We start from the raw sequence: 115,343 nt of genomic DNA, 5'->3' as shown, positions 1-115,343 counted from the left end.
CTGGTGATCTCTTTGTTGATTGCACCGGACTGGCCAGTTTACTGTTAGGTAAAGCCTTGGGAGTTCCATTTAAACAATGCAACGATGTTTTGTTCAATGACACTGCCCTTGCTATGCAAGTACCTTATCCTGACCCAGCTTCACCTATCGCCAGTCATACTATTGCAACCGCTCAAAATGCAGGATGGATTTGGGATATTGGACTCACTCATAGACGAGGTGTTGGACATGTTTATTCTTCCGAATACCTCAGTGACGATGATGCGTTGGCTAACCTGCAGAATTATTTAGGTGAGCAAGCTAAAGGTCTTGAGCCACGAAAAATTACCTTTGACTCAGGTCATAGAGAACGTTTTTGGCATAAAAACTGTGTCGCAGTTGGCATGGCTGCAGGGTTTGTTGAGCCGCTGGAAGCGACAGCCATCATGTTGGTTGAGATTTCGGCGCGATATATCGCTGAAAATATGCCGGCTGATACGGATATCATGGCGATTACTGCCAAACGTTTTAACCAGCAGATGGATTATCGTTGGCAGAGGATCATCGACTTCTTGAAGTTGCACTACATGCTTACAAAGCGCTCAGAACCCTATTGGCAGGCTCATTGCAACCCGGACACGATCCCGGAATCACTGCAAGAGGATCTCGCAATATGGAAAACCCGTGGCCCTGTTAGCGGAGATTTTGACAGTGCTATTGAGCTGTTTCCAGCAGCGAGTTATCAGTATGTCCTTTACGGGATGGGCTTTAAACCTGATTTTGAAAAACGCCAATACCTGTACCAACAGAGCGAACAGGCGCAACAGATTATTCAGCGCAATGCCAAATTGACGCAACAAATGTTGCAAACCTTACCTCCACACAGAGAATACATAGAAACGTGGTTATCCACAGCAAGGTAGAGAAGTCCTATTAATGTTTGAATTAGTCGAATTGACAAGTAAAGCGCACAAAAATTTTAAAGTTGTACCGCAATCCAAGACTTTGTTTGCTCAAGGTCAGCAAATCATGAGCCTTAAAGTAAGTGAGGTTTCCCAAGCGGCCACCAATTTACCGGTCATTTATACTCGAAGCGGTCATGATGGAGGCTTTGTTTTATCTGCGCTTACTGGGCTTACCCCGGAACAAAATCTCTTTGTTCAAGATGATACCTGGACCGCAACTTTTACCCCTTCATCAATGCAGACTCATCCAATGTATCTGATGAAATCGCCGAAAGAGGAAAATGCCTACACTATTGGCATCGATGAAAATAGCACTGCTTTTTCAACCGAAAATGGCGAAGCCTTATTCGATGAGAAAGGGGCCGCAACCCTTTATCTAAGTAAAGTCAAAGCACTTTTAGAGGCAGACATTAAACACAGTATCGAAACCCACCAGTTTACCCAAAAGCTCGATACATTAGGACTCTTAAAAGCTATCGATTTGAATATTCAATTTGACAGTGGAATACAGCGTTTAAATGGTATTTACGTGATTGATGAAGCGAAGTTTCAGCAACTCGGCGGGGAAATTCTGGCTGAATTGAATCAGTTGGGATATCTGATCCCGATTAACGCTATGTTGATTTCTTTATATCAGTTGAACGCACTTATCCGGCGATATAACGCGATATCTCAAGGCAACCAGATCAAACAATTAAAAATGGAAGTCGCCAAAGATGCCAATGCATTTTAAAAATAATATTAGCCAGCTTTCAGTTGGCCTTACAGCACCGTTTAGGGTTAGGGGAATAATCTAATGACCGAAAATCTCATACAAATATTGGTCTTTGTCGGCGTGACAATTGCGATCGCATTTGCGACTTACCTGCATTGCAAGGGGAAAGGGCATCGGCAAGCCAATCAGAATAAAGAGTACTTTTTGGCTGGTGGCGGTTTGGCTTGGTATTTTGTGGCAGGCTCTATCACGCTAACTAATTTGAGTACCGATCAGCTGGTTGGCATGAACGGCAATCAGATGGCTCTTTTAGCTCTTTGGGAATTCTCCGCTGTGGTTGGTCTATTTATCTTGGCAAAAGTGTTTTTACCCGTTTATTACAAATATAATTGCACTACCACGACCGAATTATTGGAGCAAAGATATCAGAACAAGAACATTCGTGCAGTGATCAGTGTGATGTTTTTCTTAGGTAGTGCGTTAATTTTTTGCCCTGCGGTTATCTACTCTGGTTCACTTTTCATGCAAACGATGTTCAACGTCGATATCCCTCTGATGTACATTGCTATCACCTTTGCGGCAGTAGGTGCCATGTATGCAATATTTGGCGGATTAAGGGCTGTAGCCGTATCAGATACGTATTCTGGCGTCTTATTATTGGGCATGGCTATCGTGGTTGTACTGTTAGCACTTAATGCCATTGACTATGATTTTTCGGGCATTCCAGCAGAACGTTTGACCTTGATTGGCGATGATGATTCACCGATCCCATGGCACACGCTGTTAACAGGTATGATTTTCATCCAAATGTTTTATTGGGGAACAAATCAGGTTATCACTCAACGTGCAATGGCTGCACCTAGCCTCAAGGAAGCGCAAAAAGGCGTATTTGCTGCTGCAGGAATAAGATTTTTAATCGTCCCAGCTATCATTGTTGTGCCAGGGATAATTTCCTACAAACTTTACGGAGATATCGGAGATGCCGCCTATGGCCGCATAGTAGGAGACTTGTTACCCGCATGGTTATCAGGCATTTTCGCCGCGGCAATGGCTGCCGCAGTATTGACTACTTATAACAGTAACTTAAATTCCGCCACGGCACTTTATGTTTGTGATGTTCATGAAGCCTATATCAATGATAGCCCTAATGTACAAAGGCTGAGTGGTTGGGTAACAGCTGGGTTGACAATATTGTCTTTATTACTTGTACCTGTATACGCGCAAGCAGACAGTATCATAAACCTACTACAACAGCTTTACGGACTATTGAGCATGCCAATATTGTCTATTTTTGTTGTCGGATTATTGTTTAAAAATGTTCATGCCAATGCTGGAATTACGGCGGTGATATTCGGTGTATTGTTCTATGGTTTAGTTTCTTTTCCAATATCGCCCTTATTCGCCCCTTTTGGACTGCACTACATCCACCTAATGTTCATTACTTTGATTAGTTGTGTGTCTGTCGCGTTATTAGTCAATAAAGTGGTATTTAAACAATCCGCAAGCTTGTCATGGGCGAACAGTGAGGTTAAAGTAGCTTAAACGATTAAGTTTCCGAGTAAAGCTGAAACCGTGAAAGAGTCGAATGTATGATCAACCTTAGAAAAAGCAATATCGATAAGTTGCCCAAAGGCGTGTTTGATGTGCTGATAGTCGGAGGCGGCATCAATGGTGCTGTCTCTGCTGCGGCACTGGCTGCCAAGGGTGTTAAAGTGGCATTGATCGATAAAGGCGATTTTGCCGGGTTTACCAGTTCTAATTCATCCAATTTAGCCTGGGGCGGGATTAAGTACTTGGAAAGCCATGAATATGGTTTGGTCAATAAGTTGTGTAAAAGTCGTAACCACTTGATGCGCAGTTACCCGTCTACAGTGAAAGAAATTCGCTTTTTCACAAGCATTCAAAAGGGCTTCCGTTTTCCACCGTTTTTCGTATTTTTGGGAACGCTTCTATATTGGATTATGGGACGCTTTTTCACCAAGATGCCAACGTATCTTACGCCCAAAAACATCAAAACCCTTGAAGAAGTTGTTGATACCAAAAACGTAGCAGGCGGATTCGAGTATTCCGATAGTTATTTATATGATAACGATGCACGTTTTGTGTTTAACTTCATTCGTTCAAGTATCAGTTATGGGTGTATCGCTGCAAACTATGTTGGGTTGACCAAATCTAGTCGCGAGGGAGATGTTTGGGTAAGTCATGCAAAAGATGAAATTAGTGGTGAAGAAATTGTCATTCGTTCCAAAGCCTTTATAAATGCCGCAGGCCCCTTTGTTGACGAGATAAATGATGTCAACTTACAAAAAACTGACCATCACCATGTTTTCTCTAAAGGTATTCATTTAATCGTTGATCGACTTACGCAAAGCAATAAAGTGCTGACGTTTTTTGCCGACGATGGTCGCCTATTTTTTGTTATCCCAATGGGCCCTAAAACCTGTATTGGCACAACTGATACCCAAGTCGACAAACCCGTGTCTTACGTCACCGAAGACGACCGAGCTTTTGTCTTATCGAATGTAAACAAATTATTGTCCTTAGACAAACCCTTGACCAATGCCGACATTATTGCTGAGCGATGCGGTGTCAGACCATTAGCGATTGAAGGCAAAGGTGGCAAAGCTGACTGGGTTCAGTTGTCTCGTAAGCATGCAATAGACAAAGACGAAGACAAAAAATACATGTCAATCTTTGGTGGCAAACTGACCGACTGTATAAATGTCGGTGATGAAGTGGCCGATTTGATCAATGGCTTTGGTATTGAATTACCTTATCGAGATCAGAAATGGTATGGCGAGCCTGATGACTCGGTCAAAAAAGAGTTTTATCATCGTGCAAAGTTGATGGGCTTAGACGATCTTACTCCAACCAGCTCGTCTGAACCGCTGACTCAACGCTTTTGGCGACGATATGGACGCAATGCCATTAATATGATCGAAATGATCCGTGAAAACCCTAAGATGGGTGAACTGTTAATCGAAAATAGTGAGTATCTGCGTGTTGAGATTGAGCATGCAGCGGATCGAGAGATGATCACCAAATTGGAAGATTTCTTGCGCCGTCGCTCCAAAATATCACTAGTGGTGCGGCAAGAGGACATTCTTAGCGCGCCGGGCCTTAGAGAAGCTTGTGAGATCCTTTTCGGCGAGCAAGCCGAAGCAAAATTGCAAGAATACATTGCGTCACTGAATGGGTCGGGAATTGAACAAGATAACGTCAAATCGGCTTAATTCGTTCCTGAACCCCTGATACTGAAACAATTAAACGTCCAAGCGCATCATTTTTTAACAATCTATTTTCATAAATCGACGATTGGGTGGTGACTTCGGCGCGCAAATCTAACATACTTGCACACTTTCTCGCCCATGCTGGTATTTCTGTGTTTTAACCCATGATGAAATATACAAAGTTGTAAGGGAATAGAGAGTGATTCTAGCTCCGTTATTTTTGATTTTCGGGAGCAATTTTTTAAAAGAGACAAGATGTAATGAAAACGAACTATATTCCATTGGACAAAGCGCTCCATAGCAATCTGAAAGTTAAAACCTCACATAAATTTGAGTTTACTAAAGCTATCCATTTGGCATCCGCGACATTGCGCGACTTCGCTCAAATCGCAAGCTGTATGCCTATCGTATTTATTAAAGACCAGCCAAGCGGTTCTTTTCACTCAATCGCTATGCTAGGGCTTGAGCAAAACAGTAACCTGTATTACAGCGAAGACAAGTGGCTAGGGCACGTCATGCCTCTTAGCGTTCAGCGCTACCCATTCGATGTTCGTCCTGATGGTGACAAGTTAGGTGTTTTCATTGATGAAAATAGTGATTTGGTAGGTGATGAAGGTGAGAGTTTGTTTACCCCTGAGGGTGAAATGACCGATTATCTTAAGAACCGCAATGATTTGCTTGGTGAAATCGCCAACAGCGAAATGGCCACGCAACGTTTTGTTAAGCGCATTAACGAATTGGGCTTATTAGATACGGTTCAGCTAAATGTTCAGTATGTTAATGGCGAAACTCGTAACGTAACAGGCGTTTACAGCATCAACGAAAAACGTGTAAACGAATTGCCTGATGAAGTGACACTTGAATTTAAGAAAAACGGTTACTTAGGTGCAATTTATACGGTTATGTTGTCACTAGCACAACTTAATCGTTTGGTTCAATTATCGGCTAACACAGATAAGCCTATCCGTGGTATTCAATTAGCAATCGTTGACGAAAAAGCAGAAGCAGAAGCGAAAGAAGAAGCACCTGCTGCAAACTAGGCGATATCGCTAAAATATCGAATTAAAAACCGAGCAACTGCTCGGTTTTTTTGTTCTTTGACCTGCCTTTAAACTATCTTTCGAGATAAGGTTACCTACAATATTTGATATCGAGTTTTTGATATGAAGGTTTCTCCGGCCTTGAGTTCTGGGCTAGGAAATGCCGATTCATTTGGACTATTGGGGTAAAATTGCGATTCCACACAAAATGCATGGTAGGGACCATAAGTCACGTCGCCTTTCCCCTTGGGTTTGTCGCCAACAAAATTGCCAGTATAGACTTGAACGCCTGGCATCGTAGTATGAACTAAAAGCTTTCTTCCATGTTTTGCATCTGATGCAATAGCCGCAAGCTGTAAGGTTTGTTGCTTAGGATCAAAATTTTCAATACACCAATTATGATCCAGACCATTGGCGGCAGTGATTTGTGGGTCGGTATGATGAATAAGTTCCTCTAGTTTGCTAGCATCGTTAAGATCAAACGCAGTACCTTCGACCTCACGAATTTCACCTGTAGGGATCCCCTGAGAATTTGCAGGCGTATAATGACGCGAAACGACTTGTAGGCTCTGTTCAAAAACCTCTCCGCTATCGTGTCCAGCCAAATTAAAGTAGCTATGCTGAGTGGGATTGAACACAGTATCTGCATCAGATTCAGCTTCATAGGTTATGGTCAATCCGTTGTCCTGATCCAGTGCGAAGGTTACGTCTACCCGCAGTGTGCCAGGAAATCCTTGATCGCCATCTTGACTGATAATGCGCAGTCGCAAGGACATTTGCTGTTCATCATCGTCAATATGTGTAACGCGCCAAAGACGGTTGTGAAAGCCATCTTTGCCACCGTGCAAACAGTGGCCTTGCAAGTTGGTGTTCACCTGAAAGGGAACACCACCTAAACTAAATTGGCCTTTTTCGATTCTGTTAGCGTAACGACCAACGGTTCGGCCGATATAACCTTGATCAGCCAAGTAATCCTCGACAGTATCAAAACCCAGCACTATATCTGTCTGATTCTCATCATTGATTGTCCAACTACGAATAATGGCTCCGAGCGTCAAAATCTCTACCGAAATACCATTTTTGTTGGTCATGATGAAACTTTCGACTATTTGACCGTCTGGCATAGTGCCAAATTGTGTGCGCTCTATCATGGTGTTAATACACTCTTGTTTATCAACGAAAACTCAAGCTGTCTAACCTGAGGCGAAGCGATTCGAATTTTGGGTAGTTTAATGTCGTTTAAACCCCAAAGTACACTGCACGGCATTTTGCCAACCCGATAGCAATTTCTCGCGCCGCTGTTGAGACATATCGGCGTCAAATTCACTATCGATTAGGTTTTTATTGGCTAAAGCTTGGGTAGACTCATACAAACCTAACTGCAATCCAGCAAGGTAAGCGGCGCCTAACGCAGTGGTTTCCATTATCTTAGGGCGCTGCACTGTGATATTTAAAACGTCAGTCAAAAATTGGCAGACCCAATTGTTTGCTACCATTCCTCCGTCAACTTTCAACACCGTGGGCTTAACGCCATCTTCAGACATCGCTTTTAGTAGATCTGAGGTTTGAAATGCAACGGATTCCAGCGCCGCTCGGGAAAGGTGAGCATTAGTTGTGCCTCGAGTAAGTCCAAATATCGCTCCACGGGCTTCAGGATCCCAGTAAGGAGCCCCCATTCCTGCAAATGCAGGGACTAAATATACGCCGTGATCGTAATCTAAACTGGTTGCTAAGGGTTCGGTCTGCAACGCATTTTCAATGACTCTAATGCCATCTCTGAGCCATTGAACAGCAGCACCAGCGATGAAAATCGACCCTTCAAGCGCATAGTGAACTTGGCCATTTAGCTTATAGGCCACTGTCGTCAGTAATTGGTTTTTCGACTCAAATGCTTTGTCACCGGTGTTCAACAATACAAAACAGCCGGTGCCATAGGTACTTTTTATACTACCCGGCTCAAAACAGCATTGGCCAAAAGAAGCAGCCTGTTGATCACCGGCAACACCACAGATGGGCACAGATTTGCCTAATAATGATGGGAGTGCCACCCCAAAGTCATCAGCACATTCTTTGACTTCAGGTAGTACAGATGCTGGTACATTGAATAAATCCAACAGGTCTTCATCCCATTGCTGGGTGTGAATGTTAAATAAGCTAGTGCGACTGGCATTGGTGATGTCTGTTGCATGCACTTTACCGCCAGTCAGACGCCAAATTAAGAAGCTATCAACGGTGCCAAACGCCAGCTCTCCATTTTCAGCCTTTTCTCTGGCACCCATGACATTTTCCAATATCCATGCAACCTTTGATGCCGAAAAATAGGGATCCAATAACAATCCGGTTTTTTCTCTGACACTATCTAGATGCCCTTTTTCTTTCAATTCTCTGCACTTTGGCGCAGTACGGCGGTCTTGCCATACAATCGCGTTGTAGACAGGCTTGCCTGTCTTGCGATCCCAAACTAATGTCGTTTCACGCTGATTAGTGACACCGATGCCGACAACCGCTGCGCCTTTATCTGCGGCATCTTGCATTGCTTGTTGGCAGACACTCAAAGTGGATTGCCAGATGTCTTCGGGATCATGTTCGACCCAGCCGTCGTTCGGATAGTGCTGAGTAAACTCTTGCTGGGCCACAGCGATGATTTCTGATCCTGGTCCAAACACAATTGCACGACTAGACGTTGTGCCCTGATCAATTGCCAGAATGCAGTTATCCAAATTAGCCATACTTTCCTCTTAATTCGATGGATGATTGATTGGTTAATGTCTGTCCCGCGTTTAACGCTTAAAGTCCCAACATCTGACTATAGACGCTAGTAAGCAGCACATAGCCAGCGTAGAGGACCTACTTTTTACTCTCTTGTTCAATTTGTTGATTTAACAACATTTTTGCCTCACCAAGCAGGGTGCGCATTTCATTTTCTGCTCCTTCAGGATCCGCATTTAAGATAAAATCTAAAATACGTTGGTGATCGTCTACACTTGCTCGTTCAACACCTTTTCGCCGGTTGGTAATACGAATACTAAATCGCAGAGCGACTTCAATGGTATGGCGCATATTCCAGAAAAATCGATTGCCACTGGCTTCGAGAATGCCCACATGGAAGGCGATGTCTGAGTCTAAGTGGTCATCTTCTCCTTTCGCAGCGGCTTTCATTCGGTCTATCGCATGGATAAGAGTTTTTCTGTTTTCGGCTGTTAAATTCGACGCGGCCAAGCCAGCTGCAGCAGGTTCAATGGCCAGGCGCATATCGGCAAATTCAGAAATAATGGGTAAAGAGCCTTTACGGTCCAACAGCCAATTGAGAATTTCTGGATCGGATAAATTCCATTGGGATTCTGGTAAAACAATGGTTCCTCGGCGCGGTCTGGCGTCTAACATACCTTTGGCAGTCAACATCTTTACTGCTTCACGTAAAACCGTTCGACTGGCGTCAAACTCCTCACACAATTCAGCTTCAGCTTTTAGCGGCTGGCCTTGTGGGTACTCTCCCAAAGCAATAGATTTGCCAAGAGATTGCACTATGTGTCGTGTAAAATTTCCGCTGAACATTCTTCCAGCCATGTGATTTCCTACTTTAATTTAATTCGACAATATTACCTGTCGATACTTTTTTAATTTTGGGTACAAATCGATTCAACTATACCCTTAACATTGGTTTTCAGAACAAAAACACTGCCCTGATCAGAAGTGTTGCCCGGTTCGTTTTCTAATCCATCCCAAGCACTGGTAACAATAATGTGTTGCAGGTCAGGGCCACCAAAAGCAATGCATGTGGGTTGCTTACAAGGTAACTCAAACTCAAATACTTTTTCGCCAAGTGGGGTATAACGTTTGATCTTGTGTGAACCCCATTGAGCACTCCATAGATGATCTTCGTTATCTATACAGGCTCCGTCCGGATAAGCTCCCTTATCAGTCTTAACAAACTTTCGCCAATGGGATATCTGGCCATTTTCTGCATTGTAATCAGCCACTTTGATGGTACGCGTGGGTGAATCGGCGTGGTAAATTTGTCGACCATTTTGACTCCAGCACAAGCCATTACTGATCTCTATTCCATCCAAACGCTTAATCGCTTGACCATTCGCTAAACAATATAGAGATCCTAATTCCCCTGATTCGGATTGGCGCATTGACCCTGCCCAAAATCGTCCTTGTCTGTCTACTCGACCATCATTCAATCGATTGTTATGGAGAGACGATTCAACTTCGCAGACGTTCTCTATCTTGCCGGTCAAGGGCTCAAAAAAAGCAAAACCAAAGTCGAAAGCAGCAATGAATTTGTTTGCCACTGGCGTTAAGCCGAATGAGCACAACCTGTGGGGCGTGTCGAACACTTGAGGCTTGCCGTTGAATGCCCACCTAAACATTTTATTGGTGAGGATATCTGTCCACCAAAAACACTGTTGAGATGAATCCCAAATCACCCCTTCACCTAATCTGTTTTGCACATTTAAAACGGTTTCAAGACTACAATTTAGCATGTTGCCCAATCTTATTCGAGGTTAAAAATGTGCTTAACAAATGACACTTTTCCTGCCACTGATGTTGGCTATCCGTTGGATTAAAAAGTTGGCTACCTATTCCAACGCCAGTGCATCCTGCCGCCAACCATCCGTTTAAATTATTGAGGTCTACTTGACCTACTGCAAACAAATGTATGTCTGATGGAAGAACTGTCTTTATTGCTTTGACGAAATCTCGTCCTAATGTATTGGCTGGAAAAACTTTTAAAAGTTTGGCACCACTTTCAATCGCAATATACGCTTCACTCGGCGTTGCAATACCTGGAATAGGGACAAGGTGATTCTTATGTGCCTGAGATATAACGCGGCTGTCAGTATTGGGCGAAACAATGAACTGGCCGCCAGCTTGTCTTACGTTATCAACTTGCTCTGCGTTGACGACTGTCCCTGCCCCAAAAACCAGTTCGTTAGCAAAGTGCTCGGCAATGGTTTGAATACTTTGCAAGGCAAACGGAGAATTCAATGGCACTTCAACGGCTCTGACACCGGCAATAACTAACGACTCACACACTTGGTATATATTCTCAGGCGTTACACCGCGCAATATCGCGATGACTTTTTGATCACAAAGAATGTCAGCTACGTTCATCGAGTTGCTTCCAGCGTTCTGAGGTGAGTGCTTGAAGTCCACATGTTGTTGCCCATTCACTCGTGTAATGTTCGGTTCTGATGTTGAGTTTATTTAAGGCAACTTCGTAAAGAGAGTTAATTTTCGAAGAGCCAATAAGCACAACATTAGAAAACAAATGAAAATCTTGCATTGCGGCTTTTACATCTGCACCGATTAACAGCCCCGACAAAAAACAGGATGCCTGAGTATTGCTTTGATTATTCAAGACTTGCTTAGCGCGCGTAGCAAAAAGTGTATGAATGATATTACTGGTTTTGCTTAATCCGATATCAAGCCCTTCGGAAAAGCCTTTTTGATCCCAACTGTCGTCGTCAATTGGGTTGAGCAACACGGAATGGTTACTCAGCACCTCAAACAATTCTCCTACAGGACTAGTGATAAAAGAGCTGATACTGTCATGTTCAAGCAGGGCCCATTTGGTATGAGTGCCTGGCAAGCAAACAAGTTGTTCTGCTGGATGATTTGGCTGTTGAGACAAAAAGCCGAATATTTGTGTTTCTTCACCGCGCATAACATCGGGTAACTTGTGGCGGTTCTGACACGACAACCCGGGGAAGATTGTAAAAGGGACGCCTCTGGCGTCAAAACTCATGGCCGAGGCAAGGAGTTGATGCTGATCAGTAGGGCATGACACATAAGGCACCAACTTCCAACCAATATTTGAGCCAACAGTACCAATCAAAAACACCGGTACCCTGCCAAATTCCTCAAGCCAGTCACTGCATAAATTAAAAAAGCTTTGCTCTAAATCGAGATCTTTTTTACTTCCAGGCCCCGCTTTTCGGTCTACAACAGTTAACTGTTCATCAATGAATTGACACAGGTAAAGACGGCATACACTGGTACCCCAATCGCCTAAAATCATCATTTGAGGTGAGCTATTGTTCATGTGCGCCCCGCATCAATGATGAATTGTTGACCAGTGATCATTTCACTGTCATCGGCGGCTAAAAATAATGCCATATTGGCGACCTGAATGGGCTCCAAGCGTCCTCGTAACGCCACAGATTTTTGCCATTCTCTCTCGGCTTCAGGGGTTAGCCACAAGTCTTGTTGCTTTTCGGTTACTACCCATCCGGGAAGAATTGTATTGACGCGGATATTGTATTCACCATATTGATTCGCTAAAGATTTACTAAGGCCATTGAGTGCCGATTTTGCAGCCACATAACCTGGCATTTGCTTTGGGCCGATTAACACATTGATTGAACTAAGGTTTATAATGTTTCCTGCTCGTTGTTCACGCATGAACGGAATAGCCGCCTGACAAGCAAAAAAGGTTGCGTCCAGATTTACCGCAAGGCAATCACGCCAGCCTTGTACATCAATTTCAAGTGGAGAATGCCGGTGGTCATTTGCCACATTGTTAATCAGTACATCGAGGGCGCCGTGTTTTCTGGCACAGTTTTCAATACTCATCTTTAAAGATTCGATATCTGTCACATCAAGTGTTTCAAACGAGACTTCATATTGCGGATGAGCATTGAGCCTGTCAGCCAGGGCCTCACCACTTTTTTGGTTGGTATCCACAAAAGTGACTGTTGCACCCTGTTCTGCAAATTGCTCAACCATCACCGCACCAATGCCTGTAGCACCGCCTGTGATGTAAATTGATTTGCTTTTTAGGCTAGGGTAAGTTGCAAAATGATTCATATCTCTCAGTGTTCGATAAGCTGGTGTTGGTTGAAATGATCACTTAACCACTAACCACCCTGCTTCCCCATGCTAACGTTTGTAAAGGGATACAGTTCAATTTCTGGCGAACAATTACCAACATTAATATGTACTATCATATTATTAAAAAACATTATCTACCAAACACTTTTTAACATCATTTTTACTTTTTTTAGTTGCCTATTTTAACTGTATGTAAAACCAGTCTTTTTCTCTTTTTTCATAATAATCAGCCGTTTCGGTGCAGGCCTTAATTTTTCTAGCTTTGCTGGCATTCAAATAGAACGTTTTTATCCTTGACAATGGGACGACGGGAAACCTAAACTCTATTTTGTGGGTAATTGTGGCAGAAAGTGGATCAAAGTGATCTAAATGTGTCGCAAACTGGTGCTAAATCAGAAAATAACAAAAGCAAAACAATTAAAAAGGCTAGGGGATATGTTCCGCGGCGCTAACGCAATCAATCTAGATGTAAAAGGCAGGGTGGCGATACCAACACGGTACCGTCAGCTGTTGCTGGATGATTGTCAGGGACAACTAGTTTGCACAATCGATACACAGCAAAGCTGTCTGCTACTTTACCCACTTCCCGAATGGGAAGAAATCGAACTTAAACTCAGCAAGCTTTCCAGCATGATACCCCATGAGCGACGTCTACAAAGGCTTTTGCTCGGTTATGCAATGGAAGGCGACATGGACAAAAACGGTCGCTTTTTATTATCCGCTCCTTTGCGTCAACATGCCAATCTTGATAAAGAAATTATGTTAGTTGGTCAATTGAACAAATTTGAAATTTGGGATGCGAAAACCTGGCAAGAACAAGTTCATTTGGATATTGAGACCGAAAAATCAGGACAAATTGAACTTACTGAGCGCCTGCAGGATTTCTCTTTGTGATGAGCAATGCAGCACTGGAGCAGTCTCAAACTCTGCACAAATCAGTCTTGTTGGATGAATCCATCGACGCTTTGGCTATTCAACCTGATGGGATCTATATCGATGCGACTTTCGGTCGTGGCGGCCATTCTGCGCACATTCTTGATAAGTTAGGTCAAAACGGCAAGCTAATAGCGTTGGACAGAGATCCACAAGCCATTGAGGCAGCGCAACGCTTTTCCTCTGATCCACGTTTTCAAATCGAACACACCGCGTTTTCGCATATTGACGAAGTCGCACAGAAGTACGGTTTAGCTGGCAAAGTAAACGGTGTCCTTATGGATTTGGGAGTCTCATCTCCGCAGTTAGATGATGCCCAGCGGGGGTTTAGTTTCATGCGCGAAGGTCCATTGGATATGCGTATGGACACCACTAAAGGCATCAGTGCAGCACAATGGCTGCAAACCGCTGATCAAGACGACATCAGTCAGGTGATTAAAGAATATGGTGAAGAAAAATTTGGCAAACGCATTGCTCATGCCATTGTTACCACGCGCGAAGAAAGTCCACTAACGACGACCTTACAACTTGCCAAACTGATTGATGAGGCGGTGCCGGTCAAAGATAAATACAAACATCCAGCCACCCGCGCATTCCAAGGGATTCGTATTTACATTAATAGTGAGCTGGATGAAGTACGCACTGGGCTAAAAGGTGCGCTTTCATGTTTAGCTTCTGGAGGTCGTTTAGCGGTCATTAGTTTTCATTCATTGGAGGACAGATTAGTTAAGCGCTTTATGCGTGAGCAAAGCCGTGGCATGCAGGTTCCGGCGCGCATGGCTATCACTCAGGCTGAGATAGATGCGACGCGAGCGATGAAGTTAGTTGGTAAGGCGATTAAACCGAGTTCGTTGGAGACATCCGACAATCCGCGAGCCCGAAGTTCGGTGCTAAGGGTGGCGGAGAAATTATGACCCAGATAAAGACCAATTTTAATTTGGTCGCCATAATCCTCTCCGAACTAGCCCGTCATCCGATACGGGTTTTGTTGTTTTTAATGGTATTGATAAGTGCCTTTGCGGTGATCCTAAGTGCTCATCACAATAGGCAGATGTCAATCACCTTGGAAGCTCTGATGCAGGAGCAAGATCAGCTGGATATCGAATGGCGTCATCTGATCTTAGAACAGGGGGCACTGACAGATCACAACCGTATCGAAGTGGCTATGAAGAAGCAGCTTAATATGCATCGTCCGTCTCCGGAAGAAGAAGTGGTGGTGCGCTTAAAATGACGGCCAGGAATAAACAAGCGAAACAAAAAATTGCACCCAGCTTAATGCAATGGCGATTTGTTGTTGTCGTGGTGGCGATTCTTATGGTGTTTGGTGTTCTGACTGTCAGAGCTGCGTATATTCAAGTGATCAACCCTGATCAACTAATTGAAGAGGGTGACAATCGAACATTGCGAGTGCTCAATTCCGAAGTCTATCGCGGCCTAATAACCGATAGAAACGGAGAGCAACTAGCCGTTAGCGTGCCAGCCAAAGCGGTTTGGGCCCACCCTCCAACTATCAACAACCCTGACAAAAATGCGTTGCACGATGTTCGCCGATGGGAAGCTTTGGCGAAAGTGCTTGGCCGCGATGTCGATCAATTAATTAAAAAAGCTACAGACGAAAATAGAAAGTTTGTGTATTTGCAACGCCAGGTTTCACCGGCTATGGCCACTTTCGTTAAAAACTTGAAAATCCCTGGCGTTCACCTGGTAGATGAGTCCCGTCGCTTTTATCCTGCTGGTGAGGTCTCTGCTCACTTGATTGGATTTACCAATGTCGACGATGAAGGTATCGAGGGAATTGAAAAACTTTATGACAAGTGGCTTTCAGGTACGCCGGACTCTCGCACTATTCGCCGCGACGCCAAAGGACGTCAGGTTGAAGTTCTCGATGAAGCAAAAGGCAAAGAGCCACAAGACATCCAGTTGACAATCGATCAGCGGATTCAAGCATTGGCATTTCGTGAGCTAAAATCAGCCGTACACTATTATCGCGCGACATCGGGCTCGGCTGTTGTCGTTGATGTTAACACCGGAGAGGTGTTGGCAATGGTTAACAGTCCTTCGTTCAATCCCAATAATCGCAAAGGTGTATCAGCCAGGTTGATACGTAACCGTGCCATTACTGATACCTTTGAACCTGGCTCGTCGGTAAAACCTTTAGCAGTGCTCAGTGCCCTTGAATTCGGCTCAGCGAAAGCGGCGACGGTGTTGGACACTTCGCCTGGATGGAGACGACTGGGTGGCAGTATCGTTCGAGATTCAAAAAATTACGGCAAGTTGGATCTGACTGGCATTATTCAAAAATCGAGCAATGTTGGAACCTCCAAATTAGCCTTGTCTGTGCCAAAAGAGTTTTTCTTAGACATGTATTACAACATGGGGCTAATGAGCGATACCGGCACCAATCTTATTGGTGAAACTCAAGGGTTGTTTAATGAGCAGCGCCGTTGGTCAGACTTTGAATTGTCTACATTATCGTTTGGCTATGGCCTGACAGTGACGACGATGCAATTGGCCAGAATGTATGCCATTTTGGGTAACGGCGGTGTCAAACAGCCACTAAACATTATCATGTCAGATGAGCAAAAAGAGACGGAACGCGTGCTTAGCGAAGTACATGCTACGCAAGTACTAGAAATGATGGAAAGTGTTTTAGACGAAGGTGGGTCTGGCACAAAAGCACAGGTGCCTGGTTACCGAGTCGCCGGAAAAACCGGCACTTCGCGTAAAGCGGTAAAAGGTGGCTATGGAGAGCAGTATGTGAACATTTTTGCAGGTGTTGCACCGGTTTCAGATCCTCAGCTCGCTGTGGTTGTATTGATCAATGAACCTAAGGGCGACTTGTACTACGGCGGTGATACAGCAGCTCCGGTATTTGGGCAAATCATGTCAACTTCGTTGCAGTTGCTAAACGTTGCCCCTGACGCGCGGGATGTATCATCCATCGCTAAAAATGGGGGGCAATAAGATGTCTTCTTTGTTACCTCCAAGAAACATCAAAGCAACCTTGCAGCAGTTTGCTATCGAGGCACCAGACGTCGATGTCAATGAATTGGTCTTAGACAGCAGAGAAGTTGGCTTTCACAGCGTTTTTGTCGCAGTGAAAGGTCACAATCTCGACGGCAGAAACTTCATTCCCCAGGCCATCAGTCTTGGTGCTCGCATGGTCTTGCAGGAAGTAGATGGCGCCAAGGAACATGGCAACCTGCAAATGCGCGAACAAACCGTCATCATTAGTTTTTATCAATTGGCCGCTAAGCTCTCTCACGTGGCAGCAACCTTTTACGGCATGCCGGCAGAAAAACTCGATGTGATTGCGGTGACAGGCACCAATGGTAAGACTTCTACGGTACAACTCATCAGTCAGCTACGTTATCTGTTAGGTGACGCTGCCGCTTCGATTGGCACTTTGGGTGCAGGCATGTACACCAACCGGATTGAAGATTTAGAAAAGACCCTCAATACCACACCTGATGCTTGCCAAATGCAACGGTTGTTGGCTGAGTTTGTCGCCCAAGACGCTAAACAAGTTGCCCTTGAGGCCTCTTCTCACGCCTTAGTGCAAAGCAGAATAGAAGGGTTAAAAACCGATGTCGCTGTATTCACAAATCTTACGCGAGATCATCTAGATTATCATGGCACGATGGAAGAGTACGCCCGCGCTAAACGGCTATTGCTCACGCAACCTGGACTTAAGCAAGTCATTGTCAACCTGGATGATATCGAAGCAAAAAATTGGATTCAGGCCGCCTCAGATGCGCAAAACATCACCATATTGTCGACTCAACTTTCGTCTAAAGAATTAGACCCACAATGGCAATATTGCCTTGCTGAGAACGTCGCATTTCACGGCAATGGGCTGAGCTTTATGTTGCGGTCTAGTTGGGGAAATGCACAGATTGATTGTGCCTTGTTAGGTAACTTTAACGTGTCGAACCTGCTGGCCGCTCTGGCAAGCTTACTGGTATTAGGCCATCCGTTGGATGCCCTTGCCATTGCTTGTCACAACGTGAAGCCCGTTGCTGGACGCATGGAGCTTTTTGCCACATTAGACAGAGGCAACATCATTGTAGATTATGCCCATACTCCAGATGCTTTAGAGCAGGCGTTGGTGTCGGCGAGAATGCATTGCAGCGGCACGCTATACAGCGTATTTGGATGTGGTGGTGATCGAGATAAAGGTAAACGCCCAATGATGGGCAAAATTGCCCAGCAAAACAGCGATAAAGTCTTTGTGACAACCGATAACAGCCGTTCTGAAGCCCCTCGTTCTATTGTCGCGGACATTTTACAAGATATGCAAAACGCTGATGGCGTTGTTGTTGAATTGGATAGAAAAAACGCTATCAAACGGGCAATTGTTCAAAGCAGCCCTGGCGACCTGGTGTTGGTTGCGGGGAAAGGTCATGAAACTACACAAATCATCGGCGAACACAGTTTGCCATATGACGAGCGTGAGTACGTCAAAAAGCTAAGTTTGGAGAAATTATAATGATAACAGTGTCCCTTGATTGGATAGCACAACACGTCTCTGGAAATTTAGTCGGAAAAAATCAAGATATTACCGGCGTGAGCACTGACACCCGAACACTTGGCAAGGGTGATCTATTTATCGCCCTTGTTGGTCCCAACTTTGACGGTCACAAGTTCATTGATATCGCAACAAAATCTGGAGCTGCGGCGTTGATCGTTTCGCAACCCGTGGAAACTGAATTGCCTTATATTTTGGTCGAAGATACCAGAATGGCGTTAGGTGCTTTAGGTGCCGCTGTAAAATCAAAAGTTAATCCAAAAACAGTAGGTATTACCGGGAGTAGCGGAAAAACTACGGTGAAAGAAATGGTTGCCGCCATTTTGTCACGCATCGGCAATGTTTTGGCAACCAAAGGAAATTTCAATAATGATATTGGTGTACCCCTTACTCTGTTAAGGCTAGAAGAGAAGCATGATTTTGCGGTCATCGAAATGGGCGCTAATCACCTTGGTGAGATCGCTTATACAACAAGCTTAGTAAAGCCAGATGTGGCGACTATCGTCAATGCCGCCGCCGCGCACCTAGAAGGATTTGGCAGCCTGCTGGGTGTTGCCAGAGCAAAAAGCGAAATCTTTAAAGGCCTAAACGAAGAGGGCACAGCTGTTATCAATGCTGACAGTCAATTCTATCAGTTTTGGTCTGGCAAGCTGAAGTACTCCAAAACAGTTTGCTTTTCGACGGAATCCGAAACCGAATTTCATGCCAAAGATATCACCTTAGGTTTGGATGGTTGTGCGCAATTTTTACTGTGCACACCAAAAGGAAATGTGCATCTGACATTGGCGCTACCTGGCGAACATAACGTGAGTAATTCACTGGTGGCCGCCGCGTTAGCGATGAATGTTGGCGCTAGCCTTGAAGATATCAAATTCGGATTGCAAAACATGCAACAGGTCAGTGGTCGTTTGCAGGTTAAACAGTTAACCAATCAAGTGAAAATTCTAGATGATACTTACAACGCCAATGTAGCGTCGGTTAACGCTGCGGTTGATCTGCTGAGCAGTTTTAGTGGCTATCGTCTGTTAATACTGGGCGACATGGGAGAATTGGGTGAAAAGGCTCGCTACTACCATGAGCTAGTTGGCGAACACGCTAAATCGAAGGGAATTGATAATTTGTTAACGTTGGGCGTGCTGAGCCAGTCAGCAAGTGATGCTTTTGGTGGCAAACACTTCAGTGACATGAATAACTTAGTGGCATACGTGAATGATCGCCTGGCTCGTGAACAACGTGACATCACTATTCTTGTAAAAGGTTCTCGTAGCGCGCGAATGGAAAAAGTGGTGAAAGCCCTTGAGGAATCACCCGTGGGAAAGTTTGAACGCCACCGGGAGCGCATTGCATGTTAATTTGGCTGGCCGAGTGGCTGCAACAATTTGATGCAGGGTTTAATGTATTTTCGTACCTAACCCTGCGAGCGATCCTTAGCACGTTGACAGCCTTATTGATGGCGGTATTAATTGGACCGGCAATGATCCGCTGGTTGCAGCGCTTGCAGATTGGCCAAACCGTTAGAGATGACGGGCCGCAAAGTCACCTGTCCAAATCTGGAACGCCGACTATGGGTGGGTTGTTGATACTAGCGGCAATTTTGACCAGTGCTTTGCTGTGGGCAGACCTGAGTAATCGCTATGTTTGGGTGGTGTTGTCTGTCGTTGTAGGGTATGGCGCAATCGGTTTTATTGATGACTACCGTAAAGTGATTAGGAAGGATCCCAAAGGCTTAATCGCTAAATGGAAATATTTTTGGCAGTCGGTTATCGCTATTGGTGTTGCGGTATATCTTTATGCTTACCGTCAGGACCCCGCAGAAACCGCATTACTCGTGCCCTTTTTCAAAGAGGTCATGCCGCAACTCGGACTTTTCTTTATGGTTGTGGTCTATTTTACGGTAGTAGGCACCAGCAACGCGGTTAATCTTACAGATGGCTTAGATGGCCTGGCAATTGTACCCACTATTCTAGTTGCTGGTGCATTGGCGATTTTTGCCTATGCCACCGGTAACATTAACTTCTCAGCATACTTGAATATTCCTTACATTCCGCTAACCAGTGAACTTGTCATCGTGAGCACCGCCATCGTTGGTGCTGGGTTAGGATTTTTGTGGTTTAACACCTATCCGGCGCAAGTCTTTATGGGCGATGTAGGCTCATTGGCACTTGGCGGAACACTCGGCATTATGGCGGTTTTAGTGCGCCAGGAAATTGTATTGATCATTATGGGGGGAGTGTTCGTCATTGAAACTCTGTCTGTGATCCTGCAGGTTGGCTCATACAAACTGCGAGGCCAGCGAATTTTTAGAATGGCGCCTATTCATCATCATTATGAATTAAAAGGTTGGCCAGAGCCCCGTGTCATAGTGCGATTTTGGATCATTTCACTGATCCTGGTGCTGATTGGTCTTGCGACCCTGAAATTGAGGTAGACAAATTTATGCATTCGTTGGACGTTAAAAATCAACATGTGGTCGTCGTCGGTCTTGGACTGACCGGTCGCTCATGTGTGCGATTTTTACAACAACAGGGTGCAATTGTCTCCGTTATGGATAGCAACCCTAATGCCTCCATTCCCGCGAACACTCGAGGTATTGTTGGGAGATTGGACGCAGAGGTGCTAAGTCGGGCTAACATGATTGTTTTAAGCCCTGGAGTAAATCCAAACGTCAACGAGATTCAACAGGCTAAAAAGTGTGGTGTTGACGTGATAGGCGACGTTGAGCTATTTGCTCGGGTCAATACGATTCCTGTGATTGCAATTACTGGCTCAAACGGCAAGTCAACGGTCACCAGCTTAGTTACCGATATGCTTAACAGTGCCGGTAAAAACGCTGTGATGGGCGGTAATATCGGCACACCTGTATTGGATTTAGTGGATATAGAAGCGGATTTTCTGGTTTTAGAGCTATCCAGCTTTCAATTGGAAACGTTGTCGTCTCTCGCGCCAGTATGTGCGACGATTTTGAACATCAGTGAAGACCACTTGGACCGGCATCTTAAATTGGACGCCTATGTACAAGCAAAAAGCAGAATTTACTTAAATGCTAAACATAAAATTGCCAACAGAGATGACAAATTAACTTGGCCAGAAGTGTTTGATGAAGAACAAAGTTTTGGATTAAGTACAACGCAAAAAGGCTGGCAATATGACCTTAACATGGATGCAATATTGCACCGTGGAGAACGTTTTATCGAACAGCATGCGTGCGGTATTAAGGGTCTTCACAACATGCTTAATATTCAGGCTGCATTGGCGTGTGTTGAACATTTGCAACTCGATACCGCAGCTTTGCGAGACGCGATTCATGCCTTTAAAGGGTTAGCACATCGATTTGAATTCGTTGGTCAGCCAAAAAATGTGACTTGGATAAACGATTCTAAAGCTACAAATGTTGGCGCTACCATTGCGGCAATCGAAAGCCTGGTTGATAAAAAGTCGGGCAAATTAGTTTTAATCGCTGGCGGCGATGGAAAAAATGCAGATTTTTCCGAGTTGCAGCCCTTGTTGCTGTCGGCCGTCGACTTGCTGATTACTTTAGGCAAAGATGGAAGGCAAATTGCTGCGTTGAAACCTGGCAGCGTGGAAGTCAGTGATTTAAAAGAAGCGGTAAAGCTTGCTTATTCGCTGGCTCAATCTGGTGACACTGTGCTCTTGTCACCCGCTTGCGCAAGTATCGATATGTTTGACAACTATCAGCAACGTGGCGACACCTTCAAACAAGCTTTGTTGGAGATCGCATCATGAGTAACGTTGTGAAAACTGACAAGCAAAATAACCACAACAAAGATTCTACATTGCGAAGAATGTTCGCCCAGCGCTTTGACGGTGACAGCGCGGCCAATCTTCCTTTTGATGTGAATCTCATTTTGCTAAGTCTGGCGTTGATGGCTATCGGATTAGTAATAGTGACATCTGCATCAATGCCGGTTGCCGAGCAAATGAAAGGCGCACCTTTTTATTTCGCGATTCGCCACAGTATTTATTTATGCCTGGCTGTGGTAGCTGCGTTTATTGTCATGCAAATTCCGATGCAGTGGTGGCGAAAAAGCAATCCGTGGTTATTGCTCAGTGCAGTAGTTCTACTTATTTTGGTGTTGTTTATCGGTAAAACCGTAAATGGCAGCCGCCGTTGGTTGTCGCTGGGCCCCATCACCATTCAAGTTGCTGAAATCGCCAAACTGTTTTTCTTCTGCTACTTGGCTGGCTATTTAGTCCGTCGATACGAAGAAGTCACTGAAAACCTAAAAGGCTTTATTAAGCCCTTGATCGTGTTTTTTGTCTTGGCGCTGCTGCTCCTGATGCAACCAGATTTAGGTACTGTTGTCGTAATGTTTGCTACGACCATTGGTTTACTCTTTTTAGCCGGTGCAAAACTTTGGCAATTTTTTGGTTTGGTGATCACCGGATTGGCGGCTATTACAGCCTTGATTTTGTTAGAAGGTTATCGAATTGCGCGTATGACTTCATTTTGGGATCCCTGGGCCGACCCCTTCGGCAAAGGGTATCAATTAACCCAGTCATTGATGGCCTTTGGCCGCGGAGATTGGTTTGGTCAGGGGTTAGGCAATAGTTTGCAAAAACTAGAATATTTACCTGAAGCACATACCGACTTTATCGTGGCAATATTAGCGGAAGAATTTGGTTTTGTTGGTGTTGCAGTAGTCCTGGCAATTCTATTTTTCTTGGTTTTTAAAGCGCTTCAATTGGGTAATAAAGCCATTGCCAATGAACGTCCTTTTGATGCCTATCTCGCCTATGCAATTGGTATTTGGTTTAGCTTCCAAACCGCGGTTAATGTCGGTGCCAGTGCAGGAATTTTGCCAACTAAAGGACTGACACTGCCACTAGTGAGTTACGGTGGTTCGAGTTTGATTGTGATGTCCGTTGCGGTGGCCATCTTGTTGCGAATTGATTTTGAAATCCGTGTTGATGGTGTACAAGCCATGAGCAAAGGCTCGAAGAAAAAGCCAGCGAACAAAAAAGCTAAATCGAAAGTGAAAAAGCTGATTGACGATATACAAACCCAAAAAAGTAGAGACGAAAAGAGCAGCGACCCTCTTGGTCAAAGCGAGGTCAGCTATGGGTAAAACGATTTTGATTATGGCCGGTGGTACAGGCGGGCACGTTTTTCCAGGCATTGCCGTGGCGAATGAATTGAAACGTCGCAATTGGAATATCCATTGGTTAGGTACGTCAGCAAGAATGGAAGCTGAAATTGTGCCCAAAGCCGGGTTTGATATCAGCTTTGTAGATGTCGCAGGTGTGCGTGGAAATGGTTTGCTGCGCAAATTAAAAGCACCATTTCAATTGCTAAGAGCTGTTGCTCAAGCCAACGCAGTAATCAAAAAGATCCAACCTGATGTTGTGTTAGGAATGGGGGGATTTGCTAGTGGTCCTGGTGGCATCGCTGCGTGGTTACGAGGGATCCCATTGGCGGTCCATGAGCAAAACGCATTACCTGGAGTCACTAACAAAGTGCTGGCTAAAGTGGCGTCTAAAGTGCTTATGGGCTTTGATCACGCCTTTGGTAAAAATACCGATACGCATAAATATCTTTGGGTAGGTAATCCGGTAAGACCTGAATTTGCGGATCAGTCGGTATCTACTCTGCAAAGAAACACACGGCATATTTTAATTGTTGGTGGGTCATTAGGGGCAAAAGTGCTTAATGAATATGTGCCTTCTGCACTCGCTAAACTTGACGCGTTTTCTGTGTGGCATCAGACAGGTAAAGGTAATCAAGAAGAAGTTAAACAATCGTACCAACAGCAAATTGGTGAGCACGTTGATTGCAAAGTGACTGAGTTTATTGACGATATGGCCGCAGCGTATCGATGGGCAGATGTCATCATCTGTCGCGCAGGTGCGTTGACTGTTGCTGAAGTGGCGATGAGCGGTGTTGCTGCGATTTTTGTTCCATTACCTCATGCAGTTGACGACCACCAAACCGTTAACGCCCGAGCACTGTGTGATGAAGGTGCAGGGATTTTGATGCCACAGAATAAATTAGAACAAGGTGACTTATATCCGGTACTTAATGAATTGCTTGCTGAGCCTAAAAAAATTGGTGAAATCGGCGAGCGTGCGAAGAGTTTGGCTAAACCCGAAGCCACGCAAACCGTTGCCGATATCTGTGAAGACCTGGGAGGAATGGCTGCATGACACGTCCAGATAAAGTGAATTATCACATTCCTGAAATGCGCAGGATAAAGCAAATACATTTCATTGGTATAGGTGGCGCAGGTATGGGTGGGATCGCCGAAGTCTTACTTAATGAAGGCTACCAAATTTCCGGGTCCGACCAACAAAACAATGCCATGACGCAGCGTCTCGAAGCAAAGGGTGCGCTGATTTACATTGGTCATCAAGCCAGCAATATTGTTAATGCGAACGTCGTCGTGGTGTCGAGTGCTATCGATCACAGTAATCCTGAGATTATTGCCGCTAAAGAGGCCAGAATTCCGGTTATTCGTCGGGCCGAAATGCTAGCTGAGCTTATGCGCTTTAGGCATGGTATCGCGGTTGCTGGCACTCACGGTAAAACGACTACCACCAGTTTATTAGCGACTATTTTTGCGCAAGGTGAATTGGATCCCACCTTTGTTATTGGTGGATTGCTAAACAGTGCAGGGACTAACGCCAAATTGGGCAGTAGCAGATATTTAATTGCTGAAGCCGATGAAAGCGATGCATCTTTTGTGCACCTGCAGCCTATGGTCTCGATTGTCACCAACATTGAACCGGATCATATGGACACCTATGACGGTGATTTTGCACGCATGCAAGATACCTACTTAGATTTTTTACACAATCTTCCGTTCTATGGCTTAGCCGTGGTTTGTATTGACGATCCGGTGATCCAAGAACTTGTGCCGCGTATCGGCAGGAAGATTGTGACTTATGGTCTAAGTGAACAAGCGGATGTGCGAGCCATAGATATTGAATTTGGATTTAATCAAAGCCAGTTCACCGCTTTACGTGAAGGCAAACCTGAACTGCACATCAGCCTCAATATTGCCGGAAAACACAATGTACTTAACGCCCTTGCTGCTATTGCTGTTGCAACCGACGAGGGAGTAGAAGATCAGGCGATAGTTGACGCGTTAGCAGCCTTTGGTGGCATTGGCCGAAGGTTTGAGCAATTAGGTGAGTTCGACACCGGTGAAGGTGTCGTCACCTTAGTTGACGATTATGGTCATCATCCAACCGAAGTTGAAGCAACTATCGCGGTGGCTAGGAATAACTGGCCGGAAAATCGCATTGTGATGGCTTATCAACCTCACCGCTTTACCCGAACCCGTGATCTTTACGAGGATTTTGTCCGTGTATTATCGCAAGTCGACGTATTGCTATTACTAGAAGTCTACAGCGCTGGTGAAGCGCCTATCGAAGGCGCAGACAGCAAATCGTTGTGCCGCTCCATCAGACAACGTGGCCAACTTGAACCCATATATGTGGCAAGCAAAGAAGAATTGCCCAAACTCCTCGCGGAAACACTCAAAGATGACGACATTTTGATGACCCAAGGCGCGGGAAACATAGGCCAAATAGCCAAATATCTTCAGTCCATTGAATTAGAAAAAAGTAAACTGAGCGAGGGGATGCCTGCATGAATGTAGTTTTCCATGTGGATGTAAAACAATACGGTAAGGTCGCCGTACTTTTGGGCGGCATTTCCGCCGAACGAGAGGTTTCGCTTCGCTCCGGAAATGCAGTGTTGAATGCGTTACAAAACGCTGGTGTCGACGCCCATGGTTTTGATCCAGCAGAGCACCCCATTACAGATTTAATTAACCAAGACTTTGACCGTGCAGTCATCATGCTGCATGGGCGAGGTGGTGAAGACGGCAGCATGCAAGGGGCGTTGCAATTATTGAATTTACCTTTTACGGGTAGTGGTGTTTTAGGGTCTGCATTGGCAATGGATAAGGTCAGAACGAAGCAAATTTGGCAAACGCGAGGATTGCCCACTGCAAAATATCAAATTGCTGAGAAAAGAAGCTTTGATGCGGGATCATGCAAGGTTATAATGGCAACCTTGGGGGACATCGTCATGGTCAAACCGGCGCAGGAAGGTTCAAGCATCGGCATGGCGAAAGTGACAAGCGCTGCACAATTAGAAACGGCCATACAAGACGCCTTTAAATATGACAATACAGTCTTGTTAGAGCAGTTCATACAAGGTCCAGAATACACAGTGACGATTCTGAATGGCGAAGCTTTGCCATCTATTCGTATGTCAACTCCCCACAACTTTTATGATTATGATGCTAAATATCACTCAAATAGTACTGAGTACTTTTGCCCGAGTGGCCTAAATGCGCAAGATGAAGCACAGTTGGGGCGCCTCGCGATAGACGCGTTCGATGCCGTGGGCGCAACAGGTTGGGGGCGAGTGGACTTTATGCGAGACGAACAAGGACAGTTCTATTTACTCGAAGCCAATACGGTACCGGGTATGACGGAAAAAAGTTTGGTGCCAATGGCAGCCAAGCAAGCCGGAATGAGTTTTGAGCAACTGTCACTGGCCATTTTAGCGACGGCGGATGCGTAGCAATGGAACAGCAGGCGCCCAGCAAAAACATATTATCGACCTATCAAATGGGTGGGTTGGTGTTTTTGATATTGGTGATCCTGAGTTTGTTTTATGCAGGCTGGTGGTTAGATAACTGGTTAGAGGATGCGCAAAAAGCACCCGTTAAAAAGGTACTGGTAAGTGGCAACAAGGTGCATGTGTCACAAGAATCGATTGAACAATCGGTAAAAGCTCGTCACAAGGAGAGCTTTTTTAAGATTGATGTGGACAGCGTGCACCAACAAATTGAAGCCATGCCGTGGGTGTATCGTGCGTCGGTTAGAAAGCGTTGGCCGAATACCTTGAACATCCATGTGGTTGAAGAGATAGCCAGTGCCAGATGGAACAATGATTCGTTATTGAATCAATATGGCCAAGCATTTGATGCACGACTTGAAGATGCAGCCTTGCCCAGCTTATTCGGTCCGGGTGGCAGTGAAAAAACTGCATTGCAAGGCTATCGTGCGATGCAGACATTGCTAAATAGTGAAAATTTGACGATTGAAGAGCTGTATTTAAGTGAACGATTTGCCTGGAATATACGGCTTAAAAATGGCGTGAAGCTAAATCTGGGCCGCTCAGAGTTTGTCGATAGATTGCAACGATTTGTTGATGTCTATCCATTGTTGAAACAACAAGATAAACAAATTGAATATGTAGATTTACGCTATGACACCGGCTTAGCAGTAGGTTGGAAACAGTTAACTGAACAAGAGCAAGAGAGTTAATTAACGTGAGAAGAGAACTGAATGTCTAAGGTAGCAGAACGTAACCTGATTGTTGGCTTAGATCTAGGCACCAGCAAAGTAAAAGCTGTCGTAGCAGAAGTGCTAGACGATGGCGATATTAGTGTTGTTGGTGTTGGCACACACTCATCAAAGGGCATGGACAAAGGCGGAGTAAATGATCTCAACCTATTGGTTCAGTCAGTGCAACGTGCTGTAGGCGAAATGGAACTCATGGCTGATTGCCGAGTGTCGTCTGTCTTTATGTCGATTTCTGGTAGACATGTTAAATGCCAAAATGAGAGTGGCATGGTGCCGATCAATAACCAGGAAGTGACGGCAGACGATGTAGACAATGTGGTTCATGCAGCGCGTTCGGTTCCTATTGCGCTGGAACGTAGGCTCTTACATGTGCTGCCTCAGGAATACACCATTGATGTGCAAGAGGGGATCAAAAACCCTGTTGGTATGTCAGGCGTACGAATGGAAGCCAAGGCGCATATCATCACTTGTGCGGACGATATGGCCAAAAATTTGGTGAAATGTATTGAACGTTGTGAACTTAACGCCGATCAGATGATCTTTTCAGCATTGGCGTCAAGTTATGCTGTCTTAACCGAAGATGAAAAAGAACTCGGTGTATGTGTCGTCGACATCGGTGGTGGCACTATCGACATGGTGATTTATTCCGACGGAGCGATTCGCCATACGGCGGTAATTCCTGTTGCGGGAAATCAAATTACTAGCGACATAGCCAAAATATTTAGAACACCAATTAACCATGCTGAAGATATCAAGATCAACTATGCATGTGCATTACGCGACATGGTTAGCATGGAAGAACAAATACAAGTGCCAAGTGTGGGCGGTAGACCGGCTCGTGTCATGTCCAGACACACATTGGCTGAGGTAATAGAACCTCGTTATCAAGAATTGTTTGAATTGATCCTAGAAGAGATCAAAAGCAGCGGGCTCGAAGAGCAAATTGCTGCAGGAATCGTACTCACTGGCGGCTCTGCCAAAATGGAAGGTGCCGTGGAATTTGCTGAAGAGCTATTCCAAATGCCAGTGCGAGTCGGTGCTCCAATTGGAGTGAAAGGTTTATCTGAATACGTCGATGACGCTACGTTTGCAACCGTTGTGGGTTTATTGCAATACGGTAAAGAGTCATTGCAGTCCAAGTCCGCACAAAAAGCGAATAATGCAGAAGGACTTTGGCATCGTATTCAGAGTTGGTTTAAGGGGGAGTTCTGAGCATGGAGATGTCTCAGAACCTTAAAAAATTGAATGTGGAATCGCTAAATCCACATTTTATCGCGCAAAAATCGGAGAATAATAATGTTTGAATTAATGGATAGTCACAGCGAAGAAGCTGTCATCAAAGTTATTGGTGTTGGTGGCGGTGGTGGAAACGCCATCGAACACATGGTGTCGCAAAGTATCGAAGGTGTGGAGTTTATTGCTGTCAATACCGATGCTCAGGTACTACGTAGCTCATCAGCAAACCTGACATTACAAATTGGTTCAGGGGTAACCAAAGGTCTGGGTGCAGGTGCCAATCCTAATATTGGTCGTCAGGCTGCCGAAGAGGATCGAGAAACGATCAGACAAAGTCTGGAAGGCGCTGACATGGTATTTATTACCGCAGGAATGGGTGGTGGAACCGGTACAGGGGCCGCGCCAGAAGTGGCAAAAGTTGCCAAAGAGTTGGGTATCTTAACGGTTGCTGTTGTGACTAAACCTTTTCCTTTTGAAGGCAGAAAACGCACAGAATTTGCTGACCAAGGTATCGAAGAATTGTCAAAATACGTCGATTCACTGATCACCATACCGAACGAAAAGTTACTGAAAGTTATGGGACGTGGAACTCCATTACTGCAAGCGTTCAGCGCAGCGAACGATGTCCTTCGCGGTGCCGTTCAGGGAATTGCTGAATTGATCACTCGTCCAGGATTGATCAACGTTGACTTCGCCGACGTAAAAACGGTGATGTCTGAAATGGGCACAGCCATGATGGGAAGCGGTTCAGCGTCAGGTGAAGATCGTGCTGAAGAAGCCTCTGAAGCGGCGATCGCTTGTCCGTTACTCGAAGATATCGATTTATCTGGTGCGCGCGGTATTTTGGTCAATATTACTGCTGGACCAGATTTCGCTATCGACGAATTTGAAACTGTCGGTAACGCTGTTAAAGCCTTTGCGTCTGAAAACGCTACTGTGGTCGTGGGTACAGTTATTGATATGGAAATGACTGACGAATTGCGCGTGACCGTAGTTGCAACGGGAATTGGTGCAGAGCGCAAACCAGACATTTCATTGGTCAGCAGCCAAGGTTCTCGTGTTTCAGCTGAAGCCAAGAATTTCAAATTGCAACCAGAAGCCGGCGATCGAGTGGGTAATGCAGCGACTGATATGAACAAAGCGGTCGCAATGGAAGAAAAAGAAGAACTCAATTGTGAGTACTTGGATATTCCGGCGTTTTTGCGAAAGCAAGCTGACTAATTCGATATAGATTGAATTTCCAGGCTAAGCTGCTGTCTTAGGATGTTGAAGCCGGAAAATTTTGGGAGTGGAATAGCGGTTGTATCGCTGAATTGTTTGTAGGCACTAACTCGGTAGCGACGATGTTATTTGCCGGTTTGACGTAATCGTCAATTTTGCAAACATTGGGCCATGTTACAGTTTTTTGACATTGGACCAGTTAGTCAGTATACTATGCGCCGTTTTTTCGCTAGAGCGATTAGAATAGGCATACTGTTAAATGATTAAGCAACGCACAATAAAACATGCTGTGCAAGAAACAGGGATTGGTCTGCACAAAGGTGAAAAGGTCACCATGACTCTCCGGCCTGCGCCGGCGAATACAGGTATTGTATTTCGCCGCATAGACCTTGAGCCTCACGTGGATATCCCTGCTAAAGCAAATGCTGTTGGCGACACAGTGTTATGCACGTGCTTAAGTAATGAAGACGGCGTGTCTATTTTCACTGTTGAACATTTGGCCTCAGCGCTAGCGGGTCTGGGCATTGACAACATTATTGTTGAAGTAGACAGCAACGAACTACCAATTATGGATGGCAGCGCGAGTCCATTCATTTTCTTGTTGCAATCTGCCGGTATTGAAGAGCTGAATGCGGCCAAAAAATTTATTCGAATTACTAAACCCATCCGCGTTGAAGAAGGCGACAAATGGGCTGAGTTTCACCCGTACGATGGCTTTCGTGTTGACTTTAAAATTGATTTTGAACACCCGGTTATCAGTCAAACACGCCAACATGTTGTGATGGACTTTGACGCCACCTCTTATGTAGATAAGGTTAGTCGCGCAAGAACCTTTGGTTTCATGCGAGACCTTGAATACATGAATGCGAATAATCTGGCATTAGGTGGCAGCATGTCAAACGCCGTTGCACTTGATGAGTATCGTGTTTTGAACCCGGAAGGGCTTCGTTATGACGACGAATTCCTTAAGCATAAGATTTTGGATGCCGTGGGCGATTTGTATCTAGGCGGTCATAGTATCGTCGGCGAGTTGCGTGCCTACAAATCTGGTCACGGGCTGAATAACAAATTACTAAATGCTATGTTGCAAGACCAAAGCTGCTGGGAGTACGTAAGCTACGAATCTCAGGATGAAGTCCCAATTCATTTCGCTTCGCCGGTACTTGCTAACTAAATTATGATTTTCTAAATGCCGCTTTGTGCGGCATTTTTGTTTATCCATCAAATACCTTGATAACCTTATGTTTTACAAGGTATTGTTATACTGCTGATTTGAAGAACAAATTTGCATTAAGGATTTTCGGTTCCAAGGTCGATAGAATTGTATGAAAAACAATCAATCGGGTTGCAGCAGGATACCTAAATTTACTACCCAATTGACAGCAATCTGTTTAGAATGCTGGCCGGTTCGAGATTGAGAGAAAATGATTTAATGAGTTTAACACTGCATTACAAAGGCAAATCCACAGAATTCTCCTACAAGATAGGCAAGCGTCGCTTAGTTGTTGGGTGTGTATTTGTGTTTGGATTGTTATCCCTGTCCAGCCGCACAGCACATCAGGTTGATGAGACAAAAGCCAGAATTGAATTTGCTAAAAATGGTTTTGTTACGCAGCAAAAAGAAATCGACCAACTCAAATCTGCTACCCAGGAACAGCTATCTGGGATCATGTTGAAGTTGGCGGATGTTGAAGGCCAGATTCATCGTATCAATGCATTAGGCAGCAAACTTGTTGACCAAGCCGGCTTGAAGCAAGACGAATTTAGTTTTAATGATATCCCTGCCACTGGCGGCCCGCTGATGGACGCAGTGATAAAAATTGAAGGTGAGCACGAGATGCTTAACCGAATTGAATCATTGCAACATACACTGGCTTCAAAAACCCAAGAACTTTCAGCCCTTGAATCTATCATGCTCAATCACCATATCAACGATCAAGTGGAGTTAATTGGTCGTCCTATTAAGTCTGGTTGGTTGTCATCTTATTATGGCATGCGTAAGGACCCCTTTAGCGGAATGCCAGCGATGCACAAAGGTGTCGATTTTGCTGGTGATGAAGGTGAGCCTGTAGTAGCGACTGGCGCTGGATTGGTCACTTGGTCAGGTGAACGATATGGCTATGGAAATCTCGTCGAGATCGATCACGGTAACGGATTGATCACTCGCTATGGTCATAACAAAGCGCTAAGTGTTAAGATTGGGGATGTCGTTACCCGTGGTCAAGAAATTGCGTTGATGGGCAGTACTGGACGTTCAACTGGTGCACATGTGCATTACGAAGTATTGCGCAATGGCAAGCAACAAGACCCTCTACCGTTTGTTTACCGACGATAATCGTCGCGTGAATCAGTATTAGACAATCGGCTCCATTTGGAGCCGATTGTGTTATTTTCGCTACTTTGCAATGAAGCAAGTAGTTTTAATTTGATAGATTGGAAGCTGTAAATCCATGTTTGCGAGCATATTCACAAAAATATTTGGTAGTCGAAACGACCGCCTCCTAAAAAAACTCAATAAGAGTGTTGAACAAATCAATGCCCTTGAAGCTGAGTATGAAGCTTTAAGCGATGAGCAATTAAAAGGCAAAACCGCTGAATTTAAGCAGCGCTTGAACGATGGCGCTACGTTAGACGATTTGCTTATCGAAGCATTTGCTGTTGTTCGCGAAGCCAGCAAACGTGTCTTTGAAATGCGTCATTTTGATGTGCAGATGCTTGGTGGCCAAGTGCTTCATCAGGGTAAGATATCTGAAATGCGTACAGGTGAAGGTAAAACCCTTACCTCGACGTTACCCGCTTATCTAAACGGTTTATCTGGCAAGGGTGTACATGTCATTACCGTTAATGACTACCTTGCGAAACGTGATGCTGATTGGAGTAGACCTTTATTCGAATTTTTGGGGCTGACAGTCGGATGTAACGTACCGGGTATGGCTCACGCAGACAAAAAAGATGCCTACAACGCCGACATCACCTACGGGACAAACAATGAATTCGGCTTTGATTACCTCAGAGATAACATGGCATTTAGCCCTCAAGACCGCGTCCAGCGCGGTTTAAATTTTGCGGTTATCGATGAAGTCGATTCAATCTTGATTGATGAAGCTCGCACACCGTTGATTATTTCAGGTCAGGCAGAAGACAATGCTGAACTTTACCGAAAAATTAACGTGATTATCCCCGAACTTGTCGAGCAAGCTGAAGAAGATAAAGAAGGTGATGAGCAAGGCCGTGAAGGTGAAGGTGACTTTACCATCGATGAAAAAGGTAAACAGATCCATCTAACTGAACGTGGCCAGATCCACGTTGAAGAAATTTTGCAACGTCAGGGAATTCTGTCTGAAGAGGATTCTTTATTTGCCGCCGCAAATATCTCTCTTTTACATCATGTCAATGCGGCGCTGCGTGCTCATAAACTGTTTAGCAAAGACGTCGATTACATCGTTAAAGATGATGAGATTGTCATCGTCGATGAGCACACTGGGCGCACGATGGAAGGACGTCGCTGGTCTGAGGGTTTGCACCAGGCTGTAGAAGCAAAAGAAGGTGTGAAGATCCAAAACGAGAACCAGACGCTTGCTTCGATTACCTTCCAGAATTACTTCCGATTATACGAAAAACTATCTGGCATGACAGGTACGGCGGATACTGAAGCATTTGAATTTAATCATATATATGGATTAGAAACGGTAGTTATTCCAACCAATAAGCCGATGATCCGTGATGATAAAGCTGATCTGATATATCTCACCGCTGAGGAAAAATACGAAGCCATTGTTGAAGATATTTTAGATTGTGTTAAGCGTGGACAGCCTACTTTGGTGGGTACGGTTTCGATTGAAAATTCTGAATTATTGTCCGGTGTACTGCGTAAAGCTAAAATTAAACATGAAGTACTTAACGCCAAACAGCATTTACGTGAAGCTGATATCGTCGCTCAGGCTGGTCGTCCAGGTGCTGTGACAATTGCTACTAACATGGCTGGTCGAGGTACGGATATTGTATTGGGCGGTAATTGGCAGTCTGAGTTAGCCAAAATCAATGATCCCAAGCCAGAAAAAGTAGCAAAAATTAAGGCTCAGTGGGAAGAAGATCACCAAAAAGTACTTGATGCTGGTGGCTTGCATATTATTGGTACCGAGCGCCATGAATCTCGCCGAATCGACAATCAATTACGGGGTCGTTCTGGTCGTCAAGGTGACCCAGGTTCATCAAGATTCTATTTGTCTTTAGAAGACGGATTGATGCGTATTTTTGCCTCTGAAAAGATGGGCAACATGATGAAACGTCTAGGGATGGAAAGAGGCGAAGCCATTGAACATCCTTGGGTAACGCGAGCAATCGAGAATGCTCAGCGTAAAGTTGAAGGACGCAACTTCGATATTCGTAAACAGCTACTTGAATTCGATGATGTGGCCAATGATCAACGTAAAGTTATTTACGAACAACGAAACGAATTATTGGATGAAGGTGATATTAGCGATACCGTTGATGCGATTCGTGAAGATGTCGTCAGCAGTATGATTGACGAGTACATCCCGCCACAATCTCTAGAAGAAATGTGGGATGTTCCAGGATTGGAAGAGCGGATCAAAGGTGATTTCTTAATGGAAATGCCGATTCAACAGTGGCTTGACGAAGACGACAAACTCTTTGAAGAAAAACTACGTGAGCGCATTTTGGGTGAAGTGCAAACGGCCTACAAGCAAAAAGAAGAAACAGTCGGGCCGGATGTCATGCGCCAGTTCGAAAAAGCCGTGATGTTACAGAATCTCGACAGCTCTTGGAAAGAACACTTAGCGGCTATGGATCATTTACGCCAAGGTATTCATTTACGTGGCTACGCTCAAAAAAATCCGAAACAGGAATACAAACGTGAGTCATTCCAGCTGTTTTCCGAAATGTTGGAAAACCTAAAAGTTGAAGTGATCAACATCTTAAGTAAAGTTCGTGTTAAAGCGGAATCTGACGTCGATGCAGTTGAAGAACAACGCCGTCAAGCAGATGAAGTGCCCAAAAACTACGAACATGAATCACCTAATCAAGAATCTCAGGACCAAGCTGCAGGCCCGAAAACGGCAGTGCGCGAGGGACCTAAGGTTGGGCGAAACGATCCTTGCCCCTGTGGTTCAGGTAAAAAGTATAAACAGTGTCATGGCAAGTTAAGTTAGCCCGAACACGCTAAGAAACAGGGACAGCTTTTGCACTGTCCCTTTTTTATGTCACAAATTTGAAAGGAAATACAATGATGAAAATAGTGGATGTTGCCGTGGGAGTTATTCAGCGCAACGACCAAATTTTTGTTAGTAAACGGGCAGATGACTTACATCAAGGCGGTCTGTGGGAATTTCCAGGCGGAAAAGTCGAATCAGACGAAACGGTCGAACACGCCATGTGCCGTGAACTGAATGAAGAATTGGGTATTATAGTGCATTCGCAATCTGAGTTTATGTTGATTGAACATGACTATGGCGACAAACATGTCAGATTGCACATTCACATTATTGATGGATTTGAAGGGGAGCCAACAGGCATGGAAGGACAGCTTACTCAATGGGTCAGAATTGACGAGTTGCATAGGTTAAGTTTTCCAGAAGCTAACAAAGGGATAATTAAAAAGCTCCAGACCGAACAAGATTAGTGTTTAAATCCGGCATTAAGACTAATTTGCATAAATAATTGCTGTTGCTCCGATACCACAATAGTATGTACTCCTCTAAATAAATTCGATTGAACCACCTAACTAGTAGGCGATTTAGAAATTTCCAGTATAGAGCTTCGTCTCAGGAGATTAATTTTGTTTTTTATTCGAAAAGGCTTAGTTGTGTTGCTAGCCTTGATTGGTTTCGAAGTAAAAGCGACCGATGAGCCAAACATTCTTAGGTTTTATAGCGAAATAGCGGCTCCTTATTATTGGCTTGATGAAAATGGTGAGCCTCAAGGTGTTAATTTTGATTTAGCAAAATCGTTAATTGAACTCACACAAGTCAATGCCACTATTGAACATTTGCCGTGGGCCAGAGCTATTCATCAAGCCGCAAACGAACCAAATGTCATTCTCATTTCAGCACTTCGTACCAGTAGCAGAGAACCTCTTTTTCAATGGTTGGGCGAGGTACATTCGGTGCGTGCATCATTTATACGTCTGGCAAAAAACAAACACATTAGGCTAACAAGTATCGAACAAGCTAAACAGTTTTTAGTGGGGTCTGTGCGCGGCTACGGGGCCGCCAATTACCTTTTAAAGAGGGGGTTTATCGAAAACGATAACTTGGCGTTAGTATCGAGCACGGAACAGCTTTGGACCATGTTGTTTAAAGGTCGAATAGATATGGTCATTGCCAATGTACAAACAGGTAAATATGAAATACAGAGTGTTGGCCTCGATGCTTCAGAAATCGAACCCATTTACGATGTTGAGGAGCTTAATTTTCAGCTAGAAATGGCAACCGGTCTTAACACAAATGCCCAAGTGGTTGAGACACTTCAAACTGGCATAATTGCGCTTAAAGCAAACGGTGAATATCAGCGCATCATGCAAAAGTGGAAATTACAATAAGCCATCTAATAGACCTTCACGATTCGCTACGGCGGTAAAACCATACACTATATTCTGAATTCATTCAGTGCACTCATTGCCTGCTCTGACTTTTCACTCTGAACAAAGATGTGATCATGGTAGTAACCGGCAATGACGTTCGCACTGATGTCTTTTTCAGCTAGCTTACTGGCGAATGCCGCAGTTAAGCCCACAGCGTCTAAGCTAGAGTGAATCGTCAACGTAATGCAGCAAAAGGTTGAATTGTAGCTAAACCCACTGTCATCGGCAGTTGATTTTGGAACAACAAGGGTCATGCCTTCGGTTTCCATAAACATAGCGATAGGGGCAAGTTCACCTAACTGCCCATAACGGCCATTTTCAATGGATACAAAAACAAATTCGCCCTCATTCAATTGAGGGCTCATCGATTTCAACAAAATATCTAAATTAGTCTCACCCGACACGTCGATTTGCTCCTGACTAAAGACTGACTTTTATACCGACTATGCCAATTACTATCAGCGATATAAAGAACAATTGTTGAATTAAAATAGGTGTGCCATTGACAAAAACATCTTTTAACACCAATGACACCGCGCCAACGGCTAACCAAACTAAGTAGGCCACTGTAATTGGGATCTAATATAACGAGATTGAAAATAGCGTTAGACTCAGAGCCGTAGATAAAACGCCAATTACAATAAATTGAGGTTTGGAAAAGGATTCGGATTTGATAATTGAAATAAGCCAGCCAGCTTCGAAAATACCCGCAAGAACAAGATAAAACCAAGACATAACACAACTCCATCTTGGAGTCGTCCCCGAATGAGATAGAGCGGTGAGGTCGTCCTCACTTCAGCATTGAAACCCCATTATTTTTAATTATCCTAGCAGTGTCAATGCATTTACCTCTGTCTTTAAATCAAAATCCCCTAGCAAACGGTTATGTTATGGCTAAGATCCGCCTTTTTAGTTTATTTGCGTAGCCTTTTTCTTTAATGACGTTACCCAGTTCGGAATTTATCGAGCGGATCAGAATGAGTAACTCACGATACTGAGCTGCTTCTCGTTGCAGGAGCTGATCGATCTGCGACAACTTTTGCAAACAACAGCTTTTCACGTCTTCATTATATTTCTGACCTAAAAAATCGACGAGTTGTGAGGTGTCATTTCCTCTGGCACTGTAGGGCTGCGTCTTGGCTTCTTCTATTTGTGTGCGCAATAGCTCGGTTCGATTTACTACGTTTATAAGTAAGTCAGACGCGAATTCCACCAACTCTGGTTGCAGCGATTCGAAATAATTTTCTAACTCCGTGAGTTTGTCATCTTCAAAATTGACGATGTTATTCTTTTTGTATATTTGACGAGATTCGACCATCGCGTTTTGCGCGATAAGGAGAACATCTAAATTGTCTTTAGGATTACTTCTGATTTTTTGATCCAGTATCTTAAAGGCTTTTTTAAGCGGTTTTTGCGCGTCCCGGATCGCTGCTTCGCGATAAAGCATCGAATCCGTTTTTGTGGACTCAGTGTCGCACCCTGTAGTGACCAATACACAGGCTATCACCACAACAATTGCCCATCTTCTCATCGGTATGGAAGTCCTTTTTTCTATTTGATATTCACATTGGCACCAATTTGCCTGCGTAAATGTTATTATGCAAGTTGGTTTACAGATGAATTCTACTATGGCTAAGTCTCCGGTAAAGAAAATGTTGGAAAAGCACCAAAATTTGGTGCATTCAGAAGATATGAAAGTTGTTTCTCATGTCCAGCGCAAAGATGATGATTGGATCGTCAATACAATTATGATTGAAGGCTACGAAATACCCTTCAAATTTCGCCGTAAAAAGGCCTATAAGAATCTTAACGGAAGCTTGGTAAACCTGACCTATTATCCTATTACTGAAGAAATAGCGGGCCTAGAATTTGAGGTGATGAAAGTCGTTAGGATTAAGGTTGCCTGAATAGACTACCAGATAAGTTAACAGCTCTAGCAGCTCAATTGAAAGCCAACATGAAGTGTTTTTGAATAATGCCGAGTAATGCTTAACAGTATGCAAAATATCCTAACAGGTGTGGTCTTGCATCGTCGTCCCTATCGTGAAACAAGTTCTATTGTCGACTTTTTTACCCGAGAACATGGACGACTATCCGCGGTTTGTCGCGGTGTTCATGGCGGGAAAAGTGCAAAAAGCCAAGAAAAGAAAAGCTTGTTACAACCTTTTCAGGCATTGCAGCTTGTGTTTAGCGGAAAATCGGATTTAAAAACTTTGGTACAGGTAGAAAGCGATGGTCGTGGATTTACCTTGCAAGGCAATGCACTATTTTGCGCATTGTATTTAAACGAATTGCTAAATCGATTGTTACCTGCTGACATAGCGTTTCCTGTCACCTATGATCTGTATTTAGCCAGTGTGCTCAGATTGTCTGAAAACCAGTCGATGGAAGCGGTCCTGCGTGAATTTGAAATTCATTTATTGGCCGATTTAGGTTACGGTTTTTCTTGGCATGAAGACCTGCAATCAAACACTGAGATTGAACCAAATGGCGAGTATTATTTTACCTTGGAGCAGGGATTTCAATTGTTAGCAAATGCAGATAAATCCAAAAACCGTTTCAGTGGTGAGAGCGTACTAAAGGCTGCCAGATACGAATGGGACAAGGAAAGCCTGAGCACAGCCAAACGTGTGACACGGATGGCACTAAAACCCTTACTTGGCGACAAACCTCTAAAAAGCAGAGAATTATTCCAAAAAATGGAGCAAACAAAATGAAAGATATTTATCTGGGTGTGAACATTGATCATATTGCAACACTGCGCAATGCCAGAGGAACACATTACCCAGATCCTGTGCACGCTGCTGATATCGCTGAACGAGCTGGAGCGGACGGTATCACTGTGCATTTAAGAGAAGATCGCAGGCACATTAACGATCGAGATGTTCGCCTACTAAGAGACACCATCAATACTCGGTTGAACTTAGAAATGGCAGTGACCGAAGAAATGTTGGTTATTGCTTCACAAACAAAGCCGGAGTTTTGCTGCCTGGTGCCTGAAAAACGAGAAGAGTTGACCACCGAAGGTGGTTTGGATGTGTTAGGAAATCTCGACAAAATCCGTAGTGCCTGTGACAGCTTAGCTGCTGACGATATTCTTGTGTCGCTGTTTATTGATGCCGAACTGGCTCAAATAGATGCGGCCAAGGAGGCAGGTGCACCCTATATTGAAATTCATACAGGGCAATACGCTGAAGCAAAAAGCGAAGAACAGATGCAAGTCGAATTAGAGAAACTTAAAAAAGGTATTTCCTACGCAGACTCTATTGGTTTAAAGGTTAATGCAGGACACGGTTTGCACTATCATAATGTCAAACCTATTGCTGCTTTACCTGAGATCATAGAGTTGAACATTGGCCATGCAATTATCGCCCGTGCTGCCTTTGACGGTTTAGATAAAGCGGTGCGTGATATGAAACAATTAATGTTGGAAGCGAGAAACTAAATTGGCCGTTTTAGGATTAGGTACGGATATTGTTGAAATTGCCCGATTGCAACAACAAGTAATTAAATCCGAGCGCTTGCCCCGCCGTATTTTGACAGAGACAGAATTTTCCATCTATCAACAGCATAAGTTCCCTGAACGTTACTTGGCCAAAAGGTTTGCCGCCAAAGAAGCGGCGGTCAAAGCATTGGGAACTGGCATTGGTAACGGTATCGGTTGGCAACAGTTAGAGATTACCAATGGTGAGCTCGGAGAGCCCAAGTTGAATTACTCCGGGGCTTTCAAAAAAATGTGCGAGCAGCGCGGTATCACTCACGCTTTAGTGACCATTTCTGATGAGCAGCATTATGCTGTCGCCACAGTACTGTTAGAAGGTAATACGCTAGATGGCTAACCTTTTTAAGGTAAAACCCTCAACAACTAAATCCCACCAGGCTAATCAATTGGTGGGTAAAACAATGTGCGTAGAAATCAACTCTCTTGAGCACACCGGAATTGGTGTCGTTAGCGATCATCAACCGGTAATTTTTGTTGAAGGTGCTTTGCCAGGTGAAAAAGTAGAGATAGTGATCCGCGAGCAAAAAGCCCGCTTTTGTCGAGCAGAACTGAAAAAAGTTATACAAGCAAGCCCAGCTCGCACGACTCCTTTTTGTCAGCACTTTAATCAATGTGGCGGCTGCCAAACTCAGCACGTATCAGCCGATTCAGTGTGTTCGATGAAACAAACATCGATTGAGCAACTAATTTTGCACACTCCGTTGATCCACAGTATAGGTCAAACTGGGCAACGGAAAAAAGGATCATTGTCCACGCGGGGAATAAAGAAGTCGGTGCATCGGACCATTGGCGATCTCGTTGGCCAACTTCATTGGAGCCCAACTCTTTACGCTGAGCCGACAGGTTATCGGCGTAAAACCCGTTTGTCGGTGGATGCCAGAAATCGCCAAGATATAAAACTGGGCTTTCGACAATCTGGTAGTAAGCAAATATTTTCTATTCAGCAATGTCAGGTATTAACCCCCGCTTTACAGCACTTAATCGAGCCGCTACAGAATGTCATGGCGACCTTAGATAATCCGTCGGCAATTGGCCACGTTTCAATGTTTGAGGGAAGCAAGGGTATCCAAGTCTGCTTGCGAGTGACAAAATCACTCAATCAACAAGACAAAGACAAATGGGCTGAGTTTTCGCGGATGAATCAAATTCAATTAGCCTACGAAGATAACCATCATCAGATTACACTAGCAGACCTGACAGACCAGCCTTTGGTTTTTGATGTACCCAATGACATCGAACTGGCGGTAAACATTAACGATTTTGTGCAAGTCAACGACAGCGTTAATAGACAGATGATAGAGCAGGCATGCAACTGGCTGTCGTTGGATTCTGAAGATAACGTGCTTGACTTATTTTGTGGAATTGGCAATTTCAGTCTGCCAATGGCTAGCCAATGTAAAACTGTAGTGGGTGTCGAAGGTGTGGCTGAAATGGTGCAACGGGCCACACAAAACGCACTAAAAAATAACATTTCTAATTGTCAATTTTGGCAAGCTGATCTGAATAATGCAAAAGCAATAAGCAAAGACGAACTGTTAACCTTTAATAAAGTGTTACTTGATCCTGCACGCGATGGTGCGGGTGAAGCCGTCGATCTTATTGTGCAAGGAAAGCCTTCACACATTCTTTATGTATCCTGTAATCCTGCCACCTTTGCTAGAGACACGGCTAAATTACTCGCACACAAATATCAAATTAGTAAAATAGGTCTGATGGATATGTTTCCACAAACCGCGCATACTGAATTGATGGCACTGTTTGTGCCTAAACAATAAAACGTCAAGCGAACTAACCTTAACGGCATAAAATATGGTTTCCATTCGAAAAGTTCATCAGCCCGAACGTCCGCCATTTGAGCAATGGCTAGACAGCCTGAATTTGTCTGACGCGACCAAACAAAAGCTACGAGAAACCTCTGAGTCGCCAGAGATCCTTTTAGTAGGTCAAGAAATGGTAGAAATACTCCATGAATTGAATATGGATGATGAAACCCTGCAAGCCTCTTTAGTTTACCCCTATTGCGAATTGCACCAACTTGATGATGAACAAATAGAGGAAGAGTTTAGTCCGGGAATTCGGCATTTGATAAGCGGTGTTAGAAGAATGGATGCGATCAAATCGTTACATGCTACTTCTGGTGATAAAGCTGATGAAACCCAAATTGATAATATCAGGCGCATGCTACTGGCGATGGTTGAAGACGTCAGGACAGTATTAATTAAGTTGGCTGAACGCATTTGCACACTGCAGAAAATTAAACAAGAAAACGAAGAAATGCGCGTTCTGGTAGCGCGCGAATGTGCAACTATTTATGCACCTTTGGCAAATCGCCTGGGCATTGGTCAGCTCAAGTGGGAACTTGAGGATTTATCCTTTCGCTATTTACATCCAGAGACCTACAAACAAATCGCCCAGCTTCTTGATGAGCGTCGCGCCGACCGTGAACAATATATTGAAGACTTTGTATCGAGTTTGCAGCAAAAGCTTGATCAAAACGGTATTAAAGCTGAGGTGTATGGTCGTCCCAAGCATATCTATAGCATTTGGAAAAAAATGCAGAAAAAGCACCTTGATTTTGAACAGCTCTACGATATTCGGGCGGTGAGGATCATTGCTGAACGTTTGCAAGATTGTTATGGCGCCTTGGGGATCGTGCATTCCCAATACAAACACATCCCTAATGAATTTGACGACTATATTGCTACGCCCAAACCCAATGGTTATCAATCCATTCACTCGGTTATTGTTGGTCCGCAGGGGCGTCCCGTTGAGATCCAGATTCGCACCCAACAAATGCACCAGGACGCCGAATTAGGTGTTGCTGCGCATTGGAAATATAAAGAGGGTGTCAGTACTGAGCGGTCGGCCTATGAAGAGAAAATAAACTGGTTGCGTAAAATTCTGCTTTGGCAGGAAGAGGTTGCCGAGTCTGGTGATTTGGTTGAAGAATTGCGTAGTCAGGTATTTGATGATCGTGTTTACGTGTTCACACCCAAAGGGGATGTAATTGATTTACCTCTTGGCTCTACACCTTTAGATTTTGCTTATTATGTGCACAGTAATGTTGGGCACCGATGCATAGGCGCCAAAATTGATGGGCGAATTGTGCCTTTTACCTATCAGTTGCAAACCGGTGATCAGGTCGAAGTATTGACCGGAAAGAATCTAAATCCCAGTCGTGATTGGATGCACCCGGGTCTTGGCTATGTTTTCTCGTCTAGAGCAAGGGCAAAGATCCATACGTTTTTCAAAAAACAAGACAAAGACAAAAATCAGCAGGCCGGGAAGGAGTTGCTTGAGCGGGAGTTGAGTAAAGTCGGATTGGGATTAAAAGATCTGAAAAATGCTATTGAACGATTCAATATGCAGTCGGTGGATGATCTCCATGCAGCGGTCGGTGGTGGTGATATTCGGATCATGCAAGTTGTGCACTATCTTCAGCAATTAGAGGCCCCCGCACCAGAAATTGACCCAAGATTAAAAACCACGTCACGGCCCAGTAAACCAAGCAAAGACAGCGTTACAGTCGAAGGGATCGGAAATCTAATGAGTCAGATTGCCAAGTGCTGTCAACCTTTGCCAGGGGACCCAATCCATGGCTACATTACCCTTGGGCGAGGTGTGAGTGTGCATCGCCAAAACTGTGAGCAACTCGCCAGACTAATAGAGCAGCATCCAGAGCGGCAAATTGACGTTAACTGGTCAAATGATCTACTCAGTAGTTTTCTTACCGAACTCGATGTTTACACCGTAGACAGAGACGGCATTTTACGGGACATCACTACGATACTTGCCAACGACAAAGTGACTTTACTGGGCGTTAATAGCCTGAGCAATACCAAAGATCACACTGCTAAGATTAAGCTAACCCTTGAGGTGAAAGATCTCAATAGTTTGTCACGGGTCACTGCGAAACTGCGTCAAATAAAAGGGGTGTCGGATGTCAAACGACTCGACAAATAACTCGGATCGACCAAGAAGTTTTCCAAACGTCGACCGTCTGTTACGTGTAATGGAACAACTCCGTGATCCACAAAGCGGATGTCCCTGGGACAAACAGCAAACCTTTGAAAGTATCGTTCCTCATACGATAGAAGAAGCATATGAAGTCGCTGATGCTATCGAAAATGGTGATATGCAGGATGTTAAAGACGAATTGGGCGATTTGCTTTTTCAAATAGTGTTCTATGCGCAATTAGGTGTTGAGCAAAACCATTTCGATTTTGAAGCGATTGCTGGTGCAGTGGCTGATAAGCTCATCCGCCGTCACCCTCACGTTTTTGCAAACCAAGCAGTAGACGATTTAGAGCTTTCCTGGGAAGCGATTAAACGTCAAGAGCGAGAAGAGAAGGGAGGGCTTGTTGATGGCAGCATCTTAGCGAATGTCCCCAAAGGATTGCCTCCCATTACTCGTGCGCATAAATTACAAACAAAATGTGCCAAAGTGGGCTTTGATTGGCCAGACGTAGCACCTGTGCTGGCCAAAGTGGAAGAAGAGTTAGACGAAGTTAAGGCTGAACTGAAAACAAACCCGTTGGATCAGAACCGAATCGAAGAAGAAATCGGTGATTTACTTTTTGCCATCGTCAACCTGTCCCGACATGCCAAAGTCGACGCATACAGTGCTTTACGCAAAGCAAATGCTAAATTCGAAAAACGCTTCAGAGCAGTTGAAAACGATTTATCAGAAAAAAATGTAAGCTTGCAAGACGCTTCGTTAGAGGAAATGGAAGCCGTTTGGCAATCTATTAAACAAAGTTCTTAACCTTGTGCATTCTCTGATTGGCACCTGTAACGTTAATCTAAAGTCTAATTGTCATTATGTCGATTTCGTCCATAATCCGCGGCTCAATATAGTTAGCCATATTATTAACGCATAAGTACTTTTTCATTGAAGATTTCGCATAAACTGTTAATCATCGTCGTTTTGACTTTGTTAGAGGTTAGTATCACCCTTTGGGCTGTGTTCGAAGTCTCTAAAGGCGCAAAGTTTCATCAACTCAATTCTCTGCATTTAAAATACAGTATTGAATTCTCCGAGCACATCCATGCGTACGCAAATGGTCAAGACATTCCTATTCCTGTGATAGAAAACACTTTGAAAAATATTCGGGCGCAACCTGTTGAATGTTTAGAGCAGGTAAACCGTCTCAATCGCTTTATCATGTCAATGATAGGCACTTCTTATGCTCTGGAACTTTGCAAAAAAGATATTAAAGACGTTGAGGCCACTTTGCTGTTAATTCAGCAATACCGAAATCAACATATCGACAAAAAACTATTTGTAGAAGGACTCTTGGAGGGAGCGAGAGTTTTTGCGCAAAACTCCTACGAATTTGAAAAGCCAATTACCGAAACTGTAAAGTTTGTAATCGCCTCTATGATCCCTCTTGTAGTATTCATCTCTCTATTTAATGTTGCATTTATCACTTGGCTGTCAAGAAATATAACCGGGTCTATCAATTCGGCTATCGAACTTCTCAAAAAACAAGGTGATACAACAGATATTGAAGAATTGATCGGGTCCAAGGTATCGGGCGAGCTAAAAACGCTTCTCATTGAAGCAAAAAAGAGAATCGAATCGGAAATCGAGCAAAGGCACATTAATCAAGCCCTAAAAGAAAAGGTTATGCAGCGGAGCAAGTCACTCAAGCAAGCTAATGAGGATCTTGCTCAATTTGCATATCATTCATCTCACGATTTGAAAGGACCATTGGTGTCAACAAAAAACCTATCCAAATTGATCCTTGAGGATATTGAAGCGGGGTCATTAGAGGAAGCAAAACTCAATACCAAAAGAGTGACTCAACTGATGGAGAAAATGGAACTGCTGATTTCAGGGATAGCGTCGGTTACCGATTCTAAAGAGAAAACTATACACAAAAGTGAAGTTGAATTTAAAAAGGTATTTTTACATATAGAACGCCTGTTCAAAGGAAATATGCAGGAAAATAAATACGATTTCCATTCCGAGATAAATATCCAATCACCATTGATCTCCTCTGAGGCATGCATTCAAGACATATTAGAAAAGCTCGTTGACAATTCGATTCGATACCGAGATCCAAACAAAGACAAACGTTGGGTAAAGCTCAGCATTGTTGAAAATCAAGACACGTTTATTTTGAGTGTAATGGACAATGGCTGCGGGATCCCCACAGAAAAACAAGGTAATGTTTTCAAAATGTTCCAACGTTTTTCTCCCCAATCTGGCGATGGTTCTGGTATGGGTTTGGCAGCGGTTAATAAAACGGTAATAAGATTGAATGGCCGAATAGACTTTACCTCAAATGAATTTGGCACTACTTTTAGAATAATTTTTGACAAATAGTGAGCTGTCTAATGCCCTCATGCGTGTTGGTTGTCGACGATAGCGAAATTGATCGATACATATTATCTAGACAAATATCAGAAATAGAGAATGTACACATCGTTGAATGCACTGACGGAACAGAAGCGCTTTCGTATTTGGAAAAAGGGTTAAGCAATCAGGTCCAAATTCCCAAAGCCATAGTGCTAGACGTTAACATGCCAACTATGGGCGGTTTTGAGTTTTTGGAAACCTTGCAAAAGTTGGACAACCAATCCGCCCTCAACTTTGCCATTTTTATGTACTCTTCGTCCGACCGTCAAGAAGACATCGACAAAGCAATGTCTTTTGGCTTGGTTCAGGGCTATCTAGTTAAAGGAGAAACCACTCCTGAAGTACTAAGAAATAAAATGGGAAGTGTTTTGTGCAACTAAACAAAAGACGTTGTAAAGCATGCATATACTTTAGTCTAGATTTCTTATTTAGCTCTTGCTTGGCTTGACGGTCAGCGGCATGCTACTCCGCGCTTGTTTAACATTGTGAATGTGTAATGCCTAACTACAACGTCGTAATCATAGACGATGACCCCATCTCTCTTGAAATGCTATGTTACGCTGTCGATGAACTGCCACAGCTAGGATGCATTGCGTTTGATGATAGTTTTGATGCTTATCAATATTTCTGCGCTGCTGATTCAACTGACGTCGACCTGGTGATTAGCGATTGGAAGATGCCTATGTTAGACGGTTTAGAGTTATTTAACGTGTTCAAGAAGAAATTTCCTACTACTCCCTATTTATTAGTCACTGCTGCACTTACCACTGAAGCCGATAATACAATCAAAGGGTTAGGCATTGATGCGTTGATCAGCAAGCCCTTTAGCGCTTCAGCCGTTAAGAAAAAGATTCAGGAAGTCATCAACTGTTAGCAACTTATAGAAGCGCTCCTCACCTTCAATGATTTTCCAATAACTTTAGACCAAAGTTTAGTAACAATTGAGAAAAAAATGACTCATACTGAGCAGTCAAGGGATTAATATTGGTGGAAACGAGTAGATGTTAAAATCAAAAGTCTTGCTTGCGACGGATAGCTTCTCCAAAAAACAACAATATGGGTTAGATCTCAAAGAAACTAAAAGTCTACTTGATGATGCAGTGATGGTTGCGTCACAAGTGTTTGAATCGGCTGTTGTATTTGTTGTGATTAGTGAAGTCAATTACGCACTATGTAACAAAAAGAACTTTGATCTCTCACTAGAGCAGCTAGCCGCTTTATATGATTGGGTATCACAGGCTGATGGTACTAGCCAAATTGACGATTTCTCCAGCTTCAAAGGTTTGAATAAGGAAGTTGATAAACATCTCCCTGTTTCAACCAAACATCTAATCGGTACGTCCTTGACCGTAGATGACTCGGACCATCTGGGCGGATTGTTTGTTTGTGCTGCTCAGGAAGAGCCCTTTTCATCAGCTCAAGAAACTGTCTTGAGAATTTTAGCAAAAGATATCGTGACACAATTGAAGTTGCGCAAGCAAAACAATGATCTTGTTAATTTAGCGGAATTATATGAATTAATTACCGAAACCAATCAAGATCTCATCTTTGCTAAAGACAAAGACTTTAAATTAGTGCTGGCTAATCGAAACTTTATCAATTTATACCCGCCCGAAATGAGAGATAAAGTGATTGGCTATACAACGCTTGAATCCTACCCCGAAGAAGAAGCTAGGGACTTTTTGCAAAACGATGTGATTGCGTTTGAAACTGGACGCTCTGAGGTGATAGAAAAAATCACCTTTCCGTCGGGTAAAATAAGAACCATCAATACAGTAAAAACTCGCTTTGAACTTATGTCTGGCGAACCTTATATTTTGGGAGTCAGTCAGGATATTACTGAAAAAGAGCAATTGATTGCCCAACTGACTAAATCTAACAACGATTTAGATGAGTTTGCTTATGTGGCTTCACATGACTTGAAATCGCCATTAAATGCAATTAAACGATTAGTCTCCTTTATCGAAGAAGACGCGGCTGACCAATTTGATGCGCTCAGCCAAAAACATTTTGATTTGATAAAAAGCCGTGCAGATCGGATGTTAAGGCTGTTAAGCGATTTGTTGAGTTTTGCACGGATCGGTCGCGATGTTCAGGCGTTTCAAGATTTGGATCTGAAAGAAACGGTCGCAAGTTGCTGTGAATTGATAGATATTCCTGAAGCCTTTCAGATCCACGTAGATTCTCAACAGGTTGTCTTACCACGGATACCATTAGAATTAGTGCTCACTAATTTAATCTCGAATGCGATCAAACATCACCATAAACGGGATGGAAATATTTGGATTGCGTCTTGCACATTGCCTTCACATTACAAAATTACTGTCACAGATGATGGGCCAGGTATCGATGAGTCGATGTTTGAAAAAATATTCGAAAAATTTCAGACATTAAAACCTAGAGATCAGGTAGAGGGGAGTGGACTAGGGTTGTCCATGGTAGAAAAAACCTTGTCCTATTATCGTGGCAACGTCTCGGTTTGTTGTCCAAATGACGTTGGCACACAATTTACCTTAATGTGGCCAAGAGAAAGGAGCTGAAGTTATGGAGCAAACAAACTCTAGTGAAGTGACATTGTTTCTGATTGAAGATGATGACATAGATGCTCTAAGCATTGAACGAGGGTTCGCAAAGCAACGTATCGCCAATCCGATAATTCGAGCTCAAGATGGATTGGCAGCTCTAGAAATGCTCGATGTAAATCTCGTTACAAAACCCTTTGTAATATTGCTCGATCTACAAATGCCAAGAATCAACGGCATTGAGTTTCTTAAAAAAATTAGAGCGAAGCCAAACTATCAAGACAGTGTAGTGTTTGTTCTTACCACCTCAGATGATGAACAAGATATTGTTGAAAGCTATCGGCTCAACGTTGCAGGGTATTTTGTTAAAGACGAATCAGGTAAGGCGTTTCTTAACATTATCGATTTGCTCGATGGATATTGGAAAGTGGTTCATCTACCTAAGTAACTGCTGAAGGATAAGGAAGAGTAAGATGAATATTTTGTTAGTTGATGATGACTTAGTAGATCGCGAGATTGTTAAAAGGGCTATTAGTCGGCACATTAGTCCAGAAAAATTAATTGAGGTTAATACGGCACAAGAGGGTTTAGATGCGTTGGAACTCGATTCGTTTGACATCGTTCTGCTTGATTATATGATGCCAAATCTCAACGGTCTTGAAATGATGAAGGTGCTCCGATCCCGCCCCAAACTCGGCAACGCAGCCATCGTCATGATGAGCGCGTCCGGCGATGAAAAACTAGCCTTAAAATGTCTGCAAGCTGGTGCTCAGGATTTTCTTCCCAAAGATGAAATATCAGCTTCCAAACTCACGCGAGCCATTTTTCAAGCGCAAAAGCGATTCGAACTGGAAAGTAAGTTGTTTGAAAGTTACTGCCGGGTGCGCGAAATGGCAGAGACGGATTCATTAACTGGGTTGTCAAACCGCTACCATTTCGAGCGAAGCTTAAACACCGCGGTAAGACAAAATACCCGTGGGAAGTCTAGTCTTGCTCTATTGCTTCTCGATCTGGATCATTTCAAAAACATCAATGATACCTTTGGCCACGAACTTGGCGATGAATTACTCCAGGAGGTTGTGAAAAAAATAGCCGCTTGTTTACGAGGAGAAGAAGTATTTGCGCGGCTCGGAGGGGATGAATTTGCCATAGTTTTAAGCGACTTAGGGCATGCTCGGGACGCTGACTTGGTTGCTCGAAGAATTGTTAAAGCGCTCGAACAACCTGTTTCAGTTAGGGAATTCAAATTACAAACAGGGGTAAGTATAGGTATTGCCCTGCATCCAGATAACGCGGACAGCTCGAAAGAACTGGTACGTTTTGCTGATATTGCCATGTATCAGGCAAAACACCTTGGTCGCAACCAGTTTTGTTTTTTTCAAGATATCATGCAGCAGCAGTTTTCACGAACTTTTCAAATTGAACTGGAACTAAAAAAAGCGACCAAAGAAAAAGATTTTGAATTGCACTTTCAACCCGTGTTAGCGGGTAAAGATCAAGAGCTAACAGGGTTTGAAGCACTCATACGTTGGCCTAGCTGCACTCATAAATGCACACCAGATGAATTTATTCCAATGGCTGAACAATCGTTACTGATAAACGAAATAGGGAATTGGGTACTGGATACAGCGTTAGAAACACTCGCTCGGTGGCAGCAAAATTATCATCCTGAATTAACTATGGCGGTGAACTTATCGGCCAGACAATTGGAAGATGAGAATTTGCTTGATGTGATCAAAGGTACCCTTAAAAAACATCAAATTGAAGCGCGACACTTAACTTTGGAAATCACGGAAACCGCGTTGTTGGATGACAATTCGAACACCAAAAAAACTATTGACCAATTAGACGTGTTAGGGTGCAAACTAGCATTGGATGATTTTGGTACCGGCTATTCGTCGTTGTCGCACCTTGTGAATTATCCTATCGCTATTGTAAAACTGGACAAGTCAATGTTGCCAACTGATCCGAGCCATGCGCGTCACATGGCGATTGTTAGAGGGATGTCTGTAATGTCTCATATCGTTGGCTTAAAAGTCATTGCGGAAGGTGTGGAAAACGCCTTTCAATTTTCATTATGCAAAGACCTCAGTATTGCCGAATTCCAAGGATATTTCTTTGGTAAGCCACTTTCTGGTAAAGACATCGAAGCTGTTTGGTTTGGCTCCAAACAGGCTTCGGTAAAATTAAATCACTAAATTTACGATTTTAATCGACGCACAAAAACCATCATCAGACCAAATAACAGATACAATATCGCGCCACCACCTGAACTGCTGCTAGTGGGTGAGGGTGTTGGTGCAGGAGAGGGTGAAGGCGCCGGTGCTTGCGCAGCAGTGAACTGCACATTTCTTACTCGTCCTTGATCTTGTCCCTCAGAAACACCGGGATCTTTTCGATAAGCCCATTCAATTAAATTGATATCCTGGTCTAAGGCAACAGAAACGGTGGTAAACGGTATTTCACCAGAAATAAAATCTTGTTGTTCACCATTGACTAACAAATACAACGCATCGAAAGGTTCGCTTGGTTCATCAACATTCTCCTCTGATGACACCGACCAATCAAATTGGAGTGTGCCTTGGCCTTCCACTCTGGCGATTAAGATGCTGTCTTGTCTGTCTGCAATGCTTCCACTGACCACGCCCCCAGAATTATCTACTTGCCAGATGCGATCACCACCACTAAACAGGGAGATCTCGGATTCTGTGGCACCTGCTGCACTTTCTAAACCCGGCGCACTGGCTACCGCAAAACCGAGGATAGATATTCCACTTGTGGGGATTTCTGCTAAATCTGTCGACACAGCGATTTGAGCTTGTTTAAGCCCTGGACTTGACGCATTGATCGCTACATTTAGCTGGCAACTCTGTCCAGCAAGCAGAGTAGTACAACTTGTTGAGTCGACAGAAAAATCTGTTTGGTTTGATAGCGTAAAACCTAAACTAACTGAATTTTCTGAGTTATTAGTGACAGTATATTGTTGAGTAAACCCACTATTGACTGGGGAGTTAGTAAAATTGGCCACGCCAGTGAGACCGACACCAAAACGCGTAGCATCGATGAAATCCATTAGCTCTCCGACACGGGCGTATACGCCTGGGAAACCTTGTTCTGCACAGCCGATGCCCCAACTTGTGATCCCGACTTGTACTGGGCCGCTGTTGGTTTCAACAAACAAGGGGCCACCGCTGTCTCCTTGGCAGGCACTTCTGCCTCCGAAATCTACCGCTGCACATATCATGCGGTCAGTAACGCCTGTGGAAGTGGGCGAAATATTTTGTGAGTCAGCAAGGATATTACGACACTGGGTATTCGTCAGCAGAGGGAGTTCAACTTCTTGCAAGATATCCGGGAAGTTACCCGTCGGGCCGTCACCCGGTGCATAAGCAATTCTGCCTCCCCAGCCAATGGTTTTTGCTACGCGATTTTCGTTGGTAAATGCAAGTGTTGTCGCGGCATCAGCGAGATTTATAACCGGTGCTTCGACACTTCGTGTTAATTCCAGCAATGCAACGTCGTAATCAAATTCGTTAGCAATGTAGTTAGGGTGAATGTAAATTCGCGAAATAGTAATCGCTTCATTTGCCCCATCACGCAGATCGTATTCACCCACATTGACTCTTAGTTGATTAGAGAAAGGAGAATCGACACAGTGGGCTGCGGTGAGCACCCAACGATCGCCGAGAAACGTAGCACCACAACTTGAACTTTGTATAGCGCCACCAAGAGCACTGACACTTATCGAAGCAGAGGCATTTTGTAATTGCTCTAAGCTTTGACCATTCTCTTGGGAAATAGCCACAACAGGGATATTTCCACTAAAATCGTTACCCAATGTTCCACTCGAGAGCGGCCCAGGAATATTGTTGTATATGATGGCGCCAATTCCACCCCCAGCCTCGCAGTTGAGCGCCTTCACGGAAAAATTAAACTCGCCTCGTTCAATCAAACAGATACTGCCTTGCACTCCTGTGCATGTTTCACCTGCCAAGCCACAAGACACCAAACTACCTTGTGCACTCCCTTCCGGAGCAAAAGAGAAATCATCAGACGCATACGCAGTACCATCAACGTTTACCGATGTCGCAATTTGTTGGCTAACTGCTACCAATGCAGACATGAATGGGAAATCACCAAGATCTGTATTTGAACCTCCAACAATTCGAGCAGTGCCATCGGGATCATCTTTTACAGCAGCAACTGCGGCACGCTGGATTTGCTCGGAACGTAGGCTCGTTGCTTGAACCAGCCCTACATGGCCAATGGCTGTGACAACAATAGCGAAAGTTAAAAACTTCATACAACACCTCGATAAACGTTTGGTCCTTGGGACACGGCTAATGCACAACGGCATTATGATAAGTTATACACTAAACCTTTTGCCAAAATATAACGTGCGTCGCTTAGTATGACTAATCACATTTTTGTAACGATTCTACTGCAACATTTCATTGTTGCTTTGTAAACTCTGTCTTTACCATTTACGTTCACTTTGCACTTTTTGTTTCATTGAGGTGTGATTTTTTGTAAAAACTCGCGAATTAACCACAAAATGCACTCGCGTTTTACCCAAACTTCTGTATAATTCGCGCCCTGCCCAGTTACGCCCACTTTGGGAAAGTGGAAGAATCAAGCGGCTCGAAGGGGTCAAAGGTTTGATTTTAGAGGTTTTCTGGAGGTGATGGTTTGGAATACAGACTTGTCAGGTGCAGAAAACAAACAGGTAACAATTTCGAGAATTCGGGTAATTTATAATGAAAACTTTTGTTGCAAAGCCAGAGACGGTAAAACGCGACTGGTATGTGGTAGACGCCGCAGACAAAACATTGGGCCGTTTGGCCACAGAAATTGCGATTCGCTTGCGCGGAAAGCATAAAGCAGAATATACACCTCACGTTGACACGGGTGATTACATCATCGTTATCAACGCTGAGAAGGTTACTGTTACTGGCAACAAGGCTAAAGGTAAGAAGTATTACTCTTACACTGGTTATGTTGGCGGGTTGAAAGAAACGACTTTTGAAAAACTTCAAGCTCACAAGCCTGAAATGATCATTGAGAAAGCGGTTAAAGGTATGTTGCCTAAAGGTCCTCTTGGACGTGATATGTTCCGCAAAATGAAAGTGTACGCTGGTCCTGAGCATTCACATGCTGCTCAACAGCCTCAAGTTCTAGACATTTAAGGAGCGAGAAAAATGGCAGATACTCAATACTACGGCACAGGCCGTCGCAAAAGCTCTACCGCTCGCGTTTTCCTTCGCCCAGGTAGTGGTAATATTGTTGTTAATAAACGTCCTTTGGATGAGTTTTTTGGTCGCGAAACGGCACGTATGATCGTTCGTCAACCACTTGAGCTTGTTGAAATGACTGAAAAGTTTGACCTATACGTCACCGTTGCTGGTGGTGGTATCAGCGGTCAAGCTGGTGCAATCCGTCACGGCATTACTCGTGCATTGATGGAATTTGATGAAACACTTCGTCCTGCTCTACGTAAAGCTGGTTTTGTTACCCGTGATGCACGTAAAGTTGAGCGTAAGAAAGTGGGTCTTCATAAAGCACGTAAGCGTCCACAATTCTCAAAACGTTAATTTTACGTTTTCAGATTTTCAAAAACCCAGCCATCGGCTGGGTTTTTTTATTTGCAGAGCAATTTGACTAGAATTTCATCAAAAAATCGTTCTCTCAATGAGGCAATTATCGCCAGTCAAAAATAATCTTTCTAAAAATCTCCAATATTGATGTAATTCCTTGTCTTTATTAGGGGTTTTCTTTTATCATTTAACGTTAATACGAAACCGTCATTTCTTGTGCTAGTTAACTGGTGATAAAAAATCATCGGAACCAACTTATTTACGTTCAAGAAGTATCACTAAATCCGAAACTGGAGAAAAGTGGATGAGCAATGTGTCTGTTGATACGAATGATTCGTCTGTGAACGACAATCAACCCCAATATAACCCAAGGCGTCGATTCCTTACGGTCGCCACCTCGGTTGTTGGTGCGGTTGGTGTAGCAGGTGTTGCAGTGCCCTTTATAGGGTCATGGAGCCCAAGTGAAAAAGCCAAAGCCGCTGGCGCCGATGTTGAAATTGACATTAGCAAAGTAGAGCCTGGACAGCTTATTCGGGTCATTTGGCGCAGTAAGCCAGTTTGGGTAGTGAGGCGAACGCCAGAATTGCTAGCTTCCTTGAACGCACATGAAGATCAACTCAAAGATCCAAACTCTGAGGTAGAGCAGCAACCTGAGTTTGCGAAAAATGCATATCGTTCGTTGAAAGAAGAGTATCTCATCCTTGTTGGTATCTGCACTCACTTGGGCTGTTCACCACAGCACTTAACTGATGGTGCGTTTGCACAGTATGCAGAAGGTATTGCGGAAGGATTTTTCTGCCCTTGCCATGGCTCAAAATTTGATATGGCTGGTCGCGTATTTCAAAGCGTTCCTGCACCTTCTAACCTTCAAGTGCCACCTTATTTCTTTAAAGACGACAACACCGTAATCGTTGGGTCGTTAGGCGAAGGGGAGAATGCATAAGATGTTTAAAAGTCTATTAGATTGGATCGAATATCGAATCCCCATGATGCGCGTCGCGAACATGCACGCCATTCAATATCCAGCGCCAAAAAATATGAATTTTTGGTATATATTTGGATTCCTCGCCACTATCGTTTTAGTCAACCAGATCGTCACAGGCATCTGGTTAACCATGAATTATGTTCCTACGGCCGAACAAGCTTTTGCGTCAGTAGAGTACATTATGCGAGATGTGCCATACGGCGACATTCTGCGATATATGCATTCCACGGGTGCTTCAGCATTCTTTATTGTTGTGTATCTACACATGTTCCGCGGCATGATGTATGGCTCTTACCAGAAACCACGTGAATTGCTGTGGTTGTTTGGTATGTTCATTTACCTAGCATTGATGGCTGAAGCCTTCATGGGTTATGTATTGCCATGGGGACAAATGTCTTATTGGGGTGCGCAGGTTATTGTTTCTCTGTTTAGTGCCATTCCGGTTATTGGGCCAGATTTGGTTGAATGGATCCAAGGTGATTATGTTATCTCTGGTGCAACTCTAAACCGATTCTTCGCGTTGCACGTTATTGCATTGCCATTAGTAATCGTCATTCTAGTCTTTTTGCATATTGTTGCTCTTCATGAAGTGGGTTCAAATAATCCAGATGGTGTGGAAGTTAAGCGCCAAAAAGGTTCGTTAAGTGAAGATGAAAAAACTAACTATGAGATCCATGAATACTATACAAACAAGTACGATATCATCGATGACGTAGTACCGTTTTTCCCGCATATCGTATTAAAAGATTTGGTTGCCTTTGCAGTATTCTTAGGCCTGTTCTCCTATGTTATGTTCTTCATGCCTGAAATGGGTGGTTACTTCCTGGAGAAGCCTAATTTCGAGATCGCTAACCCGTTGAAAACGCCAGAGCATATTTTCCCTGTTTGGTATTTCACGCCTTTCTACGCGATATTGAAAGCGGTGCCTGACAAGTTAGGTGGTGTTATTGCCATGTTTGCGGCTATCGTCGCGTTATTCTTGCTGCCTTGGATTGACCGCGGAAAAGTGAAATCCTGGCGCTACCGTTGTGGCTTCCATAAGTGGAACCTACTGATTTTTGCTGCAGTATTTATTTTCCTAGGGTATTTGGGTGGAACTCCACAAGAAAACTGGAAAATTACCGCATCGCAAATTGCCACTATCATGTACTTTGGCTTTTTTGTGTTGTTATTTATCTACAGCAAAAACGAAAAAACTAAGCCGTTACCTGCAAGGATCACGAAATGAAAAAATTGACGTTTGTTTTATCTTTCCTGTTCTCAGGGATGGTTTTTGCAGCAGGCCCGTCTATTCCATTAGACAAAGCCGACATTGATTTAACCGATAAAGCGTCTCTGCAAAGTGGTGCAATGCTGTTTAACAATTACTGCCTTGGTTGCCACAACATGCAGTATCAACGTTATGAGCGCAGCTTTAAAGATCTTGGTATTCCAAACGAATTGGGCCAGGAATATTTGCAGTTTACCGGTGAAAAAGTCTCTGATCATATTAAAAGCGCCATTCCTGGTGATGATGCTGCGACTTGGTTTGGTGCGCCGCCTCCTGATTTAACGCTTGTGGGCAGAGTCCGCGGTGCAGATTGGTTGTACACATATTTGCGTACGTTTTATGTTGACGAAAGCAAAACGTTTGGTGTGAATAACGAAGTGTTCCCGAATGTAGGTATGCCTCATGTATTAGAAGAGCTGCAAGGCACACCACGCCAAACATATGAAGAACGTATGGTTGATGGTGAAATGAAGCAGGTTTATGTTGGCATCAAAACCGATGGCAATGGTGAACTTAGCCCAGAGGAATACGACAAGGCTGTTTTAGATTTAGTTAACTACCTTGTGTACGTCGGCGAACCTGGCCGCCTCAAGCTCGAATCGATTGGCCGATGGGTGATTGCCTTCATCGTCGTACTATTTTTCTTCGTTTATTTATTGAAGAAAGAATATTGGCGTGATGTGCACTAATTCGCCAAAAAATCAGGTATAATCCGAAAAGGGGCCAAAATGCCCCTTTTTTTAATGGGCTCGCCGAATTCGTCGCGAGCTAAAGTGAATTTGCGTTAATTCAATATACCGATATTCACTGATAATTTTGTTGATTCTGGAGGATAGTTAATGGCTGTAGCCGCGAATAAACGTTCTATCATGACGTTGTTCTCTGACACTAGTGATATTTACAGTCACCAAGTACGCATTGTACTTGCAGAAAAAGGGGTAGGTGTTGAGATTAGTTATACTGATCCAACGAATCTGCCAGAAGATTTGCTTGATTTAAATCCTTATGGAACTGTGCCAACACTGGTCGACCGTGAGCTAGTACTGTACAAGTCGCATATCATAATGGAATATCTGGATGAGCGTTTCCCACATCCACCGTTAATGCCCGTATATCCTGTTTCTCGCGGCCAAAGCCGTCTGATGATGCATCGCATCGAGCAAGACTGGTACTCGCTGGCTGAAAACGTTCTTGCTGGTAAGGGCGACGTTGACGCACAGCGCAATGAGCTGAGAGAAGCTTTGTTGAGCTTGGCACCTTTGTTTGCTGAAACGCCGTTCTTTATGAGTGAAGAATTCAGCTTGGTTGATTGCTACTTGGCACCATTGTTATGGAGGTTACCTTCTTTGGGTATTCAATTGACTGGCAATGGCAGCAAGGAAGTTATGGCGTACATGAATCGTATATTTGCGCGCAGTTCGTTCAAAGCCTCTTTGACTGATCAAGAGCGCGAAATCCACGATCCATTGTAAGCAAACATACAATCTATGATGATGACCTCAAATCAGCCATATTTGCTTCGTGCGTTCTACGAGTGGATAGTTGATAACGATCTGACGCCCTACTTAGTCGTCGATGCTACAATTCCGGGCACACAAGTGCCCCAGGAACATGTACGCGATGGACAAATAGTGTTGAATGTTTCACCCAGTGCTTGTGTAAAGATGAATATGGACAATGTCGATGTCTCTTTCGAAGCACGTTTTGGCGGTGTTCCACGACAGCTTATATTTCCTTGTCATGCCGTTTTAGCGATTTATGCCAAGGAAAATGGTGCCGGCACTGTGTTTACGCCCGAAGATGGATTAGACAGCGCACCATTAGATGAATCTGGTGCGGATGAAGGCATCGAGGTCACCTCTAAAGCGGCACCAAAACCTGCCAAAAAAGGTCCTCCGAATCTTAAAGTCATAAAATAGTTATGTAGGCGCTGCACAGCGCCTTTTTTATTTGCTAGATTATGTCATCCCGGTCAATAAAGAGATCATTTATGCGTTTTGTGTTGTTTATTGCAGTGTTAGTAGGACTGACAGGTTGTGACGACGGAAAAGTCGCTGACGCGTCCATGTGGCAAATCTGTGACACTTACGCTGACATATGTGAATCGACCCACTCAGGTGCGCTCTGTTCCATACCACGTAGTGATGTTATCCGGGACCTAGCAAGACAGAGAGAACAACTCTCATCAATACACACTTACAAGGCGCTTAAGTCTCTGGACAAATATAAGGGCTGCCTCGAAGATGCCCACATTTCAGAAGCCGTGAGAAACAAAGACGACAAGCAATCACAAATCACCACAATTCGTAAAATTCCAGAAATACAAAAAGCATTGATATCCAGCACGCAAAGAATGATCCGCCCGGAAGTTAACTTATGGTTATGGACCTATTCGCAAAATCAAGATTATTGGGAGTCAATGGTTAATGGATTTGAATCTGCGGATGAAGTACACGTTGATGTCTATGTCGCCCTTATGACCCAAACAGCCAAACGAGACATGCCAAAAGCCCTTGAGTACGCCAGATTGGCATTACAAAAGGCCAAGGTCATTGCAGACATTCAACCCACAGTCTATGAATTTTATGTGGGCTACTACTTAGACAAAAACGAATTGGAAAAAGCGGCAATATGGCAGGGGTTGTACAGTGCCTTAGACAGTGAAAAAGCAAAAGTAAACGAAGCCTATTTTAGGTTATTCGAAAAAATGAATTCGTCTCAGATACGTGCTGCACAAGAAAAAGTCGACGAATTACTGTTTGATGCAAAATGGCTTAACAAAGATATGGGGGCCTTCCCAAGACAGCTGATTTAGTGTGGCTGTTTTTCATGAGATCCCCGATAAGAGCATTCGGGGAAGACGCAATCTTGTTTTTCACAAGATCCCCGATAAGAGTATTCGGGGAAGACGCAATCTTGTTTTTCACGAGATCCCCGATAAGAGCACTCGGGGAAGATGCAATCTTGTTCATTCGGGGAAGACGCAATATTGTTCTTTTGGTGTGTACTCAGTGGCAGGATCTGCCAAGCCTAACGTTACATTGAAAAACTAAATCTCTTCAAACGCTTTGATCACCTTGGCGACACCATTGATATTTCTTGCCACATCAACAGCGATATCCGCTTCAGAGGCTTTAACTAAGCCGAGTAAGAAAACTTCAGAGTCTTCTACTTCTACTTCAATATGCAGACCATCAATTCTTTCATCGGTAAGTAGTGCGCCTTTGACTTTAGAGGCTAACCAAACGTCATTTGCTGAGACACTGGCAGGAATTGGTTTACCAATGCGAATTTGATTGTGGATTTTTCGTAGATTCTTAACACTTTGTGCAGTGCGACTAATTTCGTTTCTTAATTCTTCAGTCGGCGCTTGGCCTGCCAGCAAAACAATTCCGTTAAACACAGTAATATCAATATTTGCTGCGTCTAAGGCTTTGTTTTTAGAAAACGCAGAAGATAGTCTGGCCGTAGCCGTTTTATCGTCGATTTGACTACCAAGGGTTCTGCGGTCGTGGGCTGCTGAGGCAACCCCCGCCCCAGCGCCAACTACCACGGCAGCGCAACCCTGCAATACCGAAAGGATACAAGCGATAGTAATGAGGTTAATCAGTGCCTTAGTCATGGGTTACTCCGCACTTTGCTCTGGAAATAAACTGTCATCGATGCATTCGCATAAGTTGTGGATGACCAATAAATGGACTTCCTGAATTCGTGCTGTGCGGCTTGAGGGTACACGTATCTCTACGTCACTAGGACCAAGCAACCCTGCCATTTCACCACCATCTTTTCCGGTGAGTGCAACAATGGTCATATCTCTACTCAAGGCTGCCTCCATGGCGTTGATAACGTTGCGCGAGTTGCCACTTGTTGAAATCGCCAGCAATATATCACCTGCCTGGCCTAATGCGCGAACTTGTTTGGAAAACACCTCATCGTAGCTGTAATCGTTGGCGATAGATGTCAACGTTGACGTATCGGTGGTCAGTGCCAATGCTGGCAAGCTAGGGCGATCTCTTTCGTAACGGTTTAACATTTCTGATGAAAAATGCTGTGCATCACCCGCTGACCCACCATTACCACAAGCAAGAATTTTATTACCTCGAATCAACGCATCAACCATCATTTGTGATGCACGATATATGGCCTCTGGCAACACTTCACCTGCAGCAATTTTTGTCTGAATACTTTCGGTAAAGTTGGCTTTAATCTGTTCAATCATGAGAATCTCTATTGTTATTATTGCAATTAGATAACGCGCTAATTGGATTATACACCTTTAAACCATTGAATTTCCTCTCCTTCAATGGCGACTAAGTCAATCCTGTGGGGAACCATTGCAGGATTTAGACGGTGTTGATGCATAAATTGTTTCAATGCATAGGTAAATTTTTTGCGTTTTGCTGCATGAAAATACTCTGCAGCGCTACCAAAACGAGAGCTATGTCTGAATTTCACCTCGACAAACACCCACTCTTGCTGATCTTGCATAATGAGATCGATCTCACCACCTCGGCAATAGTAATTTTGCTGATACAGTCGTAATCCACTCTCGACTAAGAACGTCAATGCCCGTTGTTCAGCTTGTTTACCGATTACCCTCGACAAAGCCGCCTTAATCCATTGCAATTAAAATCACGTCTTGTTCGGTTATTTTGCCAAAGGGCAAAACGCGATTAACATTTCCTTGCTGATCAACAGATAATTTACCGGTCAAACCGGCTTTGCTTAACTGAGGAAGAGTGACCAAACTTGGCAAATCATCGACTAGCGAAAACGCATCAAATCCTAACGCGAAGAGTCGTTTGAGTGTGTCATCCCGTCCTGGCCAAATTTCCTCTGACTCTTGTTGCAGGAGCATAAAGTTGTGCCCGGGTAACATCCAAGGCATGTCAGTAAAAGTAATATTGCGTAAATCACGTAAACTGTTATTGCTAAAGTTTTGGCTGTAACTACGTGACGACGCATATACCGGAACGGTTTTGTCGTTAAACGGGCTCAAGCTCGCTTCAACAATTGGATTTAGAAGTTCGGTTTGCTCAGGCGTGGCAAAAAGTATGATTGCGTCTATATCTCTTCGATTTCTTGGTACAGCGTGCAATTGATTGCTAGTCACACTTTCTAATTGGCGGATACGCTGCCGACTTTGCTCAACGTCGAGCAATGAGGTTAGGCTAGATCTCATGCTTTTGTTGTCAATGTAAGTCGCCAATGATGGCTCACCCGAATCTTTATCCGCTATTTGCTTCCACGTCATTATGAAGGTATCAGCCATTCGTTTTGCTGCACCAGTTTCCTGAGAAATAACGATGGGAGAACGTGCGCCAGTAGACGCTACTTTTTGAGCCAACTGTACCGCTTCGTCTTCAGGTGATAATGCAAAAAACACACGTAAGCCGGGAACATCTGTTTCGTCTGACAAGGTGTCATCGACAAATTCCTGGGGTGGCGAGATGTCGTCCAGTGTCGCCTCGGTAATAGTCTGTTCAATGCGGTTCAAACCGATAATGTTTAATGAACGTGGCGCATTTGCGGCAAACTCGGTCAAGGTGTCCTTCATTAGTGGGCCTATCACTATATCAAGTGATTTTGTCGCTTCAACAAGTTGTGCAATGCTTAATACATTGGTATCAAAAAATTCAACTTGCGGGTATTCCATTTCACCCAAATTATCACTCCCTGACGGCTGAAACTGAAGAGGCTTTTTCTGCTGAAAATAGGCGGCCAAAACCCCTTCTTTAATTGCAAGCCCTTGTGCTGCCAATCGCCCAGTCAGTGGCAAAAGTATGCCCGTTCGCTGCTGTTTTAATGGCACTAGATTGAGGGCCAAGCTGACCTCTTGTGGTAAAAACACACTCAAAGTATGCTCATTATATCGACTTTGCCATTCGCTTATGGCCAGTTTTAATGCATCGGGTTCAAAACCGTACTCTCGAATGATTAAACTCAGTTGAAGCCATGGGGCTAGACCAGAGGATTGTAGTGAAGCAGTTTGCAATGATTCCGTCGGTAATCTTTGCAGTGCGTACCATATCTGTTCGCTTTGTATTGGTGTGCCATCGTAAATCGATAGCATAGATTTTGCCGCATTCAACCATCGGCCCTTTCTCATTTGCCATGCGATCTTGAGTTGAGTTGCACGATTCTGATGACTGATGTTGGGGTCAATTTGACTTAAATATTGCTCAAACAGATTTTCATCCAAGGTAGGTGTTTGCAAAAGACACTCTGCCAAAATAATGTGTGCTTGATTTCGCAGAGACGAATCCTGGATAAACGGCAGGCTAATTTGCAGGATTTTTTTACTTTGTTGGCAGCCTTGCTGCTGTTTGTAGGCTTCTGCAGCTCTCAATAGCCATTGATTACGTACCATTTCATCTTGGCTTTGTGCATACAATCTTTGCGCTTCATCCAGGTAATAATCTGGCGATTGCTCGAGAATAGGCTGTTCTTCAACTTGCACAAGGGGGGCACGATTGGATTGCGCCTGAGATTTTGGGCTTGAGGTTGAACCACAACCTATCAGGCAGAGCGAAATAAACCCCAATGCGAATGTCAATTTCAGACTGTTCAATTTAACCATCGTTGCTTTCAAAATTTTCCCACCTATTTATGAGAAGGTAGTTTAAAATGCCTCAACCGTGAAAACAATCTAAGGCTGTGATCAAGTGTTACAAAAAGGCACATTGTATGTAGTAGCGACCCCAATTGGTAATTTGCAGGATATCACCTTTCGCGCGATTGACGTACTCAAAGACGTTGATGTTATTGCAGCAGAGGATACTCGTCATAGCCAGAAGTTACTTAATCACTATGACATCAGTACTCGGCTTACGTCCATGCACGATCACAACGAGTCGCAGAAAAAACAATTGCTGGTTAAAGATTTGGAGAGTGGCTTAAATGTCGCGCTCATTTCAGACGCAGGGACGCCTTTGATTTCCGATCCGGGTTATGGTTTGGTCAACCTGTGTCGCGAGCAGGGCATCACTGTCGTGCCAATCGCCGGTCCTTGTGCTGCCATTGCTGCGTTATGTGCATCTGGATTAGCCACTGACAAATTTGTGTTTTACGGATTTTTGCCGGTTAAACACCTTGCTAAACATCAAGCTTTAGAAACGTTAATCAACGACAGCGCAACCACCGTATTCTACGAATCTCCACGACGAGTAGTTGACACTTTGACAGCTATCGTTGAGGTGCTTGGCGGCCACAGGCAGGTTGTTATTGCAAAGGAAATCAGTAAAACCTTTGAAACATTCCACAGTGCAACAGCAGAGGAAACCCTTGTTTGGCTCAAAGCCGATGACAATCATCAACGTGGGGAGTTTGTCATTATGGTTGGCGGCAACAAGGACGTGCAAAACGACTTGCCTTCAGAAGCCATCGCATTGCTGAAATTGATGATGGCAGAATTACCACTTAAAAAAGCGGCTGCCATAACCGCTGCCCATTATGATTTAAAGAAAAATGCATTGTATCAATATGGATTGTCCATCGATGAATAGCGTGAAGTTAATCGTTTTTTTTGCGCTACTTAGTGGCTTTAGTTTCTTCGTACATAGTCAATCAGCAGCTTTTAAACTTGAAAAAACCAAAGCATATAGTTGTGATGAGCTAGGTGACGGTTATTGGTTTACCGGCACTGCTGGCATCATGGGAACCAATATTTACACAGAGATTTGGGCACCTAACGATGTCTCGGGTAAAGCCGCTGTGTCGGCTATCATGACCGAAATGGAACGTATTAACCAGCTCATGAGCACTTATATTGCGCATAGTGAAGTGTCATTAATAAACAAACAAGCAGCGAAAGATCCAGTAGCCGTCTCTGATGAGCTGTTTGAATTGTTATCACTAGCAGTTGGATTATCTGAAGATACCGGCGGTTCTTTTGACATTACTTACGCAAGTGTGGGTTATTTATATGATTTCCGTGCGAAAAAGCGTCCCCAGCAAGGTGAGATTGATGCCTTACTCGACGCTATAGATTATCGCCATATCGTATTAAATCCTGATAATAAAACCGTTTACTTTGCTCACCCTAATGTCAAAATTGATTTGGGTGGTATTGCCAAGGGCCACGCGATTGACAATAATTTGCAGATCCTTGCTGACATGGGTGTTAAGCATGCACTTGTGACTGCAGGGGGAGACACGGGATTGTTGGGTGATCGATGCGGCAGACCCTGGAAAGTAGGGATCCGTGACCCTCGAGACACCAATCGTCAAGCTGTGGTTCTGCCACTTGAAAATATTGCGATGTCGACTTCCGGCGATTACGAACGTTATTTTGAGGAAGGGCAGACACGCTATCATCACATCATAAGTCCTACCAGCGGTAAATCTGCCTACCAAGTGCAAAGCGTGACTATCGTTGGCAATCGAAGTACCTTTAATGACGCATTATCAACGGCGGTCTTTGTCATGGGCGTACAAGAGGGGATAGATTTACTCAATCGCACCCCGGGCTACGAAGTGTTGATTGTCGATAACCAGCGCAAACTGCATATTTCCAAAGGGTTTAATGCACTCCAAGCAGACGGAAATCAGTAAACCTTGACGATAAATAAAGGCGCGGTTTTTGTCGTAATGGGAACCATTTTGTTTTCCAGTAAAGCGATCATGGTCAAGTACCTTTATCAACTCAGTATTGATCCCTTAGATCTGCAAACGTTGCGGATGTTATTTGTATTGCCGTTTTATGTGGGCATCTTGGCACTATTGACCTATCGAAAAGGGTGGCTGTCCATCAGCGTTAAAGAATTGATTGGCTGTGCGATAGCGGGTATTGCCTGCTATCACATTGCCAGTTATCTGGATTTGTTGGGGTTGCAATACATTACTGCAGGTTTGGAGCGGATCATTCTATTCTGCTATCCAGCCATCGCCATTTTGTTTAGTTGGATGTTACTTGGCGAAAAGCCCATGCCGAAACTCTGGTTGGCGCTGCTGCTCTCCTACGCGGGAATTCTGGTATTTTTCTACGCGGATATGTCTTTTGGTGGTGAAAACCTATTATGGGGTAGCTTCTTGGTGTTTCTGGCGAGTATTTTTACTGCGTGGTTTATGGTTGCTAATCAAAAATACTCGCGAAAGTTCGGTAGTCAACGATTTATCTGTTTAGCGATGATAGCTGCGAGTATTACGTTGCTGATCCATGCGTTTGTTGAAGGTAGAAACGAAATGTTTGATTACAGCGAGACCCATTATTATGGTGTGCTCGTCGTATCGATTTTTATGACGTTGATCCCATCGTTTTTAATCGGCGCGGGCGTGAAATTGATCGGCGCCAGTAAAGCTGGCATTGTGGGTACTGTAGGGCCGCTTTTTACTATTCTATTGTCCAATCAACTTTTAGGCGAGCCAATTTCAGTTTTGCACATACTGGGTTTGTTTTTGGTGCTATTCGGTATGCGCCAGTTAAAAAGCTAGCTAAAGGTGTGCTGCGTCTAACTTGTTTTTTAGGATAGACGGTCGCGAAAATCTTCATATTCAAATTTTCTAATCAGTTCAAACTCGCCGTTCTTTCTCAGTATTCCTATAGAGGGGTGCTCAACGCCGTTAAAAAATGTGGTTTTAACCATGGTGTAGTGGATCATGTCTTCAAAAATAATACGATCGCCTACCTCTAAGGGATCGTCAAAGCTATAGGTGTCAATGACATCTCCTGCTAAACAAGAATTACCCCCCAGTTTATAGCTGTGTGCTTTCACGCCAGCTTCATCAGCCCCGCGCACTTCTGGACGATAAGGCATTTCCAACACATCAGGCATATGGCCTGTGGCCGAAATGTCTAAAATAGCAATTTGACCGTCGTTCTCAACAATATCGACCACTTCGCTTACCAAGGTACCTGTTTGCCAGGCAACCGCCGAGCCGGGTTCCATGATTACATGTAAATTGGGATAACGGGCTTTAAAGGCATTCAGCGTTTGAATCAAATGTTCAACATCATAACCTTCTCGCGTCATCAAGTGTCCACCACCTAAATTCAACCATTTTAATTGAGGCAACCATTGGCCAAATCGCTGCTCTACCGCGTTGAGCGTGCGTTCCGTCGCGTAGGAATCACACTCACAAAGATTGTGAACATGAAACCCGTCAATCCCTGATAAATCTGCATTTTCCAAGGTACTTCTTAGAACGCCCAAGCGGGATCCTGGCGCGCTCGGGTCATACAATTCGGTTGTTGCTTCCCGATGTTCAGGGTTGATGCGGATCCCTGCGGAAATGCCCGCAGCTAGTACCTGCTCTTTATACTGTTGCCATTGGGTAAGGCTATTAAAAGAGATGTGTTCAACCAAAGGCAATAGTTCATCGATATCCGATGATTTGTAAGCTGGTGAGTAGGCGTGGACTTCTTTGCCCATTTCGTATTTAGCCAGCTTGGCCTCCCAGACCGAGCTGGCCGTGCAACCTTTCAAATATTGACCAACCAAATCAAATGTTGACCACATGGAAAAACCCTTGAGCGCAAGAATAATATCCACACCCGTTTGCCCTTGAACCCGCTGCATTAATTGCAAGTTGGATTCCAGTTTTTGTTCTTCACAAACAAAGCAAGGGGAGGGGATTGCAGGATTTAACAAGGGATCTTTCACGGCTCGGTAGGTCCTATGTGACTGTATCTGTTAAGAGAGGTGAAGAACATCCTAAAGGATGTTCGTCACTTTGTGTTGATAGTTTATTGACTAAACGGGCTTTTTTCACATTCGATCACATGCCAAGGCAACCCATGCTTGTTCAACATGTCCATGAATGGGTCTGGGTCAAACTGCTCCATATTCCAAACGCCATCTTGTTTCCAGGTGCCGTTGAGCATGAGTGCTGCACCAATCATTGCTGGAACGCCAGTTGTGTAGGAAACCGCTTGAGCGCCAACTTCTTCAAAACAGGCAGCGTGATCACAATTGTTGTAGATAAAGATAGTTTTCTCTTTGCCGTCTTTCACGCCAGTGATGTAGGTGCCTATGCAGGTCATGCCTGTGTAACCATCGGCAAGCGAACCCGGGTTAGGCAATACAGCTTTAAGAAACTCCAGAGGAACAATTTGCTGGCCCTGAAAGTCAATCGGTTCAATGCTGGTCATTCCGATCCCTTCCAGCACGCGCAAATGAGTCAGATATGCCTCGCCAAAGGTCATCCAAAAACGTGCACGTTTTAATGTAGGGAAGTGTTTAACCAGAGATTCCAATTCCTCATGGAACATCAAATAAGAAGCTCTAACACCAATGTTCTGATAGTCGAGATCTTCACGAACACTCAAAGGGTCAGTTTCTTTCCACTGGCCATCTTCCCAGAAACGACCACGTTGGGTGATTTCGCGGATATTGATTTCTGGATTGAAATTGGTTGCAAAAGCTTGACCGTGATCACCGCCATTACAATCAACAATATCGAGATAGTGTATTTCATCAAAATAGTGTTTGGCTGCATACGCGGTGTAAACGTTAGTCACACCTGGATCAAAGCCGCTTCCCAACAATGCCATGATGCCTTTTTGTTTAAAGCGCTCTTGATAGGCCCACTGCCAAGAGTACTCAAATTTAGCGACGTCTTTAGGTTCGTAGTTCGCGGTATCCAAGTAGTCAGTACCTGTGGCTAGGCATGCATCCATAATAGGCAGGTCTTGGTATGGCAGCGCTAGATTAACCAATAAGTCGGGTTTAACTTGATTGATCAAGGCTTCGACTTCACTCGCATTGTCGGCGTCTACAGCAAATACACCTTTTACGCGATCTGTGCCCACTTCTTGTTGAAGTGCTTCACACTTTGATACGGTTCGGCTTGCCAAATATATTTCATCAAAATGCTCAGGTAATCGAGCGCACTTTTTCACGGTTACAGAGGCGACACCGCCAGCTCCGATAATCAAAACTCGAGACATACAAAAATCCTAATTTGTTGAATTTAACTCAATTTCGCGCATGCTATCACCGATATTTGTATACGCAAGAGTGGTTTTAAAAAATAGTCGTTTATACCGGGTAATTCCAGTTAATTGCTTCAATCCGTTACTACTGAGTGTGAAGCTGATTTCGCCGATTTGTAGGCTTTGACCCATTGCCATTGCCCAATACATGCCATGATCAAGAAACATAAATATAACGCCGAGGTTGGAAATAGTCCTTTTTGCCAATAAATCCAGATGGCAACAATATCGACGACAATCCAAAAGCTCCAGTTGAATAGCTTTTTGTGAGTCATGAGCCACTGTGCAGCCAGGCTGGTGGCAGTCGTAAAGGCGTCAAAGTAAGCAAAAGATGCATCGGTATGATTGTCCATAAACCAACCCCACCCTGATGCAGCGGCTAGCGCGATGAGAATTGTCAGCGCGTAATATCTGACACTACCGGGATCAACGATTACATGGCCTGTGTTATCCATATTATGCGACCATATCCAATAGCCATAAATCTGAAAGCCAATGTAAATGACATGCAAGATGGCATCAGAATAGAGCTTCACATCGAAGAATATCCAACTGTAGAGCGTTACCTGGATAAACCCGAAAAAGAAGCACCAGATATTGCGTCGGATAATCAGGAAAACACAGATAAAACCGCTGATGGTCGCAACCCATTCCAGTGGCGATGCGCCAGCAAACCCCATTATCCAATCGCTTATTCCCATCTTAAACGGCCAACTTTCTTATTGTTTTATGCACTTCTAGCACCTTGTAATCCACCCGTATGCAAAGCGAGAATTTTACTTCCTTGGGCAAACTCATTGTTTTCTACCATATGTCTGATTGCAAACAACATTTTTCCTGAATACACAGGTTCGATGGGGACATCAAGGGATTGCTGAAAATCAGCACAAAACTCATCTAGTTGCTGATTAGATTTAGCGTATCCACCAAAGTGAAAGCCATGCTCAATTTGCCAGTTCCGAGCACTTGGACACAGCCCTTCAACTAAAGACTCCAAATAGTTTTCGCCTTTTAGTGCCGCGACCCCTAATATCTTGGTATTTCGATGAGTAGCGGATTTGCCACAGGCTGCACTAAGCCCTGCAAGCGTGCCACCACTGGCAACCGGGGCAATAATCCAGTCGTATGGCTGGGTAAGTTCGACAATAATATCGTTCACGCCTTGTTGCGAGTGCTCGGAAGAACCCCCTTCAGGAATAATCGTTGCGCCTGGATGTTTGCGTATCAAATTACCGAGGAAATGTTGCTCAGTGCGCTGCTGATAAATTGCCTTGGACACAAATTCAATATTGGCTCCCCAACCTTGTATGTCGGTGAGCATTGGCGTCATGTTATCTGAATAGTCTCCCCTGACTATTGCCAATAATGGTACCGAAATTTGTGCACAGCAGTAAGCCAATGCATGGAGATGATTAGAGTACCCACCGCCGAAACTGATCACCATTTTAGGAGGAGATTGGTAAATCTTTTCTAAGGCATATGACAATTTGCGCCACTTATTTCCTGATATGACGGAATGAATCTGATCATCGCGTTTAAGCCATAGCTGCACTTGGTTATCATTCTGCCAGTCAACTGACAGTCGCTGCTCGATAGAGGGAAGGCAAAGTGACAACTCCGCTGTAAGTGCGTTACTTTTTTTATCCATGACGTAAGAAGCGTTTGCTCTCCGAATAGGGTGAAAAATGCTGTACCTCTCCCGTGGCGGCGCGTTGCTGCGCAGCTCGCCAATATTCGGCTGTCATCAAGTCAGGGTGGAGTTGTTTTAACAAATCCTTGAGGTGTTTTTTACCAACAATAAAATGCTCAAATTGTTCGGGAAATACGTCAACCGGCGAGACAGATAAGGTATCCATGGCAAAGGGATCATCGGACTTGGGTAAATCCCGAAAAGTGCGCTGATGCATTAAACATATTTCATCGTAATCATAAAAGATTACTCTGCCATGGCGCGTTACGCCAAAATTTTTGTGCAGCATATCGCCAGGGAATATATTTGCAGCGGCAATTTGCTTGATACACAAACCTAAATCATCGATCGCTTGAGCGACTTTGTTCTCATCAGACTCTTGTTGTAGATACAAATTAAGCGGCGTCATTTTGCGTTCAATATAAACGTGTTTGATGATGAGCTCGGTATCTGTCACTGCTATATTTTTACTGGCAACGTCTTGCAGCTCATTTAAAAGCTGCTGATCGACACGATCCAGGGGCAATCTAAAGTTTACATACTCATGGGTATCCGCCATGCGACCGACTCGGTCGGTCATTTTTACTAAACGATAGCAATCTCTAACTTGTTCACGGGTTACACTTTTACTCTCTGGAAATTCGTCTTTAATAATTTTAAAAACCACGCCGTATGAGGGAAGATGGAATACCGCCATGACCAGCCCGCGAATGCCTGGCGCGAAGGTGAACTTATCTTCAGATTGCGATAGGTGTTGTAGAAAATTCCGATAGAATACGGTTTTGCCATGCTTATAATGACCAATCGCCATGTATAACTCGAAATTCTTTTTGTTGGGCATCAGCTCTTGCAGAAACGCCACAATTTCCGCTGGGTAAAGGGTATCTGCCATAAAGTAAGAACGTGCAAAACCGAAGATAACACTCAAGTCTTTGTTCTCAGTTAGCAGAGCATCAACCACCAATTGTTTTTTATCGTTTACCAGCAGCGCAATGACAAAGGGCAGTGTTTGCTCCGGCATACAAATACGGCCAATTAAGTAAGCAGCTTTCCCACGGTAGAATACCGGTTTAAGTATTTCCACTGTGTGCACACGAGCTAGCTGTTCTCGATCAAGCCGTTGCCTTAAGGCATTGTCCAAGTTTTGAAGATCCAGTTTTTTATTTTCAAAATCAATTGCAAAACGGTAGATGGTCAGAATTGATGCCATCATCGAACCCACTGTGCCACTGGTATCGAAGCTGTTGACGATTTTTGCCCTGTCCTGGCCGGCGAAGTAGCAACGACTCGGCAGAATAAACATGATGGAGTCGTCTATTTTCCCGTGTTTATAGATGCGACCAATAACCGAGTTGTAGAAGGTTTCTGCTAGCTCATACTGTGGATGCTGATCAAGTTGTTCAGCGAAATTGCGCTTAACATCTTGCCAAAAATCAGTGGTTTGCTTGTGTGGATTGAGCAAGGTGTAGAGTTCGGCGACGGTGTCAGACAAACTTTGTTCATAAGTGGATATACGCTCTTTGACCGCGGATTGTGCTGCGTTCCATTGGGCTTGTTCAAACCGTAGTTTAGCGCCTGAAGTGATTCGACAGAACCATCGATAGTTTTTTTCAAATCCAAAAAGAATCTGGTAAGCAACTTTTTCTTGAATTGACTGCATAGTTTCTGTCAAAGTACAGTGTTGATGATTGTTCAGCATATTGAACCACAAATTAACCAAACAATAATAATAAAAAAGGAATCCTTGTGAGTTTTCCAGTATTGATATGTGATGATTCTGCGATTGCCCGAAAAATGGTGCAGCGCAGCCTGCCAGAAAACTTTGCCAGTGAAGTTGATCTTGCGACTAATGGCCAAGAAGCTGTCGAGAAGTTACAAGAGTCCACCTACGCACTACTGTTCCTTGATCTGACTATGCCAATCATGGACGGTATCGAGGTATTACAAGAGATCAAAAACAAATGTATCGAAGTATTTGTTATTGTCATCTCCGGTGATATTCAACCTGAAATGAAACAACGTGTTGAACAACTCGGCGCATTGGATTTTATTGAAAAACCTGTGGACGGGCATAAGTTACAAAGCGTATTGCAACGCTTTGGGTTGTATTGAAAGCTAACGAAAAAAATTTCATACAACAAAGATAAACACGCTCTAAAAATTAAAAATCCCCAATAATCTGACTTTGCTAGTTGACATATAGACGTCTATACGGCAAATTGCAGATATGAAAACAAAAACAATAATTAGCACCACCGGCATGATGATGATTACCAGCCCAATTGGGACTGTCGCCGGCTAGTGCTTAAAGAAATTTAAAAAAAAGCCCGCGAAACTAGCGGGCTTTTTTGTTATTTACGGCCCTAAAAAGTGTTTAGGTTAAAATATACAAGTGTGGAACAGGAGCGACAAATGAAGGTGTTGAAATTTGGTGGGTCGTCGTTAGCTGATGCAAAACGCTACTTGAGCGTGAAGGACATCAGTCTGGCCAGCCATCAGGAAAACGGTGCAGCAGTGGTACTTTCTGCACCCAAAGGTGTGACGAATGCACTTTCACTATTGTGTGACAGAGCGAGTGAAGGGAAAGATTTTGGCGAACTTTACGCCAAACTTGGCATGACGCTAAACGGCATCTGCGATGATTTGACCAGCACCTTACCCGCTTTTCGCACCGCCAGAATTCACCAATTCATTGATGTTACCTTGGAAGAGCTGAAACAACATCTGGACGGTATTCAGCTTCTTCGTTGTGCGCCAGATCTAATCACCGCCAAAATCCTCAGTATGGGGGAGTACGTCAGTGTCAACATTTTTAGTGAAATCCTGACCTCGCTTGGACAAAAAAATCACATTATTGATCCCGTTCAGTACATCGTAGCAGAAGGCGAATATCTAGATAGCATTGCTGATGTTGCAGTAAGTAAAGCCCGATTTGCTGACATGGTATACGATCCCGCAGAAGTATTAATTATGCCTGGATTTGTTGCCGTTAATCTCGACGGTGAAAAAGTTACTCTGGGGCGCAATGGGTCTGATTACTCAGCGGCAATCCTCGCTGCTTGTTTGGATGCACAATGCTGTGAAATATGGACAGATGTAGATGGTGTTTACAATGCTGACCCAAATCAAGTTGAAGGCGCAGTATTGCTTGACAAGCTCACCTACCAAGAAGCTATGGAGCTGTCTTATTTTGGCGCTAAAGTTCTGCATCCGAAAACGATCGGACCCATTGCTCAGCATCACATCCCTTGCTTGATCCGCAACACACTAAACCCAGCGGCACCAGGCACCTTAATAGGTAAAGAATCCAGTGAAATCTGGACCAGTGTCAAAGGCATTTCTCATCTTGATGACATGTCAATGTTCAACGTTGCTGGGCCTGGAATGAAGGGCATGGTGGGTATGGCCAGCCGTGTATTTGAAGTGATGTCTAATGCGAATATTTCTATCAGCCTGATCACACAATCGTCTTCGGAATACAGCATCAGCTTTTGTATCCACAGTAAAGACTCGGAACGTGCGCAAAATTTGTTGGAAGATGCCTTTGCCTTGGAACTGGCTAACAATCTTTTAGATCCTATAGAAGTCAGACACGATTTGGCTATCGTAACATTAGTAGGTGACGGAATGCGTCATTCAAAAGGTTTAGCCGCGAAATTCTTCAGTTCTTTGGCACAAGCGCGAGTCAACAACGTGGCTATCGCCCAAGGCTCTTCTGAACGCTCAATATCAACTGTTATTGAAAGCCACCGCGCCAAAGAAGCGGTTAAGGTTGTTCACCAGAATTTTTTCTCGAATTCCCACTCCATTGACGTTTTCCTGGTGGGGTGTGGCAATGTGGGGAAAGAGCTTTTGCAACAGATGGCACGGCAACAAAACCCATTGCTTGAACGTGGGATTAGCCTGAAAGTTTATGGCATAGCTAACAGTAAGCAGTTACTTCTGGAAAAAGGGGGAGTCGATCTCAATAACGCCTGGCCTGCGCAACTAAGTTTGTCTGAAACCACATTTTCTGTTCCAACGCTGGTGGATTTTGTGCAAGAGAACAGTTTAATTAATCCGGTTATCATTGATTGTACCAGTAACGAATTTATCGCTAGTCAATACGTCGATTTCTTGAATGCGGGGTTTCATGTTGTCACTCCTAATAAAAAAGCCAATACCAGTGAGATTAGCTACTACCGTCAGTTAAGAGCTACTGCACAGAAAACAAACCGTCAGTTTCTTTATGAAACGACCGTGGGTGCGGGGCTGCCAGTCATCGATAACTTACAAAAGTTAATCTATGCTGGTGATGAGCTAAAACGTTTTGAAGGTATTTTGTCTGGCTCTTTGTCCTTTGTTTTTGGAAAGCTAGAGGAAGGTCTGAGCATTTCCCAAGCAACCTCTACGGCACAACAAAATGGATTTACCGAGCCTGATCCTCGTGACGATTTGTCGGGAATGGATGTTGCGCGAAAATTACTCATAATGGCCCGAGAGGCCGATCTCGAACTTGAATTAGAAGACATTCAAATCGAATCTGTGTTACCGGACTCTTTTGATGCCAGTGGTTCGATTGATGAATTTATGCAGAATTTACCTAAACTAGATGAGCATTATCAACAGTTAGTTGATGAAGCAAAATCAAAAGGGCAGGTGCTAAGGTATGTTGGTTCCATCGAGAGCGGTCAATGTAAAGTGTCTTTAAAAGCCGTTGACAGCGCGCATCCTCTTTACACAATAAAAGAAGGTGAAAACGCCTTGGCGATACATAGTCATTATTATCAACCTATTCCGTATGTTATTCGAGGCTATGGCGCCGGGGCTACCGTGACGGCGGCAGGAGTATTTGCCGATGTACTGCGCACTATGCCTTGGAAGCAGGATGTTTAATTGATGATGAATGTAGATGATCAAAACAGCATAACGGCTTACGCTCCCGCTTCTATTGGAAATGTGAGTTTAGGTTTTGATTTACTTGGCGCAGCGCTGGCACCTTTGGATGGTTCTCGACTCGGAGATGAAGTAACAATTCAAAAAGCCGCTGAGTTTTCTTTAAGTGTTGAAGGGCGATTTGCCCACAAACTGCCTGCAGATCCGAAAACCAATATTGTGTACCGCTGTTATCAAGCGTTTAGTGCTAAATTGGGTGAGCGTGGTCAGACCGCACAAACTGTGCACATGACATTGGCCAAGAATTTGCCAATCGGCAGTGGCCTGGGCTCCAGTGCCAGTTCGATCGTAGCGGCGCTGCATGGTCTTAATGATTTTCATGGTCAACCTTTTTCGCAAAGTGAATTACTGTTATTGATGGGAGAGCTGGAAGGCCAAATCAGCGGCAGTGTGCACTACGACAACGTAGCACCTTGTTACGTTGGCGGTTTAACGTTGATGAATAGTCATTCGAATCAAATCGCTTTGTCGCTGCCAGTGTTTGAGAATTGGTATTGGGTTGTATGCTATTCTGGTATCAGTGTATCGACAGCGGAGGCCAGGAATATCTTACCCAAACACGTTGACATGTCTAAGACGATAGAATTCGGTCAGCAACTTGCGGTATTTGTTGATGCTTGTTATCGCCAGGATGAAGAATTGGCGGCAGCGGTCATGAACGATGTATTAGCTGAACCTTATCGAAAGTCGTTGTTGCCATATTTCGACCAGAGCCGCGAATACGCCATCGATAATGGTGGTTTGGCATTTGGGATTTCTGGCTCAGGCCCTACAGTTTTTGCCGTGTGCAACGAGTTAACACATGCAGAAAATATTCAACGATGGTTGAATGAACACTACATTCAAAACGATAATGGATTTAGTCATATTTGCAAAATTGATAAACAAGGGGCGATGACCGCTTGATTTTTGGGTGCCAGGGCACCGGCAACGAGTTTAAGGTAGTAATTAGTGGAACTGTTTAATTTAAAAGACAATACGGATACAGCCAGTTTTGCGCAGGCGGTTAAAAAAGGCTTGGGTAAAAATCAGGGGTTGTACTTTCCTCAACAATTTTCGTCATTTGACAACATTGACGAAATATTATCAATGCCATTTGTTGAGCGTTCCGTTGAGATCCTGACGCGCCTCATTGGCGATGAAATGGACAAAGAAGACGTCAAAAGCATTGTTGAAAAAGCCTTTATATTTGGTGCACCTTTAGTTGAAGTCAAAGACAACGTGTACAGCCTAGAGTTATACCATGGACCGACATTAGCTTTTAAAGATTTTGGCGGGCGTTTTATGGCACAGGTGCTTTCTGTTATTGCTAAAGGGCAGCCTATTACCATCCTGACCGCAACTTCTGGCGACACCGGTGCGGCAGTTGCGCACGCTTTTCATGGCATAGACAACATCAATGTGGTGATATTGTATCCCAAGGGTAAGATCAGTGTTTTACAAGAAAAACTCTTTACCACATTGGGTGACAATATTCACACTGTTGCCATTGAAGATGATTTTGATGCCTGCCAACAATTGGTTAAAAGCGCATTTGATGATCCGGAAGTCAGAGAAGGGTTGCACCTGAATTCTGCCAATTCAATAAATATCAGTCGACTGTTAGCTCAGGTGTGTTACTACTTTGAAGCGATATCACAACTTGAAGCTGATAAGCGCGACAACGTTGTTGTGTCTGTTCCAAGCGGAAACTTCGGTAATCTTACTGCCGGTATGATTGCCAAAGTCATGGGTTTACCGATTAAAAAGTTTGTCGCGGCGACCAACTCCAATGACACAGTCCCTCGTTATTTGAAAACCGGCCAATGGGAGCCGAGCACGACAGTAGCAACATTATCTAACGCTATGGATGTTAGCCAACCCAACAACTGGCCGAGAATTGAAGCGTTAATTGAACAAGGGTTTATCGACAAGAAACTATTAGTCGGAGACGCAGTTGATGAAGAATATACGCAGGTCGCGATGAAACAACTCGCTCAGTTGGGTTATATCAGCGAGCCTCATGCTGCAATTGCTTTCAAGTCACTGATGCGGTTCATGGAAGAAGGTGATACTGGGATTTTCCTGGGCACTGCCCATCCTGCAAAATTCCGCGAAAGTGTTGAAAATGTGCTAGGTCAACCTATTAGCCTTCCTCAACCTCTGGCAGATTGTGCAGGTAAAGAGATATTATCTGCTGAACTTCCTAGCGATTATAAAGCGCTTAAAGCGCATTTGTTTGCAACGTTAAAAGGTTAGTCTGTGCCGAGTTGGAAAGATCTGTTGGGCGAAGAAAAGCAACGCCCTTATTTCAAACAGATTATCGAGTTTGTCAGCAGTGAACGAGACAACGGTAAAGTGATCTTTCCACCGCAGCAAGACGTCTTTAACGCATTTAAAAGCACGTCTTTTGATGATGTGAAAGTGGTGATACTTGGTCAAGATCCCTACCATGGTGAAGGCCAGGCCCACGGCTTGTGTTTTTCTGTTTTACCCAGCGTTAAAGTGCCGCCATCCTTAAAAAATATTTATAAAGAACTGCATCAAGATATCGAAGGATTTCAAATTCCAGATCATGGATATCTGCAATCCTGGGCCGAACAAGGGGTGCTCCTGCTCAATACAGTGCTCACGGTGGAGCAGGGAAAGGCTCATTCTCACGCTAAGATAGGATGGGAAACCTTCACAGACACAGTGATAAAAATATTAAGTCAGCACAAAAAGGGTCTGGTGTTTTTACTATGGGGAGGTCACGCACAGAAAAAAGGTCAGTTAATAGATCGAACTGCCCATCATGTGCTCACTTCCACACATCCTTCTCCACTGTCCGCACACAGAGGATTTTTGGGCTGCGGTCATTTTAGCCAAACAAACAATTTATTAGAGACACAAGGTCAAATCCCAATCAATTGGGGTTAGCTAAAAATTATAAAAGTAATAAAAAAGCCCCGCATGAGCGGGGCTTAGTGTTTATAGATTTGCCAATTCTGCTTCGAGTGACATATCCATTTCTTCTAGTTCTTTTCTAAGGCGGTAGCGATCTTGAATCGCTTCAATTTCTCTCCACTTACGCTTTTTGCTTTTTGTTTTTGATGGGCGGGCTTCGCTGTCAATCATCGATAGAAGTTCTTTAGTATCCACTTGACGTCTCCATTTTTATTTTTTCGCAAATAAGGCTGACAATCGACTTGGTTTTTCCTGACCAATGTCGTTGCAAGTACAGTATGTACCATAGGCTTGAACAAAATAAAACACTTACTTTTACTTTTTATTAACAAATGATGAAGAAATGGTGACATTAGATCACAGGCCAAAAACCTCTATAAAACATTTGCTTAAAAAATGCACAAGGTATGACGTAGGTTATTGTTTTCGGAGCATACAGATAAAAACGTCATCACTGTGGTCCCTTCTGGCGCGCACGCAGTGGGGGATCTGATTAGTCTCCAAGAGATCTCCGACAAAAGCGCTCGGAGATGACGTGGGCGGAAGCGCTCGGAGATGACGTGGGTGAAAGCACTCGGAGATGACGAGGGTGGAAGCGCTCGGAGATGACGTATTATTAAACGTCTTCTCCGCGGTTTCTTGTGGGCGCACGCTGTGCGGGGATCTTATTGCGAATTAGCGTTTCGAAATGCACTAATAAGCTGGTTGGTCGAAGCATCGAAATCAAGGTTCGACTCGGAATCGACGATTTTATCCAACACTTGATTACCAAGCACTTTGCCAAGCTCCACGCCCCATTGATCGAATGAATTAACCTCCCAAATAGCACCTTGAACAAATACTTTGTGTTCATACAACGCAACTAATGCACCTAAGGTTTTGGGATCTAACCGATCAAATAACAATGTATTACTGGGTTTATTGCCCGGCATGGTTTTGTGTTTGGCCAGCGAGTGACGAGTTGCATTGTCGATATTCGCATCCTTAAGATCGGCATAACATTCATCATAGGTTTTCCCTTGCATCAGCGCTTGGGTTTGACCGAAACAATTAGACGCCAACATACTGTGATGCGTGTCATTTTTGTTAGGCACGTTAAGTGGCAACATAAAGTCTGCTGGTATCAACACTTTGCCTTGGTGGATCAATTGATGAAACGAATGTTGGCCGTTTGTGCCTTCGCTCCCCCAGATGACTGGGCCTGTAGCGTAATCAATATCATCAGCCTGATTAGCAATACGTTTGCCATTACTTTCCATATCTAGCTGTTGTACGTAGGCTGGGAAGCCCCGCAAATAATGGTAATAGGGCAGAAGTACATGGCTTTGTGCTGCATGAAAGTTGGTATACCAAACCCCTAACAAGGCCATCAGCATTGGCAAGTTCTCGTTCATCGGCGCTTGCTTAAAATGACAATCCATTTCGTAGGCACCTTGCAATATCGCGCGGTAATTGTCATAGCCGATAGTAAGGGCGATGGGCAGGCCAATCGCCGACCACAATGAATATCTGCCGCCTACCCAGTCCCACATAGGGAAGATGTTGTTCTCATCCATACCAAATTCGACCGCGGCTTTGACATTCGACGATACTGCCACAAAATGTTTGGCGATATCGCTTTGGCTTCCGCCTTGCTCCAAAAACCATGCTTTAGCAGTGAGGGTGTTTTGCAAGGTTTCCTGAGTGGTAAAAGATTTGGACGACATGACGACCAAGGTGTCTTCATAATCCAAAGCCGCAAGCACGTCAGTTATGTGACATCCGTCTACATTCGCCACGTAGTGCACGGTGATCCCGTCATGCCAATAAGGTTTTAGGGCCTCAGACATAATTTTAGGACCTAAAAATGACCCACCGATACCAATACTCACGATATGTTTGATTGCCTTGCCAGTTGCCCCTTTATGGTCACCTGAATGAATGCTTGCCACAAAATCACGTATTTTATCTTGAGTAGCCAACACCTCAGGCATTACATCTTGCCCATCAACGTAGACCGGCTGCCCAGAAAAGTTTCGCAATGCAGTATGCAGCACCGCACGCTTTTCTGTGTGATTGATTATCTCGCCAGCAAACATGCCGTCGCGTTTCCCAGACACGTTTTGTTTGTCAGCAAGATCAAACAAAGCGTCGAGAACCGACTCATTAATCAGGTTTTTCGAATAATCCAAAAAGATCCCACAGGCTTTAACGCTGTAACGTTTGGCACGTTGCGGATCCTGTTCAAACCAATCGCGCATGTGTTGACCATTTAGGCCTTCAGCAAGTGTGTTTAACGACTTCCATTGTTCGGTCTGGCTCAATGTAGACATGGCATTTATCCTGACTATTTATGATGACAATAAGTTTTTCAGCATGACTTCGAGTTTGTCTTGATCTTTGGCGAAGTTTCGAATGCCTTCTGCTAGTTTTTCTGTGGCCATAGGGTCTTCATTGTGTTCCCATCTAAATTGACTTTCAGTCAATTTATCCCCAGGTGTTTTGCTCGCGCCCTGGTCGATCAATTTGGTTTCAAGACCGCCAGGTGTGTTCGATAATTCTTCTAACAGATTGGGACTAATGGTTAGTCTGTCACAGCCTGCTAATTCTACGATCTCACCGGTGTTTCTGAAGCTAGCACCCATTACAACGGTTTTGTAACCATGTTCTTTGTAGTACTGATAAATTTTACTTACCGACAAAACGCCAGGATCTTCCGCCGCAGGATAGCTATCTTTTCCGGTACTCGCTTTGTACCAATCGAGGATGCGGCCAACAAAAGGAGAGATCAAAAATACGCCGGCTTCAGCACAAGCTCTAGCTTGGGCAAAACTGAATAATAAAGTGAGATTACAGTTGATACCTTGCTTCTCTAGTTCTTCTGCAGCGCGAATCCCCTCCCAAGTGGAGGCCAATTTAATCAAAACTCGGTCTTTGTTTACGCCTGCTTGGGCATACAGCTCAATGAGTTTCTGTGCTTTTTTAATACTGCCTTGCGTATCAAATGACAAACGTGCATCAACTTCTGTCGAAATTCTGCCAGGAACAATATCCACTATCTCTTTACCAATACTTACAGCGAGTTTGTCACCCGCATCTTCGATTTGCTGGGCTAGATCATTAGACTGTTGTTTGGCCCACGCAACCGACTCATCAATAAGTGATTTGTACTGTGGTAATTCGGACGCTTTGAGTAACAGCGAAGGATTCGTTGTCGCATCAACAGGTTGGTATTTTTTGATAGCTTCGATATCGCCGGTATCGGCAACAACAGTGGTGATTTCTCTTAGCGCAGTTAATTGATTTGTCATTGAAAACCTCTGGTGAAAAAACATAGCAAGTTGATTTATCAAGTTTGTATCTTGATATATTTACCATGCAGACATTAAGTTTTTACTTGGGCATAGAGTATATATGGTTAGCTCAAGGTTTCTAGGGCTACTCAACCGATTATCAAATTTCTACCCGACAAAACCAGAAAAAATAACACTAAGTTATAACTTCAAAGATTTTTTATGCGGGTCAATGTAATCTATACCATCTTTAGTGGGAACTAGCTTTAAAGAGATTTAGATGATCCACACACCTTGAATTTACATAACTAACCCTTATTCAATGTAGCTAAGCCAAATCGGTGAGTCTTGATTTGTCATTATCATCATTAGGCAAAATTCAGTGTTCAACCTGCCGAACAAAGCCAATACTTAATAGGAATAGAAATGCTCTTAGTTGTATCTCCGGCCAAAAATCTAGATTTTGAATCCTCGACTCAATCTCTGCCTTTTTCACAACCTGATTTCTTAGGGCACGCACAAGAACTCGTAGACCAATGTAAAACACTCAGTCCGGCAGATCTTTCTAGCCTGATGGGGATCAGCGATAAACTGGCGGGTCTAAATGCTGCACGCTTTTCTAGTTGGTCGACTCCCTTTGATCAAGAAAACGCTAAGCAAGCGTTATTTGCCTTTAATGGGGATGTTTACGCAGGACTTGAAGCTGACAAACTGAGCGAAGAAGATTTAGATTTTGCTCAACAAAGACTCCGTATCTTGTCCGGTTTGTATGGCTTGTTAAAGCCTCTTGATTTGATGCAACCTTATCGTTTGGAAATGGGGACCAAACTAAAAAATGGCCGCGGCAAAGATCTCTATGCATTTTGGGGAAAACACATTACTGAAGGTCTGAACGACGCGCTGCAACATCAACACGCTGAGGTTTTGGTCAATCTGGCTTCAAATGAATACTTTAAGTCTGTAAAAGCAGATGCTTTAAATGCAAAAATAGTGACCCCTGTGTTTAAAGATGAAAAGAACGGCCAATATAAAATTATTAGCTTTTTTGCAAAAAAAGCCCGAGGAATGATGGCAAAATATATTATTCAGAATCGAATTAATACGCCCGAGGGATTGAAGGATTTTAGCTCAGACGGCTATCGATTCTGCAGCGATGAAAGTAACGCTTCGACACTGGTTTTTAAACGCGCAGCGCAATAACAATTCTTGTCTGAGTACAAACTCAACGTGTATGATGGGCGAATAATTATTCCGTTTCACCGCCTATACCTTAGGTGAAACGCTGAACCCGAGGACGTTATGTTGAACCACTCAATGCAAGCTTGGTGTGTGCTTGTAATGACGCTAACCTTTGGTCCTGTTATGCATGCTAGTGCACAGGACGCTTCCCACTCATTAAGCTTTGAACAGTGTATAACCAACATTCAACAAACTGCACTCGAATCTGGAATTGACGCCAAATATGTTGATGCTGCTTTGGGTGATGTCAGAAAAATAGACAAAGTTCTAGAGTACGATCGGAACCAACCTGAATTTGTGCAAACTTTTCCTGCATATTTAAATAAACGGGTCACTGATTGGCGTATTGCTAAAGGCAAAGAGATGCTCAAAAAGCACAATGCTTTGTTGGCCCAACTAACGCAAAAATATGGGATCCCAGCCCATTATCTTGTGTCATTCTGGGGTCTGGAAACAAACTTTGGCAGCTACAAGGGTAAAATGCCTATTATTGATTCGTTGGCTACGCTGGCGTGTGATCCCAGAAGAAGTCGGTTCTTTACCCAAGAGCTATTGATTGCTATTCGGCTGATGGAGCGTGAATCTTTAACTAAAACCAAGATGCAAGGATCATGGGCGGGAGCCATGGGACATACACAATTTATGCCTTCAGCTTACATAAATTATGCTGTTGACGGCGATGGCGACGGCAAAGTTGACCTTTGGGACAGTGAGGAGGATGCGCTAACATCTGCAGCTAACTTCTTAAACCAGTTAGGTTGGCAAAGTGGATTCAGATGGGGACGCGAAGTTACGATCCCTAACGAGTTCGATTATGCATATGCGGGCAAAGACAGAACAAAAACACTTGCCCAATGGTCGGCCTTAGGGATTAAAAAAGTCGACGACAGTTCGCTATCTGATACAGATCTTAGTGCTTCACTTATTCTGCCAACCGGTGCCAGCGGGCCTGCATTTTTGGTTTATGCAAACTTTGATGTGATCATGCGTTGGAACAATTCGGAGTCTTACGCGCTTGCCGTGGGTTACCTGGCGGATAGAATTGTTGGTAAACCCCAGTGGTACAAAGCACTACCCGATTTACCGAACTATCCAATTAGCGACATGGTGTCTTTGCAAGAAGGACTAAATTATTTAGGATTTGATGTAGGCAAAGCCGACGGAATCATCGGTCCTGCAACGCGTGCAGGAATTCGAAGTTTCCAATTGGCCAATAACATGGTTGCTGACGGATACCCTATGCAATCAGTATTTGATGCTATCCAGCGAGAAGTACAAAAGCGTATTGCGATCGATGAACAGGCGCAGGTAGGTCAACGAGTAAAGTCAGAAATTTAGTCGACCCAAATCGGACAAGCGACGCCAGTAGGTATTACAATGGCTTGATCGGGAGCGGGTTTGTGTGGTGTTATCAAGTTTCGACATCGGCTCTTTCGGGCAGATATTTCATCAACATCTCAGCTAACAAGACTTGTTTGATTGGCTTGGTAATATAGTCATTCATACCCGCTTCGAAGGCCTTATTAAAGTCGCTTTTCATTGCATTAGCCGATAACCCACAGATAATTAGCTCGTCAAAACCTCTTTCACGTAGCATTTTGGTTGCTGCGTAACCGTCCATGTTGGGCATTTGTATGTCCATCAGTATCAAGTCGTAATGCGGAGAATTAACAACTTTTGTAACCGCTTGTAATCCATCTTCCGCGACATCAAAGGTAAGCCCCATTTGTCTCAACATTTCCCCTGCGACGGCTTGATTAATGGCATTATCCTCAACAAGCAAAATGTGCCCGGAAAGCTGATGATTGGTTAACTCAAACGCCGACTCATGCAACTCATCCTCGGTCAGTTGTAGATCGCATATTTGGTAGATAAATTCTTTGAATTGCGCAGGGCTGTATGGGTGCGCCATTACCGGAATCTTATATTTTTGTGCTAACAAAGCAGGCAACGTACTGGGTTGTGTATTGGTGACTAATCCTAAATGAATGTTTTTCGCCACAGCGTCGGCAATAGATTTTTGCAGTTTTTTATGGGTCTCCAACTCATCAATTTCAATTAAAAGAATACTATCTGAGGGCGCATCGAGGATAAACTGCTCAAGGGATGTCTCGTCAAGTTGTTGGTAATGTGCATCGATTGCTTTGAGGTATTGTTTAGCTATTACTTGGCAGTCATTGATGCGATAAAAGCAGAGGTGTTTGTCGATAGACATATTCATGATTCTATCTGAGTCGTCTTCAACCCTCATAGGTACACAAACGTCAAATCGGGTCCCGACGTTAACCTCAGAATCGACAGCCACTGAGCCTTGCATTAAATTAACCAGCTGTTTGACTATCGAGAGTCCAAGGCCAGTACCTCCAAACTGACGACTTGTCGACCCATCAGCTTGAGTAAAAGGTGCAAAAACGTTGTTCAGTTGTTGCTCATCCATGCCAATACCGGTATCGATTACCGACATTTTAAGATCTATCGAATGGGTATTGGTATATGCAAAGTCGATTTCTATTTTAACTGTTCCATTTCGCGTGAATTTAACGGCGTTGGTGCACAAATTGAGCATTACTTGACTGATCCTAAGTGGATCGCCAATCAGTTGCACGGGCAAGTCAGGATTGACCATAAACTGGATATTTAAGTTCTTCTCTTTTGCTTTTACCGAAATGTTTGACAATAAATTTTCGAACAATGATTTAGGCGAAAACAGCACATTTTCTATATCAAGCTTGCCTGCTTCAATCTTCGAAAAATCAAGTATATCGTTAATTAAACTCATCAAAATATGTGATGAAAAGGCAACTTTGCGCAAATTCTCACGCTGTTCGGTCGTCAATTCGGATTTAAGCACAATTTCAATCAAGCCAATTATCCCATTCATTGGGGTGCGTATTTCATGACTCATATTGGCCAGAAAAATGCTTTTGGACGCCGTTGCTTGCTCTGCTTTTAGTGTCGAAAGGGCAAGGTCGTTATTAAGTTTTTCCTGTTGTACATTGAGTTGTTTGGCGTTTTCTAATAACTCAGTGGTTTGCAGATTCTTCTCGTGAAAAACATTGGCCGCAGAAGCTAATTCACCAATTTCATCTTTACGCTCCGTAAGGGGAACTTGCTCAATGTCTTTTCCATCTGCCAGCGTATTAAAAAGTTCTGTCATGGTGTTAATGGGCAACATTACGCGGTATACAAAAAACAACGCAGCAAACAAGGCCAGAGCGATACTTATGCCAGCAAATAAATCGTTATTAACTTGTGCAACATTTGCTTTTTGTAAAACGCTTGCCTTGGTTTGTTGCTGATTGTCTGTTACCAATTGACTAAGTTCTCTTGCTAAATACAAAAACTCGTTAGCAGAGCCGGCCATGACAACATTGACCAAAAACAAATAGCCACGGGTGACCTGGGTCAATTGTAAAAAATCAGCGGATAATTTTGATAGTCCTTGCTCGATACTCTGATCGAATCCATTGGCACCAGATAATGGTATCAATGCTTCACGGGTGAGGATTAGCTCCCGCTTAAATTGCTCTATAATTCCGGGATCTGGGCTGATTAAGAAATTAAGTGCTTTTGCTTGAGAGGATGCAAGATGATAGCGCGCTGTTGCAAGTCCAGTGCGTTCTAGCTCGTTTAGCAAATGACTGTTTTCATAGTCTTTGAGTTTAGTTTCCAAAGTTTGAATGTCTAGCTCGATACCATCTCGGTACAGATTTTCCTGGCGGCTACGTCCTTCTACCACGGTCTCAAAATTACTTCGGTAATCTTCTAGATGAGAGCGCATACGAGTGACCAGGTCTTGATAGGCTTCAACATTCTGTTCTAAGGCTACCGAGTCTTCCAACAGCCCTAAGTTACTTACTACCTTGTTGTAAATGGAATCAAATCGTGTCAGTACCGAACTGCTAGCGGTTTGCTTGAATATTAAAACGAAGCGCTGCAGGTCCAGTACGTCCTTTTCCAATTCACTAACAATGTTGACCCGCTCAACGGTGCGTTGGGAGAGCTCTATTCCGTCATTGAACCTTTGCTGATTTTCACGCGACACGAAGCCTTGCGCGACCAGGAGCAATACCATGGCGAACAGCACGATGGAAATCTGAAATTTAAGTGACCTGAACAATCAATCCTTGCCTCAGTGATTATGTACTAATGAACTCGTACCACTTTTGTAAACTATATTCATAGATAGGCATCACTGTATTCCATACTGCAACATTACTGAAACGTTTTTCGTAACTGCCACCTGTTCGGATGTCACCTTTTTTAACTGAAATATTACCATCGGTGCCACGCAAATCTTCTGCCGCGGCTTTACCCTGATACCAATAATCCCATTCAGCGTTACTTAAATATTTTGCTGAACGTTGCGGATTGGAAATGTAATAACCTTGTCGTGCAATGAATGCACCCGGCCAACCGGACAACCACCAGTTCATGTAATCATAAGCTGCGTCCTTTTTACTGCCTTGAGTTGCTGAAGACAGGCACATAACGCCGTGCCAACCTCGATAACCCTCTTTCGGGGCCGCAAAGGTGACGGGCACATTTTGACCGTTTAGTGCCGACACAGCAGGTGAAAACATACTTTCAATATGCACACGATTAGTTCGCATGAAATCAACGGATTCGGGTACTGAGGTCCAAAAACCACTGAAATGGTTATTTTGCTTAAGCTCGATAAGATGATTAAACAGGATATCCAACTCTTGTTTGGTCATCGCGCCAATATCGCCAAAAGTCACAACGCCATTGGCTTGGGCGGCCAAAGCCAAATCAAAGAGTCCGATGGTCGGTGCATTGACAATCCCAACTTTGCCTCTGTGTTTTTCGTCCAGCAGCCATCCCCAACTCTCTGTTTCATATGGGATGCCCTTAGGAATGACGTTGGTGTTGTAGCCAAATGAATCGACATTATGAACATAAGGCAGGAAGCTTATTTTATCGGTATGGGGTATTCCCAGAGAATTGTCTTCTTGCACGTGCAATAATTTGTAAGGTGCATCACCCGCGCCAAATTTTGCATCCTTGGCGACTTTGCCTGTTTTAGTCAAAGCGTTGATTTCAGTCCAATTGCTGATGCGTTTTTTTTCGATAGGTTGAATGGAACCAGATCGCCACAACACATTGATGCTATTTGACCATTGTTCAAATAAATCAAATGAACTAGGCGCCATGGAGGCTTTTTGCAATACCGCAGCACTGCCTTTTGGTTCAAAAAGTAAATCGATTCCTAAGTCAGCCATGGCTTTTTGACGCAGCTCCTCTTGCAGCGTCACATGGGTGCCCAGAATTTTAAGCTGTACCTTATTACGTGCAAAAACATAAGGTGCTTTAGCCAAAGCAAGAGTAGCCAGACTGCCTGACGTTAATTTCTTTAGCGTGGCCCGTTTGGAGCGGTTAACCACTGACTCGGATTTTGACATCTCGACCTTACTTTTCACAAATACGTCTTAAAAATTAGTACATTAGTGACGCTTTATCAATTAAACCTTAGTCTATGAAGTGAACGATAATTATTCCCTGTAAAGTTTTTGCTCGAAACGCAAAGTTTGGCTATTACTGCCTTGTTTCATTACTATTTGAAACCGATAATGTTCTTCGTCATCAAAAGAAAAAGGTGCTAAGTAATAAATCGCTTTGCCCTCTTTGACTTGTTTGAATTGCAGTTTAGTGGTTGTGCCTAAAAGATTTCTTGCTGTCCCTGTAATTTCCAATTCTTGGGCTTCTTTAGTTCGGCGATCCAGCACTGAAATATTAATTAAAGTATTGTTGGGACTACGTTGGATACTGTTGATTCGGGCGATTTCAGGCGTTAAAAACGTAGTGTTGAAGGCGATATAGTGCACTTCCCAGTCACCCAAAACCCGTTTTTGCTCAGCAAAAGCAGGGCTGGATAACCACATACCCAGCCACAAAAACACTATAACTAGTATTTTATGTTCTATTTTAAAGTATTTACTCATAATACTGAACGAACCCTAATGCACCAATTAAGTTCATTGAAAACCCAACAGTTTCATCAAAAAAATCAGAGCAATTATTAGAATCATCGGTGACAAATCCAACCCGCCAATAGGCGGTATTATTCTGCGAATTGGTGCAACCAGTGGTTCAGTGAGTTGATGCAACAGATACTCAAGTGGGTTTTGCCCTTGGCTAACCCAGCTCAAGATAGCGCGGATGATCAATACCCAGAATACTAACTGCATTGCCTCTGAAATCAAGAAAAACAAGGCCATAAGAAGCAAATCTACAATGTCGCTAGACATATACCCCTGAATTGCCAAAACAGTCCAAGTGCGCAGCAAAGCCACTGCAAAAGCCAATACTAAGGTTGCTGTATCTAATCGTCCAAATGAAGGAATAAAGCGCCGTAATGGTCCAACAATAGGGTGAGTCGCCTTCACCACAAACTGGCTAAATTGGTTGTAAAAATCAGCCTGAGCCAATTGTAACCAGACGCGCAAAAGCACCACCATCAAATATAGAGAAAACAGGGTGCTAACTAAAAATACCATTGCATTCATAACAACATCTTTACCTTAAAATTGTTTGGCCATTTGTCCTGCACGCAAAATGGCGGCATCCATCGCACCTGCGATAATTTTTTCCAATTGCTGTGCTTGAAAGTGCTCAATTGCTTTGGCAGTCGTCCCGCCTTTTGATGTAACTTGGGCCCGAAGCTCATTAATTTCAAGAGTGGGATTGTGACAAACCATTTCCGCAGCCCCTAACATAGCTTGCTGCACTAGTTTTCGCGAGGCATTCTTATCCATTCCAAGTTCAATCGCATGATTTTGCATGGCCTCCAAAAAAAGAAAGAAATAGGCTGGGCTGCTTCCCGCTGCCGCAATCACTAAATCGATATCGGCTTCTTCTTCAACCCAGAGGGTTTCACCAACAGATTGCATAATCATTTGTACGAGATTCTTGTCGTCTGCAGACACGTCAGAGGGTGCATACAACCCTGTCATGCCTTTGCGCAGCATGCTTGGTGTGTTTGGCATGGTTCTGACTAATGGATAATTTCCTCCCAGCATCTGTTGCAGCCTCTGGTGGTTAATTCCAGCAGCGATGCTGACAAAAAGTTTGTCTTGTAGATCACAATGTTTGGACAAGTCAGCACAGACGTCTTCCATAAGTTGAGGCTTGACGGCTAATACCACGACATGAGCATTTTCAACCGCAAAATGGTTGTCTTGCGTCGTGTTTATTGCAAAGTCACTTTTTAGAGATTCGAGTTTGTTTGTAGACGGGTTGCTGGCAATGATTCGCTCAGCAGGGTAGTTGGCATTGACTAATCCTGAGATGATTGAGCGTGTCATGTTACCAGCGCCAATAAAGGCAATCGTTTTATTCGACATTAATAAACCTGTAGAGTTTGAGTCAGATGACTGTTGTTTAAGATTATGTTCGTGCACCAAAGATTGCAGTTCCCACTCTGACCATAGTACTACCGGCTAATACAGCCTGTTGCATATCATTACTCATGCCCATTGATAGAGTATCAATAGAGGAATAATTTTGTCGTAGTTGAGTATAAAGGGCTTTCATCTGCAAAAATGTTTGCATCAACTGTTCTTCGTTTTGTGCGGCGTTGGGGATCGCCATCAAGCCCCGTAATTTGAGGTTTGGTAAGGATTTAACTAAATTTGCTAAGTCGTCGACGTCCTCTGGTAACACGCCGGCCTTACTCTCCTCTGCGTTAATATTGACCTGAATTAGCACGTTTAACCTCTTGTGAGGAGTTCGTTGATCGTTCAAGCGTTGCGCTATTTTTGCTCGCTCGACACTTTGCACCCAATCAAAATTCTCCGCGACCATTTTAGTTTTATTTGATTGCAATGGGCCGATGAAATGCCACTGTATGTCGCTAAGCTCTTGCAATGCCTGAATTTTTTCGACACCCTCTTGTACATAGTTTTCACCGAACAATCGGTGTCCAGCTTCATACGCTTGGACAATATCGGATACTGGTTTGGTTTTACTTACTGCTAGTAATTGTACTGAATTTGGCGCACGATTAGCTTTTTGATTAGCCTGTTCCAGGCTTTCCAGTGCGCTTTTGAGACGTTCTGCTATTGTTTCCATAAAGCCAATGTATTAACGGAGAATAGTGTTTTGGATATTACCGAACTTTTAGCTTTTAGTGTTAAGAATAATGCATCGGATTTGCACCTAACGGCAGGATTGCCTCCGATTATTCGAGTCGATGGCGAAATGCGTCGACTGAATGTTGACGAATTAGACCACAAACAAGTTCATGCGCTCGTTTACGAAATTATGAATGACAAACAGCGCAAAGAGTACGAGGAAAACTTGGAAGTCGACTTTTCTTTTGAAGTCAAAGACTTGTCGAGATTTAGGGTAAATGCCTTTGTGCAAAATCGCGGAGCGGCAGCTGTATTGAGGACGATACCCAGTAAAGTTCTGACCCTAGATGATTTAGGGGCCCCGTCAATATTTAAAGACATCATTAACCAGCCTACAGGGATCGTGTTGGTAACAGGCGCAACAGGCTCTGGTAAAAGTACCACCCTTGCCGCCATGATTGATCATATCAATATGCATAAACGTGAGCATATTTTGACGATTGAAGACCCTATTGAATTTGTTCATGAGAACAAACTGTGTGTCATCAACCAACGTGAAGTGCATCGTGATACCCACAGTTTCAGCAATGCGTTGCGTAGTGCATTACGTGAAGATCCCGATGTGATTTTGGTCGGTGAGTTGCGTGATTTGGAAACTATTCGTTTGGCAATCTCAGCGGCTGAAACTGGCCATTTGGTGTTTGCAACCCTGCATACCAACTCAGCCCCCAAAACTATTGACCGTATTATCGATGTCTTTCCCGCAGAAGAAAAATCCATGGTGCGTTCCATGTTGTCTGAATCCCTTCGTGCGGTTATCTCCCAGACACTACTCAAAAAAGTCGGTGGTGGCAGGATCGCTGCCCATGAAATTATGATTGGTATTCCGGCGATTCGAAATCTCATTAGAGAAGACAAGGTACCGCAAATGTATTCTGTTATACAGACGGGTCAAGCCCATGGTATGCAGACCATGGATCAATGCTTGCAACGGCTAGTCGCCCAAGGGGTGATTACTGCCCAGGATGCTGCGGCCAAATCGATAGACAAACAACCCAAAGTCGGTTTCTAGGAGGCAATCATGGATTTAAGTCCTTACCTGCGCAAAATGGCTGAGCAAGGCGCGTCTGATTTATTTATCACCGTTGGTTTTCCTATCAGCGCAAAAATTAATGGCCAAATGACCGCGATCAGTGATGAAAGACTGTCTCAGGAAGCTGCACTGGCGTTAGTCAATAACGTAATGAGCGACAAACAACGTGACGAATTTGAACAAAGCAAAGAATGTAACTTTGCTATCGCTCGAGAAGGGATTGGGCGATTTCGTTGTAGCGCTTTCTGGCAAAGAGACTTGGCTGGAATGGTGGTGCGTCGCATTGTCACACAAATTCCTAAAGCAGATGATCTTGGGCTTCCTGAAATACTCAAAGACGTAATCATGTCGAAACGCGGACTCTTGTTGTTCGTGGGGGCGACGGGTACTGGTAAATCCACCTCACTCGCCGCACTGATTGGGCATCGCAATCAAAATTCTCGTGGACATATTCTGACCATTGAAGACCCAATTGAATTTGTGCATGAACATGCAGGTTGTGTGGTGACGCAAAGAGAAGTCGGCATCGACACTCGCTCTTTTGATGATGCACTAAAAAGCTCATTGCGTCAGGCGCCGGATGTTATTTTGATTGGTGAGATCCGCTCTATGGAAACCATGGAATACGCCATGTCATTTGCCGATACGGGGCATTTATGCGTTGCCACATTGCACGCCAATAACGCCAATCAAGCGATTGAACGTATTATGCATTTGGCCCCACCAGAGCAACACGAAAAGCTGCGCTTTGACCTTAGCTTAAATTTGAGAGCGATTGTTGCGCAGCAGTTGGTGCCGACGGCTGACGGTAGAGGGCGAGTAGCGGCAATTGAAATATTGTTGAATTCTCCCTTGGTGACAGATCTTATTCAGCGCAACGAAATTGGCTCTCTCAAAGAAGCGATGAAAAAAGGCAAAGAGATGGGCATGCAAAGTTTCGATATGGCATTGTATGAGTTGTACAAAGAAGACCGCATCACGATGGACCAGGCTATACACCATGCGGATTCACCCAATGATTTGCGTCTTATGATTAAACTTGATACTGAGGAAGGCACCGGGTTGGGCTCGCTCTCAAATGTATCAATAGATATGGATTAATTGTGCAAAAAATTTATTGGCATAACGACAGATTCATGGTGTATCAAATTAAGCAGTTGCTTGATGACAACAATATTCCCAATTTCATCAAAAATGAGTTTGCCATAGGTGCCATTGGGGAGTTATCGCCAATGGACATTATGCCCGAAGTTTGGTTAACGGATGCTGAGTGGCAGCCAAAGGCCAAACAATTAATTGCTCAATTTAATCAACAAACGACTTCTGAAACTGAGCCTTGGACATGCGCGGAATGTGGTGAAGGTAATGAAGCCAATTTTGCACTATGTTGGCAATGTGGGTCACAGCGCGGTTCCGAGCAGTAGTTAACCCCAATCCAGGATTGGGGTAATTAACTTGAGATTTTGTTTTGCCTAGCGACTAACAAGGTACTTGAACACTTGCTCTAATCTTGGGTCATCCGGATCCGATGACGTTGTTTGAGCAATAATGTTGCCCTTTTTGTCGATAAAAATCGTGGTAGGCGTTCCGGCAACATTAAATTCTTCTGCAACACTCTCACCCTTAATCAATGTTTTTATATCGTAACCACGAGCATCAAGCACGGCTTGAGGCGTTGCATCCTCGTCTTCGCGCACGCTTATCGCGATCATTTCTAACCCTTGTGGTTGATACTTTTTATAAAGACGGTCCAAACCGGGTTGAAGTTTTTTACAATAGGGACACCAGGTTGCCCAAACGTGAATAACAAGAGGTTTGCCAGCAAAATCTGTTGAACTTACGGTTTCGCCAGTTTCGGTTTTAAGGCTCCACTGCGGAGCAATATCCTCTTGCGCGTATACAGAAAAGGTGAATATCAGGGTCGCGATTAAAACAAGGGTTCTCATTGTGGTCTCTGTTAAAACATCGTAGTGCTTAAGACAGACCCTGTGGCAGAATTATTTCAATAGTGCGGGATTATTGTTCAAAGAAACTTTCGATAATTAAACAAGCGGAGACACTATCGACTTTTCCTTTACTTAATTTTTTGTAGCCACCCAATTCAAACAAACGAGATTTTGCGTCGACTGTGGTCAGACGTTCATCAACGGTTTGCACAGGCACTTTGTATTTAGCATGCAATCGATTAGCAAATTTTTGGGCGGCAAAGGTAACTTGCTGCTTACTGCCGTCCATATTTAGCGGCAGTCCGACCACCACGAGTTGTGGCGACCACTGTTCGAATAATGATGCAACGCTATCCCAATTAGGAATACCATCTCGGGCAGGTAATGCTTCTAGTGGAGATGCTGTGCCGGTAATTTCCTGGCCAACGGCGACGCCGATGCTTTTTGTGCCAAAGTCAAAGCCCAGAAGTGTTCGCATCATAAATCTCGACTATCTTTAAGTGCTGCATTCATCCTTAGGCATGCCCAGCATCAGGGCCAAGTTGCCAGACATCTATACCAAGTTTACGAACGGCTTCCTCCCACTTTTTATGAATGGGAACATCAAATAATATGTCGGTGTCTGCTTCGACAATCAGCCAGGAATTCTGTTGTACTTCCTCTTCCAATTGCCCCGCTGTCCAACCAGCATAACCCAAGGTTACAAGGCTTTTCTCGGGGGCATTTTCATTGCCCAGCACAGAAAGAATGTCTTTGGATGTTGTGATCATAATTTCAGGTGTCAACTGCAAACTAGAACTCCAACCAGGTTGACTGGTATGCAGAATAAACCCTCTATCTTGGCTGACAGGCCCTCCGGCAAGAACAATCGTTTCTGCTTTTTCTTGCAATACAATGGCGTCTTTATCCGCTTGTTCAATAAGTTCTTTTAGTGACATCCCAACCGGCTGATTGATGACTAACCCCATCGCACCTTTGTCATTGTGTTCGCAGATGTAGGTTAACGATCGGGCGAAATAGGGATCATCCATGTTTGGCATTGCAACTAGCAAGTGATGCTCAAAGCTATCCATGTGCATCTCCAAGTCTTTTTTCAATGGCATCAAAAAGCATACCGGTAATATCTACATCATAAGCGGCTTCAATTTCTCTTACGCAGGTTGGGCTAGTGACATTGATTTCCGTAATTCGATCGCCGATAACGTCTAATCCTACAAAAATGAGTCCTTTTTCAACCAATAATGGGGCAATTGTCTCGGCAATATGTCGGTCTGATTCAGATAGGGGCTGCGGGCGTCCAATGCCGCCAGCAGCAAGGTTGCCTCGGGTTTCCCCTTTTGTTGGCAACCTAGCTAAGCAATAAGGAACAACCTGTCCATCAATGATGAGTATGCGCTTATCACCGTCTTTAATCTGCGGCATGTAACGCTGAAACATTGCGTAAGTTGTACCTAATTGCGTCAATGTCTCAATAATGACGCCGAGGTTTGTGCCATCTTCTTTGACTCTAAAGATGGACGTTCCGCCCATGCCGTCCAAAGGTTTACAAATAATATCCTGGTGTTTTTGATGAAATGCTCGAATCAACGCTGAATCTCGAGTGACTAAGGTGTCTGGAATGAGTTCGGGAAACCAAGAAGTAAATAGTTTTTCGTTAAAATCGCGCAGACTTTGAGAACGGTTTACAACCAGGGTTCCCGCTTGCTCTGCCAGAGAAAACATTTGTGTAGCATAAAGAAATTCGCCGTCAAAGGGCGGGTCTTTGCGCATTAAGATAACGTCCAACTCTGCTAAACAAAGAATTTCTGTATCGCCTAACTCGAACCACTTCTGGGTATTTTCAGCAACCTCAAGTTTACGCATTTTGGCCATCGGTTTGCCGTTGTCCAGATACAGATCCGACATTTCCATATAGCGAATGTCATAACCACGGCTTTGTGCTTTTAGCAGCATGGCGAAACTGGTATCTTTTTTAATGTTGATCGAGTTGATAGGATCCATCACGATCCCGAGCTTAATAGTCAAAGCTGATCCTTACACTGAATTGTGTTTATATGATACACAAGATTTAGTGATGACAATAAAAATTTCAAGGCTATGACAAATCTTTGCAATTATGAATATAACACTAGCTAAGCCAGATGATTCAGATACCCTTACAGATATTGCCATGCTTGCAAAAGGCTATTGGGGGTATGACGAATCTTTTATGAATGCTGCCCGCGAAGAACTGTCAGTTTCCGCGAAAAAAATCGAAGCTTCCAATTTATTCTATTACTGCTTGAAAAGTTGTCACGATGAAATATTGGCATTTTATTGTTTAGATACGTCGGGCGAAGCGGATAACAATACAGTCGAATTGGAGGCATTGTTTACCCACCCTAATTGGATGGGGAAGGGAGTTGGGCAGCAACTATTTGAACATGCATGCCAGTTGAGCGTAAATATGCAGGCTAACGCTTTACTCATTCAAAGTGATCCCAATGCAGTGGGGTTTTATCGGAAAATGGGCTGCGAAATTATTGGTGAACGGGCTTCTGGTTCTATCTCAGGTAGAACGTTGCCTTTGATGCTAAAAACGCTGCGCTAAATTTCATCCTGCAAAGATCAGCACGCCCTAGTAGAAATGTGGTGAAATTGTTATCAAGCTATGCCTAAACTAATACGTGTGATGACAAGCGGTTTTGGAACCTGTCTGCGAAATACTAAAAAGGAAACAACATGCGCAGTTTGAGCTGTTTTTTTGCTTCATTGTTAATGCTATGGGGCTGTAGTAATCAAACAAACAACATCGTTGAAACTAGACAACAAAACAAGCCTTTCGTTAATCCTGAAAATTGGCCGTTACACACTTCTCCATTGAAGCGAGATGCATTGGTTGAATCAAGGATCAGCGATTTGCTAGCCAAAATGACGCTTGAAGAAAAAGTGGGGCAAGTAATTCAGGCTGATATTAACTACATTACACCTGAGCAAGCCGCAGAATACCACTTAGGTTCAATCTTGAACGGCGGAAATTCGGGCCCCGGCAACGACAACCACGCTTCGGCAGAAAGATGGCTGGCACTCGCGGATGAATTCTGGAAAGCCTCTATCGACACCAAAAATGGAAGAACTGGAGTCCCAATCATGTGGGGAACCGATGCAGTTCACGGTAATAGTAATGTTGTTGGTGCAACGTTGTTTCCCCATAACATTGGTTTGGGCGCAACTAATGACCCGCAACTGTTGCATAAAATTGGTCAAATTACTGCTCTGGAAACCCGAGTAACGGGTTTAGATTGGACCTTTGCACCGACTTTAGCGGTGGCCAGAAACGATCGCTGGGGTCGCACCTATGAAAGCTACTCTGAAGACCCCAATTTGGTCGCTAGTTATACGCCGCATATTGTTTCTGGTTTGCAAGGAGACTTGCACCATTCGACCTTTCTTGACCACTCTCGCATCATCGCTACGGCAAAACACTTTGTTGGCGATGGTGCAACCGAAGAGGGAATTGATCAGGGAGACGTGCTGATCGATGAAGAGGTTATGCGCGACTTACATGCTGCTGGCTATGTCCCGGCGATTCAATCAGGCGTACAGGTAGTAATGGCTTCATTCAATAGTTGGAACGGGGCCAAAATGCACGGCTCCAAGGTGATGCTTTCTGACATTTTGGTTGGCCGCCTGGGGTTTGATGGATTTGTTGTTGGTGATTGGAACGGGCACGCTCAAGTGAAAGGTTGCTCAAAAGTGTCTTGTGCGCAGGCGTTCAATGCTGGGCTAGATATGTTCATGGCGCCAGACAGTTGGAAAGGGTTATATAAAAATCTTTTAAAGCAAGTAAAAAGCGGTGTGGTCAGCCAACAAAGGCTTGATGAGGCGGTAGCAAGAATTTTACGAGTGAAATTACGCGCAGGGGTCTTTGACGCAGGTCTTCCTTCCAATCGTCCAATGGCGGGTGAATTTGAACTCTTGGGACACCAAGAGCACAGAGCAGTAGCACGAGAAGCCGTTCGTAAATCTTTAGTTTTGCTAAAAAACAATAACCAGTTGTTGCCGTTGCGGCCCAACATCAATGTGTTGGTCACGGGTGAAGGCGCTAACAATATCGCTCAACAAGCGGGTGGGTGGACGCTTACCTGGCAGGGAAACAACAACAATCCCGAACATTTTCCCAATGCACAATCGATATTCCAAGGAATTCAGCAAGTCGTTAGCGAAGCCGGAGGGCATGCTGAATTGAGTCAAGATAGTAGTTTCAATGTTCGCCCTGATGTCGCTATCGTGGTCTTTGGAGAGCAGCCTTATGCGGAATTTCAGGGGGATCTGCAACATTTGGATTATGTGTCTAACAATGGCTTAAGGTTGTTGAAACGCTTCAAGCAACAGAATATCCCCACGGTAGCGGTGTTTTTGTCAGGTCGTCCATTGTGGGTTAATCCAGAAATTAATCAATCTGACGCCTTTGTTGCAGCCTGGTTGCCTGGCTCTGAAGGGGGCGGTATTGCCGATTTGATGTTTACTGATGCAGCCGGAAAAGCTCGATTTGATTTCACCGGACGGCTTTCATTTTCTTGGCCTGCTAAACCTAGCGATGATGTGTTGAATGAAGGAAACACTATCTATTCACCTTTGTTTCCCATTGGTTACGGACTCTCTTTGCAAGACAATGCTGCTTTAGGCCCACTGAGCGAGGATATCAATGGTGAGATAGAGCACGTGACGCGATTCGTTTATGCCGGTGATCCAGTTGTGCCATGGCGAATGATGTTGAAGGACCGCTACAGTCAGACTCAGGTGACCTCAAAGATGCAGACCAATGCAAATGGTACCTTGACTGCAGTGGCGACTGATGACAAAGCGCAAGAAGACACAGTGATGTTGACGTGGACTGGGGACGCGACTTTAGCTATCGAAGGTAAACCTATTGATTTAACTCAACAGGTCGTTGGCGACATGACGTTTCAAATTGTCTACAAGGTGATCCAATCCAGTAGTGCTAAATCAAATTTGATTTTAGGCTGTGGCGAAGGTTGTTCTGTGAGCATGGATATCAGCAGCTCGTTGCAGGCGGCGGCCGGCAAAGGTTGGCAAACTGCACAGGTCAAACTAAGTTGTTTTGCAGCATCAGGTGCGAACTTGGGGGCAGTGCAGACACCTTTTTCAATCTCTTCAAGCCGAGGCCTTATCCTGCAATTGAAAGAAGTGAAAGTGGTGTCCAATCCAAGCGCGGCAAATTGTACGCTTTAGCCAATTAGGTGCAGTTTGCGGTGCTTTATCACTCCGCTTCCTCAAACAGGTCGGTACTGTAATAGCGCTCTGCTGTGTCGGCAAACAGCGTTACAATGCGTTTACCTTCATTTTGCGGGTTTCGAGCAAGTCGCAAGCAGGCACACAGCGCAGCACCTGAGGATATCCCAACAGGCAATCCTTCATCTCGAGCCAATAACCGAGCGTGTTCAATGGCATCATCATCGGTGACAGTTTCAATGCCATCAAGCAAAGACAACTCCAACACATCGGGCACATGACCAGAGCTCAGTCCCTGGATCTTGTGAACCCCTGAGCGGCCCTGGCTTAAAACCGGACAGGCAGTTGGTTCTACGGCAATCACTTGCAGTTCAGGATTCAACAGTTTTAACGATTTTGCGATACCCGTGATGGTGCCGCCAGTGCCCACGCCAGCGACAAATATATCGACTTTTCCATCGCAATCACGCCATATCTCCTGCGCAGTAGTTTGGCCGTGCATTTCCGGGTTGGCCGGATTTGAAAATTGATTGAGCGAAACGGCATGTGGAGTATTGGATACCAACTGATGTGCGTGATCGATGGCGCCTTTTGTGCCAAGCGCTTTAGGTGTGGTGATGACATTAGCCCCATAAAGCCTCATCAATTTTCTGCGCTCAATCGACATGTGTTCGGGGATCACAACGGTAAGTGGGATTTTCCTAATTGCACATATCCAAGCACAGGCAACTCCATTATTGCCAGACGTGGCTTCGATGATCTGCGTTTTTTCATTGAACGACTCTGACGCCATTAAACTATCAATCATAGCCAGTGCTGGTCGGTCTTTGACCGAGCCAGCTGGATTGAAATACTCGATTTTGGCAACAATTTCATTTTTGAGTTGTAAATTCTGTACGATCCGGTTGAGTGCCACCATAGGAGTATTACCAATCGTTTGGGTAATGTCGGCATAAATTCCACGGGGCTTTAACTGTGAAGATTGAATTGCGGTGGGTCTGGCTAACATTGGCTTTTTCCTCTAGGAAATTAACCCTAATTTGGGCTTGGTGTTAATTTTTACTTTTTGATATTGATATAGTGACACGCAATTTAGGAATAAAATGCTAATAAATATCAATAATCACTGATATATTGGAATTAAATTCTAATAATGGTGATTATGTGAAAGTTGATGCTATAGATGCGCAAATTCTGCGAATATTACAAAACGACGTGACAGTCTCGGTCAATGACATAGCTGAGCAAGTAGGTTTAAGCACAACACCCTGCTGGCGTCGCATTCAAAAACTCGAAGCGTCTGGGGTCATTCAAAAGCGTGTAGCACTGTTAAACGCTGAAGCGATGGGTCTTGGAACCACGGCTTTTGTGCAAGTAAAAGCGGCAAAACACGATGACAAGTGGTTAAAAGCATTTGCCAAACATGCCAGTAGTTTTGACGAAGTGGTTGAATTTTATCGCATGAGTGGAGAGTACGATTACATGTTAAAAGTTGTAGTACAGGATTTAAAAGCTTTTGATCGATTTTATAAAAATCTAGTCTCTGGCGTGGATTTGTCTGATGTCACATCAAGTTTTGCGATGGAACAAATTAAATACACCACAGTGTTACCCGTTCATTGAACCATACAGAGACCAACATTCATGAGTTCAGTGGATTGTAGAATGCAAACGCCAATAAAATCCCGAAGCGATCAACAAAAGCACCAAGGCGAATGCATCTACGATTGCTACGACGGATAATTTTGCATTAGGTGCTTCCATTAAAAACCACAGCAACAAAAAACTAGACACTGAGATCATGGCCAATATTAAGGCTGACACCTGTAATGCTTGCAAAAATGCTGACATGATAAGAATCAATCCAATTAATGAGAGTAAAATGGCTCTATGCCGCATCAGCAATTCAGCGCTAGCGCTCAGTTTGTCGAGTGCGTAGAGGTTGGATAATTGTTGCATCCCAAATGCGCCTGTTATTGGCAGGATATGAATTAACCCGACCAATAACAGAATTGCTGATAACACTTTATTCATACTCTGGAACTCGATTTGTTGAATAGGTGCAGTCAGAGTAATTGTCCCAATAAATTAATCAATAACCTCGCAAGTAATGGCTGCCAGCCTTTCAAAATTAAGTCTTATTGTCCGGCGAACTGGATAATTTGGCATTAGCATTATTTGCCGCTTTAGGTTGGTATTTACGTGATAAATAGAAAATTGCGATACTGCCAATGACGCCCGGTGCTATCCAAAAAATAAGTTGCAGTGATCCTGCTTGAGCAAAAAGTTGACGACCACCAAAGGCAATAAATGCGGTATACGCGCCAATCCCAGAGCCTATCATGCCGCCAAAGTGCTCTAACAGCCACTGGTTGGGATTAGGTGTTTTATTTAGGCAATAGCGCAACATACCCGTCGCCAAACTTATCCCGAGCAAACCAAATACAATATGCAAAATTCGCGAGTGCATGATGCCAAGGGTTAATATTATTGCACCACCTATTGCTGTTAATACCAGTGGTGATATATGCCAAAACGTGCGCAAAGCTTGAGTGTTTTGTTTATGCAACAATACTGCGAATCCCTGACGAACGCTGACGTAGGTGATCAGGCTCAAAAACAATAAAAATCCCCAGAATATTCTAATTGTAGCGCTAAATTTCTCTGGATCTGTGCCGGCATTCATGAGGTGTCCTTTAATTTGCAGGGGATCGTACAACACTAAAATTGCCATTAACGCACCTGTAGCGGCTACGGTATACATCGTCCAGCCATAGAATCTGCCAAATTTAATATGATTTATCCCGCCTTTGCGCGCCACAATCGGGATCCAAAACAATATTAAGGCCAAGGTTCCAACGACTATATGACTCGAAAATAAAAAACCATGTAATGCATTCATGCAAACTCTCCTAAATCAAGTATGACTACACTTTAAATTGCCGGCCAAAATGAATGCAGTGCCAAAAGTCATTTTTTTAAAAGTGACTTTATACCTATGGAGTTCAGCGGGGGTTATGTCGCATACTAGACGATATCACATCAGCTCATGAACCCTGAATGAATGGACGTTAAGCATCTCGTTAATAAATATATAAGTATTGAAAGCCTTACGGCCGTTATGGCTTGGGCTGTTGTTAGCATATCGGCTGTTTGGTTGATGTATGACTCAAATGATTACTCTTGGACATCAATCGCTGCGGCGGTGACCTTCTTTGTGATTTTTAAGTTGAGTTTTTTGGCTTCGATTGTTGAGCATGACGCGTTAGAAAACATCCAAGTAAGCATTTCGTTACTTGTTGTTCAATATATTGCAATAATGGCAGCAGCAGCAGTTGTTCCTTTCACCTACATCGCAATCCTGGTGACTATATGGAGTGCACAGCTACCCTATTTTGTCTCATTTCGAACTGCTGTAATCTCTTCTCCATTGTGGTCAGCCCCCCTTTGGATTGTTTTCTCTGTCGCTTGGGGAAGAGAGTTTAATGGATTATCTGCGCTTCTGTTTTGGACCTTCAATATGTTTGCTCTGGTGATGGTAAACGCCACCATTAGGGAAAAAAGGGCGCGGGAAGCAGCTAATGAAATAAATAGAGAGCTGTTGGCCACTCAAGCCTTGTTAGGGGAAGCTGCAAAACAAGCTGAAAGAGTAAGGATTTCCCGTAATATTCATGACCTGCTTGGGCACCATTTGACGGCATTGACAATAAAATTGCAGGTAGCGGCACGGATCACCGATGGCGAGGCACAAAAAAACATCCAGCAATGCCACGATCTATCCAAATTGCTTTTGAGTGATGTGCGGGAAGCGGTCTCTGAAATTCGCGAAAAATCAGCGATTGAATGGCAATTTGCATTGAGACAGCTTATCGAAAATGTGCCAAACCTTACCATCGATCTAGATATTAAACGCAGTATCCAGATCAGCGATATGCATACTGCTGATGCCATTTTGAAGTGTGTTCAGGAGTGCTTGACGAATACCTTAAAACACAGTGACGCAAAACATTTTTCTATCAGCATTGATCAAATTGATAATAATCTTTTGGTTGAAATGAGCGATGACGGGCATCATAAAAAATCTAAAACACTTACCGAAGGAAATGGATTAAAAGGTATGAGAGAGAGAATCAAGGAATTGGGGGGGAATTTCATTGCCAACCTTTCTCCAAACGGGTTTAAGACGGTTATCGAACTTCCGGAGGTGCTATGAGTATTAAAGTCATGGTGGTCGACGACCAAACCTTGGTTCGAGAGGGGATTAAAAGTTTATTGTCGCTTTCAGACAAAATTCAGGTCGTGGCTGAAGCTGCTGATGGACAGCAAGCACTCGATGAAATTTGTTTGCAGAATCCCGATGTCGTGCTGATGGATATTCGTATGCCCATTAAAACCGGTATCGAAGCTGTGGCTCTTATCAATCAGTGGGAGCCAGATTCTCAACCCCCGGTAATCATGCTCACGACGTTTGATGATCACCAATTGGTTATGCAGGCTATGCAAGCAGGAGCTAAAGGATATCTTCTTAAAGATGTGTCTTTGGAAACACTGGTCGAAGCGATTGAAACTGTGCATGCGGGCGAAACACTTATTCAACCAGCAATCACCGAGCGGGTGCTGCAAGGTTTGCAGGGTAAACAAAATGAATTTGATAGTATCGAAACCCCGGAACCACTTAGTACAAAAGAAGTTGAAATTTTAAGGTTGATGGCCGCAGGTTGTAGCAACCGGGAGATATCTCAAGCAATGTTTAAATCCGAAGGCACTGTGAAAAATCAAGTGTCTAATGTGTTGGCTAAACTAGGGGTAAGAGATCGCACTCGAGCGGTTTTAAAAGCGATAGAGCAGGGAATTATCTAACTTATTTAGTAGAGAGAACGACGATTTTAAGTGGGTTCCTTTATATCTAGCTGGTGTTTTTTAACCCCAATCCGGGATTGGGGTTATTTAGCGCCTAACCCTAATTTCGCTTCAGGGAACGTGATTGTAAATTCCACACCTTTACCTAATTTTGAGCGGCAATCAATGCGTCCACCTAGCACTTTGACGACAATATTGTAACAAATGTGCATACCCAAACCGCTGCCACCTGCGTTGCGAGCGCTTGTAAAAAAGGGTTTGTAAATATTTTCAATGGTATTTTCTGACATGCCGCATCCATTGTCTTTGTAGATTACTTTAATGCTTTTTTCGCCGGTTGCTCCTTCAAACTCTCTTACCTTGAAAAAAATATGACCAATAGTGTCTTGATCAAAAGCATGTTGAGCAGAATTCATGATCAGATTGATCAACAGCTGACTGATCGCGCCAGGATTGCTAATTATTTCCAGTTCCGGATCCACATCTATGCAGAATTTATGCTTAGTGCGTTTTAAACGAGGCTTAAGGCTGAGCAAGATTTCATCCAAATAACCACACACATTAATTTTTCTTGCATCTTGGCTGTGTTGATCAATCGATAATTGTTTAAACGTTTTGATCAAGTTTGTCGAGCGCATTAAATTGCGCTCAATGATTTCTGCGCTTTCTTCAGATTCTTCAAAAAAACGTTGGAGAGTTGAGCGTTTTAACTTCTCTTGTTTAAACAATTCGTATGACTGTTCCTGAATCGATCTTAAATGCGATATAGCGGTAATTGCGACACCAATAGGCGTGTTGATCTCATGGGTCAAACTAGACATCATTGTGCCAAGCGCTGCCATATTTTCCATTTCAACTAACTGTAGCTGTACTTCATTTCGCTGTTCGAGTGCCTTTTTGAGAAGTAAGTTTGCTTCGGTGAGTTCTTTTGTTCGCTCTTCAACCCGCCGCTCTAAACTGATGTTGGCGTTTTTGAGTTGTTCAATGTTGCTCGCTCGCTCTAAAATAATCGAAACGATTTGGGCTTCATACAGCAGTGAATCTATATCATCTTGATCTGGCGAGCTAGGTTTAGAAAAATACATACAGAAGGTACCAAAGGGCTCACCATTTGGAGAGATAATTGGTTGGGACCAACAGGAACTCAATTGATGTTCTTCGGCCGCATCGGTAAACCCTGCCCAATCCGGATCGTCAAAAATATTTTCGCAAACTTCTAGCTCCTTGCTTGCTAGCGCTTTTGCACAGGTACTGTTAGCAGGGTAAATACGCAGGTTTTCCAGCGCTTGCAAAAATTCAGGCGACAAACTTGGACCAGCAAAAGGAGACAAAACTGTCTTAGATTCATCAAGTAAACTTATGCAGCACTTTAGACCTTCAGTCGCTGATTCAAGGCTGTAAATTATTTGACTGAGGACATCATGAAGCGGCTTGCCTTTAACAAGAGAATCGAGCGCATTTGCTCTTCCGTGCTCGATAGCGTTGTGACGTTTAAGATGTGTGAACCTACGCGATTCGTTGATATCTACGACTTTCAGTGAACTCATTATCTTCTAATTATAGTTGAGTATTTTAGATTGCTCTGTTTAAAAAACAAACACCAATCTATCACACTGAAAGATTCTGTAAACGGCAATATTTTTACCTATAAATCCCCATGTATCGCTTGAAGGGCGCTTATTGCAGCGATAGCGGCAGTTTCTGTTCTAAGCACTCTGGGACCCATTTGTACTGCGTCAAATCCCACTTGCTCAGTACTATATATTTCATTGTCAGTGAGACCACCTTCTGGTCCAATCAACAACCTGACTCCTTGGGGTGACAACGCCAAATGCTTAATGCTTTTTGTTGCTTTGGGATCAAGCGTGACCCGGGCTTGATTTGTAGATTGGCGTAACCACTCACTAAGTGATATTGGTTTGTGGAGAGTAGGGAGGGTGTTGCGGCCACACTGTTCACAGGCAGATTGAATTAGTTTGAGCCACTGCTGGTGCTTTTTTTGCCAGCGCTCTGGAGATAACTTCACCGCACATCGTTCAGTCAAAATAGGTGTAATTTCACTTACACCCAACTCAACTGCCTTTTGAATGGCAAAGTCCATGCGATCACCTCGAGAGACACCTTGGCCCAGATGAATCAATAGTGGAGACTCGACGTTAATGGAAAGTTTGGCATCAACACTGGCAAACACCTGTCTTTTTTTTACCTCGGTCAACTCTCCACTGTATTCGGTTCCATCGCCATTGAACAAAACAATAGGATGCCCAGAATCAAGTCTAAGCACATTTGCTAAATGATTTGAGGCGTCAGCAGATAATGCTATTACTTGGTCAACTTTAAGCACATCGGGATGAAAAATTCTGGGTATACGCATGTCAAAAATTGTCCAGAGGTCTGATTAAAATGAAAAACGAAAATTAACAGGCTCTAGTTTACGCAGTTTATTGAGAACCGTAAAACGATCTGAGTTGATTAAATCGAGGATAAATCCGGAGTTAGATACGCCGCTGGGCTTTGCCCAGCAGCTCGATCAATCAGTTAGCACCGATTGTATCTGATGTATCAATTGTTCGTTGCTCAGCAGGCTTTTTAGTATCTGACCTTCTCGAGGTAAGGCCTTTTCGAGCATGCACAGTGTGCTCGCCGGTATCTTTTGATAAACAAAATATCAAGAGAACTACTAAGCTAACGAAGATAATTGAGAGTATTAACATTTTCAATTCCTTTAAAAATATTACGCAAATCGTTTTTTAAAAGCTGACACTTTTTAAAACGGAGCGTAAGTATAGCAGTTAATTACGCGTATTGGTTACTCAAAAAAGCGCTTAACACCAGATAATTTTTAAAAGCTGAGTTATTTCATATGCTTATTTATTGTTCAGCGACCAATCGAGCCCACTGTAACGGATTAATTTGACATTCGTGTTACAAGGTTCAATACATTTGGCGTCAATCGGGTATTCAATTGACGCCAATTTGCAACACAATTTTGTTCCACAAAGTACAAAAATATAGTGCATATCTATCTGATTCATCTATTATTTCTCAAGTCGATGTAGAATTTAGTTGTACCGGACCAAACAGCTTTAGCTTTTAGGTATTTGGATAGAATTCTTTCGCAACCTAAATAAATAATAAAGCTCGGGAGAAAGTGAATGTTTGAAGATATAGACGTATCGCAGCTCGTTGAAACCTATGTGATCCCTTACGGATTAAACATATTGTTTGCGATTTTAATTTACGTTATCGGTAAAATTGTCGTCGGTATACTGATCGGTGTATTTGGCAAAGTCATGGCACGTTCGAAATATGACGACATGTTGGTAGACTTCCTGAAGTCTATCCTGACTGCCATATTGATGCTGTTTGTTATTATTGCCTCATTGAATGAACTTGGCGTCAATACAACGTCACTTGTGGCGATTTTAGGTGCTGCAGGTTTAGCGATAGGCTTGTCCTTGCAAGGGTCATTGCAAAACTTCGCTGCCGGTGTGATGTTGCTGGTTTTTCGCCCGTTTGCACGTGGTGATTTTGTCGAAGCGGGCGGTACGGCTGGTGTAGTGAAAGACATCACCATCTTCACCACACTGATGACGACACCAGACAATAAAGAGATTATTGTTCCCAATGGTGCAATTTATGGTGGCAACATTGTCAATTTCTCCGCTAAAGAAACGCGCAGAGTCGATATGGTTGTAGGTATTGCCTATGATGCAGACTTGAAAAAAGCAAAAGAGATTTTGCTCGAGATGGTTGCTGCTGATGAGCGCATTTTAAAAGACCCTGAGCCTACAGTGGCGGTTTCTGAATTAGCCGATAGCAGCGTTAATTTTGTGGTTCGCCCTTGGGTCAAGTCAGCCGATTTTTGGGCGGTGAAATTTGATTTTACCGAAGCAGTCAAGCTTCGTTTCGACCAAGAAGGTATCGGTATCCCGTTCCCGCAAATGGATGTGCACGTTCACAAAACAGAGAGTTAACTACTTTCTATATGAAAAATGCCGCAATTGCGGCATTTTTTATGTCGATTATTTTTGACAGTTTGGCCTGTCTGTCGCTTGGTTGGCAAGGTGAGAAGCCGCGGCCATATTGCTTTGCAAAGTTTCAATGCGAGTCGCTGGAGAGGGGTGGGTGGACATAAACTCAGCAGGGCGCTTACCGCCACTTGCTTTATCCATATTAACCCATAAATTGACGGATTCCTTGGGGTCAAAACCAGCTCGAGCCATTAGCTCTAGGCCAATTAAATCAGCTTCAGTTTCATGAGTACGACTAAAAGGTAATTGAACACCAACCTGCACACCCATGCCAATCGCTGCCATGATCATATTGCTGTTAGCTATTTGATTGCTTTGTAGCAACTGATTGGTCACTTCCATACCCATACCTATCAGTGTTGAGTTGGACATTCTTTCGTTACCATGTTCGGCGATAACGTGACCCACTTCGTGACCAATGACGGCGGCAAGCTGATGCTGGTTCTCAGCGACTTCCATTAGACCTGTATAAACGCCAATTTTACCACCAGGTAGAGCGAATGCGTTAATTTGGGGTTCGTCAAACACCACCAATTCCCATTCGCCGTCATACACACTTTTAGGCACATGTTTAGTTATATAGGATGTGATGCAAGAAACATATTGGTTATCTACCGCTTGTTTAGATACTTTTTGATTCGACTTCATGCTGTCAAAAGCTTGAGCGCCCATATTCGCCAATTGCCCTTTGGAATAAAGTTTCAATTGTGAACGTCCCGTAGGTGACGTAGCACAAGCCGTGAGTAAAAAAGCGAAAGTTGCTGCTAATATGATGTGTTTGGTGACTGATGTCATTCCTGTTGTCCGTAAGCTAGATGTTTAAAAGTGTTTAAGGTGCTGTACAAATTCGCACACGTGATAAATGTTATATCACATCTGATGTTGTTAAGGTTAGGTTCAATTTCGTGACGCTATATTGACCATTATCATTGCAAATTGGGTACAGAACAATGAAACCATTTAACTTTGTAGTCAGCACATTGATCTCGGTGTTTTTCCTGGCCGGTTGTGCTTCATACGATTATGAGCATGGAGACCGCAATCAATATGTCACCGAATTTTATGCTCAGGTTGAACAAGTTTACCCGATCAAATTTGATTCTGAAGTGGGAGAAGCCGCTGTCGCTTGGGGATTATGGGGTGCGTTGGAGAATTCTCACGGTGATCGCGGTGATATTTTAGGTGGCGCAATTGTCGGCGCATTGCTTGGCGGTGCAATTACGTCTTTGTTTGAAGGGTCAAATCAGGGATATGAATACTATTTGCGCGCTGTAGATGGTGATCAGGTCATTGTCGTACTTGATCACTTTCCAGCCGATGCGGGAGAGTGTGTGCGAGTAAGAATGTCGCGTAACGTCAAAGTTTACGCGACAAGCCATTATCATTGTGAACAAGATCTTTCTGAATATTAGGGCACTTTGATCTTTGCTGTATGAAATTTTACGTCAACTGCACTTTTAAGCGTTATTTGATTGCGTTCTTAAGTTCTAACGCTTTATCGGTTTTTTCCCAAGGAAACTCTTCTCTGCCAAAATGTCCGTAAGCTGCTGTTTGCTGGTAAATTGGACGTTCTAAATCTAGCATTTGAATCAGGCCGTAGGGGCGAAGATCGAAATGATTACGCACTAACTCCGTTAGCTTTTCATCGGATACGCTTCCTGTGCCAAAGGTTTCGATGCTGATAGAAGTCGGCTCAGCCACGCCAATGGCATAAGACACCTGTATTTCACAGCGTTTGGCCAAGCCTGCAGCAACAATATTTTTAGCAACATAACGGCCAGCGTAAGCCGCCGAACGATCAACTTTAGAAGGATCTTTGCCAGAGAAGGCTCCGCCACCGTGGCGAGCCATTCCGCCGTAGGTGTCTACAATTATTTTGCGACCTGTTAAGCCACAATCACCCATAGGACCACCAATCACAAAGCGACCTGTCGGGTTGATAAAAAACTTTGTATTCGCGGTTAACCATTTTTCAGGCAATACAGGTTTGATAATTTCTTCCATGACTGCTTCTTGTAGATCTGCTGTACTGATCGAGTCACAATGTTGGGTTGAAAGCACAACCGCATCAATACCAACGGGCTGATTGTTTTCGTAAACAAAGGTCACTTGACTCTTGGCATCTGGTCTCAACCAGTTCAAGGTGCCGTTTTTCCGCACCTCGGCTTGACGCTTAACCAACCGGTGGGAATAAGTTACCGGGGCTGGCATTAATACGTCTGTTTCGTCACTGGCATAACCAAACATCAGCCCTTGGTCTCCAGCTCCTTGTTCTTCAGGTCGTTTGCGGTCGACTCCTTGGTTAATGTCTGGCGACTGCTTGCCTATGGCATTGAGCACCGCACACGAATCAGCGTCAAATCCCATATCTGAGTGGGTATAGCCTATTTCTCTGACTGTTTTTCGGGTCAGTTCTTCAATGTCTACCCATGCGGATGTGGTCACCTCACCTCCTACTAAGACCATACCTGTCTTAACAAAAGTTTCGCAGGCAACCCTGGCTTTTGGATCCTGCTCTAGGATTGCATCCAATACGGCGTCTGAAATCTGGTCGGCGATTTTATCCGGATGCCCTTCGGACACAGATTCTGAGGTGAATAGGTGTGATGTCATGTAAAAGTCCTACAGTTAATTTTTTATGCCTTGGCTATAGTTCATCGGCGATTTTTCTATTTTAACCACAAATAACAAAAATACCAGTCTTTACATCTAGACGTCCAAATGTCTAAATGTTCAAAAAGCTTTCCAGACAAAAAAGTCATCAGAAAAGCATAATCAATAATGAATAAGCGTTGCAGTTCGACTGTGGCTGATAGAAAATGGCCAGCCTCATTAGTATCAAAGTGATAACAGTCAGAGTCTTACGTTTATTTTATGGGCTTTGATCACGCTTTAGGCAATCAAATAGCAGGAGACTCTATGCCGTCACGTCGAGAACTCGCCAACGCCATTCGCGCTTTGTCCATGGATGCAGTGCAACAAGCTAACTCTGGTCACCCAGGCGCACCTATGGGAATGGCAGATATTGCCCAGGTTTTATGGAGTGATTTTTTACAGCACAATCCAACTAACCCTGGATGGGCTAACCGTGATCGATTTGTTCTCTCTAATGGTCACGGCTCGATGCTTATTTATTCTTTATTGCATTTAAGTGGTTACGATCTACCAATAGAAGAGTTAAAAAACTTCAGACAACTTCATTCTAAAACACCTGGGCATCCTGAATACGGTTATGCACCGGGTGTCGAGACTACAACGGGTCCTCTGGGGCAGGGCATCACTAACGCTGTTGGTATGGCAATCGCTGAAAAAATGCTCGGTGCCCAATTTAATCAACCTGGTCATGACATCATCGATCACTTTACTTATTGTTTTTTAGGTGATGGTTGTTTAATGGAAGGCGTGTCTCACGAGGCATGTTCGCTCGCGGGCACCTTGGGTCTTGGCAAGCTGGTAGCATTTTGGGATGACAACGGCATCTCTATCGATGGCGAAGTAGAAGGCTGGTTCACCGATGATACGCCTGCAAGATTCGAGTCTTACGGTTGGCATGTTATTGCTGATGTAGATGGTCACGATCCTGAAGCGATTAAAGCTGCTATTGAACAAGCAAAAGCAGAAACTGCTCGTCCAACGATGATTTGTTGTAAAACTGTCATCGGTTTTGGCTCACCCAATAAATCTGGAAGTCATGACAGCCATGGTTCACCCTTGGGCCTTGACGAGGTGCAAGAAACCCGTAAGGCACTATCGTGGAGCCATGAACCTTTTGTTGTCCCAGAAGACATTTATGCTAACTGGGATGCCAAACAACAAGGTGCTCAAAGAGAAGAAAGCTGGAATACAGCATTTGACGCCTATGCAAAGTCTTTCCCAGAGTTAGCTGCTGAATTGAAGCGCCGGTTAGCAGGTGAGTTACCAGCTGATTTTGAAAGCAAAGCGACCGCATTTATCAAAGAAACCCAACAAAAAGCCGAAAATATTGCGAGCAGAAAAGCGTCTCAAAACGCGATTGAAGCCTTTGCAGGTATGCTTCCCGAGGTTGTTGGGGGATCAGCGGATCTTGCTGGCTCGAACCTAACGTTGTGGTCGGGTTCCAAAGGGATCACAGCTGATGATGCCAGCGGAAACTATATATTTTATGGTGTCCGTGAGTTTGGTATGAGCGCAATCATGAATGGACTGGGGTTGCACGGTGGCTTCAGAGCTTATGGTGCAACTTTCTTAATGTTTATGGAATATGCTCGCAATGCGGTGAGAATGTCGGCATTAATGGGAATTCCGAATATATTTGTCTACACACATGACTCGATTGGTCAGGGGGAGGACGGCCCTACGCACCAGCCTGTTGAGCAAGTTGCTAATCTGAGAATGACACCCAATATGGAAACCTGGCGTCCTTGTGATGGCGCTGAAACAGCCGTTGCATGGAAAGCAGCGATTGAAAGGACACAAGGTCCAACATCTCTCGTATTTAGTCGTCAGGGATTGCAAGCACAGCAACGTGATGATGCGCAGCTGGCCAATATTGCAAAAGGCGGTTATGTATTGTTTGAAAACGACTCTTCACCAGAAGTCATCTTGATTGCCACAGGTTCTGAAGTAAATATTACCTTAGAAGCTGCCAAACAATTAGCTGATGATGGGACCAAGGTCAGAGTGGTTTCCATGCCTAGTACCAATGTATTTGACAAGCAAGATGCAGCTTACCAAGAAGCGGTTTTACCAAAATCTGTGACTAAGCGCATTGCCGTTGAAGCTGCCCATGTTGACTTCTGGTTCAAGTATGTTGGCTTGGGAGGCGAAATAATCGGCATGTCTACCTTCGGAGAATCTGCCCCAGGTGGCGCCTTAATGAAGCACTTCGGTTTTACACCTGATGCGATTGTTGAAGCAGCAAAACGCTTATTGTAATTAAGTCTATGTGCATCCAGACAGGTGCCGGGAACGGCACCTGCTTAGCATTGAGCATTAAATGATAAAAATAGCTATCAATGGGTTTGGTCGAATTGGCCGCAATGTATTGCGTGCCCTGTATGAGACGCATCGAAACGAAGATATCAAAGTCGTTGCAATAAACGAAATCGCCGATCCTGAAGGCATTGCGCACCTGCTCAAATACGACACTTCCCATGGCCGCTTCGGTCATTCTGTAAGCCTTGAAAGTGGCAAACTAAAAGTTGACCAAGACACCATCACATTATTGCAATGTGAACACTTACATGAGCTGCCATGGGCGGAACTGGATATCGATTTGGTCATGGAATGCACAGGCGTTCATAACGATAGAGCAGATGCTGAGTTTCATATTGCGCAGGGTGCAAGAAAAGTCCTTTTTTCTCATCCATCAACACCGGATATGGATGCAACGGTCATTTACGGCATCAACGACCACCTGCTTAAACCGGAAGATCGCATCGTATCGAATGGTTCATGCACCACAAACTGTATTGTGCCAGTGATACAAGTGCTAGACGACGCCTTTGAAGTGTTGAGTGGCACTATTACAACAATTCATTCTTCAATGCATGATCAGCAGGTTATTGATGCCTACCATCCAGATTTACGCAGGACTCGAGCAGCCAGTCAGTCGATCATTCCCGTTGATACTAAACTAGCGGTCGGAATTGAACGCATTTTGCCTAAGTTTGCTGGAAAATTCGAAGCGATCGCTGTTCGCGTGCCCACGATTAATGTGACCGCTATGGATCTTAGCGTGACCTTGGCAAAAGAGGTTTCTATTGCGCAAGTTAATCAGGTGCTCAGAAGTGCAGGTCTGGGCAGATTACAAGGAATTTTAGGTTACACTGAAGAGCCTTTAGTGTCGGTGGATTTTAACCACGATCCCCATTCTTGCATTGTTGATGGTACACAAACACGAGTCAGTCACAAACAGCTAGTCAAAACCTTGGTCTGGTGTGACAACGAGTGGGGATTTGCGAATAGGATGATTGATACAGCGGCAGCGATGTTTTTAGAATAAGTGGTCTGAAAAAACCATTGAATAAACATTTTAAAAAGTTTTGAGGAACAAAAATGACAATTATCAACATGACTGATCTTGAACTGTCAGGTAAGCGAGTACTGATCAGAGAAGATTTAAATGTGCCGATCAAAGACGGTAACGTTGCCTCCGATGCGCGGCTAAAGGCTGCTATACCCACTATTGAGCATGCGCTTAATGCCGGAGCCAAAGTGTTGGTCATGTCACATTTAGGTAGACCAACAGAAGGCCAGTTTGAGCAGCAATACTCGCTTGCCCCTATTGTGGATTATCTCAATGATGCACTGGATTGTTCCGTCAGACTGGAAAAAAATTATCTAGGTACAGAGGTCGACGTTAACGTTGGTGAGTTGGTCATTCTTGAAAATGTTCGTTTCAATGTTGGCGAAAAGAAAGATGATGAAGCACTCGCCCAACAATATGCTGCCCTATGCGATGTATTTGTAATGGATGCATTTGGGACTGCACATAGAGCACAAGCATCGACCCATGGTGTTGCTAAATTTGCTCCAGTTGCTTGTTCTGGACCACTGTTATCCGGTGAACTAAGCGCATTGGGAAAAGCCCTCGATAACCCCGCACGTCCAATGTTGGCCATTGTCGGAGGCTCAAAAGTATCGACCAAATTGACTGTACTTGATTCCCTTTCTTCGATCGTCGATCAACTCATTGTTGGTGGCGGAATTGCCAATACCTTTATTGCGGCGCAAGGTCATGGCGTTGGCAAATCATTGTATGAAGAAGATTTGATCCCAGAAGCCAATCGATTGATTGACGCAGCCAAAAAGGCGGGTGGTCAAATTCCAGTACCAGAAGATGTTGTTGTGGGGCAAGAATTTTCTGAAACCGCAGAGGCGACACTCAAATCTGTTGAAAACGTTGGACCCGAAGACATGATATTCGATATTGGGCCAAAAACAGCTGAATCCTTGGCGCAGATGATTGAAAAAGCGGGTACCATCGTATGGAATGGCCCAGTCGGGGTATTTGAATTTGATCAATTTGGTGAAGGTACTAAACGACTCGCCCAAGCAATTGCCAACAGCGAAGCATTTTCAATTGCCGGTGGTGGTGATACGCTTGCCGCTGTTGATAAGTACGATATTGCTGATAAAGTCTCTTACATCTCTACAGGAGGGGGCGCTTTTCTGGAGTTTCTGGAAGGAAAAGTGTTACCCGCTGTAGCCATGTTGGAAAAACGAGGGCAAGCCTAGCCTT

At 43.9% G+C, this 115,343-nt stretch carries 109 protein-coding genes (1 of these 109 cut by a window edge); 69 read left to right on the top strand and 40 right to left on the bottom strand.

Annotation, left to right across the window (positions count from 1 at the left end):
- From FM019_RS08915 to FM019_RS08900, 4 genes are all read left to right on the top strand, one after another.
- On the top strand, nucleotides 1-902 hold the 3' portion of the coding sequence (locus FM019_RS08915) for a tryptophan halogenase family protein (RefSeq protein WP_143835568.1). 619 nt of this gene lie to the left of the window's left edge; only the last 902 of its 1,521 coding nucleotides appear in the window; its start codon lies off the left edge, out of view; it ends in the stop codon at nucleotides 900-902.
- A gap of 13 nt (nucleotides 903-915) precedes the next feature.
- On the top strand, nucleotides 916-1,677 hold the full coding sequence (locus FM019_RS08910) for a SapC family protein (RefSeq protein WP_143835567.1): 762 nt from the start codon (nucleotides 916-918) through the stop codon (nucleotides 1,675-1,677).
- A 63-nt stretch (nucleotides 1,678-1,740) separates the two neighbouring features.
- Entirely contained in the window at nucleotides 1,741-3,201 is a 1,461-nt protein-coding gene (locus FM019_RS08905; protein ID WP_143835566.1) for an SLC5 family protein, read from the top strand.
- A 47-nt stretch (nucleotides 3,202-3,248) separates the two neighbouring features.
- Nucleotides 3,249-4,892 carry a glycerol-3-phosphate dehydrogenase/oxidase gene (locus FM019_RS08900; protein ID WP_143835565.1) on the top strand — a complete coding sequence of 548 codons (1,644 nt, stop codon included), beginning with the start codon at nucleotides 3,249-3,251 and terminating at the stop codon, nucleotides 4,890-4,892.
- Here the strand turns inward: FM019_RS08900 and FM019_RS20985 are convergent.
- Nucleotides 4,879-5,007 (bottom strand): hypothetical protein, encoded by a 129-nt coding sequence (locus FM019_RS20985; protein ID WP_260681577.1) that lies wholly within the window; start codon nucleotides 5,005-5,007, stop codon nucleotides 4,879-4,881. The genes FM019_RS08900 and FM019_RS20985 overlap by 14 nt on opposite strands.
- Nucleotides 5,008-5,149: 142 nt before the next feature.
- Here FM019_RS20985 and FM019_RS08895 point away from each other — a divergent pair, with 142 nt between their 5' ends.
- Complete coding sequence (locus FM019_RS08895) at nucleotides 5,150-5,929, top strand: SapC family protein (protein ID WP_143835564.1); 780 nt, start codon at nucleotides 5,150-5,152, stop codon at nucleotides 5,927-5,929.
- Between the two features lie 95 nt (nucleotides 5,930-6,024).
- On the opposite strand, the gene FM019_RS08890 is transcribed toward FM019_RS08895, so the two are convergent.
- From FM019_RS08890 to FM019_RS08860, 7 genes are all read right to left on the bottom strand, one after another.
- Nucleotides 6,025-7,080, bottom strand: coding sequence for an aldose epimerase family protein (locus FM019_RS08890; protein ID WP_143835563.1), 1,056 nt, complete (start codon nucleotides 7,078-7,080; stop codon nucleotides 6,025-6,027).
- Nucleotides 7,081-7,158: 78 nt separating this feature from the next.
- The gene (gene glpK, locus FM019_RS08885) at nucleotides 7,159-8,658 is read right to left on the bottom strand and encodes a glycerol kinase GlpK (protein ID WP_143835562.1); all 1,500 of its coding nucleotides are present in this window, start codon (nucleotides 8,656-8,658) and stop codon (nucleotides 7,159-7,161) included.
- 118 nt (nucleotides 8,659-8,776) lie between these two features.
- The gene (locus FM019_RS08880; protein ID WP_260681576.1) at nucleotides 8,777-9,496 is read right to left on the bottom strand and encodes a FadR/GntR family transcriptional regulator; all 720 of its coding nucleotides are present in this window, start codon (nucleotides 9,494-9,496) and stop codon (nucleotides 8,777-8,779) included.
- A 50-nt stretch (nucleotides 9,497-9,546) separates the two neighbouring features.
- Nucleotides 9,547-10,419 carry an SMP-30/gluconolactonase/LRE family protein gene (locus FM019_RS08875; protein WP_143835561.1) on the bottom strand — a complete coding sequence of 291 codons (873 nt, stop codon included), beginning with the start codon at nucleotides 10,417-10,419 and terminating at the stop codon, nucleotides 9,547-9,549.
- Entirely contained in the window at nucleotides 10,406-11,050 is a 645-nt protein-coding gene (locus tag FM019_RS08870; protein ID WP_143835560.1) for a bifunctional 4-hydroxy-2-oxoglutarate aldolase/2-dehydro-3-deoxy-phosphogluconate aldolase, read from the bottom strand. Before FM019_RS08870 ends, FM019_RS08875 begins: the two co-directional genes overlap by 14 nt.
- On the bottom strand, nucleotides 11,037-11,981 hold the full coding sequence (locus FM019_RS08865) for a 2-dehydro-3-deoxygalactonokinase (RefSeq protein WP_260681575.1): 945 nt from the start codon (nucleotides 11,979-11,981) through the stop codon (nucleotides 11,037-11,039). The genes FM019_RS08870 and FM019_RS08865 overlap by 14 nt, the downstream gene beginning before the upstream one ends.
- Entirely contained in the window at nucleotides 11,978-12,745 is a 768-nt protein-coding gene (locus FM019_RS08860; protein WP_143835559.1) for an SDR family NAD(P)-dependent oxidoreductase, read from the bottom strand. Before FM019_RS08860 ends, FM019_RS08865 begins: the two co-directional genes overlap by 4 nt.
- A gap of 459 nt (nucleotides 12,746-13,204) precedes the next feature.
- Between FM019_RS08860 and mraZ the strand changes: the two genes are divergently transcribed.
- The 20 genes from mraZ to FM019_RS08760 all read left to right on the top strand — a co-directional run bounded on the left by mraZ (nucleotide 13,205) and on the right by FM019_RS08760 (nucleotide 36,588).
- Nucleotides 13,205-13,663 carry a division/cell wall cluster transcriptional repressor MraZ gene (gene mraZ / locus FM019_RS08855; RefSeq protein ID WP_143835799.1) on the top strand — a complete coding sequence of 153 codons (459 nt, stop codon included), beginning with the start codon at nucleotides 13,205-13,207 and terminating at the stop codon, nucleotides 13,661-13,663.
- Nucleotides 13,663-14,616 (top strand): 16S rRNA (cytosine(1402)-N(4))-methyltransferase RsmH, encoded by a 954-nt coding sequence (gene rsmH / locus FM019_RS08850; RefSeq protein ID WP_143835798.1) that lies wholly within the window; start codon nucleotides 13,663-13,665, stop codon nucleotides 14,614-14,616. Before mraZ ends, rsmH begins: the two co-directional genes overlap by 1 nt.
- Nucleotides 14,613-14,933 (top strand): cell division protein FtsL, encoded by a 321-nt coding sequence (gene ftsL, locus FM019_RS08845; protein WP_143835558.1) that lies wholly within the window; start codon nucleotides 14,613-14,615, stop codon nucleotides 14,931-14,933. The genes rsmH and ftsL overlap by 4 nt, the downstream gene beginning before the upstream one ends.
- Nucleotides 14,930-16,666: a penicillin-binding transpeptidase domain-containing protein gene (locus FM019_RS08840; protein ID WP_143835557.1), complete on the top strand. Its 1,737-nt coding sequence runs from the start codon at nucleotides 14,930-14,932 to the stop codon at nucleotides 16,664-16,666. The genes ftsL and FM019_RS08840 overlap by 4 nt, the downstream gene beginning before the upstream one ends.
- 1 nt (nucleotide 16,667) lies before the next feature.
- Nucleotides 16,668-18,191, top strand: coding sequence for a UDP-N-acetylmuramoyl-L-alanyl-D-glutamate--2,6-diaminopimelate ligase (murE, locus tag FM019_RS08835; protein ID WP_143835556.1), 1,524 nt, complete (start codon nucleotides 16,668-16,670; stop codon nucleotides 18,189-18,191).
- A complete protein-coding gene (murF, locus tag FM019_RS08830; RefSeq protein WP_143835555.1) occupies nucleotides 18,191-19,582 on the top strand; it encodes a UDP-N-acetylmuramoyl-tripeptide--D-alanyl-D-alanine ligase in 1,392 nt (463 codons plus the stop codon). The genes murE and murF overlap by 1 nt, the downstream gene beginning before the upstream one ends.
- Nucleotides 19,576-20,658: a phospho-N-acetylmuramoyl-pentapeptide-transferase gene (gene mraY / locus FM019_RS08825; RefSeq protein ID WP_143835554.1), complete on the top strand. Its 1,083-nt coding sequence runs from the start codon at nucleotides 19,576-19,578 to the stop codon at nucleotides 20,656-20,658. The genes murF and mraY overlap by 7 nt, the downstream gene beginning before the upstream one ends.
- Nucleotides 20,601-21,974, top strand: coding sequence for a UDP-N-acetylmuramoyl-L-alanine--D-glutamate ligase (murD, locus tag FM019_RS08820; RefSeq protein WP_260681574.1), 1,374 nt, complete (start codon nucleotides 20,601-20,603; stop codon nucleotides 21,972-21,974). The genes mraY and murD overlap by 58 nt, the downstream gene beginning before the upstream one ends.
- Nucleotides 21,971-23,317, top strand: a complete 1,347-nt coding sequence (gene ftsW, locus FM019_RS08815; protein WP_143835553.1) for a cell division protein FtsW — start codon at nucleotides 21,971-21,973, stop codon at nucleotides 23,315-23,317. Before murD ends, ftsW begins: the two co-directional genes overlap by 4 nt.
- Entirely contained in the window at nucleotides 23,310-24,392 is a 1,083-nt protein-coding gene (gene murG / locus FM019_RS08810) for an undecaprenyldiphospho-muramoylpentapeptide beta-N-acetylglucosaminyltransferase (RefSeq protein ID WP_143835552.1), read from the top strand. Before ftsW ends, murG begins: the two co-directional genes overlap by 8 nt.
- Entirely contained in the window at nucleotides 24,389-25,843 is a 1,455-nt protein-coding gene (murC, locus tag FM019_RS08805) for a UDP-N-acetylmuramate--L-alanine ligase (protein ID WP_143835551.1), read from the top strand. The genes murG and murC overlap by 4 nt, the downstream gene beginning before the upstream one ends.
- Complete coding sequence (locus tag FM019_RS08800) at nucleotides 25,840-26,784, top strand: D-alanine--D-alanine ligase (protein WP_143835550.1); 945 nt, start codon at nucleotides 25,840-25,842, stop codon at nucleotides 26,782-26,784. The genes murC and FM019_RS08800 overlap by 4 nt, the downstream gene beginning before the upstream one ends.
- Before the next feature lie 2 nt (nucleotides 26,785-26,786).
- The gene (locus tag FM019_RS08795) at nucleotides 26,787-27,533 is read left to right on the top strand and encodes a cell division protein FtsQ/DivIB (RefSeq protein ID WP_143835549.1); all 747 of its coding nucleotides are present in this window, start codon (nucleotides 26,787-26,789) and stop codon (nucleotides 27,531-27,533) included.
- A gap of 21 nt (nucleotides 27,534-27,554) precedes the next feature.
- Nucleotides 27,555-28,784 carry a cell division protein FtsA gene (gene ftsA, locus FM019_RS08790; RefSeq protein ID WP_143835548.1) on the top strand — a complete coding sequence of 410 codons (1,230 nt, stop codon included), beginning with the start codon at nucleotides 27,555-27,557 and terminating at the stop codon, nucleotides 28,782-28,784.
- 84 nt (nucleotides 28,785-28,868) lie between these two features.
- A complete protein-coding gene (gene ftsZ / locus FM019_RS08785) occupies nucleotides 28,869-30,029 on the top strand; it encodes a cell division protein FtsZ (RefSeq protein WP_143835547.1) in 1,161 nt (386 codons plus the stop codon).
- 259 nt (nucleotides 30,030-30,288) lie between these two features.
- The gene (lpxC, locus tag FM019_RS08780) at nucleotides 30,289-31,203 is read left to right on the top strand and encodes a UDP-3-O-acyl-N-acetylglucosamine deacetylase (RefSeq protein ID WP_143835546.1); all 915 of its coding nucleotides are present in this window, start codon (nucleotides 30,289-30,291) and stop codon (nucleotides 31,201-31,203) included.
- 258 nt (nucleotides 31,204-31,461) lie between these two features.
- Nucleotides 31,462-32,364: a M23 family metallopeptidase gene (locus FM019_RS08775; protein WP_143835545.1), complete on the top strand. Its 903-nt coding sequence runs from the start codon at nucleotides 31,462-31,464 to the stop codon at nucleotides 32,362-32,364.
- 115 nt (nucleotides 32,365-32,479) lie between these two features.
- The gene (gene secA / locus FM019_RS08770) at nucleotides 32,480-35,200 is read left to right on the top strand and encodes a preprotein translocase subunit SecA (protein ID WP_143835544.1); all 2,721 of its coding nucleotides are present in this window, start codon (nucleotides 32,480-32,482) and stop codon (nucleotides 35,198-35,200) included.
- A gap of 77 nt (nucleotides 35,201-35,277) precedes the next feature.
- On the top strand, nucleotides 35,278-35,670 hold the full coding sequence (gene mutT, locus FM019_RS08765) for an 8-oxo-dGTP diphosphatase MutT (RefSeq protein WP_143835796.1): 393 nt from the start codon (nucleotides 35,278-35,280) through the stop codon (nucleotides 35,668-35,670).
- 156 nt (nucleotides 35,671-35,826) lie between these two features.
- On the top strand, nucleotides 35,827-36,588 hold the full coding sequence (locus FM019_RS08760; protein ID WP_185969231.1) for a substrate-binding periplasmic protein: 762 nt from the start codon (nucleotides 35,827-35,829) through the stop codon (nucleotides 36,586-36,588).
- Nucleotides 36,589-36,635: 47 nt separating this feature from the next.
- On the opposite strand, the gene FM019_RS08755 is transcribed toward FM019_RS08760, so the two are convergent.
- Entirely contained in the window at nucleotides 36,636-37,034 is a 399-nt protein-coding gene (locus FM019_RS08755) for an ACT domain-containing protein (protein ID WP_143835542.1), read from the bottom strand.
- A 479-nt stretch (nucleotides 37,035-37,513) separates the two neighbouring features.
- Nucleotides 37,514-38,161, bottom strand: a complete 648-nt coding sequence (locus FM019_RS08750; protein WP_143835541.1) for a hypothetical protein — start codon at nucleotides 38,159-38,161, stop codon at nucleotides 37,514-37,516.
- A gap of 97 nt (nucleotides 38,162-38,258) precedes the next feature.
- On the opposite strand from FM019_RS08750, the gene FM019_RS08745 reads away from it, so the two are divergent.
- From FM019_RS08745 to FM019_RS08685, 13 genes are all read left to right on the top strand, one after another.
- A complete protein-coding gene (locus FM019_RS08745) occupies nucleotides 38,259-38,537 on the top strand; it encodes a hypothetical protein (protein WP_143835795.1) in 279 nt (92 codons plus the stop codon).
- 90 nt (nucleotides 38,538-38,627) lie between these two features.
- Complete coding sequence (gene recO / locus FM019_RS08740) at nucleotides 38,628-39,347, top strand: DNA repair protein RecO (protein ID WP_143835540.1); 720 nt, start codon at nucleotides 38,628-38,630, stop codon at nucleotides 39,345-39,347.
- Nucleotides 39,344-40,075 (top strand): pyridoxine 5'-phosphate synthase, encoded by a 732-nt coding sequence (pdxJ, locus tag FM019_RS08735; RefSeq protein ID WP_143835539.1) that lies wholly within the window; start codon nucleotides 39,344-39,346, stop codon nucleotides 40,073-40,075. Before recO ends, pdxJ begins: the two co-directional genes overlap by 4 nt.
- A 1-nt stretch (nucleotide 40,076) precedes the next feature.
- Nucleotides 40,077-40,469: a holo-ACP synthase gene (gene acpS / locus FM019_RS08730; protein ID WP_143835538.1), complete on the top strand. Its 393-nt coding sequence runs from the start codon at nucleotides 40,077-40,079 to the stop codon at nucleotides 40,467-40,469.
- Complete coding sequence (rlmD, locus tag FM019_RS08725) at nucleotides 40,462-41,907, top strand: 23S rRNA (uracil(1939)-C(5))-methyltransferase RlmD (protein ID WP_143835537.1); 1,446 nt, start codon at nucleotides 40,462-40,464, stop codon at nucleotides 41,905-41,907. The genes acpS and rlmD overlap by 8 nt, the downstream gene beginning before the upstream one ends.
- A gap of 34 nt (nucleotides 41,908-41,941) precedes the next feature.
- Complete coding sequence (gene relA / locus FM019_RS08720; RefSeq protein WP_143835536.1) at nucleotides 41,942-44,095, top strand: GTP diphosphokinase; 2,154 nt, start codon at nucleotides 41,942-41,944, stop codon at nucleotides 44,093-44,095.
- Nucleotides 44,073-44,897, top strand: coding sequence for a nucleoside triphosphate pyrophosphohydrolase (gene mazG, locus FM019_RS08715; RefSeq protein WP_143835535.1), 825 nt, complete (start codon nucleotides 44,073-44,075; stop codon nucleotides 44,895-44,897). The genes relA and mazG overlap by 23 nt, the downstream gene beginning before the upstream one ends.
- Before the next feature lie 126 nt (nucleotides 44,898-45,023).
- Nucleotides 45,024-46,463, top strand: coding sequence for a sensor histidine kinase (locus FM019_RS08710; RefSeq protein ID WP_143835534.1), 1,440 nt, complete (start codon nucleotides 45,024-45,026; stop codon nucleotides 46,461-46,463).
- Nucleotides 46,464-46,474: 11 nt separating this feature from the next.
- Nucleotides 46,475-46,876: a response regulator gene (locus FM019_RS08705; RefSeq protein WP_143835533.1), complete on the top strand. Its 402-nt coding sequence runs from the start codon at nucleotides 46,475-46,477 to the stop codon at nucleotides 46,874-46,876.
- A gap of 116 nt (nucleotides 46,877-46,992) precedes the next feature.
- Entirely contained in the window at nucleotides 46,993-47,370 is a 378-nt protein-coding gene (locus tag FM019_RS08700; protein ID WP_143835532.1) for a response regulator, read from the top strand.
- A 127-nt stretch (nucleotides 47,371-47,497) separates the two neighbouring features.
- On the top strand, nucleotides 47,498-49,036 hold the full coding sequence (locus FM019_RS08695) for a sensor histidine kinase (RefSeq protein WP_143835531.1): 1,539 nt from the start codon (nucleotides 47,498-47,500) through the stop codon (nucleotides 49,034-49,036).
- 4 nt (nucleotides 49,037-49,040) lie between these two features.
- Complete coding sequence (locus FM019_RS08690) at nucleotides 49,041-49,466, top strand: response regulator (protein WP_143835530.1); 426 nt, start codon at nucleotides 49,041-49,043, stop codon at nucleotides 49,464-49,466.
- A gap of 25 nt (nucleotides 49,467-49,491) precedes the next feature.
- Nucleotides 49,492-51,216, top strand: a complete 1,725-nt coding sequence (locus FM019_RS08685) for a putative bifunctional diguanylate cyclase/phosphodiesterase (RefSeq protein WP_143835529.1) — start codon at nucleotides 49,492-49,494, stop codon at nucleotides 51,214-51,216.
- 2 nt (nucleotides 51,217-51,218) lie between these two features.
- On the opposite strand, the gene FM019_RS08680 is transcribed toward FM019_RS08685, so the two are convergent.
- Nucleotides 51,219-53,321, bottom strand: coding sequence for a trypsin-like serine protease (locus FM019_RS08680; protein WP_185969230.1), 2,103 nt, complete (start codon nucleotides 53,319-53,321; stop codon nucleotides 51,219-51,221).
- Between the two features lie 454 nt (nucleotides 53,322-53,775).
- On the opposite strand from FM019_RS08680, the gene rplM reads away from it, so the two are divergent.
- From rplM to FM019_RS08640, 8 genes are all read left to right on the top strand, one after another.
- Nucleotides 53,776-54,204, top strand: a complete 429-nt coding sequence (gene rplM / locus FM019_RS08675; protein WP_143835527.1) for a 50S ribosomal protein L13 — start codon at nucleotides 53,776-53,778, stop codon at nucleotides 54,202-54,204.
- A 12-nt stretch (nucleotides 54,205-54,216) separates the two neighbouring features.
- Nucleotides 54,217-54,609 carry a 30S ribosomal protein S9 gene (rpsI, locus tag FM019_RS08670; RefSeq protein WP_143835526.1) on the top strand — a complete coding sequence of 131 codons (393 nt, stop codon included), beginning with the start codon at nucleotides 54,217-54,219 and terminating at the stop codon, nucleotides 54,607-54,609.
- A 307-nt stretch (nucleotides 54,610-54,916) separates the two neighbouring features.
- On the top strand, nucleotides 54,917-55,555 hold the full coding sequence (gene petA / locus FM019_RS08665) for a ubiquinol-cytochrome c reductase iron-sulfur subunit (protein WP_143835525.1): 639 nt from the start codon (nucleotides 54,917-54,919) through the stop codon (nucleotides 55,553-55,555).
- Nucleotide 55,556: 1 nt separating this feature from the next.
- Nucleotides 55,557-56,825, top strand: coding sequence for a cytochrome b (locus FM019_RS08660; protein ID WP_143835524.1), 1,269 nt, complete (start codon nucleotides 55,557-55,559; stop codon nucleotides 56,823-56,825).
- Nucleotides 56,822-57,556, top strand: a complete 735-nt coding sequence (locus FM019_RS08655; RefSeq protein ID WP_143835523.1) for a cytochrome c1 — start codon at nucleotides 56,822-56,824, stop codon at nucleotides 57,554-57,556. Before FM019_RS08660 ends, FM019_RS08655 begins: the two co-directional genes overlap by 4 nt.
- A 150-nt stretch (nucleotides 57,557-57,706) precedes the next feature.
- On the top strand, nucleotides 57,707-58,339 hold the full coding sequence (sspA, locus tag FM019_RS08650; protein ID WP_143835522.1) for a stringent starvation protein SspA: 633 nt from the start codon (nucleotides 57,707-57,709) through the stop codon (nucleotides 58,337-58,339).
- Nucleotides 58,340-58,360: 21 nt separating this feature from the next.
- Nucleotides 58,361-58,786: a ClpXP protease specificity-enhancing factor gene (locus tag FM019_RS08645; protein WP_143835794.1), complete on the top strand. Its 426-nt coding sequence runs from the start codon at nucleotides 58,361-58,363 to the stop codon at nucleotides 58,784-58,786.
- Between the two features lie 71 nt (nucleotides 58,787-58,857).
- Nucleotides 58,858-59,682 carry a DUF2989 domain-containing protein gene (locus FM019_RS08640; protein WP_185969229.1) on the top strand — a complete coding sequence of 275 codons (825 nt, stop codon included), beginning with the start codon at nucleotides 58,858-58,860 and terminating at the stop codon, nucleotides 59,680-59,682.
- A gap of 234 nt (nucleotides 59,683-59,916) precedes the next feature.
- On the opposite strand, the gene FM019_RS08635 is transcribed toward FM019_RS08640, so the two are convergent.
- Genes FM019_RS08635 through FM019_RS08620 form a run of 4 tightly spaced genes read right to left on the bottom strand, consistent with a single transcriptional unit; the run spans nucleotide 59,917 to nucleotide 63,459 of the window.
- Nucleotides 59,917-60,489 carry a BON domain-containing protein gene (locus tag FM019_RS08635; protein WP_143835520.1) on the bottom strand — a complete coding sequence of 191 codons (573 nt, stop codon included), beginning with the start codon at nucleotides 60,487-60,489 and terminating at the stop codon, nucleotides 59,917-59,919.
- Between the two features lie 3 nt (nucleotides 60,490-60,492).
- Nucleotides 60,493-61,086: a phosphoheptose isomerase gene (locus FM019_RS08630; protein WP_143835519.1), complete on the bottom strand. Its 594-nt coding sequence runs from the start codon at nucleotides 61,084-61,086 to the stop codon at nucleotides 60,493-60,495.
- A gap of 47 nt (nucleotides 61,087-61,133) precedes the next feature.
- A complete protein-coding gene (locus FM019_RS08625; protein WP_143835518.1) occupies nucleotides 61,134-61,493 on the bottom strand; it encodes a YraN family protein in 360 nt (119 codons plus the stop codon).
- Nucleotides 61,480-63,459 carry a penicillin-binding protein activator gene (locus FM019_RS08620; RefSeq protein WP_185969228.1) on the bottom strand — a complete coding sequence of 660 codons (1,980 nt, stop codon included), beginning with the start codon at nucleotides 63,457-63,459 and terminating at the stop codon, nucleotides 61,480-61,482. The genes FM019_RS08625 and FM019_RS08620 overlap by 14 nt, the downstream gene beginning before the upstream one ends.
- 73 nt (nucleotides 63,460-63,532) lie before the next feature.
- On the opposite strand from FM019_RS08620, the gene rsmI reads away from it, so the two are divergent.
- The 3 genes from rsmI to FM019_RS08605 are packed head-to-tail and all read left to right on the top strand — an operon-like array spanning nucleotide 63,533 to nucleotide 66,299.
- Nucleotides 63,533-64,372, top strand: a complete 840-nt coding sequence (gene rsmI, locus FM019_RS08615) for a 16S rRNA (cytidine(1402)-2'-O)-methyltransferase (RefSeq protein WP_143835516.1) — start codon at nucleotides 63,533-63,535, stop codon at nucleotides 64,370-64,372.
- A 1-nt stretch (nucleotide 64,373) separates the two neighbouring features.
- Entirely contained in the window at nucleotides 64,374-65,420 is a 1,047-nt protein-coding gene (locus FM019_RS08610) for an FAD:protein FMN transferase (protein WP_260681573.1), read from the top strand.
- 3 nt (nucleotides 65,421-65,423) lie between these two features.
- Nucleotides 65,424-66,299, top strand: a complete 876-nt coding sequence (locus tag FM019_RS08605; protein ID WP_260681572.1) for a DMT family transporter — start codon at nucleotides 65,424-65,426, stop codon at nucleotides 66,297-66,299.
- Nucleotides 66,300-66,328: 29 nt separating this feature from the next.
- On the opposite strand, the gene nspC is transcribed toward FM019_RS08605, so the two are convergent.
- The 5 genes from nspC to aceK all read right to left on the bottom strand — a co-directional run bounded on the left by nspC (nucleotide 66,329) and on the right by aceK (nucleotide 72,149).
- A complete protein-coding gene (gene nspC, locus FM019_RS08600) occupies nucleotides 66,329-67,468 on the bottom strand; it encodes a carboxynorspermidine decarboxylase (protein ID WP_143835514.1) in 1,140 nt (379 codons plus the stop codon).
- An 83-nt stretch (nucleotides 67,469-67,551) separates the two neighbouring features.
- Complete coding sequence (locus FM019_RS08595; protein WP_143835513.1) at nucleotides 67,552-68,754, bottom strand: saccharopine dehydrogenase family protein; 1,203 nt, start codon at nucleotides 68,752-68,754, stop codon at nucleotides 67,552-67,554.
- A gap of 119 nt (nucleotides 68,755-68,873) precedes the next feature.
- Complete coding sequence (gene pnuC / locus FM019_RS08590) at nucleotides 68,874-69,500, bottom strand: nicotinamide riboside transporter PnuC (RefSeq protein WP_143835512.1); 627 nt, start codon at nucleotides 69,498-69,500, stop codon at nucleotides 68,874-68,876.
- A 26-nt stretch (nucleotides 69,501-69,526) separates the two neighbouring features.
- Nucleotides 69,527-70,447 carry a 1-aminocyclopropane-1-carboxylate deaminase/D-cysteine desulfhydrase gene (locus FM019_RS08585; protein WP_143835511.1) on the bottom strand — a complete coding sequence of 307 codons (921 nt, stop codon included), beginning with the start codon at nucleotides 70,445-70,447 and terminating at the stop codon, nucleotides 69,527-69,529.
- Nucleotides 70,440-72,149 carry a bifunctional isocitrate dehydrogenase kinase/phosphatase gene (gene aceK / locus FM019_RS08580; protein WP_143835510.1) on the bottom strand — a complete coding sequence of 570 codons (1,710 nt, stop codon included), beginning with the start codon at nucleotides 72,147-72,149 and terminating at the stop codon, nucleotides 70,440-70,442. Before aceK ends, FM019_RS08585 begins: the two co-directional genes overlap by 8 nt.
- An 86-nt stretch (nucleotides 72,150-72,235) precedes the next feature.
- Between aceK and FM019_RS08575 the strand changes: the two genes are divergently transcribed.
- From FM019_RS08575 to ung, 5 genes are all read left to right on the top strand, one after another.
- Entirely contained in the window at nucleotides 72,236-72,601 is a 366-nt protein-coding gene (locus tag FM019_RS08575; RefSeq protein WP_143835509.1) for a response regulator, read from the top strand.
- A gap of 300 nt (nucleotides 72,602-72,901) precedes the next feature.
- The gene (thrA, locus tag FM019_RS08570) at nucleotides 72,902-75,364 is read left to right on the top strand and encodes a bifunctional aspartate kinase/homoserine dehydrogenase I (RefSeq protein WP_143835508.1); all 2,463 of its coding nucleotides are present in this window, start codon (nucleotides 72,902-72,904) and stop codon (nucleotides 75,362-75,364) included.
- A 3-nt stretch (nucleotides 75,365-75,367) separates the two neighbouring features.
- Nucleotides 75,368-76,330: a homoserine kinase gene (thrB, locus tag FM019_RS08565; protein WP_143835792.1), complete on the top strand. Its 963-nt coding sequence runs from the start codon at nucleotides 75,368-75,370 to the stop codon at nucleotides 76,328-76,330.
- 45 nt (nucleotides 76,331-76,375) lie between these two features.
- Nucleotides 76,376-77,662, top strand: a complete 1,287-nt coding sequence (thrC, locus tag FM019_RS08560) for a threonine synthase (RefSeq protein WP_143835507.1) — start codon at nucleotides 76,376-76,378, stop codon at nucleotides 77,660-77,662.
- A gap of 3 nt (nucleotides 77,663-77,665) precedes the next feature.
- On the top strand, nucleotides 77,666-78,322 hold the full coding sequence (ung, locus tag FM019_RS08555) for a uracil-DNA glycosylase (protein ID WP_143835506.1): 657 nt from the start codon (nucleotides 77,666-77,668) through the stop codon (nucleotides 78,320-78,322).
- Between the two features lie 51 nt (nucleotides 78,323-78,373).
- On the opposite strand, the gene FM019_RS08550 is transcribed toward ung, so the two are convergent.
- The 3 genes from FM019_RS08550 to tal form a co-directional block, all read right to left on the bottom strand.
- Nucleotides 78,374-78,544: a DUF3545 family protein gene (locus FM019_RS08550; RefSeq protein ID WP_143835505.1), complete on the bottom strand. Its 171-nt coding sequence runs from the start codon at nucleotides 78,542-78,544 to the stop codon at nucleotides 78,374-78,376.
- A gap of 470 nt (nucleotides 78,545-79,014) precedes the next feature.
- The gene (pgi, locus tag FM019_RS08545) at nucleotides 79,015-80,661 is read right to left on the bottom strand and encodes a glucose-6-phosphate isomerase (protein WP_143835504.1); all 1,647 of its coding nucleotides are present in this window, start codon (nucleotides 80,659-80,661) and stop codon (nucleotides 79,015-79,017) included.
- Between the two features lie 18 nt (nucleotides 80,662-80,679).
- Nucleotides 80,680-81,639: a transaldolase gene (gene tal / locus FM019_RS08540; RefSeq protein WP_143835503.1), complete on the bottom strand. Its 960-nt coding sequence runs from the start codon at nucleotides 81,637-81,639 to the stop codon at nucleotides 80,680-80,682.
- Between the two features lie 408 nt (nucleotides 81,640-82,047).
- Here tal and yaaA point away from each other — a divergent pair, with 408 nt between their 5' ends.
- Together yaaA and FM019_RS08530 are read left to right on the top strand one after the other, a co-directional pair.
- Nucleotides 82,048-82,821, top strand: a complete 774-nt coding sequence (gene yaaA, locus FM019_RS08535; protein ID WP_143835502.1) for a peroxide stress protein YaaA — start codon at nucleotides 82,048-82,050, stop codon at nucleotides 82,819-82,821.
- 99 nt (nucleotides 82,822-82,920) lie between these two features.
- Complete coding sequence (locus FM019_RS08530) at nucleotides 82,921-84,198, top strand: lytic murein transglycosylase (RefSeq protein ID WP_143835501.1); 1,278 nt, start codon at nucleotides 82,921-82,923, stop codon at nucleotides 84,196-84,198.
- Nucleotides 84,199-84,271: 73 nt separating this feature from the next.
- Here the strand turns inward: FM019_RS08530 and FM019_RS08525 are convergent, their stop codons facing one another.
- From FM019_RS08525 to FM019_RS08500, 6 genes are all read right to left on the bottom strand, one after another.
- A complete protein-coding gene (locus FM019_RS08525) occupies nucleotides 84,272-86,980 on the bottom strand; it encodes a hybrid sensor histidine kinase/response regulator (protein WP_143835500.1) in 2,709 nt (902 codons plus the stop codon).
- A 19-nt stretch (nucleotides 86,981-86,999) separates the two neighbouring features.
- The gene (locus FM019_RS08520) at nucleotides 87,000-88,283 is read right to left on the bottom strand and encodes a PotD/PotF family extracellular solute-binding protein (protein WP_143835791.1); all 1,284 of its coding nucleotides are present in this window, start codon (nucleotides 88,281-88,283) and stop codon (nucleotides 87,000-87,002) included.
- A 90-nt stretch (nucleotides 88,284-88,373) separates the two neighbouring features.
- Nucleotides 88,374-88,823: a DUF4426 domain-containing protein gene (locus tag FM019_RS08515; protein WP_143835499.1), complete on the bottom strand. Its 450-nt coding sequence runs from the start codon at nucleotides 88,821-88,823 to the stop codon at nucleotides 88,374-88,376.
- A gap of 33 nt (nucleotides 88,824-88,856) precedes the next feature.
- On the bottom strand, nucleotides 88,857-89,387 hold the full coding sequence (locus FM019_RS08510; protein ID WP_143835498.1) for a YggT family protein: 531 nt from the start codon (nucleotides 89,385-89,387) through the stop codon (nucleotides 88,857-88,859).
- Nucleotides 89,388-89,402: 15 nt separating this feature from the next.
- Entirely contained in the window at nucleotides 89,403-90,224 is an 822-nt protein-coding gene (gene proC, locus FM019_RS08505) for a pyrroline-5-carboxylate reductase (RefSeq protein ID WP_143835497.1), read from the bottom strand.
- Nucleotides 90,225-90,267: 43 nt separating this feature from the next.
- Complete coding sequence (locus FM019_RS08500; protein WP_143835496.1) at nucleotides 90,268-90,951, bottom strand: YggS family pyridoxal phosphate-dependent enzyme; 684 nt, start codon at nucleotides 90,949-90,951, stop codon at nucleotides 90,268-90,270.
- A 30-nt stretch (nucleotides 90,952-90,981) separates the two neighbouring features.
- Here FM019_RS08500 and FM019_RS08495 point away from each other — a divergent pair, with 30 nt between their 5' ends.
- From FM019_RS08495 to FM019_RS08485, 3 genes are read left to right on the top strand one after another with little or no spacing between them, the layout of a single operon-like run.
- Complete coding sequence (locus FM019_RS08495) at nucleotides 90,982-92,025, top strand: type IV pilus twitching motility protein PilT (RefSeq protein WP_143835495.1); 1,044 nt, start codon at nucleotides 90,982-90,984, stop codon at nucleotides 92,023-92,025.
- A gap of 9 nt (nucleotides 92,026-92,034) precedes the next feature.
- Nucleotides 92,035-93,147 carry a PilT/PilU family type 4a pilus ATPase gene (locus FM019_RS08490; protein ID WP_143835494.1) on the top strand — a complete coding sequence of 371 codons (1,113 nt, stop codon included), beginning with the start codon at nucleotides 92,035-92,037 and terminating at the stop codon, nucleotides 93,145-93,147.
- 2 nt (nucleotides 93,148-93,149) lie between these two features.
- Nucleotides 93,150-93,470 carry a DUF2007 domain-containing protein gene (locus tag FM019_RS08485; protein ID WP_143835493.1) on the top strand — a complete coding sequence of 107 codons (321 nt, stop codon included), beginning with the start codon at nucleotides 93,150-93,152 and terminating at the stop codon, nucleotides 93,468-93,470.
- Between the two features lie 48 nt (nucleotides 93,471-93,518).
- Here the strand turns inward: FM019_RS08485 and FM019_RS08480 are convergent, their stop codons facing one another.
- The 4 genes from FM019_RS08480 to gshB form a co-directional block, all read right to left on the bottom strand.
- Nucleotides 93,519-93,992 carry a TlpA disulfide reductase family protein gene (locus FM019_RS08480; protein WP_143835492.1) on the bottom strand — a complete coding sequence of 158 codons (474 nt, stop codon included), beginning with the start codon at nucleotides 93,990-93,992 and terminating at the stop codon, nucleotides 93,519-93,521.
- 70 nt (nucleotides 93,993-94,062) lie between these two features.
- The gene (ruvX, locus tag FM019_RS08475; protein ID WP_143835491.1) at nucleotides 94,063-94,473 is read right to left on the bottom strand and encodes a Holliday junction resolvase RuvX; all 411 of its coding nucleotides are present in this window, start codon (nucleotides 94,471-94,473) and stop codon (nucleotides 94,063-94,065) included.
- Nucleotides 94,474-94,507: 34 nt separating this feature from the next.
- The gene (locus FM019_RS08470; protein WP_143835490.1) at nucleotides 94,508-95,065 is read right to left on the bottom strand and encodes a YqgE/AlgH family protein; all 558 of its coding nucleotides are present in this window, start codon (nucleotides 95,063-95,065) and stop codon (nucleotides 94,508-94,510) included.
- Nucleotides 95,058-96,017 carry a glutathione synthase gene (gshB, locus tag FM019_RS08465; RefSeq protein WP_143835489.1) on the bottom strand — a complete coding sequence of 320 codons (960 nt, stop codon included), beginning with the start codon at nucleotides 96,015-96,017 and terminating at the stop codon, nucleotides 95,058-95,060. Before gshB ends, FM019_RS08470 begins: the two co-directional genes overlap by 8 nt.
- A 91-nt stretch (nucleotides 96,018-96,108) precedes the next feature.
- On the opposite strand from gshB, the gene FM019_RS08460 reads away from it, so the two are divergent.
- Entirely contained in the window at nucleotides 96,109-96,582 is a 474-nt protein-coding gene (locus FM019_RS08460; RefSeq protein WP_143835488.1) for a GNAT family N-acetyltransferase, read from the top strand.
- A 131-nt stretch (nucleotides 96,583-96,713) separates the two neighbouring features.
- Entirely contained in the window at nucleotides 96,714-99,227 is a 2,514-nt protein-coding gene (locus tag FM019_RS08455) for a glycoside hydrolase family 3 protein (RefSeq protein ID WP_143835487.1), read from the top strand.
- A 28-nt stretch (nucleotides 99,228-99,255) separates the two neighbouring features.
- On the opposite strand, the gene cysK is transcribed toward FM019_RS08455, so the two are convergent.
- Nucleotides 99,256-100,236 (bottom strand): cysteine synthase A, encoded by a 981-nt coding sequence (gene cysK, locus FM019_RS08450; protein WP_143835486.1) that lies wholly within the window; start codon nucleotides 100,234-100,236, stop codon nucleotides 99,256-99,258.
- Nucleotides 100,237-100,391: 155 nt separating this feature from the next.
- Here cysK and FM019_RS08445 point away from each other — a divergent pair, with 155 nt between their 5' ends.
- Entirely contained in the window at nucleotides 100,392-100,850 is a 459-nt protein-coding gene (locus tag FM019_RS08445; RefSeq protein ID WP_143835485.1) for an Lrp/AsnC family transcriptional regulator, read from the top strand.
- Nucleotides 100,851-100,877: 27 nt separating this feature from the next.
- Here FM019_RS08445 and FM019_RS08440 read toward each other — a convergent pair whose 3' ends face one another.
- A complete protein-coding gene (locus FM019_RS08440) occupies nucleotides 100,878-101,261 on the bottom strand; it encodes a phosphopantetheine adenylyltransferase (protein ID WP_143835484.1) in 384 nt (127 codons plus the stop codon).
- Between the two features lie 97 nt (nucleotides 101,262-101,358).
- Nucleotides 101,359-102,129, bottom strand: coding sequence for a hypothetical protein (locus tag FM019_RS08435; RefSeq protein WP_143835483.1), 771 nt, complete (start codon nucleotides 102,127-102,129; stop codon nucleotides 101,359-101,361).
- 162 nt (nucleotides 102,130-102,291) lie between these two features.
- On the opposite strand from FM019_RS08435, the gene FM019_RS08430 reads away from it, so the two are divergent.
- The gene (locus tag FM019_RS08430) at nucleotides 102,292-103,440 is read left to right on the top strand and encodes a sensor histidine kinase (protein ID WP_143835482.1); all 1,149 of its coding nucleotides are present in this window, start codon (nucleotides 102,292-102,294) and stop codon (nucleotides 103,438-103,440) included.
- Entirely contained in the window at nucleotides 103,437-104,087 is a 651-nt protein-coding gene (locus tag FM019_RS08425) for a response regulator transcription factor (protein ID WP_143835481.1), read from the top strand. Before FM019_RS08430 ends, FM019_RS08425 begins: the two co-directional genes overlap by 4 nt.
- A gap of 83 nt (nucleotides 104,088-104,170) precedes the next feature.
- Here the strand turns inward: FM019_RS08425 and FM019_RS08420 are convergent, their stop codons facing one another.
- Nucleotides 104,171-105,634, bottom strand: a complete 1,464-nt coding sequence (locus tag FM019_RS08420) for a GAF domain-containing sensor histidine kinase (RefSeq protein WP_143835480.1) — start codon at nucleotides 105,632-105,634, stop codon at nucleotides 104,171-104,173.
- A gap of 98 nt (nucleotides 105,635-105,732) precedes the next feature.
- Nucleotides 105,733-106,461: a 16S rRNA (uracil(1498)-N(3))-methyltransferase gene (locus tag FM019_RS08415; RefSeq protein ID WP_143835479.1), complete on the bottom strand. Its 729-nt coding sequence runs from the start codon at nucleotides 106,459-106,461 to the stop codon at nucleotides 105,733-105,735.
- Nucleotides 106,462-107,242: 781 nt separating this feature from the next.
- On the opposite strand from FM019_RS08415, the gene FM019_RS08410 reads away from it, so the two are divergent.
- On the top strand, nucleotides 107,243-108,064 hold the full coding sequence (locus FM019_RS08410; protein WP_143835478.1) for a mechanosensitive ion channel family protein: 822 nt from the start codon (nucleotides 107,243-107,245) through the stop codon (nucleotides 108,062-108,064).
- Nucleotides 108,065-108,112: 48 nt separating this feature from the next.
- Here the strand turns inward: FM019_RS08410 and FM019_RS08405 are convergent, their stop codons facing one another.
- On the bottom strand, nucleotides 108,113-108,916 hold the full coding sequence (locus FM019_RS08405; protein ID WP_185969227.1) for a M48 family metallopeptidase: 804 nt from the start codon (nucleotides 108,914-108,916) through the stop codon (nucleotides 108,113-108,115).
- Nucleotides 108,917-109,071: 155 nt separating this feature from the next.
- Between FM019_RS08405 and FM019_RS08400 the strand changes: the two genes are divergently transcribed.
- Nucleotides 109,072-109,533: a hypothetical protein gene (locus FM019_RS08400; protein ID WP_143835477.1), complete on the top strand. Its 462-nt coding sequence runs from the start codon at nucleotides 109,072-109,074 to the stop codon at nucleotides 109,531-109,533.
- A gap of 52 nt (nucleotides 109,534-109,585) precedes the next feature.
- On the opposite strand, the gene metK is transcribed toward FM019_RS08400, so the two are convergent.
- Nucleotides 109,586-110,734, bottom strand: a complete 1,149-nt coding sequence (gene metK, locus FM019_RS08395; RefSeq protein ID WP_143835476.1) for a methionine adenosyltransferase — start codon at nucleotides 110,732-110,734, stop codon at nucleotides 109,586-109,588.
- 306 nt (nucleotides 110,735-111,040) lie between these two features.
- Between metK and tkt the strand changes: the two genes are divergently transcribed.
- The 3 genes from tkt to FM019_RS08380 all read left to right on the top strand — a co-directional run bounded on the left by tkt (nucleotide 111,041) and on the right by FM019_RS08380 (nucleotide 115,339).
- The gene (tkt, locus tag FM019_RS08390; RefSeq protein ID WP_143835475.1) at nucleotides 111,041-113,035 is read left to right on the top strand and encodes a transketolase; all 1,995 of its coding nucleotides are present in this window, start codon (nucleotides 111,041-111,043) and stop codon (nucleotides 113,033-113,035) included.
- Nucleotides 113,036-113,096: 61 nt separating this feature from the next.
- The gene (gene epd / locus FM019_RS08385) at nucleotides 113,097-114,104 is read left to right on the top strand and encodes an erythrose-4-phosphate dehydrogenase (RefSeq protein ID WP_143835474.1); all 1,008 of its coding nucleotides are present in this window, start codon (nucleotides 113,097-113,099) and stop codon (nucleotides 114,102-114,104) included.
- A gap of 53 nt (nucleotides 114,105-114,157) precedes the next feature.
- A complete protein-coding gene (locus FM019_RS08380; protein WP_143835473.1) occupies nucleotides 114,158-115,339 on the top strand; it encodes a phosphoglycerate kinase in 1,182 nt (393 codons plus the stop codon).
- Nucleotides 115,340-115,343 lie beyond the last annotated feature (4 nt).

This window comes from Aliiglaciecola sp. M165 (assembly GCF_007197995.1).
Taxonomy (GTDB): Bacteria; Pseudomonadota; Gammaproteobacteria; order Enterobacterales; family Alteromonadaceae; genus Aliiglaciecola.
Note: the sequence above shows the minus strand (reverse complement) of the source record. Positions and strands in the feature narration are given on the sequence as shown.

What these genes read in the sequence shown, in the direction of transcription:
- FM019_RS08910 (WP_143835567.1), top strand. Translation starts at nt 916, where the DNA reads ATGTTTGAATTAGTCGAATTGACAAGTAAAGCGCACAAAAATTTTAAA.
- FM019_RS08905 (WP_143835566.1), top strand. Translation starts at nt 1,741, where the DNA reads ATGACCGAAAATCTCATACAAATATTGGTCTTTGTCGGCGTGACAATT.
- FM019_RS08900 (WP_143835565.1), top strand. Translation starts at nt 3,249, where the DNA reads ATGATCAACCTTAGAAAAAGCAATATCGATAAGTTGCCCAAAGGCGTG.
- FM019_RS20985 (WP_260681577.1), bottom strand. Translation starts at nt 5,007, where the DNA reads ATGTTAGATTTGCGCGCCGAAGTCACCACCCAATCGTCGATTTATGAA.
- FM019_RS08895 (WP_143835564.1), top strand. Translation starts at nt 5,150, where the DNA reads ATGAAAACGAACTATATTCCATTGGACAAAGCGCTCCATAGCAATCTG.
- FM019_RS08890 (WP_143835563.1), bottom strand. Translation starts at nt 7,080, where the DNA reads ATGATAGAGCGCACACAATTTGGCACTATGCCAGACGGTCAAATAGTC.
- glpK (WP_143835562.1), bottom strand. Translation starts at nt 8,658, where the DNA reads ATGGCTAATTTGGATAACTGCATTCTGGCAATTGATCAGGGCACAACG.
- FM019_RS08880 (WP_260681576.1), bottom strand. Translation starts at nt 9,496, where the DNA reads ATGGCTGGAAGAATGTTCAGCGGAAATTTTACACGACACATAGTGCAA.
- FM019_RS08875 (WP_143835561.1), bottom strand. Translation starts at nt 10,419, where the DNA reads ATGCTAAATTGTAGTCTTGAAACCGTTTTAAATGTGCAAAACAGATTA.
- FM019_RS08870 (WP_143835560.1), bottom strand. Translation starts at nt 11,050, where the DNA reads ATGAACGTAGCTGACATTCTTTGTGATCAAAAAGTCATCGCGATATTG.
- FM019_RS08865 (WP_260681575.1), bottom strand. Translation starts at nt 11,981, where the DNA reads ATGAACAATAGCTCACCTCAAATGATGATTTTAGGCGATTGGGGTACC.
- FM019_RS08860 (WP_143835559.1), bottom strand. Translation starts at nt 12,745, where the DNA reads ATGAATCATTTTGCAACTTACCCTAGCCTAAAAAGCAAATCAATTTAC.
- mraZ (WP_143835799.1), top strand. Translation starts at nt 13,205, where the DNA reads ATGTTCCGCGGCGCTAACGCAATCAATCTAGATGTAAAAGGCAGGGTG.
- rsmH (WP_143835798.1), top strand. Translation starts at nt 13,663, where the DNA reads ATGAGCAATGCAGCACTGGAGCAGTCTCAAACTCTGCACAAATCAGTC.
- ftsL (WP_143835558.1), top strand. Translation starts at nt 14,613, where the DNA reads ATGACCCAGATAAAGACCAATTTTAATTTGGTCGCCATAATCCTCTCC.
- FM019_RS08840 (WP_143835557.1), top strand. Translation starts at nt 14,930, where the DNA reads ATGACGGCCAGGAATAAACAAGCGAAACAAAAAATTGCACCCAGCTTA.
- murE (WP_143835556.1), top strand. Translation starts at nt 16,668, where the DNA reads ATGTCTTCTTTGTTACCTCCAAGAAACATCAAAGCAACCTTGCAGCAG.
- murF (WP_143835555.1), top strand. Translation starts at nt 18,191, where the DNA reads ATGATAACAGTGTCCCTTGATTGGATAGCACAACACGTCTCTGGAAAT.
- mraY (WP_143835554.1), top strand. Translation starts at nt 19,576, where the DNA reads ATGTTAATTTGGCTGGCCGAGTGGCTGCAACAATTTGATGCAGGGTTT.
- ftsW (WP_143835553.1), top strand. Translation starts at nt 21,971, where the DNA reads ATGAGTAACGTTGTGAAAACTGACAAGCAAAATAACCACAACAAAGAT.
- murG (WP_143835552.1), top strand. Translation starts at nt 23,310, where the DNA reads ATGGGTAAAACGATTTTGATTATGGCCGGTGGTACAGGCGGGCACGTT.
- murC (WP_143835551.1), top strand. Translation starts at nt 24,389, where the DNA reads ATGACACGTCCAGATAAAGTGAATTATCACATTCCTGAAATGCGCAGG.
- FM019_RS08800 (WP_143835550.1), top strand. Translation starts at nt 25,840, where the DNA reads ATGAATGTAGTTTTCCATGTGGATGTAAAACAATACGGTAAGGTCGCC.
- FM019_RS08795 (WP_143835549.1), top strand. Translation starts at nt 26,787, where the DNA reads ATGGAACAGCAGGCGCCCAGCAAAAACATATTATCGACCTATCAAATG.
- ftsA (WP_143835548.1), top strand. Translation starts at nt 27,555, where the DNA reads ATGTCTAAGGTAGCAGAACGTAACCTGATTGTTGGCTTAGATCTAGGC.
- ftsZ (WP_143835547.1), top strand. Translation starts at nt 28,869, where the DNA reads ATGTTTGAATTAATGGATAGTCACAGCGAAGAAGCTGTCATCAAAGTT.
- lpxC (WP_143835546.1), top strand. Translation starts at nt 30,289, where the DNA reads ATGATTAAGCAACGCACAATAAAACATGCTGTGCAAGAAACAGGGATT.
- FM019_RS08775 (WP_143835545.1), top strand. Translation starts at nt 31,462, where the DNA reads ATGAGTTTAACACTGCATTACAAAGGCAAATCCACAGAATTCTCCTAC.
- secA (WP_143835544.1), top strand. Translation starts at nt 32,480, where the DNA reads ATGTTTGCGAGCATATTCACAAAAATATTTGGTAGTCGAAACGACCGC.
- mutT (WP_143835796.1), top strand. Translation starts at nt 35,278, where the DNA reads ATGAAAATAGTGGATGTTGCCGTGGGAGTTATTCAGCGCAACGACCAA.
- FM019_RS08750 (WP_143835541.1), bottom strand. Translation starts at nt 38,161, where the DNA reads ATGAGAAGATGGGCAATTGTTGTGGTGATAGCCTGTGTATTGGTCACT.
- FM019_RS08745 (WP_143835795.1), top strand. Translation starts at nt 38,259, where the DNA reads ATGGCTAAGTCTCCGGTAAAGAAAATGTTGGAAAAGCACCAAAATTTG.
- recO (WP_143835540.1), top strand. Translation starts at nt 38,628, where the DNA reads ATGCAAAATATCCTAACAGGTGTGGTCTTGCATCGTCGTCCCTATCGT.
- pdxJ (WP_143835539.1), top strand. Translation starts at nt 39,344, where the DNA reads ATGAAAGATATTTATCTGGGTGTGAACATTGATCATATTGCAACACTG.
- rlmD (WP_143835537.1), top strand. Translation starts at nt 40,462, where the DNA reads ATGGCTAACCTTTTTAAGGTAAAACCCTCAACAACTAAATCCCACCAG.
- relA (WP_143835536.1), top strand. Translation starts at nt 41,942, where the DNA reads ATGGTTTCCATTCGAAAAGTTCATCAGCCCGAACGTCCGCCATTTGAG.
- mazG (WP_143835535.1), top strand. Translation starts at nt 44,073, where the DNA reads ATGTCAAACGACTCGACAAATAACTCGGATCGACCAAGAAGTTTTCCA.
- FM019_RS08705 (WP_143835533.1), top strand. Translation starts at nt 46,475, where the DNA reads ATGCCCTCATGCGTGTTGGTTGTCGACGATAGCGAAATTGATCGATAC.
- FM019_RS08700 (WP_143835532.1), top strand. Translation starts at nt 46,993, where the DNA reads ATGCCTAACTACAACGTCGTAATCATAGACGATGACCCCATCTCTCTT.
- FM019_RS08695 (WP_143835531.1), top strand. Translation starts at nt 47,498, where the DNA reads ATGTTAAAATCAAAAGTCTTGCTTGCGACGGATAGCTTCTCCAAAAAA.
- FM019_RS08690 (WP_143835530.1), top strand. Translation starts at nt 49,041, where the DNA reads ATGGAGCAAACAAACTCTAGTGAAGTGACATTGTTTCTGATTGAAGAT.
- FM019_RS08685 (WP_143835529.1), top strand. Translation starts at nt 49,492, where the DNA reads ATGAATATTTTGTTAGTTGATGATGACTTAGTAGATCGCGAGATTGTT.
- FM019_RS08680 (WP_185969230.1), bottom strand. Translation starts at nt 53,321, where the DNA reads ATGAAGTTTTTAACTTTCGCTATTGTTGTCACAGCCATTGGCCATGTA.
- rplM (WP_143835527.1), top strand. Translation starts at nt 53,776, where the DNA reads ATGAAAACTTTTGTTGCAAAGCCAGAGACGGTAAAACGCGACTGGTAT.
- rpsI (WP_143835526.1), top strand. Translation starts at nt 54,217, where the DNA reads ATGGCAGATACTCAATACTACGGCACAGGCCGTCGCAAAAGCTCTACC.
- petA (WP_143835525.1), top strand. Translation starts at nt 54,917, where the DNA reads ATGAGCAATGTGTCTGTTGATACGAATGATTCGTCTGTGAACGACAAT.
- FM019_RS08660 (WP_143835524.1), top strand. Translation starts at nt 55,557, where the DNA reads ATGTTTAAAAGTCTATTAGATTGGATCGAATATCGAATCCCCATGATG.
- FM019_RS08655 (WP_143835523.1), top strand. Translation starts at nt 56,822, where the DNA reads ATGAAAAAATTGACGTTTGTTTTATCTTTCCTGTTCTCAGGGATGGTT.
- sspA (WP_143835522.1), top strand. Translation starts at nt 57,707, where the DNA reads ATGGCTGTAGCCGCGAATAAACGTTCTATCATGACGTTGTTCTCTGAC.
- FM019_RS08645 (WP_143835794.1), top strand. Translation starts at nt 58,361, where the DNA reads ATGACCTCAAATCAGCCATATTTGCTTCGTGCGTTCTACGAGTGGATA.
- FM019_RS08640 (WP_185969229.1), top strand. Translation starts at nt 58,858, where the DNA reads ATGCGTTTTGTGTTGTTTATTGCAGTGTTAGTAGGACTGACAGGTTGT.
- FM019_RS08635 (WP_143835520.1), bottom strand. Translation starts at nt 60,489, where the DNA reads ATGACTAAGGCACTGATTAACCTCATTACTATCGCTTGTATCCTTTCG.
- FM019_RS08630 (WP_143835519.1), bottom strand. Translation starts at nt 61,086, where the DNA reads ATGATTGAACAGATTAAAGCCAACTTTACCGAAAGTATTCAGACAAAA.
- FM019_RS08595 (WP_143835513.1), bottom strand. Translation starts at nt 68,754, where the DNA reads ATGTCTCGAGTTTTGATTATCGGAGCTGGCGGTGTCGCCTCTGTAACC.
- pnuC (WP_143835512.1), bottom strand. Translation starts at nt 69,500, where the DNA reads ATGGGAATAAGCGATTGGATAATGGGGTTTGCTGGCGCATCGCCACTG.
- FM019_RS08585 (WP_143835511.1), bottom strand. Translation starts at nt 70,447, where the DNA reads ATGGATAAAAAAAGTAACGCACTTACAGCGGAGTTGTCACTTTGCCTT.
- aceK (WP_143835510.1), bottom strand. Translation starts at nt 72,149, where the DNA reads ATGCAGTCAATTCAAGAAAAAGTTGCTTACCAGATTCTTTTTGGATTT.
- thrA (WP_143835508.1), top strand. Translation starts at nt 72,902, where the DNA reads ATGAAGGTGTTGAAATTTGGTGGGTCGTCGTTAGCTGATGCAAAACGC.
- thrB (WP_143835792.1), top strand. Translation starts at nt 75,368, where the DNA reads ATGATGAATGTAGATGATCAAAACAGCATAACGGCTTACGCTCCCGCT.
- pgi (WP_143835504.1), bottom strand. Translation starts at nt 80,661, where the DNA reads ATGTCTACATTGAGCCAGACCGAACAATGGAAGTCGTTAAACACACTT.
- tal (WP_143835503.1), bottom strand. Translation starts at nt 81,639, where the DNA reads ATGACAAATCAATTAACTGCGCTAAGAGAAATCACCACTGTTGTTGCC.
- yaaA (WP_143835502.1), top strand. Translation starts at nt 82,048, where the DNA reads ATGCTCTTAGTTGTATCTCCGGCCAAAAATCTAGATTTTGAATCCTCG.
- FM019_RS08530 (WP_143835501.1), top strand. Translation starts at nt 82,921, where the DNA reads ATGTTGAACCACTCAATGCAAGCTTGGTGTGTGCTTGTAATGACGCTA.
- FM019_RS08520 (WP_143835791.1), bottom strand. Translation starts at nt 88,283, where the DNA reads ATGTCAAAATCCGAGTCAGTGGTTAACCGCTCCAAACGGGCCACGCTA.
- FM019_RS08515 (WP_143835499.1), bottom strand. Translation starts at nt 88,823, where the DNA reads ATGAGTAAATACTTTAAAATAGAACATAAAATACTAGTTATAGTGTTT.
- FM019_RS08510 (WP_143835498.1), bottom strand. Translation starts at nt 89,387, where the DNA reads ATGAATGCAATGGTATTTTTAGTTAGCACCCTGTTTTCTCTATATTTG.
- proC (WP_143835497.1), bottom strand. Translation starts at nt 90,224, where the DNA reads ATGTCGAATAAAACGATTGCCTTTATTGGCGCTGGTAACATGACACGC.
- FM019_RS08500 (WP_143835496.1), bottom strand. Translation starts at nt 90,951, where the DNA reads ATGGAAACAATAGCAGAACGTCTCAAAAGCGCACTGGAAAGCCTGGAA.
- FM019_RS08490 (WP_143835494.1), top strand. Translation starts at nt 92,035, where the DNA reads ATGGATTTAAGTCCTTACCTGCGCAAAATGGCTGAGCAAGGCGCGTCT.
- FM019_RS08480 (WP_143835492.1), bottom strand. Translation starts at nt 93,992, where the DNA reads ATGAGAACCCTTGTTTTAATCGCGACCCTGATATTCACCTTTTCTGTA.
- ruvX (WP_143835491.1), bottom strand. Translation starts at nt 94,473, where the DNA reads ATGATGCGAACACTTCTGGGCTTTGACTTTGGCACAAAAAGCATCGGC.
- FM019_RS08470 (WP_143835490.1), bottom strand. Translation starts at nt 95,065, where the DNA reads ATGGATAGCTTTGAGCATCACTTGCTAGTTGCAATGCCAAACATGGAT.
- FM019_RS08460 (WP_143835488.1), top strand. Translation starts at nt 96,109, where the DNA reads ATGAATATAACACTAGCTAAGCCAGATGATTCAGATACCCTTACAGAT.
- FM019_RS08455 (WP_143835487.1), top strand. Translation starts at nt 96,714, where the DNA reads ATGCGCAGTTTGAGCTGTTTTTTTGCTTCATTGTTAATGCTATGGGGC.
- cysK (WP_143835486.1), bottom strand. Translation starts at nt 100,236, where the DNA reads ATGTTAGCCAGACCCACCGCAATTCAATCTTCACAGTTAAAGCCCCGT.
- FM019_RS08440 (WP_143835484.1), bottom strand. Translation starts at nt 101,261, where the DNA reads ATGAATAAAGTGTTATCAGCAATTCTGTTATTGGTCGGGTTAATTCAT.
- FM019_RS08435 (WP_143835483.1), bottom strand. Translation starts at nt 102,129, where the DNA reads ATGAATGCATTACATGGTTTTTTATTTTCGAGTCATATAGTCGTTGGA.
- FM019_RS08430 (WP_143835482.1), top strand. Translation starts at nt 102,292, where the DNA reads ATGGACGTTAAGCATCTCGTTAATAAATATATAAGTATTGAAAGCCTT.
- FM019_RS08425 (WP_143835481.1), top strand. Translation starts at nt 103,437, where the DNA reads ATGAGTATTAAAGTCATGGTGGTCGACGACCAAACCTTGGTTCGAGAG.
- FM019_RS08420 (WP_143835480.1), bottom strand. Translation starts at nt 105,634, where the DNA reads ATGAGTTCACTGAAAGTCGTAGATATCAACGAATCGCGTAGGTTCACA.
- FM019_RS08415 (WP_143835479.1), bottom strand. Translation starts at nt 106,461, where the DNA reads ATGCGTATACCCAGAATTTTTCATCCCGATGTGCTTAAAGTTGACCAA.
- FM019_RS08410 (WP_143835478.1), top strand. Translation starts at nt 107,243, where the DNA reads ATGTTTGAAGATATAGACGTATCGCAGCTCGTTGAAACCTATGTGATC.
- FM019_RS08405 (WP_185969227.1), bottom strand. Translation starts at nt 108,916, where the DNA reads ATGACATCAGTCACCAAACACATCATATTAGCAGCAACTTTCGCTTTT.
- FM019_RS08400 (WP_143835477.1), top strand. Translation starts at nt 109,072, where the DNA reads ATGAAACCATTTAACTTTGTAGTCAGCACATTGATCTCGGTGTTTTTC.
- metK (WP_143835476.1), bottom strand. Translation starts at nt 110,734, where the DNA reads ATGACATCACACCTATTCACCTCAGAATCTGTGTCCGAAGGGCATCCG.
- tkt (WP_143835475.1), top strand. Translation starts at nt 111,041, where the DNA reads ATGCCGTCACGTCGAGAACTCGCCAACGCCATTCGCGCTTTGTCCATG.
- epd (WP_143835474.1), top strand. Translation starts at nt 113,097, where the DNA reads ATGATAAAAATAGCTATCAATGGGTTTGGTCGAATTGGCCGCAATGTA.
- FM019_RS08380 (WP_143835473.1), top strand. Translation starts at nt 114,158, where the DNA reads ATGACAATTATCAACATGACTGATCTTGAACTGTCAGGTAAGCGAGTA.